Here is a 110,528-nt window from a genome sequence, read left to right as displayed (position 1 = left end):
GGGGGTTCGTTGATGGGGCATAGCGCGTCAAGCAGTGTGGTGGGTTTGGCAGCGCAGGCGCTGTGCTAGTATCAATTGCGAATAATTCCCATTTCTAAATTTCAGAAATGGGTTTTTCTTCGCCCCTATCCCTTCCTATCCGGCCAGCGGCCCCATGCTCAGCAGGGTCCGCCGGCCTGTTTGCCGTTGTTTGTCCATGAGTATCCATGATCGCCATGCCCCCCAAGCGCCCAGCGCCTTTGTCCTACCACCATCGCGTATGCGCGGGCTCGCTGCCAGTGCAGCGCTGGGGCTGACCGTGCTGGGCGGCTGTGCCAGCGCACCCGAGCGCCCAGCGCCTGCGCAGCTGCTGCGCATCGGGCAAACGGTGCAAGGCCAGTTGGCCCCTGGCGCAGAGCAGCGCTGGCAGCTCGACGCCCAGCAGCTGCCCGCCGGCAGCGTGGTGCGCGCGGAGGTGGATGGCAGTGGTGTGCAGCTGGATCTGCAAGATGCAGCAGGCCGGCATTTGCGCCGCTTGCTGCGCAGCGATGGCGTGGGGGAGGGCTTTACCTGGCAGGCCCAGGCGGGCCAGCAGTTGTTGCTGCACTGGAATGCCCAGCCAGCAGTGGCCTATGCCAGCAGCAACGCCGAGGCCGGCCAGCTGCCCGCGCAGGCGACTGCCGGACATTACCGCCTGGAGATCCAACGCGCCTGGGCCCCGCGCGCCGACCAGTCGGTGGCCTTGCCCAACAAGCCGCTGCAAAGCCCGCGCCTGCAGGCCCTGGCGCGCGACCTGGAAGGTGGCGGCAGCAGCGATACATTCTGGCAAGAAATGGCCCAGCGCGGCACGCCCTTGGTGGAGCCCTGGAGTGACAAGGAGCGGCTCGTAAGCTTTCTGTGGCGCGGCGCGCAGCACAGCGTGCGCCTGTTTGGCAGCCCCTCGGGCAACCATGAATCGCTGCAGCGCCTGGGCAACTCGGATGTCTGGTGGAGCAGCTTTGTGATGCCCAGCGATGCGCGCCTGAGCTATGGCATGGCGCCCGATGTGCCCAATATCGAAGGCACGCCGATCGAGCAGCGCCGCAGCATTCTGGCGACCTTGCAGCGCGACCCCTTGAACCCGCGCAGCTGGGCCGCGTCGGACGATGGCGCTGCCGCAGTGGACCCATACCAGGGCCGCTCGGCTCTGCAGCTGCCCGATGCGCCGGCGCAGCCCTGGTCGCAGCCAGCCAGCGGGCCGTTGCCGGGCGATCTGCAGCGCCACTGGCAGCACTCGGCGGCCCTCGGCAATGGCCGCGATGTCTGGATCTACCGCCCTGTGGGTTGGGCGCAGGCCGCCCCGGAGCTGCGCGCCTTGTTGGTGCTGTTCGATGCCCATGCCTATCTGCGCCAGGTGCCCACGCCGCAGATCGTTGAGCGGCTGCAGGCACAGGGCTTGATCCCCGCCACGGCCGTGGTGCTGGTGGCCAATGCCAGCAGCGAGCTGCGCAATACCGAGCTGCCACCCAACCCAGCGTTTGCCGATTTCATGGGCCTGCAGCTGATGCCCTGGCTGGCCACGCAGGGGCTGGATGTGCCCGCTGCGCGCACGGTGATTGCCGGCTCCAGCTATGGCGGCCTGGCATCGAGCTATATGGCGCTGCGCCATCCGGAGCGCTTTGGCAATGTGCTGAGCCTGTCCGGCTCCTACTGGTGGGCACCGGAGGCCGAAGCGCCCAATGCGATGGCGCGCTGGTGGGCGGCCGCCCCCCGCAAGGACGTCCGCTTCTACCTGGATGCGGGCCTCTACGAAAGCGCACGCGGCGGCCAGGCCGGCATTCTGGAAACCAGCCGCGAGCTGGGCGATGTGCTGCGGGCCAAGGGCTACCGCGTGACCCAGCGGGAGCACAGCACGGGCCACGACTATGTGCACTGGCAGGGCTCCATCGCCTGCGGCTTGGTGGCGTTGCTGCAACCAGCCAACGCGGCCAGGGTGCAGGCTGCCTGTGGCGCTGGCAGCGGGCGGTGAAGCAAAGCGCCAGCCCCTCGGCCCACCTAACCAAACGGTAATGCGTCGGTAATGCCAAGCCCCCCGGTGTCTGTCTAGCATGGAGCCCGCGCCACGCGGCGACATGAACACTCAGAACACCAGGGGCAAGGATGCAATCTCTCTTCAACTCCAACACCGGCCGGGCGCTGGTCTGGGCCACCACGGCAGCCAGCCTGGTGCTGGCCTTGTCTGGCTGCAGCGGCAGAAGCGATGCCGCTGCCCCGGAGGCGCAAGCCGACCGTGCCAAGGCCGCTGCGCTGGCACCCGGCCAGGTGCGGCTGCAGCCCGCATCCTTGAAGATGCTGGACATCGTGAGCCTGAGCCAGTCCGGCGCGGCGCAAACCGTGGCCATGCCCGCGCGCGTGGCCTTCCAGGACGACAAGGTGGCGGCTGTTGCCATTCCGGTCGAAGGGCGGGTGGTGTCCGTCAACGTGCAGGTGGGGGACAAGGTGCAGGCTGGTGCCACGCTGGCTACCCTGGTCAGCCCTGAGGCCTTGCGCATCCGCTACGAGGTGGAGGCTGCGCGCACCGCCAAGGAGCTGGCGGCCGTCGAGGAGCAACGCCAGCGCACCATGCTGGCCAAGGGCGTAGGCGTGGAGATGGAGCTGCGCGCGGCGCAGTCCAAGCTGCGTGAAACCGCGCAGGAGCTGGCGCGTGCCCAGGGCGTGGCCGCCTTGCTGGGCAGTGGCAGCGGCGACAAGATCGTGCTGCGCGCGCCGCGTGCCGGCGTGATTGCCGAGCGCAATGCCTTGCCCGGTGCGGCAGCCGAGTCGGGTGCGGCGCTATTTTTGGTGGGTGATCCAGGCGCCATGCGCATCGTGGCCGATGCCTTTGAGGGCGATCTGGCCGGCATCCATCTGGGTGCCGATGCGGTGGTGAAGGTGCAGCAACTGGCCGTGGCCACGCAAGGCACGGTGCGCAACATCGGCGCCGTGCTGGACAAGGAATCGCGTCGCGCCACCGTACTGATCGACCTGAAGATGCAGCCCGCCGGCCTGCGCCCGGGCATGCAGGCCTCGGTGGAGATTCCGCTGGCCGCCACGCAGCAGATGCTGATTCCGGTGACCGCCGTGCTGATCAAGGATGGCGACCGCTCGCTGGTCTTTGTGCAGGCCGAGGATGCCGTCTTTGAGGCGCGTACTGTGGTGCTGGGCCAGCCGCTGCGCGGCATGGTGCCGGTGCAAAGCGGCCTGCAGGCCGGTGACCGCATTGTGGTCCGTGGCGGCTTGCTGCTGGACGGCGCCGCCAGCCAGATGCTCTAAGCAGGACCACCACCGTGCTGCGTTCCCTGATTTCCTTCGTCGTGCACCGCCGCATGCTGGCGCTGTGCGCCACCTTGCTGATTGCCATCTATGGCATCTATTCCTATCTGCACACCGCCATCGAGGCCTATCCGGATGTGACCAATGTCCAGGTGGGGGTGATTGCCCAGGCCCCCGGCCTTGCGCCCGAAGAGGTGGAGCGCCAGATCACCCAGCCGCTGGAGCGCGAGCTCAACGGCACGCCCGGCCTGATGTCGCTGCGCTCGGAGAGCTACTTCGGCCTGTCGATGATCAACCTGGTGTTCGACGACAACGCCGACAGCTTCAAGGCCCGTGCCGAAGTGGCGCAGCGCCTGCCGCAGGCCGATCTGCCGCAGGGCGTGACTCCCCAGATGGCGCCTGACTACACGCCGCTGGGCAAGATCTACTACTACCGCCTGCAGAGCGACCGCCACACCTTGGCCCAGCTGCGCACCGAGCAGGAATGGCATGTCACCCGGGTGCTCAAGCAGATCCAGGGCGTGGCCGATATCGTCAGCATCGGCGGCTTCGTCAAGGAGTTCCATGTCGAGGTGGACCCGCAAAAGCTCTACAGTCTCGACATCTCGCTGGAAGAGGTGGGCGATGCACTGGCCAAGTCCAACCGCAATGTCGGCGGCGGCCTGCTGCGCCGGGGCGAGCAATCGCTGATCGTGCGTGGCATTGGCCTGTTGGGCAAGCCCGAAGACATCCAGCGTGTGGTGGTGGCCATGCGCGGCGAGCAGGCGGTGACGATTGGCGATGTGGCGCGCGTGTTCCAGTCGCACACGCCGCGCCAGGGCTCGGTGGGCATGGACGAGCACGACGATGTGGTCGAAGGCATCGTGCTGCTCAAGCGCGGCGAGAACCCCTCGCTGGTGCTCGACCAGATCCACCTCAAGGTCGACCAGCTCAATGGCGGCGAGCTGCCTGAAGGCATGAAGCTGGTGACCAGCTATGACCGATCCACCCTGGTGGGCCACACCCTGGACACCGTGCAGCACAACCTGCTGTTTGGTGCGGTTCTGATCGTCAGCGTGCTGTGGCTGGTGCTGCGCAGCCTGCGCGGCTCCATTATCGTGGCCACGGTGATTCCGCTGTCACTGCTGGTGGCCTTCATCGGTCTGCACTGGCTGGGCATGCCTGCCAACCTTATCTCAATGGGGGCCATCGACTTCGGCATCATGGTCGATGGCGCGGTGGTGCTGGCCGAGAACATCATCCGCAACGCCCGCCAGCGCAAGCCGCAAACCCAGGCCGACATGCGCCACATCATCATCGACTCGGCCGTGGCGGTGGCCAAGCCCACCTTGTTTGCGATGGCGATCGTGATTGCGGCGCTGATCCCGGTGTTCTCGCTGCAGAGCATCGAAGGCCGCATCTTCCGCCCGCTGGCGATGACCTATACCTTCGCGCTGCTGGGGGCGCTGGTGTTTGCGATGGGCCTCGTGCCCGCGCTCTGCGCCTTGCTGCTCAAGCCCAAGCATGTGATGGTGGAGGAGCCCAAGCTGTTCGAGCAGGCGCAGCATGGCTATGAGCGCTGGGTCGGCCAGGTTCTGCAGTCCACGCGTGCGCGCTGGCTGGTGGCGCTGGTGGCCGTGGTGATCCTGGCCGTGGCCGGTTACTCGGGACGCTGGCTGGGCACGGAGTTTCTGCCGGAGCTGGACGAGGGCGATGCCTATGTGCTGGTGGAAATGCCGGCATCCATATCGCTGGAAAAGGGCCAGGAAGTGCTGCGCGATGTGCGCATGCGCCTGGGCCAGTACCCCGAGGTGGTCTCGGTCATCTCGGAGCAGGGCCGCCCCGAATCGGGCACCGATAACGAAACCCTGAACCTGGCCAAGGTGCTGGTGCGCCTCAAACCCCATGAGCAGTGGACCAAGGGCCTGACCAAGCCGCAGCTGATCGAGCAGATGCGCGAGAGCCTGCGCGAGATACCTGGCGTGGCCTTCAATTTTGCCCAGCCCATCCGCGACAGCGTCGAGGAGTCGAGCTCGGGTGCGCGCGGCCAGGTGGTGCTCAAGGTCTTCGGGCCGGAGATTCCGCAACTGCGCGCGCTGCTGCAAAAGACCTTGGAGGTGGTGCAGCCGATTGCCGGCGTGGTCGACCTGGGCCTGTACCGCGATGCGCCGGCGCCGCAGGTGCATGTCACCTTCAACCGCGATGCACTGGCGCGCCATGGCATCGACATGGATACCGCGCAAAAGACGCTGGAGATGGCCTTGGCCGGCGATATCGTCACCACGCTTTGGGAAGGTCAGTACCCGGTGCCGGTGCGTGTGCGCCTGCCTTATGTCAACCGCATGGACGAGGCCCGTATCCGCGACATCGCCATTCCCACGCCCAAGGGCCAGTCGTTTCCGTTGCATGCGCTGGCCGATGTGCAGGTGGCCATCGGCAACTCCTCCATCTTCCGCGAAGGCAATGCGCGCTACATGGCGCTGAAGTTCAATGTGGAAGGCCGGGACATCGGCTCGGTGGTGAAGGACACGCTGGCAGCGTTCTCGCAGAACGTGAAGATGCCCGAGGGCTACACCGCCGTCTGGGGCGGCGAGTGGGAAAACCAGCAGCGCGCCGCTGCGCGCCTGAAGGTGGTGGTGCCGCTGTCGCTGCTGATCGTGTATGCGCTGCTGTTTGGCGCGCTGGGTCGGGCACGCAGCGCGGGCGTGATCATGCTCTGCGCGCCGTTTGCGATGGTGGGCGGCATCGTGGCCTTGCATGTGACGCATATCGAGCTGTCGATCAGCGCGGCCATCGGCTTTATTGCGCTGCTGGGCCAGGTTGCCTTGGTGGGCCTGCTTGTGCTGTCCAGCGTGGAGGAGCGCCGCCGCGCCGGTGTGGCGCTGCTGCCCGCCCTGGTGGAGGGCGCGGCCGAGCGCATGCGTTCGGTCATTCTGGTGGCCTTGCTGGCGCTCCTGGGCCTACTGCCCATGGCCATGTCTACCGGCGTGGGCAGTGAAACCCAACGCCCTTTTGCGTCGGTGATCGTGGGCGGCATGATGCTGCTGCCGCTGATCGCCCTGGTGCTGCTGCCGGTGCTCTACGCCGTGCTGGGCCCCAAAACCATGATGACCCAGGAAGAAGAAGATGAGCGTTTGGCCCTCTAAACCCTTGCCACAAGCCCTGTGCCTGGCGCTGATGCTGGCGCTGTCCAGCGGTATGGCCTCTGCCCAGCAGTCCACCGCTGCCGATGGACAGCCGATCGCGGTCGGCGCGCAGACGGCGCCCGCCTCGGTCAGCCTGAACGAGTACCTGCAACTGCTGGCGCGCAACAGCGCGCACATCAAGGCCGAGCGCACGCGTATCGCCGCAGCCCGGGCCGATACCACGACGGCGGGCACCTGGCCCAACCCCACCGTGTCCGCCAGCCGGCAGCGGCAGGAAAAGGACCTGGGCATCCAGCAGCCGCTGCCGATCTTTGGCCAGCTGAGCCAGCGGGTCAAGACCGCGCGCCAGGCCGAGGATGTGGCTGCAGCGCAGCTGGACAGCAGCGTGCAGGACGCGCTGGGCGAGGGCGCCAGCGCCTTCAACGAGGTGCTGGTGGCCCAGCGGCGGCTGGCGCTGTGGCAGGCCGCCCGCGACGATCTGACGGGCTCGGCCCGCATCGTCAAGGGCCAGATCGAGGCGGGTGCGCGTAGCCAGTACGACGGCGCCCGCATTGTGCTGCAGGTGGCGCAGATGGATGTGCAGATCCGCAAGGCCGAGGCGGCCCTGAAAGATGCTGCCAGCAAGATGGCGGCGCTGGCCTCGCTGCCACGCTGGGAGCCGGTGGCCATCGGCTCGCTCAAGCCGATGGACCTGGCGGCCTATGCCAGCAGCGAAGCACTGTGGGAACAGGCGCGCGGCCGCCTGCCGGCCTTGAAGGCGGCGGCCGCCGACCTGGAGCAGTCGCGCCAGCAGATTGCGCTGCAGCAGCGCGAAGCCATTCCCACGCCTTCGCTCAGCTACACCCGCGTCAACCACCGGCAGGATGGCCGCTACGGCATCGTTGGCGTGTCGGTGGACATTCCACTGTTTGACCGCAAGCAGGGCGCGATCGACAAGGCCCGTGCGGACGAGATGCAGGCGCAGTACAAGCAGGAAGCCGCCGAGGTCGCAGCCCAGGCAGAACTGTGGCGCAGCCTGCAGAAGCTGCGCATGGCCAACGATGCGCTGGCGGCCTTTGAGTCCGATGCGCTGTCGCAGCTCGACCAGCTGCGGCGCATGGCCCAGGATTCCTACCAGCTGGGCAAGAGCAATGTGCTGGAGCTGATCGACGTGCTGGATACCCTGCGCGAGCGCCGCATGGACCATCTCGACCTGGTCAAGGACATGCTGGAGGCCGAGTGGCGGCTGCGGGTGGCAAGCGGCAATATGCCGCAGGTGCAGCCCTGAGCCCGTTTGTGGCATCGCCGGGGCCTGCTGCCCCGGGTATAGTTTCAGCCATGGGAGTCGCCAACAGCTTGTCCAACCACCGTTATCTGATCATCGAAGATGACCCGCTGAACGCGGGCTTCATGGCGGACGGCCTGCGCCAGCAAGGCGCCCAGGTCAGCGTCTGCCATGACGGCCTGCGCGGCCTGGCGCTGGCCGTTGGGCAGGACTGGGATGCGATCGTGCTGGACCGCATGCTGCCCGACGACTTTGATGGCCTCAAGATCGTGCAGGCCTTGCGCGCCATGGGCAAGCAGACGCCGGTGCTGGTGCTCAGCGCGCTGTCGTCGATCGATGAGCGGGTGCGGGGCCTGAAGGCCGGCGGCGACGACTACCTGTCCAAGCCGTTCGCGTTTTCGGAGCTGGTGGCGCGCATCGAGGCCTTGATGCGCCGCTCGCAAACCGTCGAGAAACCGCGTGAGATGCAGGTCGAGGATTTGCGCATCAACCTGATGACGCGCAATGCCGAGCGCGGCGGCCAGGCCTTGCAGCTGCAGCCGCGCGAGTTTCGGCTGCTGGCCTACCTGATGCAGCATGCCGGCCAGATTGTCACCCGCACCATGCTGCTCGAGTCGGTGTGGGACTTCCATTTTGACCCGCAGACCAATGTGATCGATGTGCACATCAGCCGCCTGCGTGCCAAGGTGGACAAGGGGCATGCGCCCGCGCTGATCCATACCGTGCGCGGCGTGGGCTACTGCCTGACCAGCGACCCGCATGCCCTGCTGGCGCAGGGGCTGTAATGGCACGGGTGCTGCCCTGGCGCTCGCTGGCCTTTCGCCTGGCGCTGAGCTATGGCTGCATGCTGGTGTTCACCGTGGCGGTGGTGCTGGCGGTGTTCTACCTGCAGATCGTGGGCGTGCTGCGCAACCGGCTGGACCAGTACGCCACCACCCAGCTCAAGCGCCTGGAGGACTATGCCGCCGTGCACGGTGTCGCCGCGCTGCATGACCAGATCGACCACCTGATGCGCGATGGCATCAACACCGACACCGAAATCATTCTGCTGCTCACGCCCGATGGCCACACCATCATTGGCAATGCCGACATCGTGCCGGCGCGCCGGTTGACGCAGCTGGGCATGCGCGAACTCACGGTGCAGCGCATGGGGCGCAAGGTGGTGGGGCGCGTGCAAGCGGTGTTGCTGCCCGATGGCAACTACCTGGTGGTGGGCAGCGATATGCGGACCCAGGTCAGCATCGAGGATCTGTTTGCGCGGGCCAGCAGCCTGGTGGTGGTGGTGGCGCTGCTGATGGCGGTGGTCGGGGCGATCAGCTTTCGGCGCCTGGTCGATGCGCGCGCCTTGGGCATCCGCAGCACCATGGCGCGGGTGGCCGCCGGCGACCTGGCGCAGCGCATTCCGGTGCAACACCAGGAAAAGGATGAGTTTGCGCTGCTGAGCCGCGACATCAACAGCATGCTGGAGCGCTTGCAGCAGGTGATGGATGGCGTGCGCCATGTCTCCAACACCATTGCCCACAATCTGCGCACGCCGATGACGCGCATTTTGCTGCGCCTGCGTGCGGCCGAGCAGGCGCCGGCGGCCGACCAGCGCGCCACCCTGCGCCTGGTCGCCGAGGAGGTGGCAGAGCTGGGTGTGGTGTTCGACAAGTTGCTGGCGATTGCCGAAGTGGAAAGCGGCGCGTTGCGCCAGGCATTTGGCGCGGTGGATGTGGCGCTGCTGCTGCTGGAGCTGCATGAGCTGTATGAGCCGGTGGTGCAGGAGCAGGGCGGCAGCATGGAGCTGCAGTTGCCGGGGGATGAGGGCGATGGCCGCTGTCTGGCGCTGGGGGACACCAATCTGTTGGCCAGTGCGCTGGCCAATGTGGTGGAGAACGCCATCAAATACGGCGCGCGTGGCGGGGCGGGCCCCCGCATCGTGCTGCAGGCCCGCTGCCTGCCGGCGGTGGGCGATGCGGCGGCCTGCGTGGAAATCCTGGTGCAGGACGATGGCCTGGGCGTGGCCGATGCCGATCTGGCCCAGCTGTCGCAGCGCTTTTTCCGGGCCCAGCAGCAGCAACCCGGCACAGGGCTGGGCCTGGCATCGGTGCAGGCGGTGGTGCGCCTGCACGGCGGGCAACTGCAGTTTCGCAATACCCAGCCCGGTTTTGCGGTGCAGATGCTGCTGCCCGTCGCCCTCAGCCCATCGCAGAGCGCATTCTGAGGCGCCCGCGCAGCGTGCACAATGCGGGCATGCAACTGACATCTGAAGCGTTCCATAACCACCAGGTGGCTGCCGGTTGGCAAGCCACGGTGGACCAATTCTTTGACAGCCCCAAGGGCCAGCAGCTGTCGCAGTACCTGCAGCAGCGCCTGGACGCCGGCGCGGTGATCTTCCCGCCCGAGCCACTGCGTGCGCTGCGCCTGACCCCACCCGAGAGCGTGCGCGTGGTCATCCTGGGGCAGGACCCCTACCACGGGCGCGGCCAGGCCGAGGGCCTGGCTTTTTCCGTGGCCTCCGGCGTGCGACTGCCGCCATCGCTGCAGAACATCTTCAAGGAAATGCAGCGCGACCTGGGCGTGCCGTTCCCGCCTTTCCCCGATCCGGGCGGCAGCCTGGTCAAATGGGCCACCCATGGCGTGCTGCTGCTCAACACCTGTCTGACGGTGGAAGAGGGCCAGGCCGCCAGCCACAGCGGCAAGGGCTGGGAGCTGCTCACCGATGCGCTGATCCGCCAGGTGGCCGAGGGAGACAAGCCGGTGGTCTTCATGCTTTGGGGCAACCATGCGCAGAGCAAGCGCGCGCTGATCCCGCAGGACCGGGGCCACCTGGTGCTGACCAGCAACCACCCCTCGCCGCTGTCCGCCTTGCGCCCGCCGGTGCCGTTTATCGGCAATGGGCATTTCAGCCAAGCGCAGGCGTTTCGCAAGCAGCTGGGTTTGTAAACAGGCGCTTAGCGCGGGCTCGGCAGCGCCTGCAGCTCTTGCACCAGCAGCCCCAAAAAGGCCTGGGCGGCGGCAGGCAGCTGGCGGCCCGCCAGGGTTTGCACCTCGATATCGCGCAGGTCCAGGCCGGCATCGGTCAAGGGGCGGGCCACCAGGCTGCCCGCTGCCAGCATATGGCGCACCCCCACTTCGCTGGAGACGGTGACACCGCCGCCATGCACCGCAAAATTGAGCAAGGTCTTGGCATGGTTGGTAGTCAGCACCGGGTCCAGCTGCAGGCCCTGGCGGCTGCAGGCCAGATCGATCATCTGGCGGATCGCCGTCTCGGCCGGTGGCAAGGCCAGCGGGTGCCGGGCCAGCTCGGCCAGGGTGAGCGATGCCTGGCTTGCCAGCACATGGCCGGGCGGCAACACGGCCAGCACCGGTGCGCTTTGGCGGTGCACCACGGCAATGTTCTTGAGCGGAGACATGCTGAAACGCAGGCCAATATCGGCCTCGCCGGCCAGCAGCTTGGCGGAGACCTGCAAGGTCGGCACCATGCTCACCTCAAAGCGCAGGCCCGGGTGGCGGCGCTGAAAGGCCACGCAGGCCAGGGGCAGCAGCTCATTGGCAAAGGCATCCGAGGTGGCGATGCGCACCAGACCGGCGCGCAGGCTGTCGAGGGCATGGATGGCATCAATGGCCTGCTCGGCATCCAGGCTGATGCGGCGCGCCAGCTCGGCCAGGATCTGCCCGGCCGCCGTGGGCTGCATGCCCCGCGCATGGCGCTCGAACAGCGCCGTGCCCAGCTGGGCCTCCAGCCCGCTGATCTGGCGGCTGACGGCCGAGCTGGCCACATGCAGGCGCAGGGATGCGGCGCTGACCGAGCCGCACTGCACCACCTCGTGGAAGTAGCGCAGCGCGGTGTCCTGTAGGTGTGTGGGCGGGCGGTGGGGCATGGTGGTATTGCGCAAAAGAATGGTCTAAGCATAAACCCATTGCCGTATCGGCAAACCTACCTTGCCAAATCGGTGGTGGTGTCGCTTGTCACAGGCTTTTAATATGCAAGGCTTCACGCAGGCGCCTTTGCCCTCGCGCGCATGGCACACCCGCCATGGGCGCATAAGAACCGGTTGTTCTGGCCCGCGCCACAAGCGCAGAGTGCTTCGCAGATGTTTTGCAACACGCTTACCACCATGCCAACTACCCATTCTCTTTTCTCTCGCATGCCTGGCCGCCGGCCACTGCTCGCCGGCCTGGTGGCTGGCACGGCGCTGGCTGTGCTGTCCCCGTTTGCCGCTGCACAGGGCGGCCAATGGCCTGAGCGCGCGATCCGCGTCATCGTGCCCTTTCCGCCCAGCGGCGCGACCGATCTGGTGGCCCGCGTGGTGGCGCAAAAGGTGTCGCAGGAGCTGGGCCAGTCGCTGGTGATCGACAACCGCCCAGGCGCGGGCGGCACCATCGGCACGGCCGAGGCCGCCAAGGCCAGCGCTGACGGCTACACCCTGCTGTTCACCACCAGCAGCACCCATGCGATCTCGCCACACCTGATGCCCAAGCTGGCCTACCGCGCAGACAAGGACTTCACCCCGATCGCCCATGTGGCCGATGCCGCCAGCGTGCTGCTGGTGACCAACTCGCTGCCGGTCAAGACCGTGCAGGAGCTGATCAGCTATGCCAAGGCCAACCCCGGCAAGCTGAACTACGCCACCAGCGGCAATGGCACCATCGTGCACCTGAACACCGCTGCCTTTGCGGCCCAGGCGGGCATCACCCTGACCCATGTGCCCTACAAGGGCACGGCCCAGTCGATCAGCGATCTGGCCACCGGCCAGGTGCATATGCTGTTTGACTCCATCCCCACCGGCATGCCCCATGTGGCCAGCGGCCGCCTGCGTGCGCTGGCGGTGACCAGCGCCGAGCGCACCCAGCTCGCGCCCCAGCTGCCCACGGTGGCCGAATCCGGCCTGCCCGGCTACTCCTCGGTGACCTGGTTTGGCGTCTATGCGCCTGCGGGCCTCAAGCCCGAGCTGACCGCCAAGATCAATGCCGCCTTCAACAAGGCCATGCAAAATCCCGATGTGGTGGCCAGCCTGGCCAAGCTGGGCGCCGATGTGGCCAAACCCGGTACGCCTGCGCAGTTTGCGGACCTGGTGAAGGCCGACAGCGCGCGCTGGGCCAAGGTGATCCAGGACAACCACATCACGCTCGAATAAGCCTTGCCACCACCAGACCGGGGCGCTAGTTGCCGCCCCGGCTGCCATCTCGATTGCATTCAGAAAGACAAGACATGACAACCGTGAAAGACTGGGCCCAGCCCTATGCCTCGCAGCGCTCGCCCGTACTGGGCCGCAATGTGGTGAGCACCTCGCAACCGCTGGCAGCGCAAGCGGGCCTGCGCATGCTGCAAGCAGGCGGCAATGCGGTGGATGCGGCGCTGGCCGCAGCGATGACCTTGACGGTGGTGGAGCCCACGGGCTGCGGCATTGGCAGCGATGCCTTCGCGATTGTCTGGGACGGCCAGGAGCTGCATGGCCTGAACGCCTCGGGCCGCGCGCCTGCCGGCTGGACGCCGGAATACTTCGACAAACTCGGCGGCATCCCAGAGAAGGGCTGGAACGCGGTCACCGTACCCGGCGTGGTCTCGGGCTGGGTGGAGCTGTCCAAGCGCTTTGGCAAGCTGCCTTTTGCGCAAGTGGCGCAACCGGCGATCGACTATGCGCGCCACGGCTTTGCGGTATCGCCGACGATTGCCAAGCTCTGGGCACTGGGCCTGGCCAAGCTGGGTGACCAGCCCGGCTTCAAGGAATGCTTTGCCCCCGAAGGCCAGGCTCCGCAGGCGGGCAGCTGGTTCCAAAGCGAGGCGCATGCCCGCACCCTGGAAGAGATTGCCGAGACCCTGGGCGAATCCTTTTACCGGGGCGCGCTGGCGCAAAAGATGGCGGCCCACAGCCAGGCCAACGGCGGCGTGATGACGGTCGAGGACCTGGCCGCCCACCGCTGCGACTGGGTGGGCACGGTGGCCCAGCCCTTTGGCGACTCGGTGGTGCATGAGATTCCGCCCAATGGCCAGGGCATTGCCGCGCTGATCGCGCTGGGCCTGCTCGATGCCATCGGCATCGGCGACCAGCCGCTGGACAGCGCTGAGACCGTGCACCTGCAGATCGAGGCGATGAAGCTGGCGCTGGCCGACCTGGCCGAGTACAACGCCGATATCGACCATATGCGCGTCCACCCGCAGCAAGACCTGCTGAACCCGGCCTACCTGGCCGAGCGCGCCAAGCTGATCGACCGCAACAAGGCCAGCCTGGCCCGCTACGGCGCGCCCAAGCCAGGCGGCACGGTCTACCTGACGGCCTGCGACGAGAGCGGCATGATGGTGTCCTTCATCCAGTCCAACTACATGGGTTTTGGCTCGGGTGTGGTCGTGCCGGGCACCGGCATCAGCCTGCAAAACCGGGGCGCTGGCTTTACCACGGAGGCGGGCCATGCCAACCAGGTGGCGCCGGGCAAGCGTCCTTCGCACACCATCATCCCCGCCTTTGCGATGCATGCCGATGGCAGGCCGCAGATGGCCTTTGGCGTGATGGGCGGCCCCATGCAGAGCCAGGGCCATGTGCAGATGTCCGTGCGCGTGCTGCGCTATGGCCAGAACCCGCAGGCCGCTGCAGACGCACCGCGCTGGCGCGTGACCGGTGGCAACCAGGTCTCCGTCGAGCTGGGCTTTGACCCGCAGGTGATTGAAGCGCTGAGTGCGCTGGGCCATGAAGTGAGCATCGAAGAGGGCCATGGCGTGTTCGCCTTTGGCGGTGCGCAGCTGATTTTGCGTGAAGGCGGCCACTATGTGGCCGGTTCCGATCCGCGCAAGGACGGCCAGGCGGTCGCCTACTGACGCATAGACAGATCCAACACAGCCAGGGCGCCACCGGACTTGTGTCGGTGGCGCTTTTTTTGCGTCTGTCTGCGCCCGCCGGGATCAGCGCGATTCGCGCACCGACAGCCAGGCGCTCAGCGCCCCGCCCAGCGCAATCGCGACCATGCCGAGCACCGCCCAGTGGTCGGGGATATGGCCATACAGCATCCAGCCGGCGAAGACCGCAAAGGGGATCTGGCTGTAGAGGAAGGGCGATATGGTGGCCGGCTTGGCATGCTCATAGGCCTTGAGCAGCATCAGGTGGCCAATGGTGCTGCCCACGCCCATGGCCAGCGCTGCCAGCCACAGGGCCATGGTGCCGGGCAGTTGCCAGAACCAGGGCAGGCTGGCGGAGGTCAGCACCAGGGCCAGCAGGCTGGTGTAGATCTGCGTGGTCACCGGTCGCTCCTTGCCGGCCATCTGGCTGCTGACGATCTGGTAGGCGGTGTTGGCCGCCAGCTGCAGCGCCGGCCAGACCAGCGCGCCGCCGCTGAAATTGGCGCTGCCCGGGCGGATGATGACCACGGTGCCCAGAAAGCCCATGGCCACCAGTACCCAGCGCAGCGGGCTGACGGGCTGCTTGAGCCAGAGGGCCGCCACCAGGGTCATCGCCAGCGGCGTCATCGCGACGACGGCGGTGAACTCTGCCAGCGGCAGGTAGCGCAGGCTCATCATCGCGCAGGCATTGCTGCTGCAAAACAGCGCGGCGCGCGCCACCTGAAAGCGCGGATGCGTGGTGTGAAACGCGGCACTGCCGTATTGGTAGACGCCCCAGCCAACGGTGAACACCGATTGCAGTAGATAGCGCAGCCACAGCGCCATCAACAGCGGCAGCAGCGCCCCCGCGTATTTGGAGCCGGTATCGAGCAGGCAAAAGCAGGCGCAGGCAATGACTGTCAGCACAATGCCGGCGAGGGCTGAGCCCTGGCCAGGGCGGCGGGGTGGGGGTGTGCTGGTGGTCTCGGGCACGCTGGCAGCGCTGTCCGCAGCAAAGGGGGGAGGGGCGCTCAGGCCTCTGGCAGGCAGCGCGGAGGCATGGGAGGGTGCTGTCGGGGAAGTCACGCGGGCAAGGGCACCATGCGGCGGCCGGTCTCCTGCGGAGTCGATGGGCTGGCGGGGTGTGCTTCCATTGTAGAAAGCTGCCCAGCGCTGGGGCGCCTTGCGTGGCGCAGTCGCTGCAGTTCTGGCCCGGCATTGTCCGTTCAGTGACAGTGTGGGGATGCTTTGCGCCTGCTCAGGGTTTGTACCCGCCTCAAACCGAGGGGAACAAAACAGCGTGTTACCATTCAAATGAGAACGATTCGCAAATGTGTCAGCTCTGTAAAGCCTCCGGGCGCTGCAGCCTGGCATCCATCAAGCGAAGTTTCCATTCCATCAACCGCTGGGGCTTCCGCTGCGGGCACAAGAAAAAAGTAGCGATACAGTCTTGGGTCGGGTGCATGCAGGGGGCTGCCAGCTTTCCGACCAAAGGATGTTCCATGTCGCGCTCCGCTCGCTCCACCGTCAACCGCCGCCAGTCGCTGCTGCAATTGGGTGCCTTGGTGACCTTGCCCTGGGCGGCAGGTTCTGCACTGGCGCAGCAGACCCTGACGGTGCAGCAAGCGGGCGGTGCGGTGCAGATCCCCGTCAAGCCCAAGACCATCCTGGTGTTTGACCTGGCCGCGCTCGACTGCCTGCGCGCGCTGGGCGCCGAGGTCAAGGGCGTGCCCGAGGTCGTGAAGTTCCCGCCCGTGCTGGAGCAGTACGCCAGCAAGGACTACACCCGCATTGGCAGCCTCTTCGAGCCCAACTACGAGGTGGTGAAGGGCCTGAAGCCCGATGTGATCGTCGCCGGTGGCCGCTCGGCCGCCAAGGTGGCCGAGTTGGCCAAGATTGCGCCTACCCTGGATCTGACGGTGGACAACACCCAGCCGGTGGCCAGCGCCTTCAAGCATTTGAAGATTCTGGGCGAGATGGTCGGCAACGAAGCCCAGGCCCAAACCCTGATGGCCGCGATGCAGGCCGATATCGACAAGCTCAAGGGCATGACGGCCAACAAGGGCACGGGCCTGATGGTGATGACCAATGGCGGCAAGCTCAGCGCCTATGGCCCGGGCTCGCGCTTTGGCATGCTGCACGATGTCTATGGCATTCCGGCCGCGAACAAGGACATCAAGGTGGCCGGCCACGGCCAGGCGATCTCGTTTGAGTTCATCCTCAAGACCAACCCGGATTGGCTGTTTGTGCTGGACCGCGATGCCGCCATCGGCCGCGAAGGCGCATCGGCCGCCAAGCTGCTGGACAACCCGCTGGTCAACGCCACCAAGGCGGCCAAGAAAAAGCAGATCGTCTACCTGAACTCGGCCAATTGGTACCTGCTGGGCAATGCCAGCCCTGGCTCGCTGCATGACGATGTGACGCAGCTGATCAACGCCTTCTCCAAGGCTTAAGAACGTGCTTACGATCTCCTCGCGCCGCGACAGTGTCTTTGCGGGATGGGATGCGAGGCGCAATACCGCAGCAATAGCCATGCTATTGCGAGGATTTGCAACGACGCAGACCGCCCGCAAAGCCACTGTCCCTACGGGTTGGAGTGAAATCGGGCGATTTCTGCGCGCTGGCCCTTGCTTGCACCCCGGTGCAAGCTGCGGACCAGCCCTTCGAACTCATCCCGATTGCACTTCAACGCGGCTGCGTAGAGATCGTAAACACGTTCTTCTTGCCTTGCTGAGCCAGCGCTTGCGAGCCACAGCATGACAACCACGATTGAGAAAGCGCCACGCGGCGGGCGCGGCCTTGCGCTGCGCCCGCTGGCTTTTGTGCTGCCAGCCATCGCCTTGCTGGCGCTGCTGGCCTTTATCAGCCTGCTGGTGGGCGTCAGCGATGTGTCGGTGACGACCTTGCTGCGCCTGTTCTCCCACAACGACGATGACCTGGCCACCCAGGTGCTGGTGGCCAGCCGCGTGCCGCGCACCCTGGCGCTGCTGCTGGCCGGCAGCGCGATGGCGGTGGCCGGCCTGCTGATGCAGATGCTGGCGCGCAACCACTATGTCGAGCCCACGACCATGGGCACGGCGGAGTCGGCGGGCATGGGCATGCTGATCGGCATCCTGTGGTGGCCCGATATGCCTGTGTTCGGCAAGATGGGCCTGGCGGCGGTGTTTGCACTGGCGGGCACGGCCTTGTTTTTGGCGGTGCTCAGCCGCATACGGCTGCGCTCGGCGCTGATCGTGCCCTTGGTCGGCCTGGTGCTGTCGGGCGTGATCGAATCGGCCACCACCTTTATCGCCTACCGCTTTGACCTGATGCAGGCGGCGCGCTCCTGGATGACGGCCGATTTCTCGGCCATCGTGCAGGGCCGCTATGAAATGCTCTGGCTGTCGCTGGGCATCACGCTGCTGGCGATGATGGCGGCCGACCGCTTCACGGTGGCCGGCATGGGCCAGGAATTTGCCACCAACCTGGGCCTCAACTACAAGCGCCTGGTGGCGCAGGGCGTGCTGGTGGTGGCGGTTGTCACCGCGTCGGTGATTGTCACCGTCGGCATCATTCCCTTCGTCGGCCTGATCGTGCCCAACCTGGTGCGCCTGGTGGTGGGCGACAACGTGCGCAAATCCGTGCTCTGGGTGGCCTGGGCGGGCGCCTTGATGGCGCTGGCCTGCGACCTGATCGGGCGCGTGGTGATCGCACCCTACGAGATACCGATCGGCACCGTGATGGGGGTGCTGGGCAGTGCCATGTTCCTGGCGCTGCTGCTGTCGCGCCGCCAGCGCATGGGAGGCTGAGATGAACACCTCGTCTACTGCGGCTGCCGTGGCGGCACCCGCTCCCGTGTCTTGGCTGGGCACGCCGGCGCGGCGCCTGTGGCTGCTGCTGGCGCTGGCGCTGCTCGCCAGCCTCTACTTCATGACCAGCCAGGTGCAGGCTGAGTGGAGCTTTGTGCTGCCCTTGCGCGGCAAGAAGCTGGCAACGATGTGGACGGTGGCCTTTGCCATCGGCGTCTCCACCGTGCTGTTCCAGACGGTGACCAACAACCGCATCCTGACGCCGGCGGTGATGGGCTTTGACGCGCTGTTCCAACTGATCCAGTCGGTGCTGGCTTTTACGTTGGGCGTGGCGGCCATGCAGATCCCCGAGCTGTCCCGCTTTGGCATGAATGTGGGGCTGATGGTGCTGCTGTCGACCAGTCTGTTTGTCTGGCTGTTCCGGGGCCAGGCCAGCAACCTGCATCTGTTGCTGCTGGTGGGCATTGTCGCGGGCATCTTTTTTCGCAGTCTCAACAACTTTGTCTGGCGCGTGATGGACCCCAATGAGTTCACCGTGCTGCAGGACCGCTTGTTTGCGAACTTCAACACCGTCTCGCTGCCCCTGCTGCTGCTGTCGCTGCCGGCGATTGCGCTGGTGGGTGTCTGGGTCTGGCGCCAGCGCCATCTGCTCGATGTGCTGGCGCTGGGGCGCGAGGTGGCCGTTAACCTGGGCGTGAACTACCAGCGTTCGGTGATGGGCGTCTTGGTGGTGGTGGCCATTCTGGTGTCCATCTCGACCGCGCTGGTCGGGCCGGTGACCTTTTTTGGCCTGCTGGTGAGCAATATGGCCTACCAGCTGATGCACAGCCACCAGCACCGCTACACCTTGGCCGGCTCGGTGCTGCTGGGTGGCTTGCTGCTGGTGGGCGGCCAGATGGTGCTGGAGCGCCTGTTTGGCTTCAACACCTCGCTGTCCATCGTGGTGGAGTTCCTGGGCGGACTGACCTTTATCTATCTCTTAGTGCGCAAGGCCAAGAGCTGAGCGCGGTGACCATCCATGATTGAAACCGATAAGCTGCGCAAGACCCATGGCACCACGACGGTGCTGCATGACGTGAGCCTGCGCATTCCCCAAGGGCAGCTGACCGCCATCATCGGGCCCAATGGCGCGGGCAAATCCACGGCGCTGTCCCTGATCAGCCGGCTGATGCCGATGACCTCCGGCAGCGTGCGCATCGAGGGCCAGGACATCAGCACCACGGCCAGCGATGCACTGGCGCGTGTGATGGCCATCCTGCGCCAGGACAACCAAAGCGCGCTGCGCCTGACGGTACGCGACCTGGTGGCCTTTGGCCGCTTTCCGCATTCCAAGGGCCGGCTGACCGAAGAGGACCGCGTGCATGTGGATGCGGCGCTGAACTACTTGAAGCTGCAGCCGCTCAGCGAGCGCTTTCTGGACGAGCTCTCGGGCGGCCAGCGCCAGCGTGCCTATATCGCCATGGTGCTGTGCCAGAACACGCGCTACATCTTGTTTGACGAGCCGCTCAACAACCTGGACATGGCCCATGCCGTGGGCATGATGAAGCTGCTGCGCCAAGCGGTGCAGGATGCAGGCAAGACCGTGGTGGTGGTGCTGCACGACATCAACTTTGCCGCCAGCTATGCCGACCACATCATCGCGATGAAGGCGGGTGCGCTGTACTGCGAAGGGCCGCCCGAGGTCGTGGTGCGCGACGAGGTGCTCAGCGACCTGTATGAAATCCCTGTGCAGGTGCATGAAGTGGGCGGCCGGCGCTTCTGCGACTATTTCTGATAGGGCTTTTGTTTGGTAGATTGGTGCCGGCGCATGCCACCATGCCACCGCAACCACAGGAAGCACCTGCCATGGCTAAAGATATTCTGGTCAAGGACAAGAAGCGACTGAGCCTGCACACCTGGAAGGTCGAAGAGGGCTTCTCGACCATTGGCCGCGACCCGGGCAGCAGCTTTGTGCTGGACCACCCCAGTGTGAGCCGCAGCCATGGGGCGTTTTTTCTGCGTGAGCGCTCTGGCGTGCTGACCATCGAGGACCATGGCAGCACCAATGGCACCTTGGTGAACGGCGTGCCGGTCAAGCGCAAGATTCTCTACGCCGGCGATGTCGTGCAGATCGGCGACTTTGAGCTGTATGTGCTGCAGGGCTCGGCCGCACAAGGGCGGCCCGGGCCTGAGCTAGGTGCTGGCCGGGCTTGAGCCGGCCTGGTTTTTACGATGCAGCAGGCGGCTGATCGCTGGCCGCATCGGCCGCATCGGCAGACGCTGGCTCTTTCATGCGCTGCAGCAGCATCGAGTCGCCATAGCTGAAGAAGCGGTATTCCTGCGCAATGGCATGCTGGTACAGACCCATGATGTGCTCGTAGCCGGCAAAGGCGCTGACCAGCATCATCAGGCTGCTCTTGGGCAGGTGGAAGTTGGTGACCAGCATGTCCACCACCCGGAAGGGGAAGCCGGGGGTGATGAAGATATTGGTGTCGTCCGAGAGCTGGCCGGTGCGGGCCCAGGATTCCAGCGTGCGCACGGTGGTGGTGCCCACCGCAATGACCCGGCCACCGCGCAGGCGGCAACGCTCCAGCGCCGCCAGGGTGGGCAGGGGAATGTTGTACCACTCGCTGTGCATCTGGTGGTCTTTGAGGTTCTCGGTCTTGACCGGCTGGAAGGTGCCCGCGCCCACATGCAGGGTCACGCTGGCGCGCTCCACGCCCTTGGCTTCCAAGGCAGCCAGCACTTTTTCGTCAAAGTGCAGTGCCGCGGTGGGGGCCGCCACGGCGCCGGGGTTCTTGGCGAACACGGTCTGGTAGCGCTGCTCGTCCTCGGCCTGGTTGGGGTCCTGGCCGGTCTGCTGTTCGCGTTCAATATAGGGGGGCAGGGGGATGTGGCCGTGCTGCTGCATCAGCTCCCAGGGCGATTCGCCCTGTGGGCCCGTCAGGCGCAGGCGGAACAGCGCGCCCATCTCGTTGGGCCAGCGGCCCAGCAGGGTGGCGTCAAAGCCACCGGCCTTCTTGCCGCCCATCATGTGCAGCACGCCGCCCACGGCCGGCTTTTTGCTGACCTTCATATGGGCCACGACTTCGTTGTCCTGCAGCACGCGTTCGATCAGCAGCTCGATCTTGCCGCCGCTGGACTTTTCGCCAAAGACGCGCGCCTTGATCACCTGGGTGTCGTTGAAGACCAGCAGATCACCGGCCTGCAGGAGATCGGGGAGCTCGTGGAAACGGCGGTCCACCAAGGTGGGCTCGCGTGCATCCAGCAGGCGGGAGCCGCTGCGCTCGGCAGCCGGGTGTTGGGCAATCAGTGCTTCGGGCAGCTCGAAATCGAAATCGCTCAGGTGAAATGTGCGGCGGGCACCGGAGAAGGCAGTCATCGTTGGCTCATGCAGGCGGAACACACCTGCAGCTCACAGGGATCAAAACAAGGGGGCGATTGTGCCACTGTGGCAGAGGCGCAGCAGGCTGCGCGGGCTTGGCGCGGTTGGTGGTGGCCTCCTACGTGCCGGGGCGGCGCAGTTGCTATAGTGGCCCGATGCAACGTCTTCGCAGCTGCTTGACCGTATGGCTGGTCTGGGTTCTGGGCATCCTCGCGGCACCTGCTGCCGGGGCCGCGCAGGAGGAAACCCTGCGCGTGGGCTCCAAGCGCTTCACCGAATCCTATGTGCTGGCCGAGATCATGGCCCAGCAGGCGCAGGCCGCTGGTGTCAAGACGCAGGTGCGCCAGGGCCTGGGCAATACCGCCATCGTCTACGAGGCCTTGCGCTCCGGCCAGATCGATGTCTATGCCGAATACAGCGGCACCATTGCGCTGGAGATTGCCAAGCAGGCCAAGGGCAGCGACCTGGCATCGCTGAACGAAGTGCTGGCCCCTATGGGCCTGGCGGTGGGTGTGCCCCTGGGCTTCAACGATGGCTATGCGCTGGCGATGCGCCGCAAGCAGGCCGAGGAACTGGGTATCCGCAGCCTGAGCGACCTGGCGCGCCACAGCGAGCTGCGCTATGGCCTGTCGAACGAATTCATCGGCCGGGGCGATGGCTGGCCGGGTCTGGCCCAGCGCTATAGCTTGCAGGCCAAGCCCCAGGGCCTGGACCATGGCCTGGCCTATGAGGCCATCACCCAGCAGCACATCGATGTGATGGACATCTACACCACCGATGCCAAGATCGACCACCTGGGCCTGTTGGTGCTGGAGGATGACAAGGCCTATTTCCCGCGCTATGACGCGCTGCTGCTCTACCGCCAGGATCTGCCCGAGCAAAAGCCGGTGGCCTGGGCGGCCCTGCAAAAGCTGCGGGGCCGGATCAGCGAAGAGGCGATGATCGGCATGAATGCCCAGGCCGAGCTGAACGGCCAGGGCTTTGCCGAGATTGCCCAGCAGTTTCTGGCGGGTGAGGCGCCCCAAGCCAATGGATCGACGGCAAGCGACCAGAAGGCCGCCGCACAGCCCAGCTTCGCCTCGCGGCTGTGGGCGCGCCTGGTCGCCCCCGATCTGTGGCGGCTGACGGCACAGCATCTGGCGCTGGTGCTGGTGTCCGTCGGTGTGGCGGCGCTGATGGCGGTGCCAGCCGGCATCATGCTGTTTCCGCATGCGCGCTCGCGGGCGTTGGCGCTGGGCGCGGCGGGCGTGTTGCAGACGATTCCATCGCTCGCACTTCTGGCGGTGCTGATTGCCTGGTTCGGCGTGATCGGGCGGCTGCCGGCGCTGGTGGCTCTGACGGCTTACTCCATTTTGCCGATTCTGAGCAATACCTGTGCCGGACTGGCCGAGGTCTCCCCCGGCCTGCGCAGCGCGGGCTCGGCGCTGGGCATGACGCGGCAGCAGCGCATGCGCTGGGTGGAGCTGCCGATTGCGATGCCCACCGTGGTTGCGGGTATCCGCACCGCCTGCGCCATCGGCATTGGCACGGCCACGATTGCGGCCTTTATTGGCGCCGGTGGCTTGGGCGAGCGCATTGTGACCGGCCTGGCGCTGAACGACAGCGCGCTGATGATGGCCGGTGCCTTGCCCGCTGCCGCGCTGGCCTTGCTGTCGGAGCTGGTGTTTGAGCTCTGGGAGCGCTACCTGCGGCGCCGGCGCCTGCGGCGCTGATGGTGACGCTGGGCCGCGCAGGCACTGTCTTTTTAACCAGTCGTGCGGCAAAGCATGCCAGAATGCAGCATTGCTGAAACCGCCTCCATGTCTGCTGCCACGCCTGCCAACTCCGCTGAAGATGCCACGCCCGCCAAGGGGCGCAAGCCTGGCCGGCCGCGCAAGGTAGCTGCAGCAACGCCTGCCGCCAGCGCCGCCAATACCGCCAACAGCCCAGCGAAGACCCCTGCCAAGAACCCGGCCCAGCAGGCCCTGGCCAAGCTGGGGCTGACGCGCGATATCGATCTGGCCCTGCACCTGCCACTGCGCTACGAGGACGAGACCCGCATCATTGCGCTGCGCAATGCCCGCGATGGCGAGGTCGCGCAGATCGAGGCGACGGTGGTGTCGGCCGATGTACAGCTGCGCCCCCGCCGCCAGCTGGTGGTGCGGGTGGAAGATGCCAATGGCGACCCCTGCGAGCTGCGCTTTTTCAGTTTCTACCCCTCGCACCAAAAGACCATGGCCGTGGGCAATACCTTGCGCATCCGGGGCGAGGTCAAGGGCGGCTTCTGGGGCCGGCAGATGCTGCACCCGGCCTTTCGTCTGGCCGGTGGCGAACTGCCCCAGTCGCTGACCCCCGTCTACCCCACCACGGCCGGGCTGCCCCAGCCCTATCTGCGCCGCGCGGTGATCAGCGGTGTGCAGCGCGCCGATCTGAGCGAAACCCTGCCACCCGGTGTAGACCTGCCCTATGCCCGTTACCAGGGCGAGGGCGGCCTGGGCCGCGCCTACACCCTGCGCGAGGCGCTACAGTTTTTGCATCACCCCACACCCGATGTGGCGCTGGCCACCCTGGAAGACCACAGCCATCCGGCCTGGCAGCGCCTGAAGGCCGAGGAGCTGCTGGCCCAGCAGCTGTCGCAGCTGACGGCCAAGCGCGAGCGCGACAGCCTGCGTGCGCCCGCGCTGGCGGCGCAGCGCATGGCCGATGGCAGCCTGAACCTGCATGAGCAATTTCTGGCTGCCTTGCCGTTTGCGCTGACCGGGGCCCAGCGCCGGGTCTGCGAGGAAATCGCCCGCGATCTGGGACGCAACATACCGATGCACCGCTTGCTGCAAGGCGATGTGGGCTCGGGCAAGACCATTGTGGCGGCGCTGTCTGCCGTGATCGCCATCGATGCCGGCTGGCAGTGCGCGCTGATGGCACCTACCGAAATCCTGGCCGAGCAGCATTTTGCCAAGCTGGTGGGCTGGCTGGAGCCGCTGCTGGCGCCGCGTGGCCTCAAGGTCGCCTGGCTGGCTGGCGCGCAAAAGAAGAAGCAGCGCACCGAGATGCTGGCCCTGGTCGAGAGCGGCGAGGCCGCGCTGGTGGTGGGCACGCATGCCGTCATCCAGGACCAGGTGCAGTTCAAGAAGCTGGGGCTGGCCGTCATCGACGAGCAGCACCGCTTTGGCGTGGCCCAGCGCCTGGCACTGCGGCAAAAGCTGCTGTCCACAGGCATGGAGCCGCATATGCTGATGATGAGTGCCACGCCCATCCCGCGCACCTTGGCGATGAGCTATTACGCCGACCTGGATGTCTCGACCATCGACGAGCTGCCGCCGGGCCGCACGCCGGTGGTCACCAAGCTGATCAGCGACAGCCGGCGCGACGAGGTGGTCTCGCGCATCGCCGACCAGATTGCCCAGGGGCGCCAGGTGTACTGGGTCTGCCCGCTCATTGAAGAGAGTGAGGCGCTGGACTTGTCCAATGCCACCGCCACCCATACCGACCTGAGCGAGGCGCTGCCCGGCGTCATGGTCGGTCTGCTGCATTCCCGCATGCCCACGGCCGAGAAAAAGGCGGTGATGGCCTTGTTCAGCGAGGGCCTGATGGGCGTGCTGGTCTCCACCACGGTGATCGAGGTGGGGGTGGATGTGCCTAATGCCAGCCTGATGGTGATTGAGCATGCCGAACGCTTTGGCCTGAGCCAGCTGCACCAGCTGCGCGGCCGCGTGGGCCGGGGCGCTGCTGCATCGGCCTGTGTGCTGCTCTATGCCGTGGGGGACAACGGCAAGCTGGGCGAAACCGCCAAGGAGCGCCTGCGGGCGATGGCAGAAACCTCGGATGGCTTTGAGATTGCCCGGCGCGATCTGGAAATCCGGGGGCCGGGCGAGTTTCTGGGTGCGCGCCAGTCGGGAGCGCCCTTGCTGCGCTTTGCCGATCTGGAGGCCGACAAGCATTTGCTGGAATGGGCACGTGAGCTGGCGCCGCATATGCTCGATCGCTGGCCGGATCTGGCTGCCAGCCATATTTTGCGCTGGCTGGGCGGCAAGGCGGAGTACCTCAAAGCTTGAAAATTAGTACATAGCTACTAGTGACGTTGCATGGCAGCATTGCAAACAAGATTTAAAAGTTGCAAAAAGACGACGAAATTTAGGTAAATTTTGATTGATTCGTGCTATGGCTGCTGCACAAAATGATGATGGTGTTGCTTAAATAGAGGATGGTGAACGCATCCTGTAACTGGATTTATGACTTATTGCGGTATCGGTTATCGCAAATATGTCTTATGAAACAGGGAGGTAGCAAAGCAATAAGGTGCATGACTATGTAGCATTGTGTAAATGCCAGCATCCATATTTACCTACGTGTCCCGTGAGCAAGCGCTTGCATTTGACGCATAATAGATTAATCCTATTTTTCTTGTTGCGCATTGGCACCCATGGTGCTCTGGAATAGAGTACAACTCATAGCTTGCGGTTCTGATGAAACACAGTGTGGCACTTTGTCCCCTTGGTGGTATAGCCAGGCGGTGCGCAGGCCATGCACAATACGCGATTCGCACTAAAAACTGACATGACACTTACAGAGCTCAAATATATTGTTGCTGTCGCCCGTGAAAGGCATTTCGGCCGCGCCGCTGATGCCTGCTACGTGTCGCAACCTACCTTGTCTGTCGCCATCAAGAAGCTGGAGGAAGAACTCGAGGTCAAGCTGTTTGAACGCAGTGCCTCGGAAGTGTCGGTCACCAGTCTCGGTGACCAGATCGTGCGCCAGGCGCAAATCGTGCTGGACCAGGCCGCAGCCATCAAGGAAATTGCCAAGCGCGGCAAGGACCCGCTGGCCGGTGTGCTGACCCTGGGCGTGATCTATACCATCGGCCCTTATCTGCTGCCTGAGCTGGTGCGCCAGTCGATCGAGCGCACGCCGCAGATGCCGTTGATGATCAACGAAAACATGACCGCCAAGCTGCTGGAAATGCTGCGTACCGGTGAGATCGACTGCGCCATCGTGGCCGAGCCCTTCCCCGATACCGGCCTGGCCATGGCCCCGCTGTATGACGAGCCCTTCTTTGCCGCCGTGCCCAGCGTGCACCCGCTCGCGACCCGCGACAGCATCTCGGCCAGCGAGCTGAAGAACGAAACCATGCTGCTGTTGGGCGCTGGCCACTGCTTCCGTGACCATGTGCTCGAAGTCTGCCCCGAGTTCGCCCGCTACTCCAGCAACACCGAAGGCATTCGCCGCACCTTTGAAGGCTCGTCGCTCGAGACCATCAAGCACATGGTGGCTGCCGGCATGGGCGTCACCCTGGTGCCCCGCCTGTCGGTGCCCAAGGATGCGCTGGAAAAGGGTGTGCGCCGCCGCAAGTCGGACGAGACCCATATCCGCTACATTCCGCTGACCGACGAGATCAACGACGAAGCACCCAAGCGCCGCGTGGTGCTGGTGTGGCGCCGCAGCTTCACCCGCTACGAAGCCATCGCCGCTCTGCGCAATGCTATCTTCGCCTGCAACCTGCCAGGCGTGACCATGCTGCAAGCCTAAAGCGCGCTGCACGGTTTCTTTGGGACCCCATGCACGGCATGCCTGCATGGGGTTTTGTATTTTCTGGGGTGTTGTGAACGTGTTGTCTGTGTTGTTGCCGCTGCGGCGGCTGTCGTCGTTGGCCGCAGGCCGAGGCCTGTGTCGCCAGGGTCTGTGCTTGGCTGCGCTGATGCTTTTCGGTGCAGGGCAAGCGATGGCTCAGAGCAGCCACCTGCCTGGGGGATCGAGCTTCGTCTTTCAGGTCTTGGCCATGCTGGATGCCTGGATGCCGGCGCTGCTGGTTGCCTGGTTGCTGGCGGGGGCGCTGGTTTGGCGCTGGCTGCCGCGCAGGCAGACGGCCCTGCTGTATGCCGCCAAGCGGCCGGTGGCGATGCCGCTGAGCGTGGCGGCTGGCTGCCTGCTGGTGTTTGCGATGCTGGCCTGGGTGGTGGTCTACCCCGAGCATGGCGGCCATGCCCGCTTGATAGCCGCAGATGCAGCGGCCCAGCAATGGGCGCAAGACCATGTCTCGGCGCCGTTGCGCGAGGTATTGCATGTGCTGACCGCTGCTGGCGATGTGCGCTGGCTGGTGGTCCTGGTGCTGCTGGTGGCGGGCTGGTTGGCACTGGGTGCGCAGTGGCAGGCCTTGTGGGCCTGGGTGTTCTTTATCGGCCTCAACGGCCTGGCCGTGCGCTTGCTGAAAAACCTGCTGGACCGCGCCCGCCCCGAGGTGCTGCATGAGATGCTGACATCGGGTGCCAGCTTCCCCAGTGGCCACACCTCCGGTGCCGTGGTGGTCTATGGCCTGCTGTGGCTGGTGCTGCGCGGCCGGCTCTCGCCCGGCGCAAGCCGCATGCTGGCCTGGATCTGTGGTGTGCTGGTGGCCACCATTGCGCTCAGCCGCATCCTGCTGCAGGCGCACTTTGCCAGCGATGTGCTGGCGGGCGCCTTGCTGGGCCTGGCCTGGTGCGCGCTGGCGGCCCTGGTGCTGGAGCGGGGCGGGCGCCAAAATTGACAAAGAGAGGGCACAGGGTAGGGCTCTGACGCTATGCTTGCCCCCTATGTCTGCTGCTGCCCATCCCTCCATCTCGCTGTCTGAGCGCTTTGCGCTGTACCTGGATCTGATCCGCTTCAACCGGCCTGCGGGCTGGCTGGTGCTGGTCTGGCCCACTCTGGTGGCGCTCTGGGCGGCGTCGGGGGGCTTTCCAGGCTGGCACCTGGTGCTGGTGTTTGTGGCGGGCACTTTTCTGATGCGCAGCGCCGGCTGCTGCATCAATGACATTGCCGACCGCAAGTTCGACCGCCATGTCAAACGCACGGCCCAGCGCCCCATCACCACGGGCAAGATTTCGGTGTTCGAGGCGGCGATGGTCGGCGTTGTTCTGACCTTGCTGTCGCTGGCGCTGGTGCTGACCACGCGCTGGGAAGCGGTGGCCTGGTCGGTGCCTGCGGTGCTGTTCACCATCCTCTACCCGTTCACCAAGCGCTTTTTCGCGATGCCCCAGGCGTTCTTGGGCATTGCCTTCAACTTTGGGGTGCTGATTGCGTTTGCCGCCGTGCAGGGACAGGTGCCGCTGATGGCCTGGCTGCTGTGGCTGGCCAATATGTGCATGGTGCTGGCCTATGACACCGAGTACGCGATGGTGGACCGCGATGACGATCTGAAGATCGGCATGAAGACCTCGGCCATCACCTTGGGGCGCTTTGATGTGGCGGCCATCATGGCCTTTTTCGTGGTCTGCCTGGGCCTGACGGTGCTGGCACTGGCACCCCTGCAGCTGGCCTGGCCCTGGTGGCTGGGCGTGGCCGTGGCTGCTGCGCAGATGCTGTGGCACTACAGCCTGATCCGCCAGCGCACGCGCGAAGGCTGCTTTACCGCCTTCAGCAAAAGCCATTGGATTGGCGTGAGCCTGTTTGCCGGTGTGGCGCTTGCGTTTGCGCTCTAAGCACCTGTTCTAAGCACCCTCTGAAGGACTTGCCCGCAAGTCCTTTTTTCATGCCCATCTGGCGGTGCTGCGCGCGTGACAAATGCATGAAACGCAGACAAAAAAGCGGCCATCGCTAGATGGCCGCTAACACTGGAGTCGCAGGAAAAAAACGTTAATTTCTTCGAAGAATTGCGTGGATACTTCGAAAAAATGTCTCAAATCATGGTGTTGTGTAAGCCAGAGTTTAATCCAAAGTGTCAAACACTGCATCATCCGGGCCTACAAAAGCCGGAGAACGCCAGGTGACATCTCGCAAATTACGGGCAATCTGGTTCTCAACGCCCATCAAAACCGCAAACAAAGCCATGCGCACAGGGATGCCATTGTCGGTCTGGCGGAAGATGGCCAGGCGCGGGTCCAGGTTCAGGTCGGTGGACAGGTCATTGGCGCCGGCGCGGGCATCGCGCGGCAGCGGGTGCATGATGATGGTGTCCGGTTTGCAGACGGCATCGACCAGCGATTTCTGCACCTGGAACTCGGGGGTGTAGCCCTCGATGTTCTCACCGGCAAAGCGCTCTTTCTGGATACGCGTGGCATAGACCACATCGGCGCCCTTGAGGTCCTGCAGCGAGGTGGAGACCTCCACCACATGGCCATTGGTCGAGGCCAGCTCGATCAGGTAGGCGGGCATCTCCAGCGAGCTGGGCGAAATCAGGGTGAACTTCATGCCCTTGTAGAGCGACAGCAGGCGGATCAGCGAGTGCACCGTGCGGCCGTACTTCAAGTCGCCCACCATGGCGATGTGCGCGCCATCCATCAGCTTGCCCAGGCGCGAGAACTCGCGCTGGATCGTGTACATGTCCAGGATCGCCTGGCTGGGGTGCTCGCCCGGGCCGTCGCCCGCGTTGATAACGGGGATGTTGGTGGCGCGTGCAAACTCGGCCACCGAGCCTTGCTCGGGGTGGCGGATGACCAGCGCATCGACATAGCCCGCCATCACGCGGCTGGTGTCATAGATCGATTCGCCCTTGGCCATCGACGAGAAGGTGAAGCCGGTGGTGTCGCAGACCGAGCCGCCCAGGCGGCTGAAGGCGGCGCCAAAGCTCACGCGGGTGCGGGTGCTGGCCTCAAAGAACAGGCTGCCCATGACGGCGCCTTCGAGCACACGACAAACCTTGTGGCGGCGCGCAATGGGCTGCATCACATCGGCAATGCGGAACAGCTCCTCGAGGCTTTCGCGCTCCAGCTGGGCCACCGACAGCAGCTGCGGGCGGCCATCGGCCGACATGCGCTCGGCCAGCGGGCGATGGTGCTTCTGGGCATCGTGACCGGCGGCTTCGCGGTACAGGATTTCGGAGACAAACTTCTGCGCCATATCGGGCATGGCGCGGGCTTCGCCCGAGGCCTCCGGCAGCAGCCAGGTGTCCAGGGTGCGGCGGCGCACGCCCAGGCGCTCGGCAAAGGCGTCGCGCGTCAAGTTCAAACGGCGCATTGCGTCGCGAAGAAAATCCTGTTGGCTGTCCATGGGCCGTGCTCCGATTGCAGAGGAATAAATGCGGCTGAATTATACGCTTTGCGTTTGACTTTTGTGTGAAATATACGCAATGCGTTGCTGCATTTGTGCAAAGTTGCTGGCGCAGGTGGGGCGCACCTGTATTTGGCTGGAGACTGGCGCTGCAGGAGTTTGAGAATCTGTTCTCCTCGGACCGCGACAGTGTCTTTGCGGGATGGGATGCTAGGGGGGCGCCCAGCCGCGCAGTGCGCAGCCAATAGCCAGCTATTGGCAAGCGCTGCAACGCCGCAGACCGCCCCTGCCCGGGCGGCCGCAAAGGCGCTGGCTCTTAGCCGCCGAACTCGTCGCCAAGCGCCTTGGCGCGGCGCTCGGCCGCATGCATTGCGCCGATGAAGTGGGCGGCGATATCGGCGCCCCGCATGTGCTCCAGCGCGGCAAAGGTGGTGCCACCCTTGCTGGTGACGCGCTCACGCAGCACGGCAGGCGCCTCGCCCGATTGCGCAGCCAAGGCCGATGCACCGCTGAAGGTGCCAATGGCCAGCTGCAGTGCTTGCTCGGCGGGCAGGCCCATCTCGACACCGGCTTGCTGCATGGCTTCGAGGAAGTAGAAGACATAGGCAGGGCCCGAGCCCGACAGCGCGGTGACCGCATCGAGCTGCGACTCTTGCTGCACCCAGACCAACTGGCCGGTGGTGCTGATGATCTGCTCGGCCAGCTGCTGCTGGGCGGCGCTGACTTGGGGGCGGGCAAACAAGCCCGTCATGCCCTGGCCCACCAGGGCCGGGGTGTTGGGCATGGCGCGCACGATCTGGTCGTTGCCCAGCCAATGGGCAATGCTGTCGCTGCGGATGCCGGCGGCCACGCTCAGGTGCAGCGCATGGCGGCTGTGGTCGGCAACGGCGGCAGCGGCCTGGGCAAAGGTTTGTGGCTTGACGGCCCAGACAACGACCTGGGCCTGCGCCAGGCTGCTGTCTGCGGCGGGCAGCGCATGGATGCCAAACTGCTGCTGCAGGGTTTGGCGCTGGGGTTCGTAGGGCTCGACGACCTGGATACGGTCTTTGGGCAGGCCCTGGCGGATCAGGCCGCCGATGATGGCGCTGGCCATGTTGCCGCCGCCGATGAAGGCGATGGCGGGGAATTGGGACAGATCGGTAGTGGACATGGCGGCAGGTGCAAACAATGAGAAAAGAGGGCAAAACCAGCGCGTGCTGCTGTGGCTGCCACTATAGCGGCGGCCTGCGCAAAGCTCAAACCTCCCATGCGGCAAGCCATGCGGGACGCACAGGTTTTGCTATCAATTTCAATTGCGATGCGATTGACCTGCGCTGCTGGGTGCAGTGGCGCAGGCCGGCGTTTCCACCAGCGCCAGAAACTGCGTGACCTGGGCCGGGTTGAAGTTGTTGTCGCTCACCAGCAGCAGCACGCGCTCGCCGCTGGCCAGGCGCGGGCCCCAGGTCATGCCTTCCAGGTTGTCCACGGTGCGCAGGCCCAACTGCGCAAAATCCAGCAACAGCTCTTTGTGGGCCGGCGTGTATGCGGCGTCCTGCAAAGTATCGATCGCCAAGGTGTCGCTGGCTTGCTGGGTGTTGATGCGGTAAAGGCGCGCAGAAAAACCGGCGCCCAGCACATAGGCGCGCTCCAGCACCAGCAGGTGGTCGGGGCCATCGGCCAGGATCTCGCTGACGCCATTGATGGCGATCAGGGGCAGCAGCAGGTTGTCCTTGGGCAGCGCGTCGGGGATGTAGGCGATCTGCCGCAGCGGCTGCTGGCTGGCCAGGTCGTACTGGGTGATGCGCAGCGGCCCGCCGATCTGGCCTCGGCGCGGCAGCGGGCCGTCCTGGCGCAGGGCGCCTTCCATCGATAGCCACAGGCTGCGCTGGTCCTCGCTGATTGCGATGCCTTCCAGGGTCATGTTGTTGCGCGGGCCCCGGCCGGTTTCGGGCTGCAGCGGGCCTTGCAGCAGCGCGGGCAGAGGCCAGGTTTTTTGCCAGCTGCCATCCAGCGCGGCCTGCTGCAAAGAGGGGCCAAAGCCGCGTGCAAAGTCGCCTTCGCTGCTCCAGACCACACTGTGCCCGCCGGGCAGCAGCCGCAGGGCTTCGGGGTCTGGGACCGCTGTATCGGCTGTGGCCGTGCGGCTGCTGGGGTAGGGTGTGCCGGCCGGTGTCTGCAGGTAGTGCTGGCCTGTGATGCTGACCTGCTGCAGGCCGCTGGCGTCATAGCGGATGCGGGCCTGGTACCAGCGGGCGCTGTCCTTGGCCGAGCGGTCGTCGCTCACCAGGTAGTAGCTGTCATCGGCGGGGTTGTAGTCGATGGACGAGAGCCCGCCGATGGGGACGCCGGCCCATTCGGTATCCAGCGGCCAGCGTTGCTCGCCCAGCAGTTGCAAGGCGGGGCTGCCGGGGGCATGGCAGGCGACGGCAACGGCGCTGTGGGTGGAGGTGGAAGCGGGGCGGTGTGCAGGTTCCGGCGAGGTCTTGCAGCCGGCCAGGAGCAGGACCAAAGCGGAGAGCGAGAGCGCGTTCAACAGACCCAACGAATAATGTATTTGGATATTGATTTTCATAGCATTTTTCGCAAGTGTAGCGCCTTGTTGCACCGGCAATTGTTGACATTTTCAAACCGGAATCGCTACTTATCATCTCGCCTGCCGAGGCCTGTCTGTGTGTGCGCTGCATGCCACAGCTTCGGGCGATGAAGGGGGAAGAGCAATGACATCCAACATACAAAAATGGTCGGCGGAATGCCTGGGAACGTTCTGGCTGACGTTTGGCGGTTGCGGCAGCGCGGTGCTGGCCGCCGCTTTCCCTGAGCTGGGTATTGGCCTTTTGGGCGTATCGCTGGCTTTTGGCCTGACGGTGCTGACCGGTGCCTATGCCTTTGGCCCGATCTCGGGCGGCCATTTCAACCCGGCCGTGTCCGTGGGTTTGACGGTGGCCGGGCGCTTCAAGGCGTCCGAGCTGCCGGGCTACATCGTTGCCCAGGTGCTGGGTGCCATCGTGGCCGCCGGTCTGCTTTACCTGATTGCCAGCGGCAAGGCTGGCGCCCAGGTTACGGACCTGGCCACCAATGGCTTTGGCGAGCACTCGCCCGGCAAGTTCTCGATGCTGGCTGCACTGCTGACCGAAGTGGTGCTGACGGCTGTGTTCCTGCTGGTGATTCTGGGCTCGACCACTAAGAAGGCGGCCGTGGGCTTTGCCGGTATGAGCATTGGCCTGTGCCTGACCTTGATCCACCTGATCTCGATCCCCGTGACCAATACCTCGGTCAACCCGGCACGCAGCACCGGCCCGGCGCTTTTTGGCCCCTCGATTGCGCTGGAGCAGCTGTGGCTGTTCTGGTTGGCGCCGATCGTGGGCGCCGTGATCGGTGCGCTGATCCACCGCGCCTTGCTGGGTGGCGACGAGGAATAAGCGGATCCCATTGAAGGCATAAAAAAACAGGGGCTGCGGCCCCTGTTGTCGTTGTGCAGCGCTGGCTTTATCGCGCCGTGGTCTGGCGCACCGCCTGTTCCCAACGCGCCATCAGCGCATCGGCGCGCGCCTTGTCCTGCGTGGGCATAAAGCGGCGCTCGGCCTTCCACAGCGCCGACAGCTCTTCGCTGTTTTGGTAGATGCCGGTGGTCAGGCCCGCCAGGTAGGCGGCGCCCAGGGCCGTGGTCTCCACGCAGGCAGGACGCACCACCGGAATGCCCAGCAAATCCGCCTGGAACTGCATCAGCAGGTTGTTGACGCTGGCGCCGCCATCGACCCGCAGCTCGCTCACCGGCTGGCCGCCGTTGGCGACGGCATCCAGGCTCATGGCTTGCAGCAGTGCCGCGCTTTGGTAGGCAATGGATTCCAGCGCCGCGCGGGCAATATGGGCCACCGTGGTGCCCCGGGTCAGGCCGGTGATGGTGCCCCGGGCATCGGCATCCCAGTAGGGTGCGCCCAGGCCGGTAAAGGCGGGCACCATCATCACGCCGCCGCTGTCGGGCACGCTCTCGGCCAGCTGCTGCACCTGGCCGCTGTGCTCAATGGCGCGCAGGCCATCGCGCAGCCATTGCACGACGGCGCCGCCGACGAAGACGCTACCTTCGAGCGCAAACTGGGCTTGGCTGTCGGTCTGCGCGGCGCTGGTGGTCAGCAGGCCATTGCGTGAGGGGTGGAACTGCGTGCCGGTGTGCATCAGCATGAAGCAGCCGGTGCCATAGGTGTTCTTGGCCATGCCCGGTGCAAAGCAGGCTTGGCCAAACAGCGCGCTTTGCTGGTCGCCAGCCATGCCGCCGATGTGGATGGCGGCGCCCAGCACCTGGGCGGCGGTATCGCCAAAATGGCTGGCGGAAGGCTGCACCTCGGGCATCAGCGAGCGCGGAATGTTCAGCAGGTCCAGCAGCTCCTGGTCCCAGGTATTGCTGTGCACGTTGAACAGCATGGTGCGGCTGGCATTGCTCACATCGGTGACATGGCGCTGGCCCTGGGTCAGCTGCCAGACCAGCCAGGTATCGACCGTGCCAAAGGCCAGCTCGCCGCGCTCGGCAGCGGCGCGGGCGCCCGGCACATGGTCCAGCAGCCACTGCAGCTTGGTGCCCGAGAAATAGGCGTCGACCAGCAGGCCGGTCTTTTGCTGGATGCGTTCGGCATGGCCATCGGCACGCAGCTGGGCGCAGACAGGCTCGGCACGGCGGTCCTGCCAGACCAGGGCGTTGTGGATGGGCTGGCCGGTCTTGCGGTTCCAGACGATGGTGGTCTCGCGCTGGTTGGTGATGCCCAGGCTGGTGACCTGGCTGGCGCTGATGCCGGCGGCCTTCAGCGCTTCTTGCGCGGTGGCCAGCTGCGTGCCCCAGATCTGCATCGGGTCGTGCTCCACATGGCCGGGGCGGGGGTAGATTTGCGGCAGCTCGCGCTGCGCCTGGGCCACGATGGCGCCCTGGCGGTCAAACACAATGGTGCGGGAGCTGGAGGTGCCCTGGTCCAGAGCGAGCAGATAGGTCATGTCTCAAGGCCGGTCTGAGCCGGTAGTTCAGTCAAGTCAACAAAGGGGCAGGGGGGGGGGGCTGGCCGTCAGGCGACGGTGCAGCGCACATGGGCTTCCTGCAGCAGCCGGGGGAAAGGCTCGGGCGGCGGGGCATCGGTAAACAGCCGGTCGATGCGCGACAGCGGGCCCACTTCCACCATCGCCGGGCGGCCAAACTTGCTGTGGTCGGCCGCCATCCAGACCTCGCGCGCCTGGTCCATGATGGTCTGGGCCACTTTCACCTCGCGGAAGTCGTAGTCGCGCAGGCTGCCATCCGATTCGATGCCGGAGATGCCGATCAGCGCGATGTCCACGCGGAACTGGCGGATGAAGTCCACCGCAGCCTCGCCGATGATGCCCCGGTCCCGGCCGCGCACCACGCCGCCGGCAACGATCACCTCGCAGTCGGCATTGCTGCTCAAGGTGGCTGCGACATTGAGGTTGTTGGTGATGATGCGCAGCCCCCGGTGCTGCATCAGCGCACGGGCAATCGCCTCGGTGGTGGTGCCGATGTTCAGGATCAGCGAGCAGTTGTGCGGCACCTGGGCGGCCACGGCCTGGGCGATGCGGGTCTTGCCGTCGGCATTGAGGGCTTCGCGCTGCTGGTGGGCCAGGTTCTCGGTGGTGGAGTTGGGCACGCGCACGCCGCCGTGAAAGCGGGTGAGCACGCCCGCTTCGGACAGCCGCTGCACATCGCGGCGTACGGTTTGTAGGGTCACGCCCAGGAAAGCGGCCAGTTCCTCGACGGTGGCCGAGCTGCGGCGCTGCACCTCTTGCAAGAGCAGCAGTTGGCGTGGATTGCTGTTGTAGAGCTCCGTCATGGCGTGGGTCTGAAACGAATAAAAACGAAAACTCCCGCCAATATAGTGCAAAACGCAACAGTTCGGCCAGCCGCTGCGGGTGCGCGCTGAGGCGCTTTTGCAGCAGCAGCCATGGCTGGCGGGTGGTTTTGTCATCAGATTGGCATGCCAGGCTGGCATGCTGGGCTGCGGAGATCTTGGGGTTTGCAGACGGCAAATTTTGCAATAACGAACACAAAAGATCAAAAACGAATAAAATTTAGAGACAAAAGCGCAAAAGCGAATCTCCGCTTCCAGGCTTTGGCTATTTGCCGCGCTGCTGCCCTGTTTGCCGGCGCCGCAACCCTCAGACCTTCATATCTATTTCGCATGTCCACTGCTGCTGCACCGCTGTCTGTTCACCGTACTGATCTGCTGGCCCGCCTGGGCGCCACGCCGGTGTTTGATCTGGTGGTGGTCGGGGGCGGTGCCACCGGCCTGGGCGTGGCGCTGGATGCGGCGGCACGCGGCTTCAAGGTCGCGCTGCTCGAGGCCATGGACTTTGCCAAGGGCACCTCGTCGCGCGCCACCAAGCTGGTGCATGGCGGCGTGCGTTACCTGGCGCAGGGCAATATCTCGCTGGTGCGCGAGGCCTTGCACGAGCGCACCACCTTGCTGAACAACGCGCCGCACATCGCCCAGCCGCTGGCCTTTGTGATGCCTTCCTACAAGATGCTGGACACGCCGTTCTACGGCATCGGCCTCAAGATGTATGACGCGCTGGCGGGCAAGGCGGGTCTGGGTTCCACGCAGTTTCTGTCGGCCGGCGCCACGCGCCGCCTGCTGCCCACGGTGCAGGACAAGGGCCTGAAGGGCGGCGTCAAATACTGGGACGGCCAGTTCGACGATGCCCGCCTGGCCATTGCGCTGGCCCGTACCGCCGCAGCCAAGGGCGCCTTGCTGGTCAACTACTGCCCGGTGATGGAGCTGGTGCAGGAAGAGGGCCGGGTGGCTGGCGTGGTCTGCCGGGATGCGGAATCCGGCCAGCGCTACACGGTGCGTGCGCGCTGCGTGGTGAACGCCACCGGCCCCTGGGTGGACCACCTGCGCCAGCAGGATGCCGAGCTGATGGGCAAGCCCGTCAAGCCCATGGTGGCGCCCAGCCAGGGCGTGCACCTGGTGGTGGACCGGGATTTCCTGCCCTCCGACCATGCCTTGCTGGTGCCCAAGACGGCCGATGGCCGGGTGCTGTTTGCGGTGCCTTGGCTGGGCAAGGTGATTCTGGGCACGACCGACACCCCGCGCCATGACCTGGCGCGCGAACCCCGTCCGTTTGAGGAAGAGCTGAACTTCATCCTGAGCGAAGCGGGTAAGTACCTCAGCCGCGCGCCGACGATGGCCGATGTGCGCAGCATGTGGGCTGGCCTGCGTCCGCTGGTCAAGCCGCAGGACGATGATGGCGAAAACACCAAGGGCATCAGCCGCGAGCACACGGTGCTGACCAGCAAGTCCGGCATGGTGACGGTGACCGGCGGCAAGTGGACCACCTACCGCGCAATGGCCGAGGACGTGCTCAATGCCTGCTTCGATGCCCAGCGCCTGCCGCGCAAGCCCGGTGGCGTGACCGTGAAGCTGCCGCTGGTGGGTACACCAACATCGGGCCGCGCCCAGCACAGCATGCACATGGCCCAGGGCATGCACTCCTATGGCAGCGAGGCCAATTTTGTGGCCACCCTGCCGGGTGCGGACATCTGGCTGGCCAATGGCCTGAGCGAGGCCATGGTGCGCTTTGCCGCGCGCTTTGAATATGCGCGCACCGTGGAAGACGTGCTCGCCCGCCGCAGCCGCCTGCTGTTCCTGGATGCGCGCCTGGCCGCCAAGCTGGCCCCGCGCGTATCGGCCATCCTGCAGGAAGAATTGGGGTCAGACACCGCGCTGACCGCCTTCCTGGTGCTGGCGCAGCAGTACGCCGGCGAAAAAGTGGCGTAAAAATACAAATTTACCGCTGGTTTGGGTACGCACTCTTGACGGAGTGTGCTAGCTCTGACAGAATGGAGGGCTTCGCGTTTAATGCGCGAGGTTTCTGCCCAGGAGAAGCATCGTAAATGGTTGCGGTGTGGACGACGGGCCCAAGACTGACTGGCTGCTTGGCTGTCCATGAGGATTAATTCTTATTGGGCTGTCTGGTCTGCTGGTGCAAGTTGGGAATATTTAAATGATCCAGACAGAATCTCGACTCGAGGTTGCCGACAATACCGGCGCGAAGTCTGTCCAGTGCATCAAAGTGCTGGGTGGTTCGCACCGTCGCTATGCGAGCGTTGGTGACATTATCAAGGTGAGCGTGAAAGAAGCTGCTCCACGTGGCCGCGTCAAAAAAGGCGAGGTTTACAGTGCTGTGGTGGTGCGTACCGCAAAGGGTATTCGCCGTGCTGACGGTTCGCTCGTCAAATTCGATGGCAACGCTGCTGTGTTGCTCAACGCCAAGCTGGAGCCTATCGGCACCCGCATCTTTGGCCCCGTGACCCGTGAACTGCGTACCGAAAAGTTCATGAAGATCGTGTCGCTGGCCCCTGAAGTTCTCTAAAGGAATAGCACTATGAACAAGATTCGCAAGGGCGACGAAGTTATCGTGCTGACCGGCCGTGACAAGGGCAAGCGTGGCGTTGTGACGCTGCGTGCGGACGACTCTCACCTGGTGATCGAAGGCATCAACATGGTGAAGAAGCACGTCAAGCCAAACCCCATGAAGGGCACCAACGGCGGTATCGTGGAAAAGGCCATGCCTATCCACCAATCCAACGTGGCTATCTTCAATGCGGCAACCGGCAAGGCTGATCGCGTGGGCATCAAGGTGAACGCCGACGGCGCACGTGTTCGCGTGTTCAAGTCCAATGGCGCTGATATCGCAGCCTAAGGAGTAAGACATGGCAAACGTTGCACGACTGCAAAAACAATACCGTGAGCAAATTGCTCCGGAACTGATGAAGAAGTTCGGCTACACCTCCTCCATGGAAGTGCCTCGCCTGACCAAGATCACCCTGAACATGGGTGTGAGCGAAGCCGTCTCCGACAAGAAGGTGATGGACAACGCCGTGGCTGACCTGACCAAGATTGCTGGTCAAAAGCCTGTGGTGACCAAGGCCAAGAAGGCTATCGCTGGTTTCAAGATCCGCGAAGGCCAAGCTATCGGCTGCATGGTGACCCTGCGTGGCGTTCAGATGTATGAATTCCTGGACCGTTTCGTGACCGTGGCTCTGCCCCGCGTGCGTGACTTCCGTGGTATTTCTGGTCGCGCCTTTGATGGCCGTGGCAACTACAACATCGGCGTCAAAGAACAAATCATCTTCCCTGAAATTGAGTACGACAAAGTCGACGCACTGCGTGGTCTCAACATCAGCATTACGACGACTGCGAAGAATGACGACGAGTGCAAGGCACTGTTGCAGGCTTTCCGCTTCCCGTTCAAGAACTGAGGTGATGCATGGCTAAACAAGCACTGATCCAACGCGAACTGAAGCGTGAAAAGCTGGCTGCCAAGTACGCAGCCAAGTATGCAGAACTGAAGGCCATCGCCGGCGACGCTAAGCGTTCCGACGAAGAGCGCGATGCAGCCCGTCAAGGCCTGCAAAAGCTGCCTCGCAATGCAAACCCCACTCGTCAACGTGCACGTTGCGAAATCACGGGTCGTCCCCGTGGCACTTTCCGTCAATTCGGTCTGGGCCGCGCCAAGATTCGTGAACTGGCATTCGTCGGCGCCATCCCTGGCGTGACCAAGGCCAGCTGGTAAGCAGTCAGGAGATTAAACATGAGCATGAGTGATCCAATCGCTGACTTGCTGACCCGTATCCGTAACGCACAAATGGTGTCCAAAGCCACCGTGCTGGTTCCTTCCTCCAAAGTGAAGGTTGCCATTGCACAGGTTTTGAAGGACGAGGGTTACATCGATGGCTTCGAAGTGAAGACCGAAGATGGCAAGTCTGAACTCGCAATTACCTTGAAGTACTACGCCGGTCGCCCAGTGATCGAGCGTATCGAGCGCGTGAGCCGTCCTGGCCTGCGTGTGTACAAGGGCTGCACTGCAATTCCCCAAGTCCAAAACGGCCTGGGTGTTGCAATCGTGACCACGCCTAAGGGTGTGATGACCGATCGTAAAGCGCGCGCTGCCGGTGTCGGCGGTGAAGTGCTTTGCTATGTGGCTTAACGCGGCATTGAAGGAGAAATACTGACATGTCCCGTGTAGCAAAAATGCCTGTGAGCATCCCCCAAGGTGTGGATGTCTCCATCAAGGAAGACCAAATCAGCGTCAAGGGCGCAGGCGGCACGCTGCTGCTGACCCCCAACGCCCTGGTCAAGGTTTCCAACAACGACGGTAAGCTGGCTTTCGAGCCGGTGAATGACTCCCGTGAAGCCAATGCCATGAGCGGCACCATGCGTCAGCTGGTGAACAACATGGTGGTTGGTGTGAGCAAGGGCTTCGAAAAGAAGCTGTCTCTCGTCGGCGTGGGTTACAAGGCCGCTGCTTCTGGCAGCAAGCTGAACCTGAGCGTTGGTTATTCCCACCCAGTCAACTTTGAAATGCCTGCTGGCATCACCGTGGCCACCCCTACCCCTACGGAAGTGGTGATCAAGGGTGCTGACCGCCAACGCGTTGGTCAGCTGGCAGCTGAGATTCGTGCCGTTCGTCCTCCCGAGCCTTACAAGGGCAAGGGCATCCGTTATTCGGATGAGAAGGTCACGATCAAAGAGACTAAGAAGAAATAAGGAGCTGCATCATGTTGAACAAGAAACAGCAGCGTCTTCGTCGTTCCCTGCAAACCCGTATCCGCATTGCCAACCAAGGCGTTGCGCGTTTGACGGTGAACCGTACGAACCTCCACATCTATGCCACGATCATCTCTGGCGACGGCACCAAGGTCATTGCTACCGCATCTACGGCAGAAGCCGAAGTGCGCGGCAACCTGGGCGCTGCCGGCAAGGGTGGCAACACCGCCGCAGCTACTCTCATCGGCAAGCGCATCGCTGAAAAGGCGAAGGCAGCTGGCGTTGAGAAGGTTGCATTCGACCGTGCAGGTTTCGCCTACCACGGCCGCGTCAAGGCTCTGGCTGATGCAGCCCGCGAAGCCGGCCTGCAGTTCTAAGCGGAGTGGATAGAAATGGCTAAATTTTCCCCCAAAGTGCAAGACGAAGGTCGTGACGACGGTTTGCGCGAAAAAATGATCGCGGTCAACCGCGTCACCAAGGTTGTGAAGGGTGGTCGTATTCTCGGCTTCGCTGCACTGACCGTGGTTGGCGATGGTGACGGCCGCGTTGGCATGGGCAAGGGCAAGTCCAAGGAAGTGCCTGCTGCCGTGCAGAAGGCTATGGAAGAAGCCCGTCGCAACATGATCAAGGTGTCGCTGAAGAACGGCACCCTGCATCACAAAGTGATGGGTCACCATGGCGCTGCCAACGTGATGTTGGCTCCTGCTCCCAAGGGTACCGGTATCATCGCCGGCGGCCCAATGCGCGCCGTCTTCGAAGTTCTGGGTATCACCGATATCGTGGCCAAGAGCCATGGCTCGTCGAATCCCTACAACATGGTCCGCGCCACTTTCGACGCTTTGAACAACTCCACGACCCCTGCGGAAGTGGCTGCAAAGCGTGGCAAGTCGGTTGAAGACCTGTTCGTCTGATCGGAGTCACTATGACAACGCAACAAACTGTGAAGGTCCAACTGGTGCGTAGCCCGATTGGTACCAAGGAAGACCACCGCGCCACCGTGCGTGGTCTGGGTCTGCGCAAGCTGAACAGCATCAGCGAACTGAAGGACACCCCTGAAGTGCGCGGTATGATTAACAAGATCGCCTACCTGGTGAAGGTTCTCTGAAAGGATTGATGATGGAACTCAATAGCATCAAGCCTGCAGCAGGTGCCAAGCACGCCAAGCGTCGCGTCGGTCGCGGTATCGGTTCGGGTCTGGGTAAGACCGCCGGCCGTGGTCACAAGGGTCAAAAGTCGCGTTCGGGTGGCTACCACAAGGTAGGCTTCGAAGGCGGTCAAATGCCTTTGCAGCGTCGCCTGCCCAAGCGCGGTTTCAAGTCCACCACGTTGAAGTTCAACGCCGAAGTCTCCCTGGCTGCTCTCGAGCTGCTGGGTGCTGCGGAAGTGGATCTGGCAGTGCTCAAGCAAGCTGGTCTGGTTGGCCAACGCGCCAAGGTCGTCAAGGTGATCAACACCGGTGCTCTGTCCAAGGCTGTCAAGCTGAACGGCATTGGCGCCACCGCTGGTGCCAAGGCTGCGATCGAAGCCGCTGGCGGCAGCATCGCCTAACCCTTTCTGAAAGATTCATCAGTGGCTACGAACACCGCAACTATTGCAAAGACCGGTAAATACGGCGATCTGCGTCGTCGTTTGGTTTTTCTGTTGCTGGCGCTGATCGTCTACCGCATCGGAGCTCATATTCCGGTGCCTGGTATCGATCCCAACCAGTTGCAGCAGCTGTTCAATAGCCAACAGGGTGGCATCCTCAACCTGTTCAACATGTTCTCGGGCGGAGCGCTCTCGCGCTTCACCGTGTTTGCACTGGGGATCATGCCGTACATCTCGGCATCGATCATCATGCAATTGATGACCTACGTCGTCCCGACATTCGAACAGATGAAGAAAGAGGGCGAAGCCGGCCGTCGCAAGATTACCCAGTACACCCGTTACGGTGCCCTGGCGCTTGCGCTGTTCCAGTCGCTCGGCATTGCCGTGGCGCTGGAAGGCACAGCCGGTTTGGTCCTCAGCCCTGGTTTCGGGTTCCGTCTTACCGCCGTGGTCAGCTTGACCGCCGGTACGATGTTCCTGATGTGGCTGGGTGAACAGATCACCGAGCGTGGTTTGGGCAACGGGATCTCGATCCTGATCTTCGCCGGTATCGCTGCGGGTCTCCCCAGCTCCATCGGTGGATTGCTCGAATTGGTGCGTACTGGTGCGATGAGCATCATTGCCGCGATCTTCATTGTTCTCGTAGTGGCAGCCGTGACGTACTTCGTCGTGTTTGTCGAGCGTGGACAGCGCAAGATCCTGGTGAACTATGCGCGCCGTCAGGTTGGAAACAAGGTGTATGGTGGTCAGTCTTCGCACTTGCCACTGAAGCTGAACATGGCAGGTGTGATTCCTCCCATCTTCGCTTCGTCGATCATCTTGCTGCCTGCCACTGTTGTGAACTGGTTCAGCGCTGGCGAATCGATGCGTTGGCTCAGGGACATCTCTAGCATGCTGACTCCTGGTCAGCCCATCTATGTGATGTTCTATGCCGCAGCGATCATCTTTTTCTGCTTCTTCTATACGGCCTTGGTTTTCAACAGCCGCGAAACGGCCGATAACCTGAAGAAGAGTGGTGCCTTTATTCCCGGGATTCGCCCAGGGGATCAGACAGCACGTTATATTGATAAGATTTTGGTGCGTTTGACGCTTGCGGGTGCTGTTTACATCACCTTCGTGTGTCTGCTGCCAGAGTTCTTGATCCTGAAGTACAACGTTCCGTTCTATTTCGGTGGCACTTCCTTGTTGATCATCGTGGTGGTGACCATGGACTTCATGTCCCAGGTCCAGAACTACATGATGTCTCAGCAGTATGAGTCGCTTCTGAAGAAGGCGAACTTCAAGGCCTCAGCCAAAAACTGAGATCGACAGGAAAGTGTGCCCTCCAGTCTGTTCGGGCTAAATATTTGAAATGCCGTCACAGACTGGAGCGGATGGAAGTTTTAGGAGAATGAAATGAGAGTTTCAGCTTCGGTAAAGAAGATTTGCCGTAACTGCAAGATCATCCGTCGCAAGGGTGTCGTACGCGTGATCTGCACCGACCAGCGCCATAAGCAGCGCCAAGGTTAATCTAAAGTATTAGAGGACACAAATGGCACGTATTGCTGGTATTAACATCCCTCCGCACAAGCATGCGGAGATCGGCCTGACCGCTATCTATGGCATCGGTCGCACCACCGCTCGCAAGATCTGCGAAGCCGCTGGTATCGACTACGCCAAGAAAGTCAAGGACTTCACGGACGCTGATCTGGAAAAGATCCGCGACGCAATCGCTCACCTGACCCTGGAAGGTGACCTGCGCCGTGAAACCACGATGAACATCAAGCGTTTGATGGACATCGGCTGCTACCGCGGTTTCCGTCATCGTCGTGGTCTGCCCATGCGTGGTCAGCGTACCCGCACCAATGCCCGTACCCGTAAGGGTCCGCGCAAAGGCGCAGCGGCTTTGAAGAAATAAAGAGATTGAAGGTACACAATGGCTAAGTCTCAGAACAACGCAGCTGCACGTGTACGTAAGAAAGTTCGCAAGAACATTTCTGACGGCATTGCACACGTTCACGCTTCGTTCAACAACACCATCATCACGATCACCGACCGCCAAGGCAATTCCCTGTCTTGGGCTTCGTCGGGTGGCCAGGGTTTCAAGGGCTCGCGTAAGTCGACGCCTTTCGCAGCCCAGGTTGCTTCCGAAGTGGCCGGCCGTGCTGCCATGGAACAGGGCATCAAGAACCTGGACGTCGAGATCAAGGGCCCAGGCCCAGGTCGCGAGTCTTCGGTGCGTGCTCTGGGTGCACTGGGCATCCGCATCACGTCGATCTCCGACGTGACGCCAGTCCCGCACAACGGCTGCCGCCCTCAAAAGCGTCGTCGTATCTAACTCACCATAAGCCCACCGCCGCCAGTGCATGGTGCTCTGGCGGCTCCCGCATTTTTGCGGCAGCTGAAAAAAGGATATTCAAGTGGCACGTTTTATTGGCCCTAAGGGCAAACTTTCCCGCCGCGAAGGCGTAGACCTGTTCCTGAAGAGCGCACGTCGCTCGATCGCGGACAAGGTCAAGCTGGACACCAAGCCAGGTCAACACGGCCGTACCTCCGGCACGCGTACCTCGGACTACGGTCTGCAACTGCGTGAAAAGCAAAAGGTCAAGCGCACCTACGGTGTGCTCGAAAAGCAATTCCGCCGTTACTTCGCTGAAGCTGATCGTCGCCGTGGCAACACCGGCGCGAACCTGCTGAGCCTGCTGGAAAGCCGTCTGGACAACGTGGTGTACCGCATGGGCTTTGGCTCGACCCGCTCCGAAGCGCGTCAGCTGGTGTCCCACAAGGCCATCACCGTGAACGGTCAATCGGTCAATATTCCTTCCTACTCCGTGAAGGAAGGCGACGTGGTTGCTGTACGCGAAAAGTCGAAGAAGCAAGCCCGTATCATCGAGTCGCTGCAACTGGCTGGTCAAGTGGGCTTCCCCGCTTGGGTGGACGTGTCGGCTGACAAGGCTGAAGGCGTCTTCAAGAAGTCTCCAGACCGCGATGAATTCGGTGCTGACATCAACGAATCGCTGATCGTCGAATTGTATTCTCGTTAATTTCACAGTCGTTCTCGACTGCGAAAGTGTATCCGTCCCAGAACCGCGAGGCATCGCGGTTCTGGTGCTTCACCAGCCTTACCGGTGTAACGAGCCGGGGGTATTGAGAGGAAGTTTGCATGCAGACCAATTTGCTGAAACCCAAGACAATTAACGTAGAACAGCTGGGCCACAATCGCGCCAAGGTAGAGCTGGAGCCGTTTGAACGCGGCTACGGGCACACGCTGGGCAATGCGCTGCGTCGTGTTCTGCTGTCCTCGATGGTGGGTTATGCAGCGACGGAAGTGACCATTGCAGGTGTGCTGCACGAGTACTCGTCTATCGACGGCGTCCAGGAAGATGTCGTTAACATCTTGCTGAACCTCAAGGGCGTGGTGTTCAAGCTCCACAACCGTGACGAAGTGACGCTGAGCCTGCGCAAGGATGGCGAAGGCGTGGTGACGGCTGCTGACATTCAGACGCCTCACGATGTAGAAATCATCAACCCTGATCATGTCATCGCCAACCTGTCGCAAGGCGGCAAGCTGGACATGCAGATCAAGGTGGAAAAAGGCCGTGGCTATGTGCCCGGTAACGTGCGCCGCTACGGTGACGAGTCGACCAAGTCGATCGGCCGCATTGTGCTGGACGCATCGTTCTCGCCGATCAAGCGCGTCAGCTACACGGTCGAATCCGCCCGCGTGGAGCAGCGTACCGATCTGGACAAGCTGGTTCTCGAGATCGAAACCAACGGCGCCATCGCTGCAGAAGATGCAGTGCGCTCGTCGGCCAAGATCCTGGTGGAGCAGCTTGCCGTGTTTGCGCAGCTCGAAGGCGGCGCATTGGATGTGTTCGACCAGCCAGGTGGCCAGGCGCGCAACAACGCCACGTTCGACCCGATCCTGCTGCGTCCTGTGGACGAGCTGGAGTTGACCGTGCGTTCCGCCAACTGCCTGAAGGCCGAAAACATCTACTACATCGGTGACCTGATCCAGCGCACCGAAAATGAGTTGCTCAAGACCCCGAATCTGGGTCGTAAGTCGCTCAACGAGATCAAGGAAGTTCTGGCTTCCCGTGGTCTGACCCTGGGTATGAAGCTTGAAAACTGGCCACCAGCCGGTTTGGAAAAGCGTTAAGTTATAATGGAGAGCTCTCCCAATGGTGGGGGAGCTCAATCGTAGTGCGTCGAACAGTACCTGATACGGCTGTTTGATTGAATCAATCTAAAAGGAAAAGCACCATGCGTCACGGACACGGCCTCCGCAAACTGAACCGCACCTCGTCTCACCGTAAGGCGATGCTGCAAAACATGATGAATTCGCTCATCGAGCACGAAGCCATCAAGACCACCGTTCCTAAAGCCAAGGAACTGCGCAAGGTGATCGAGCCCATGATCACGCTGGCAAAGGTGGACACCGTTGCTAACCGCCGTCTGGCATTCGACCGTCTGCGCAGCCGCGACAGCGTGACCAAGCTGTTCAACGTGCTGGGTCCTCGCTCGGCAAACCGTCCAGGCGGCTACACCCGCATCCTGAAGATGGGTTTCCGCGTGGGCGACAACGCGCCTATGGCCTATGTTGAACTGGTGGACCGCGCTGAAGAAGCCGGTGATGCCGCAGCTGAATAAGCCCTCTGCAGGTTCACACTGAGAAAGCCCACTTCGGTGGGCTTTTTCTATGGTGGCGAGGCCTTTGCGGCCCTTGCCAGGCGCATCCCCAGGCTCAGATTGCACAAATAGTTTTCCAAATGATGACAAAGCGCTTCATATTAAGGAAAACCCGCGCTATAATGCTAGTGCGCGATGGAGCAGTCTGGTAGCTCGTTGGGCTCATAACCCAAAGGTCGGAGGTTCAAATCCTTCTCGCGCAACCAGAACACCAAAAGCCAGCTTTCGAGCTGGCTTTTTTGTTGCCGGGTACCGGGCAGGGCCATCTCCGACCCCCTGGGCAGGCTGAATGCAGGCCGGGATCGGTGCAACTTCGACGGGCCCAAGATTGCTATAAAAGTCGAAGCGCGAAAAATATGCGCTAAAAGCGCCTTCCGGCAAAATGCAGCAGCAAAGTCGCGCTATAATTGCGGTGCGCGATGGAGCAGTCTGGTAGCTCGTTGGGCTCATAACCCAAAGGTCGGAGGTTCAAATCCTCCTCGCGCAACCAGAACACCATAAGCCAGCTTTCGAGCTGGCTTTTTTGTGCCCGCTTCCCAAGCATCAGCAGGCACTAGGTCTGATCGCTGCGCTAGCCGCCACAGGCAGGGCGGCACCAACGCTTACCCCGCCTCCGACGGCCTTTGGCGGGACCGCAGCGCAGCATCAATGCGCGTACAACTGCTCCAACGAGCGAAAGCCTTTGACCTCGATGGGGTTGCCGCTCGGGTCATAGAAGAACATCGTCCACTGCTCGCCGGGCTCGCCTTCAAAGCGCACCTGGGGCTCCAGCACAAAGCGGGTGTTGGCGGCACGCAGGCGCTCGGCCAACTGCTTCCAGTTTTCCAGTTTCAACACCAGGCCAAAGTGCGGCATGGGCACCTTGTGGTTGCCCACCAGGCCGGTATTGCTGGTCTCAAAAGGCTTGCCCAGGTGGCAGGAAATCTGGTGGCCAAAGAAATCAAAATCCACCCAGCTGTCGGTGCTGCGGCCCTCGGCGCAGCCGAGCGTGTCGCGGTAGAAGTGGCGTGCAGCATCCAGGTCGTGCACATGGAAGGCGAGATGGAAAAGGCTCTGCATGGTGGCGGGCTCAAAAGGCGGGTTGCAAGATGGGTTGTACACCGCTGCATGCGACTTATCACATAGGCAGGGGCTGCACAATCCGCTAAGCTGTGCAGCATACACCTTGGCATTGCACACGCGGCCAACGGCCCCAACCACTGGAGACAACACCATGCAGGACTCCGCCCAGCCCTTCAACCCCTTTGCCCCTGGTTTTGATTTTCTGCAAAAGCTCGCAGCAGGCAGCACCTCCAAGCCCTCTGCAGCCTTTGCGCAGTGGCAGGAATGGGTGGCTCCGACGATGAATGTGCCGGATCTGGAAAAGCGGATTCAGGAGCTGAAAACCGTGCTGTTCTGGTTGGAGCAGAACCAGCGCGCGCTGGCCGCCACCATCCAGGCGATGGAGGTGCAGAAGATGACCCTGTCCGCGCTGCAGACCATGAATGTGCCGGTAGAGAACTGGGCCAGCACCATGGTGCAAAGCTGGCAGCAGTTTGCGCAGAGTACGGCAGCGCAGGCGCAAGAGGCTGCCGCAGCGGCTGCGCCGCAGGCACCAGCGCAAGCCGCACCCAGCCCTGCGCCTGCAGCCACTCCGGCACCCGCACCGGCCGCTGCCGCTGCAGAACCCCCTGAAAAAGCCGACCAGGCCAGCAGTGCCGCAGCAGCCTCGGTGACCGATCCCATGCAATGGTGGGGTGCCCTGACCCAGCAGTTCCAGCACATTGCCCAGCAGGCCGTGCAGGATGTCACCGAACAGGCGATGGCCCATGCCGCCAACACCCAGCAGGCGGCAGCATCGGCCGCGCAGGCGGTGCGCAGCACGGCTTCGTCAGGCAGCAATCACGCTGCCAAGCCGTCTACCCAGAAGCCCAAGAGCGGGCCGCAGCCCAGCGCCGCACGCAGCGCCAGCAAGCAGGCGGCCCCCCGCAAGGCAACGCCCACCAACGGCACTACACAGTCCGCTCCCCGCAAGGCCGCCCCGCGCAAGCCTTCCCCCGGCCAGCGTTGAGTCAGAAAAGTAGATTGAGCGTTGGTGATTTTTTAGCGCGGGACTGGCCTGGCCGCCGCGCAGCAGCAGGTTTTTGACAATGGCAGGCACAAAGCTTTTTCCCTATGGCCATGTGACCCACCCCGATTGGCGGATGGCCGTGGCGCTGGTGGTGGCGCAACTGCGCGGGCGCATGGCCCAGGCGGGCTACGCCAGCGCACCCAGCCTGGGGCTGGTGTATTTCACGGATGCCTATGCGCGCCATGCGCCGCAGCTGCTGGAGGCCTTGCAGGATGAGTTTCCGCAGATCGGCGACTGGAGCGGCTCGGTCGGCGTTGGCGTGATGGCCTCGCATGCCGAGTACCTGAACGAGCCAGCGCTGTCGGTCATGCTGCTGGAGCTGCCTGCCCATTCCTACCGCTTGTTCTCCGGTATCGCACCGCTGCCGGTGGCGCCTTCATCGCCCTGGGAGCGTGCGCTGGTGCATGCCGATGCGGGGTTGCCGGACTTTGCAGAGCTGCTTGAAGAGCTGGCCGCACGCACCCGCGCCGGCAGCGTGCTTGGCGGCCTCAGCTCCGAGGCGGTGGCGCCGCTGCAGCTGGCCTGGAGCAAGGCGCTGGGCCCCAGCCACAGCGGCGTGCTGCGCGGCGGGCTCTCGGGTATGGCTTTTTCTGCCGAGGCTGGCGTGGTGCAGGAGCTGACCCAGGGCTGCCAGGTCATGGGCGCGCGCATGCGCATCACCGCCATGCAAGGCCATGTGGTGCTGGCCCTGGATGGCCGGCCCGCGCTCGATGTGCTGGAAGAACTGATGCCCGTGCGCCTGGATGCCGACCCCGAGCGGGCCACCCGCACAATGCGCCATATCCATGCGGCGCTGGAGCCGCATGCGCCCGAATCGGCCATGCATGCCGGCCAGCTGGGCCCTGAGGCGCGGGTGGTGCCACTGGTGGGTGTGGACATGGCCAGCCGGGGCATTGTGCTGCCCGAGCTGGCCCAGCCCCAGCAGTACCTCTGCTTTTGCCAGCGCAACCTGTCGGCCGCGCGTGCCGATTTGCTGCGCATGTGTGCCGAGCTGCGCGAGTCGCTGGCACCCGCCGAGGCGCAGACCGATCTGCCTTTGGGCGATAGCGCCCTGGGTGATGCTGCGGCTGGCCGCAGCATTGCCGGTGCCGTCTACATCAGCTGCGCGGAGCGGGCCAGCCCCTATTTCGGCGCGCCTGGTGCCGAGCTGGAGCTGATCCACCATGTGCTGGGCGATATCCCGCTGGTGGGCTTTTATAGCCAGGGCGAGATTGCCGGCCAGCAGCTGCACCGCTATGCCGGTGCGCTGATGCTGTTTACCCAGGTTGCTTAACGGTTGCCACCCGGCTGCAGGCGCCGCATCTCGGTGAACACCGACAGCTCCCAGCTGCGCATCGCCAGCAGCAGGGTATAGCCCTCGCGCTCCTTCTCGGGCAGGCGCTGGTCGGTCAGGTGCTGCTGGGCAAAGTCCTGCGCCACGCGCTGCAGGCGCTCCAAAAAGGCCGGCGCCAGGGTGCGGCTGATGGCGCCATGCACGAGCATCAAGCCCTCGCCCGATTTGTCGAAGGTGCCCGAGAAATAGTCGTGCACCGCGTTCTCGCGGAAGTACTCCATCACCGGGCCATGTGGGCGCCAGCGGAAGGTTTTGGCCAGCTTGAGCCGGTAGCGGTTCATCGGGCGTAGCTCGATGATGCCGATGCGGTCGAGCTGTGCCAGGTACTTGATGCCCTCGGCCTCGGTCAATCGGTAGGTGGTCAGCACCTGCTCCAAGGTCCACTGGCTGAGCACGCAGATGGCCATCAGCAGCAGCTTCTTGTCCGCGACCACGGCCTGCTCTTGCTGCTGCGTCAGCTCCTTGATCAGCGGCTGGTTGTCGGCCACGCGGCGCGCCAGGTCGGCAAAGTCCAGGCGCAGCACATGGCAGATGGCATCGATGCGCGACAGCGGCATGTCGCCCTTGGCCAGCATGCGCTTGACGCTGGACTCCGCCATGCCCAGGGCCTCGGCCAGGTCGGCATAGGTCATCTGTGCGGCTTTCAGCTCTTTCTTCAGTGCCAGTACCAGATCGGCGGTGGTGCTCATGGGTATCGTCCTGTCATACTTTGGGTGCCATCATAGGGGATCACGGCAGGATTTCAGGACGCTCTGCTGCCCCAGCGGCACAGTGCAGGCCATGACTGATACCTCCCAACCCCCAAGCCCCCGCAGCCCGGCTGCGGAATACGCGCTGTATGCCTTCTATGCCGCCATGCTGGCCCTCGCCTGTCTGGGGCCCCATGTGCCGCAGGCGGCCCATTACCACGACTTTGCCGACCAGCGCCCGCTGCTGGGCCTGGTCAATGCGGCCGATGTGCTGAGCAATCTGCCATTTTTGCTGCTCGGTGTCTGGGGCTTGCTGGCCACTTTCAAAACGCCCGCAGAGACGCTGCGCTCCCAAGGGGCGACACCCTGGTTGCTGCTGGTCTTTGGTGGCCTGGTGCTGACAGCCCTGGGCTCGTCCTACTACCACCTGCTGCCCGGCGATGTGCGCGTCTTCTGGGACCGCATGGGCATGGTGCCGGTGTTTGCCGGTGTGCTGGGCCTGGCGCTGCAGTCGCTGCTCAACACTCGCGCGGCCTGGCAGACGGCGCTCTGCGTGCTGCTGGGCGGGCCGCTGGCGCTGTGGATCTGGTTGCAGACCGGGCAGCTGCTGCCCTGGGCCGTGTTGCAGGGCGCGGGCATGGTGCTGCTCGTGGTGCTGGCCGTGTGGCAGCAGCGCAGCCCCCCGGCCGCGCAGCTCATCCGCTGGCCCCTGGCTGCCATCGTAGCCTGGTATGCGCTGGCCAAGCTGTTTGAGCTGGGCGATGCCGCCGTCTGGGCCGGCAGTGGCCATCTGGTGGCCGGCCATGCGCTCAAGCACCTGGCCGCAGCGCTGGCGGTGCTGCCTTTGTTGCGCAGCTTGCAGCAACTGCGCCACCGGGCGCACGCAAACGGCGCGTCCGCAGGCACAATCGGGGGCGGCGCGCTGGGGGCAGGGCATTTGCGCTGAATGCCCGGTACCGACCACCCCCACCGCCCTTGATCCGCCAGGAGATGCTTGTTCCATGAACCGTCCACATGCCCCGTCTGTGCCCGCCTCCGAGGCGCCAGACCACCCCAACCAGTTTGCCTTGCTGGGCCAGCGCCGCTTTGCCCCTTTCTTCTGGACCCAGTTCGCCGGGGCCGCCAACGACAACCTGTTCAAGTTCGCCTTCACCGTCATGGTGACCTACCAGCTGCAGGTGGCCTGGATGCCGCCGGCGATGGCCGGCCTGGTGATTGGTGCCTTGTTCATCCTGCCGTTTCTGCTGTTCTCGGCCACTTCGGGGCAACTGACCGACAAGTACGAAAAGCACCGCATGATCCGCTTCGTCAAGGACCTGGAGATTGGCGTGATGCTGATCGCCGGCCTGGGCTTCTGGATCGAAAGCCCGGCGTTGCTGCTGGGCTGCGTGTTCTTGATGGGCCTGCATTCCACCTTGTTCGGGCCCGTCAAGTTTGCCTACCTGCCCCAGGTGCTGCGCGACGATGAGCTGACAGGCGGCAATGGCATGGTCGAGATGGGCACCTTTGTCGCCATCTTGCTGGGCAATGTGGTGGGGGGCCTGCTGGTGGCCTTGCCGGAGATTGGCCATGCCTCGGTCGCGGTAGCCTGCTTTAGCCTGGCCGTGGTCGGGCGTTTGACGGCGCAGGGCGTGCCCGTGGTACCTGCCACCGATCCCGGCCTGCACATCAACTGGAACCCGGTGAGCGAGACCTGGCGCAATCTGAAGCTGGCCCATGGCAATGTGGTGGTGTTCCGCTCACTGCTGGGCATCAGCTGGATGTGGTTCTTCGGCGCGGTGTTTCTGAGCCAGTTCCCCAGCTTTGCCAAGGAGGTGCTGCATGGCAACGAGCATGTGGCCTCGCTGCTGCTGGTGGTGTTTTCCATCGGCATCGGCCTGGGCTCGCTGCTGTGCGAGGTGCTCTCGCGCCGCCAGGTGGAGATTGGCCTGGTGCCCATTGGCACCATCGGCATGAGCGTGTTTGCGATTGACCTGTACTTTGCATCGCGTGGCCTGGCGCAGCCCGCCCAGGCCTGGACGGCGCTGGCCTTTATCAGCCAGCCGGCGCACTGGCGTGTGATGGCCGATCTGGCCCTGCTGTCGCTGTTTGCGGGCCTCTACAGCGTGCCCATGTATGCGCTGATCCAGCTGCGCAGCCAGCCCACGCACCGCGCCCGCATCATTGCGGCCAACAATATCCTCAATGCGCTGTTCATGATCGCCAGCTCGGTCATCGCCGGCGCCTTGCTGGGGGCAGGATTTACCGTGCCGCAGATCTTCCTGTTCACCGGCATTGCCAATGCCATCGTCGCCACCTACATCTTCTTGCTGGTGCCCGAATACCTGCTGCGCTGCATTGCCTGGCTGATTACGAACGTCGTCTACCGCTTTCGGGTGCAGGGCGCACACCACATTCCTACCAGCGGGCCGGCGCTGCTGACCTGCAACCATGTCAGCTTTGTCGACCCCATCCTGATGATGGCCGCCAGCCCACGCCCGATCTACTTTGTGATGGACTACCGCATCTTCCGCACGCCCTTGCTGGGCTGGTTGTTCCGCCTCTGCAAGGCGATTCCGGTGGCGCCCCGCAGCGAAGACCCTGCCATCTATGAGGCCGCTTTTGCCAGGGCCGCGCAGGTGCTGCGCGAGGGCGATCTGCTGGCCATCTTCCCCGAAGGCGGCATCACCCGCGATGGCGAGTTGCAGGCGTTCAAGGGCGGTGTGATGAAGATCCTGGAGCAGGCGCAGGCCGATGGGCTGGATGTGCCCGTGGTGCCGATGGCTTTGTCCAACCTCTGGGGCTCGTTCTTCAGCCGCATCGAGCCCAAGGGCGCGATGACCCGGCCGTTCCGCCGAGGCTTCTTCAACCGCGTGAGCTTGCGCATCGGTGCCGCCAGCCCGGCCGCCGAATGCTCGGCCGAGCAGCTGCGCCAGCGTGTGGGCGAACTGCTGGACCAGGAGGGCGGCCATGGCAGCGGTTCGCCCGCTTTGGGATAATGCAGGCTGGACAACGAATGGCTTTGTGATGACCTCTCTAACGATTCTGTACAAAAGCGTGGCAGCCCTGGTGGCCATGTCCGCCCTGGCGGCCTGCACCAGTACTTCGGGCCTGAAGCCGCTGCATGACCCTGAAGAGAAGGAGGCTTTCACACGCGCCACCGTCTATGACGGTCCGCGCAGCCCCGCATCGGCCTACTGCGTGCAGATGGGCGGCGCCATCCTCAACACGCCCAAGGGCAAGAACACCTTGTGCCGCTTCCCCGACGGCAAGGAAATGGACCCCTGGGACCTGTTCTGGCGCGACAACCCCTCGAACTAAATCCCACGACTGGCTGCGGTACAACGCAAAAAAACCCTGCCAGCACATACCGCGCTGGCAGGGGTTTCGTCTTACTGAGCTGCTGATCCGGCTTTAGATCACGCCATGCGTCTTGAACCAGTCCTGCATGCGCTTCCAGCCGTCCTCGGCCGCATCCTTGCGGTAGCTGGGGCGGTAGTCGGCATGGAAGGCATGGCCCGCTTCCGGGTAGACATGGAAGCTGGAGGCCGCAGCAGCGGCATTGCCAGCAGCGCCCGCCTTTTGCAGGCTTTGCTTCATCGCTTCGACCGATTCCAGCGGAATGCCCTGGTCCTTGCCACCGTAGAGGCCGAGCACAGGGGCCTTGAGCGCGCTGCTCAGGTCGATGGGGTGCTTGGGCTGCAGCTCGTTGGCGGCGCCTTGCAGGCGGCCATACCATGCGACACCGGCCTTGACCTTGCCGGTAGCGGCATACAGCCAGGTGATGCGGCCACCCCAGCAGAAACCGGTGATGCCGGCGCGGCTGGTGTCGCCGCCATTGTCTTTGGCCCAGGCCAGTGCGGCGTCCAGGTCCTTGATGACCTGGGCATCGGGCACTTTGCTGACCAGTTCGCTTTGCAGCTGGCTGATCTCGGTGTACTTGCGTGGGTCGCCCTGGCGCGCGAACAGTTCGGGCGCAATCGCCAGGTAGCCGAGCTGGGCCAGGCGGCGGCAGGTATCAGCGATGTAGTCGTGCACGCCAAAGATTTCCTGGATCACCAGGACCACCGGCAGGTTGGTCTTGCCAGCAGGCGCTGCGCGGTAGGCGCTGACCTGGAAGCCATCGACCGTGTACTGGATGGTGCCGGCCGTCAGCCCGGCATCGGGGGTCTTGATGGCCGTCTGCGCCATCACCGGCACGGCCGCTGCGGCGTAGCCCACGCCCAACGCCATTTGCAGGGCGCTGCGGCGGGTGCTGCCGGCCATGGTGGCGCGGCCCGGGAGAAGAGAGTCGAAATCGGCATTGGGAGTCTGGGACATAGGATTTCCTTTTCTACGGATGGCAGGCCCATTATGGAGGACGATAAAAAACAGCCTGTGACAAGGCTTGTAGCGCCTTGGGGCCGCCGTGTCCATGCAAGAAAAATGCCTGGCATCGCCAGGCATCGTGGTGGGGGCTGGGCTCAGATCACTTCCACAGCGCGCACTTGGTTTCTTCCTTGGTCGTGAAGACCTCGTCACCTGGCAGCTTCTTGACGATCTTGTAGTAGTCCCAGGTGCCCTTGGATTCCTGCGGCGTCTTGACCTGGACCAGGTACATGTCATGGATGTAGCTGCCATCGGCGCGCAAGGTGCCCGAGCCAAAGAAGTCGTCCATCTTCATGCCGCGCCAGGTTTCCATCACCTTGTCGGCATCGGTGGTGCCGGCGGCCTGCACGGCCTTGAGGTAGTTCATCGTGGCCGAGTAGTCGGCGGCCTGGATCTCGGTGGGGCGGCGCTGGGTCTTCTTCATGTAGGCATCGGCAAATTTGCGCGAGGCGTCATTCATGTCCCAGTACCAGCTGGTGACGAACTGCATGCCGGCGGTGTTCTTCAGGCCCAGGCTGTGGATGTCGCTGTAGAAGACCAGCAGCGGCGCGATCTTCATCGTCTTGTCGATGCCGAATTCCTTGGCGGCCTTGATGGCGTTGATGGTGTCGCCACCGGCATTGGCCAGGGCCAGCACCTGGGCCTTGGAGCTTTGCGCCTGCAGCAGGAAGGACGAGAAGTCGGAGGCATTGAGCGGGTGGCGCACGGCAGCAGCCACGGAACCGCCCTTGGCCTTGATGACCTTGGTGGCATCGGCTTCCATCGCATGGCCAAAAGCGTAGTCGGCCGTCAGAAAGAACCAGTTCTTGCCACCGCCCTCGACGATGGCGCCTGCCGCACCCTTGGACAGCGCCACGGTGTCATAAGCGTAGTGGATGGTGTAAGGCGTGCAGGCCTCATTGGTCAGCGCTGAGGTGCCCGCACCGTTGTTGATCATCACGCGCTTTTTCTCATCGGCCACCTTGGCCAGCGCCAGTGCGGTGCCCGAGTTGGTGCCGCTGAAGATCATCGTCAGGTTCTGGGTATCGATCCATTCGCGGGCCTTGCTGGCAGCGATGTCGGCCTTGTTCTGGTGGTCAACGCTCAGCAGCTCGATCGGCTTGCCCAGCACCTTGCCGCCAAAATCGTCAATGGCCATCTGGATGGCGGTGGCGCCGCCCTTGCCTTCGACGTCGGCGTAGAGGCTGGACATGTCGGAGATGTAGCCGATCTTGACCTTGTCCTGTGCATGGGCGGTACCCATGGCGGCGGTCAAGCCGAGCAGACCCAAGGTGGCCAAGGCCTGCGCCAGGCGAGTGCGTTGCATAGTTGCTCCTGATGTTTATGGTGTTATCTCAATGCGGCAGCCGCATGGCACAGATACTGGCATGCACAGCGCCGGGCGGTATTGGGGCAACCACGCGCTGGCCGCCCGCTGTGTACCCGCTGCCATGCAACCGACTTGGCATAAAAATAGCTGCCCGTGCTTTGCTTCAAAGCACGGGCAGCTATCAAATCAGGAGTTTTGCACCGACCTGGGCGCTTGTGCACACTGGCTTGGCTTTTTTGCGCACCCCCTTGGGCAAAAGGCTCAGGCGGGCTGGCTGCGCAGATAGGTCTGCACGATGGCTGCCGCATCGACCGCAAAATGCTGGCGCAGTGCGGCGCGCGAATCGCTGCGGCCAAAGCCGTCCGTGCCCAAGGTGTAGTAATGCTGGCGCGGCAGACCACGCTCGTCGGTGGGCAGGTGGGCGCGTACCAGCTCGGGCAGCGCACGCACATAGTCGCTGGCGGCAATGATCGGGCCTTGCGAGGCTTCGAGCTGCTGCGCAAACCAGCTGGGCGCACTCGCGTCACCGGCGCGCCAGCGCTCCAACTGGGCCTCGCCATCCCGGGCCAGCTCGGCATAGCTGGTGACACTCCAGACATCGGCCGCCACGCCATGCTCGCGCTCCAAAATGGCCGCTGCCTTGAGCACCTCGCCCATGATCGCGCCGCTGCCCAGCAGTTGCACCCGGCGCGCGCTGTGCGCAGGGCCGCTCTGCAGCCGGTACATGCCGCGGATGACCCCTTCATGGGCCTCCGGCGGCAGGCTGGGGTTGGCCACGTTTTCGTTGGTGACGGTGATGTAGAAGAACTCGTCCCGCTGCTCCTGCAGCATGCGCTGCATGCCATGGTCGATGATGACCGCCAGCTCGCCGGCAAAGGCCGGGTCATAGCTCTTGCAGTTGGGCACCGTGGAGGCGCTCAGCAGGCTGCTGCCATCCTGGTGCTGCAGGCCTTCGCCGCCCAGGGTGGTGCGGCCGGAGGTGGCACCAATCAGGAAGCCGCGTGCGCGCTGGTCGGCGGCGGCCCAGATCAAATCGCCCACGCGCTGGAAGCCGAACATGCTGTAGAAGATGAAGAAGGGCAGCATGGCCGTGCCATGGGTGCTGTAGCTGGTGGCGGCCGCCGTCCAGGACGACAGCGCGCCCGCCTCGCTGATGCCTTCTTCCAGAATCTGGCCGCTGCTGTCTTCGCGGTAGAGCAGCATCGAGGCATTGTCCTCGGGCTGGTAGAGCTGGCCAAACGGCGCATAGATGCCCACCTGGCGGAACAGCCCGGCCATGCCGAAGGTGCGCGCCTCATCGGCCACGATGGGCACGATGCGCGGGCCCAGGGTTGCGTCCTTGAGCAGGTTGCCCAGCTGTCGCACAAAGGCCATCGTGGTGCTCATCGCCTTGCCCTCGGCCTGCAGCGCAAAGCCGGCCGTCGCCTGCAGATCGGGCACGGCCACCGGTGTGGCCTGGCCTTTGCGCGCCGGCAAAAAACCGCCCAGCGCCTGGCGGCGCGCCAGCAGGTAGCGCATCTCGGCGCTGCCATCGGCCGGCTTGAGGAAGGCGGCCGAGGTGGCCTGGGCATCGCTCAGCGGCAGGTTGAAGCGGTCGCGGAAGGCCAGCAGGTCCTCGGCGCCCAGCTTCTTTTGCTGGTGCGATGTCATGCGGCCCTGGCCAATGCTGCCCATGCCATAGCCTTTCATGGTCTTGGCCAGCACCACGGTGGGTTGGCCGCTGTGCGCAGCGGCGCTGGCAAAGGCGGCATGGATCTTGACCGGGTCATGGCCGCCCCGGCGCAGGCGGTCGATATCGCTGTCGGACAGGTGGGCCACCAGCGCGGCCAGCTCGGGGCTCTGGTTGAAGAAATGCTCGCGGTTGAAAGCGCCATCGTTGGCGGACAGGGTCTGGAACTCGCCATCGACGGTGCGCGCAAAGGTGCGGGCCAGCACATGGCTGTGGTCGCGCGCCAGCAGCGCATCCCACTCCGATCCCCAGAGGCACTTGACCACGTTCCAGCCCGCGCCGCTGAACAGCGCCTCCAGCTCATCGATGATGCGGCCATTGCCGCGCACCGGGCCGTCGAGCCGCTGCAGGTTGCAGTTGATGACGAAGATGCAGTTGTCCAGCCCCTCGCGTGCGGCCAGCGTGAGGGCGGCGATGGACTCGGGCTCGTCCATCTCGCCATCGCCAAAAAAGCCCCAGACCTTGCGGCCGGCGGTGTCGTTCAGGCCCCGGTCGGCCAGGTAGCGCATGAAGCGCGCCTGGTAGATGGCATTGATCGGGCCGATGCCCATCGAGCCGGTGGGGAACTGCCAGAACTCGGGCATCAGATAGGGATGCGGGTAGGAGCACAGGCCCTGGATGCCCTGGCTGGCGGCCACCAGCTCCTGCCGGTAGTGCGCCAGGTTCTCTTCGCCCAGGCGCCCTTCGAGAAAGGCGCGGGCATAGACGCCGGGAGAGGAGTGCGGCTGGAAGTACACCAGGTCGGCGGCCTGGTGGCCATCATCGGCGCGGAAGAAATGGTTGAAGCCGGTCTCGAACAGATCGGCCGCCGAGGCATAGCTGGCTATGTGGCCGCCCAGCTCGCCATGCGCGGCATTGGCACGCACCACCATGGCCAGCGCGTTCCAGCGCAGGATGGCCGAGAGCTTTTTCTCCAGCTCCACATCGCCAGGGTAGGGCGGCTGTTCATCCACCGTGACGGTGTTGACATAGGGCGTGTTGCCCGAGGGCTTCCAGGCCACATGGCGCTTGCGGGCGTGGGCCAGCAGCGCATCGAGCAGCGCGGCGGCCTGCTCCTTGCCCTGCGCCGAGCCATAGGCCGCCAGCAGTCCATCGAAGGCATCGCACCACTCGGCCAGTTCGGCCGGGTCAGCATGCGGGGTGGCGGGCAAATGGTGGGGCGGCTGGCGCACGGTGGTCTCCTGTCTAGGTCTTGGATTGGATGCTGGGAATCATGCCACGGAAGCGTCGCCCAGGCGCAAGGCCAGGCGACACAGGCTGTGCGCAAAAGTATTGCTGTGCGATACCTGTTTCGTTGAAAACTGCTACCGGCATTAAACAGGGATGCTGGCGCTGCCGCCTGACCGCATGATGGCGCCGTGTTCAACCAAAGCGGGGCCTTGTTGCTCCGACCCACCATGTCTCAGTCCTTCAACCCTGTTCAGCGTGACACCCGTGCATGGCAATACCAGGTGTGGATCTCGTTCGGTATAGCGATCTCGATGTGCGCGATCGGCCTGGCCTGGCTGCCAGGGCAACACCTGGAGCAGGCGTTCATGGTCATGGGCTATATGTTCTGCCTCTCGGCCGCCTTTGTGCTGGCCAAGTTCGTGCGGGACAAGCAAGCGGACAGCAGCCAGGCGGCAGGCGACACGCCCATGTGGCGCTTTGTGGTCTGGGGTGGTTTTGCGATTGCGATGGGCCTGACCGGCTGGGGCCTGCTGGGCATGAACATCAACCCCACCTACAAGGCCTTTCTGGGCGTGAGCTGGATGTACATGATCACCACCGCCTTCACCCTGGCCAAGATGCTGCGTGACAAGCATGAATCGGACCTGGCCAGCGCCATCCACCATGCTCGCAGCATGCGCAGCGCCCCCCGCGACCAGGACGTGGGCAACCCCCAGGAGCGCCTGTGAGCGCCCATCGGATGATGCAGCCAACCCGGGAGCAGCACATGTTCAGTCTTACTTTCCGCAAATGGCAGCTCCGCGCTGCTGCCACCCTGGCCAGCACCGCCCTGGTGCTGGGTTTGGCCACCGCCCCGGCCGCCCGGGCGCAAAGCGATGCCTCGCTGATGCTCTCGGCGCTGCCGATTGCATCGGTGGTTGTCGGCACGGCGGCCTCGGTGGGTGCATCGACCAGCGTGGTCGCCCTTCCGGTCGCACTGTCGGTCGATGGGGCCCAGCTCATCGTCAAGGGCGTGCAGGCATCGGCCAAGGGAACGGTATGGCTGCTGGAGAGCGCATCGGACGGGGCAGCGGCCAGCATTGAGCTGTCGGCTGGCGCATTGGGCGCCAGCGCTGCCGGTGTGGGCACGGCCATCCTCGTCAGCGTGGTGGGGGCCGGCGTGCTGCTGTCAGCCACTGGCGAGGTGATTGCCTTTATCCCCAATGCGGTGGGTAAGGCGCTGCTCTACAACGAGCGCTTGTGAACAGGGGAGACCTGCCATGTTGACCTCTTTACGCTTCAGCCTGGTGGCCGCTGCACTGCTGGCCGCCACGGCCGCCCAGGCAGGCCGCAGCTGCGAGCCGCAAAAGCCCACGCTCGACAGCGTGCGCCAGAGCCTGAACCTGGCGCAAAACGTGGCGCAGACGCTGGATGCCAGCGGCGCGCAGGTGGTGTTGCTGGGCCGCCAGGGCCAGGATCTGCGCAAGTACCAGCTGCAGTTTTCGCACATGGGCTGGGCCTACAAATCGGCCACCGGCGCCTGGCGTGTGGTGCACAAGCTCAATGACTGCGGCACCGCCGCTTCCCATGTCTACCGCCAGGGCCTGGGTGAGTTCTTTCTGGACGATATGTGGCGCTACCAGGCGGTGATGGTGCTGCCGACCAAGGAGGTGCAGCAAAAGCTGCTGCTGGCGCTGTCGGCCAACGCACAGCCCTTGCAGCTGCATGAGCCGCGCTACAGCATGCTGGCCTATCCCTGGAGCCAGCGTTACCAGCAAAGCAACCAGTGGGCGCTGGAGACATTGGCCCAGGCGATGGCGCCGCAAACCGTGCACGACCGGGGCCAGGCGCAGGCCTGGTTGCAGCTGCAGGGCTACCAGCCCAGCGATTTACGCATTGGTGCGATGACTCGGCTGGGCGGGCGCATGACGCGCGCCAACATCGCCTTTGACGACCACCCGCCGGAAAAGCGCTTTGCCGGCCATATCGAAACGGCAACGGTGGATTCCGCCTTGCTGTTCATGCAGCGCAGCGGCCTGGCGTCTGCGCCGGTGTTGCTGCGTTAAACGGCTTAGAGCGGCGCCGTCCACACCGCGCAATCGCGGCCATGGGACTTGGCCTGGTACAGGGCCAGGTCCGCTTCGCGCAGCAGGTCTTCCAGGCTGTCGCCGGGTCGCAGCGTCTGTTTGTAGGCCAGGCCGATGCTGAGCGTGGCCCGCAATGGCTCGTTGTGCGCGGTCTGGAAGCGGCCACTGCGCACGGTTTGGCAGAGGCGATCGGCGATGGCAGCGGCATCCTCAAAGCTGATGTGGGGCAACACCACGGCGAACTCTTCACCGCCTATGCGGCCCAGCACATCCTGGGGCCGCAGCGATTCGGTCAGCAGTTGGCTGACATCGCGCAGCAGGCGGTCGCCGCTGGCATGGCCGTGGTTGTCGTTGACGCGCTTGAAATGGTCCAGGTCCAGCATCAGCACTGCGGCCGAGCTGCCCTCATGCGTCAGGCGCTTGAGCAGCGCATGGCTGGCCTGCACAAAGCCGTTGCGGCTCAGCACATCGGTGAGGCTGTCGTGGTGGGCCTGGTAGCGCATGCGGTGCAGCAGCTCGGCACGCGCCGCATGCGAGCCCGCCACCGACAGCGGACCCAGGATCAGCATCGTGATACCCAGGCGCAGGCTGGCCACATCCAGCACATTGGCGGGGATAAAGCCCACGATGTTGGAGATCACGATCACCTTGGTCACAAACACCAGCATGGTGATGATGGCCGTCGTCAAGATGCGGTAGGACAGCGCACACCACAGCAGCGCAGGCAGCGAGAACACCAAGGAGCCCACCTTGTTGCCCACCATATAGCTGGTCGTCTCCAAAGTGATCACCGCCAGGGCGGGCAGGAGCTTCAAGGCCCAGGACTGGCGATCTTGCATCGCAGTGGGCTTGCTGGCCGACGGCAGGGCCAGCAGGAACGGCAGCAGCATCATGGCGTTCATCCATTCGCCGGTCCACCACATCAGCAGCCCATGGCTCATCGACATCTCAAAGGCCCAGGCGCTGATGGGCCCGCCAATGGCCGCCGATGCTGCCGATGCCATGCCGCTGGCAAAGAAGACCATCAGCGCGGATGACTGGCCTTCCATCTGCAGATCGCGCTTGGACTGCCGGCGCAAGAACAACCAGCCGCAGGCGGCGCCGCACAGATTGGCGGTCGTAAAGCCCAAGGACAGCCACAAGGAGGTGCCGGTGATCAGATCGGCCAGCACAAAGCTGGCAAAAAGGGCTGCCAGGCCAACAGGCCGCATCAGGCGCGGGTAGCGCAGCAGCAGCACCAGCACGATCTGGTTGGCGGGCCAGAACACCGACAGATAGCCCAGCGGGCGCAGCAAGATGCCCACCATGGCCGCAGCAAATACGGCCAAGCTGGCGCAGAGCAGCAAGCGACCGCTACGGGGTTGCTCCAAGGGGTGGACGGACGACGCGGTCGGCATGGGTGTGAGGGAGGATGGGCGAAATATACCCGCTCCCCTGCACAGACATGGGCCCGACCCCGTGGGTCAGTCACACATTGGCGGACGGGCGGAACGCCCCGGTTGCGCAGGTTCTGGCTGAGGTTTTGCTCAGTAGATAACCTCAGTCAATCGCTATTGCTTCCAAAATGGGAGCTAAAGAATCATGCCGGCTGGCGCATCAATCTGAAAAATTCGGCTGAAAGTTCGCGCCTTGGCTGCTGAGGGCAAGCGCATCGACCAGGGCGCCAAGCCCGAGATGGCGCTGTCTCGTACTTTACGCAAGCGCTGTCAAGCGCCGTGCTGCGCTGTCTCGTGGCCCCCACGCTTTGTAGCGCACGAGGCCTTGGCGGTGCATGCGGCTTAGATGCCGCGTGCCCGGTCCGACTTGAACTGCGCGCGGAACTGGGCAAAGTTGCCGGCATCGAGCGACTGGCGCACTTCCTGCATCAGGTTCAGGTAGTAGTGCAGGTTGTGGATGGTGGTCAGCATGGGGCCCAGCATCTCGCCGCAGCGGTCCAGGTGGTGCAGGTAGGCGCGGCTGAAGCCGTCGCGGCCGCCGTTGTCCCAACTCACGCCGCTCTTGCCGGCACAGGCGTGGCAGGTGCAGGAGGTGTCGATGGGCTGGTGGTCGGTCTTGTGGCGGGCGTTGCGGATCTTCAAATCACCATAGCGGGTGAAGATGGTGCCGTTGCGCGCATTGCGCGTGGGCATCACGCAGTCGAACATGTCCACGCCATCGGCCACGCCTTGCACCAGGTCCTCGGGCGTGCCCACGCCCATCAGGTAGCGCGGCTTGTTGGCCGGCAGCAGATGGGGCGTGTGCTGCATGATGTCCAGCATCTCGTCCTTGGGCTCACCCACCGAGACGCCGCCCACGGCGTAGCCGGGGAAGTCGATCTCCAGCAGGCCCTGCAGCGATTCCTCGCGCAGGTGCTTGAACATGCCGCCCTGCACGATGCCGAACAGGGCATTGGGGTTGCCCAGGCGCTCGAACTCTTCCTTGGAGCGCTTGGCCCAGCGGCGGCTCATCTCCATCGACTTGCGCGCTTCGGCCTCGGTGGTCTTCTTGCCATTGGTCTCGTACGGCGTGCACTCGTCGAGCTGCATGACGATGTCCGAGTTCAGAATCGTCTGGATCTGCATGCTGACCTCGGGCGACATGAACAGCTTGTCGCCATTGACGGGGCTCTGGAAATGCACGCCTTCTTCGGTGATCTTGCGCATCGCGCCCAGCGACCAGACCTGGAAACCGCCCGAGTCGGTCAGGATGGGCTTGTCCCATTTCTCGAAACCGTGCAGGCCACCAAAGCTCTTCATCACATCCAGGCCCGGGCGCATCCACAGGTGGAAGGTATTGCCCAGAATGATCTGGGCGCCCATTTCCTCCAGGCTGCGCGGCATCACGCCCTTGACGGTGCCATAGGTGCCCACGGGCATGAAGATGGGGGTCTGCACCACGCCATGGTTGAGCGTGAGCGTGCCACGGCGTGCGTGGCTGGTGGGATCGGTTTTGAGAAGGTCGAACTGCAGCATAACCGGGCATTTTCGCAGATGTGCGGTAGTTGACGGCGCGGCGGGTTTCGCAGGCTCGTCTCCGACACAGGGTGCGCTGGCAGATCGCTACACTGGTCTTATCTTTCACTGCCAAGGAGAAGCCCATGCTCAACATCATGATCGCCGTCGACGGTTCGCCCAACTCGCTGCAGGCGGTACAGCACGGCGTACAACTGGTGCAGCAGGGCTTGCGTGCCCATGTGGTGGTCGCCCATGTGCAAAAAGAGGCCAGCTTTCTGGAGCTGGCCACGCAGGATTCGGAGCTGATCGCCAATGCCAGCCTGGAAGCGGGCATGGACCTGGTTGCCCCCGCGCTGGACATGCTGCGCCTGGCCGGTGTGTCGTATGAGGTGGAGATCCGCCTGGGCGATATCTATGTGAGCCTGCTCGACATTGCCGAAGAAAAGGGCTGCGGCCTGATCGTGCTGGGTGCCACGGGGGAGACCATGCTGGGCAGCATTCTGATTGGCTCGGTCTCGCGCGAGGTGGCCCGCCACAGCAAGGTGCCGACCACCATCGTCAAGATGCCCGAAGTGCTGGAGGCCGATGAGGTCGATGGCGACCTCAGCCAGGCCGATACCGCGATGTAATTTCCGCGGAGGGCCAGAGAAGCCTGAGAGCCTGCCGGACCAGGGCGGTCCGCAGGCTCTTTGTCATTTTGGGGTCGGCTATTTAGCCCGCAGCTGGCTCCACCCGCTGGCCCACAATCTGCCGCAGCAGGCCCAGCTGGTCATACAGCTCACGTGCGGCATCCGCGCCCAGGGGCGCGAGCAACTGCTCCAGCCATTGTTCATGCGCCTTGGCCATGGCGCTGAACTGCTTTTTTCCGCTGCGCGTCAGGCGCACCGTCATCGATCGGCGGTCCTCGTCATCGGCCACCCGCTCCACCCAGCCTTCTGCCACCAACTGGTCGGTCAGGCCAGTGATATTACCGCCGGTCACCATCAGGTACTCGGAGAGCGTCTTCATGCGCAGACCCTTGGGGAAGCGGCTGAGCTGCGCCAGGTAGTCAAAGCGCGGCAAGGTGGTGGCGAACTGGGTGCGCAGCTTGCTGCGAATCACCTGTTCGATCTGGGTGCTGCAGGTCATCAGCCGCAGCCACAGGCGCACGGCCTGGTGTTCGTCATGCGAGAGGCCGGCCTCGCGGCCCGCCATGCCGCCGCCGGTGTCGGAGGGGGAGTTGCAGAGGGTTTGCATGTCAGCCATGGCGCCCATGGTGCAGTACCGCAGGCCCATCCAGTGATAGGGTAAGTTCGTATTTTAGTGAATTATTTATGCATCAATAATTTAGTTATAAAGTATTTTTCGGGACGATTCTGGCCATGAAAATTGTCTGCATAGGCGGTGGCCCCGCCGGCCTGTATTTCGCGCTGCTGATGAAGCAGATGGACCCCGTGCATGACGTCACCGTGGTGGAGCGCAACAAGCCCTATGACACCTTTGGCTGGGGCGTGGTGTTCTCTGATGCCACGATGGACAACATGCGTGAGTGGGACCCGGCGACGGCCCTGCAGATCGAGCAGGCCTTCAACCACTGGGACGATATCGAGCTGCTCTTCAAAGGCCGCAAGATCCGCTCGGGTGGCCATGGCTTTGTCGGCATTGGCCGCAAGCACCTGCTCAACATCCTGCAGGCGCGCTGCGAGCAGCTCGGCGTCCAGCTCGTGTTCGAGACCGATGTGCAGTCCGACGAGGACTATGCCGATGCCGACCTCATCATCGCCAGCGATGGCGTGAACTCGCGCATCCGCACTAAATACGCCGAGGTGTTCAAGCCCGGTATCGTCACCCGCCCCAACCGCTTTATCTGGCTGGGCGCCAACAAGGTCTACGAGGCATTCACCTTTGACTTTGTGCGCACCGAGCATGGCTGGTTCCAGGCCCATATCTACCAGTTCGACGACAAGACCTCGACCTTCATCGTCGAGACCACCGAGGAGACCTGGAAGGCCTGCGGCCTGGACACGGCCGACCAGGAGCAGTCGATTGCCTTCTGCGAAAAGCTGTTTGCCGATAACCTGCAGGGCGCGCACCTGATGACCAATGCCCGCCATCTGCGCGGCTCGGCCTGGATCAATTTTCAGCGCGTGGTCTGCGACCAGTGGTGGCTGCAGAACGCCAAGGGCAGCCATGTGGTGCTGATGGGCGATGCCGTGCACACGGCGCATTTCGCGATTGGCTCGGGCACCAAGCTGGCGATCGAGGATGCGATCGAGCTGGCGCGGCAGTTCCAGCAGCTGGGCGATGGCAAGGCGCAGATCCCTGCGGTGCTGGAGGCCTACCAGGCGCTGCGCCGGGTGGAGACCTTGCGCATCCAGAATGCCGCCTGGAACGCGATGGAGTGGTTCGAGGTCTGCGGCAAGCGCTACTGCGACCAGCTGGAGCCCGAGCAGTTCATGTACTCGATGCTGACGCGCAGCCAGCGCATCAGCCACGAGAACCTGCGCCTGCGCGATGCCGCCTGGCTGGGCGGCTATGAGGCCTGGCTGGCTACGCAAAACGGGGTGCAGGTGCAGGTGCAGGGCAAGGCGCCGCCGCCGATGTTTCTGCCCTATACCTTGCGCGGCCTGACCTTGAAGAACCGCATCGTCGTCTCGCCGATGGCGCAGTACTCGGCCGTCGATGGCGTGCCGGGCGATTACCACCTGGTGCACCTGGGCGCGCGCGCCATGGGCGGCGCCGGTCTGGTGTTTGCCGAGATGGCCTGCGTCAGCCCCGAAGGCCGTATCACCCCCGGCTGCCCGGGCACCTACAGCGAGGCCCAAAAGCAGGCCTGGCGGCGCATCAGCGACTGGATCCACACCCATACCGATGCCAAGTTTGCGATGCAGATCGGCCATGCCGGCGCCAAGGCCTCGACCCGCCTGGCCTGGGAGGGCACGGACCTGCCGCTGACCGAGGGCAACTGGCCCATCATCTCGGCCTCGCCCCAGCAGTACCTGGAGGGCGTCAGCCAGATCTCGCAGGCGATGAGCCTGGCCCAGATGGACGAGGTCAAGCAGCAGTTTGTGCACGCTGCCCAGATGGCTGCCGAGGTGGGCGCCGATTGGCTGGAGCTGCACTGCGCCCATGGCTATCTGCTGTCCAGCTTTATCTCGCCCTTGACCAACCAGCGCGACGACGCCTATGGCGGCAGCCTGGAAAACCGCCTGCGCTACCCGCTGGAGGTGTTTCGGGCCGTGCGCGCCGTCTGGCCGCAGGAGCGGCCCATGTCGGTGCGCATCTCCGCCCATGACTGGGTGCCCGGCGGCATCACCCCCGATGACGCGGTGGAGATTGCCAAGGCCTTCAAGGCCGCTGGCGCGGATCTGATCGACTGCTCATCCGGCCAGGTCAGCAAGCAGGAAAAGCCGGTCTATGGCCGTATGTTCCAGACCCCGTTTGCCGACCGCATCCGCCAGGAGGCGGGCATTGCGACGATGGCCGTCGGCGCGATCAGCGAGGCCGACCATGCCAACTCCATCATCGCGGCTGGCCGTGCCGACCTTTGTGCCGTGGCACGCCCGCACCTGGCCAACCCGGCCTGGACCTTGACCGAGGCGGCCAAGATTGGCTACACCGCCATCGCCTGGCCCCAGCCCTACTTTGCCGGCAAGCGCCAGATGGAGAGCCTGTTCGAGCGCGAAAAGGCCCAGCAAGCGGCCGCCGGCCATTGAGGAGCAGCACAGATGGCGACCAAGAGCTTGCAAGGACAACATGCGCTGGTGACCGGCGCCGGCCAGGGCATTGGCGAGGCGATTGCGCGCCAGCTGCTGGCGCAGGGCGCGCGGGTGACGGTGCTGGGCCGCCGGCCCGAGCCGCTGCAAAAACTGGTGGATGCCTTCCCGGGCCAGTGCCAGTTGGTGCTGGCCGATGTGGCACAGGGGCCAGAGGTGGTGGCGGCCTTTGCGCAGGCCGTGGCCGCCTTTGGCGATATCCAGATCCTGGTGAACAACGCCGGCCAGGCGCAGAGCGCACCCTTCATGAAGACCGATGCCCAGCTCTGGTCGCAGATGCTGGCGGTGAACCTGACCGGCACCATGCTCTGCATGCAGCAGGTGCTGCCGGCGATGCAGGCGGCGGGCTATGGCCGCATCGTCAACGTGGCCAGCACCGCAGGCTTGATCGGCTACGCCTATGTGTCGGCCTATGTGGCAGCCAAGCATGGCGTGGTGGGCTTGACCCGGGCGCTGGCGCTGGAGGTGGCGAGCCGGGGCATCACGGTCAATGCCGTGTGCCCGGGCTATACCGAAACCGACCTGGTCAAGACCAGCATCGACCGGGTGGTGGCCAAGACCGGCCGCAGCCCCGAGCAGGCCATGGCCGAATTTGTGCGCGACAACCCCCAGGGCCGTCTGGTGCAGCCGCAAGAGGTGGCCGATGCCGTCGTCTGGCTCTGCGGCAAGGGGGCTGGCGCGATGACCGGCCAGTCCATTGCGGTGGCTGGCGGCGAAGTGATGTGAACCCCGAATCTCTGGAGACAGGCATGAGTGAATACCGAATCGACCCCGCCCTGGTGGCGGGCAACCACCAGCAACTGGCCGGCTACCAGGCCCGGCATTTTCTGTGGCAGGTCCATGCCGGGGTGGCAACGATCACCCTCAACCGGCCCGAGCGCAAGAACCCGCTGACCTTCGAGTCCTATGCCGAGCTGCGCGACCTGTTCCACCAGCTGAAGTGGGCACAGGATGTGAAGGCCGTGGTGCTGGTGGGCGCGGGCGGCAACTTCTGCTCGGGCGGCGATGTGCATGAAATCATCGGCCCGCTGGTGGCCCTGAAGGCGCCCGAGCTGCTGATGTTCACCCGCATGACGGGCGAGCTGATCAAGGCCATGCGCGCCTGTCCGCAGCCCATCATTGCGGCGGTCGATGGCATCTGTGCCGGTGCGGGCGCCATCATGGCGATGGCCTCGGACATGCGCCTGGGCACGGCGCGCAGCAAGACGGCGTTCCTGTTCAACCGCGTCGGCCTTGCGGGTTGCGACATGGGTGCCTGCGCCTTTCTGCCGCGCATCATCGGCCAGGGCCGCGCCAGCGAGCTGCTCTACACCGGCCGCAGCCTGGGCGGCGAAGAGGGCGAGCGCTGGGGCTTTTTCAACCGTTTGGCCGAGCCCGAAGCGCTGCTGGAGCAGGCGCAGAAGATGGCCGCCGACCTGGTCGCAGGCCCCAGCTTTGCCAATGGCATCACCAAGACCATGCTGCACCAGGAATGGGCGATGACCATTGACCAGGCGATCGAGGCCGAGGCGCAGGCGCAGGCCATCTGCATGCTGACCGAAGACTTTAAGCGCGCCTACGAGGCCTTTGTGGCCAAGCAAAAGCCGCAATTCCAGGGGAACTGACATGGCCGACACCCGTTACCTGCAGTGGCCGTTTTTTGAGCCGCACCATGCGGACCTGGCGCAGACGCTGGATGCCTGGGCCGCCCAGCATGTGGCCCATGTGCACAGCGGCGATACCGATGGCGATTGCCGCAGCCTGGTGCAGGCGCTGGGCCAGGCGGGCTGGCTGCGCCATGCGGTGGCGGGCGAGGCGCATGGCGGCGCAGCCGCGCAAATCGACACCCGCGCCATCTGCCTGATCCGCGAGACCCTGGCGCGCCACAACGGCCTGGCCGACTTTGCGTTTGCAATGCAGGGGCTGGGCTCCGGCGCGATCAGCCTGGCGGGCACGGAGGCGCAGAAGGCGCGCTACCTGGGCCGGGTTGCACGGGGCGAGGCGATTGCGGCCTTTGCGCTGTCCGAGCCCGATGCCGGGTCGGACGTGGCCGCCATGGCCTGCGCCGCCCGTTTGGACGGCGACCACTATGTCATCGACGGCGAAAAAACCTGGATCTCCAACGGCGGCATTGCCGACTTCTATGTGGTGTTTGTGCGCACCGGCGAGGCACCGGGCGCGCGCGGTATCTCGGCGCTGATCGTGGATGCCGACACGCCCGGCCTGGAGATTGCCGAGCGCATCGATGTAATTGCGCCGCACCCGCTGGCGCGGCTGCGCTTCAGCGGCTGCCGCGTGCCGGTCAGCCAGCGCATTGGCGCGGCGGCCGAGGGCTTCAAGCTGGCGATGCGCACCCTGGATGTGTTTCGCACCTCGGTGGCGGCCGCCGCGCTGGGCTTTGCCCGCCGTGCGCTGGACGAGGCCTTGCAGCGCGCCACCAGCCGCCGCATGTTCCAGGGCGTGCTGGCCGATTTTCAGCTGACCCAGGCCAAGCTCGCGCAAATGGCGACGCAGATCGACAGCGCCGCGCTGCTGACCTACCGCGCCGCCTGGCAGCGCGACCAGGGCCAGAGCGTGACCAGCGAGGCGGCAATGGCCAAGATGACCGCCACCGAGAACGCGCAGCAGGTGATTGATGCGGCGCTGCAGATGTGGGGCGGTCTGGGTGTCGTCAGCGATCAGCCGGTCGAGCGCCTGTACCGCGAGATCCGCGCGCTGCGCATCTACGAAGGGGCGACCGAGGTGCAGCAACTCATCATCGCCCGCGAGCTGCTCAAACAAGTGGCGCCCACCGCGCCTTGACCACTGCCGAGTACCTGGACGCCGGTCCCGGTTTCCGCCTTCAGCCTGGAGTTTGCGAGATGTCTGCCACGCCCTATACCGCGCATATCGACCGCTTTGCCGCCACGCATCTGCCGCCGCCCGAGCTGCAGCCGGAGTACCACTTTGACCTGCCCGAGCTGCAGTTCCCCGAACGGCTCAACTGCGCCGCCGAGCTGCTGGACCGCCATGTGGCCGAAGGCCGGGGCGAGCGCCTCTGCCTGCAGGCCCCCGGTGTGCGCTGGACCTATGCCGAGCTGCAGGCCCAGGCCAACCGCATTGCCAATTTGCTGACCACGCAGATGGGCCTGGTGCCCGGCAACCGCGTGCTGCTGTGTGCCCCCAACAACCCGATGATGGTGGCGAGCTGGTTTGCCGTCGTCAAGGCCGGCGGCATTGCGGTGGCCGCCATGCCGCTGCTGCGCGCCAAGGAGCTGGGCACCATCATCGAGATTGCCCAGATCAGCCATGCGCTCTGCGATGCGGCCTTGCTGGCCGAGGTGCAGGCAGCGCAGGCGGCCAACCCGCGCTTGCAGGCGGTGCGCTACTTCAATGGCAGCGGCCTGCCGGCAGAGCAGGCGCTGGAGCCGCTGATGGCCCAGGCCTCGCCGCATTTCGACACGCTGCAGACGGCGGCAACCGACACCTGCCTGCTGGGCTTTACCTCGGGCACCACGGGCGTGCCCAAGGCGACGATGCATTTCCACCGTGATGTGATGGCGGTTTGCGCCTGCTGGCCCCGCCATGTGCTGCAGGCCGAGCCCGATGATGTCTTCATTGGCAGCCCGCCGCTGGCCTTTACCTTTGGCCTGGGTGGCCAGGTGCTGTTTCCGATGGCGATTGGTGCCTCGATGGCGCTGTTGGAGAAGGCCGGACCGCTGCAGCTGGTCGATGGCATCGAGCAGTTTGGCGCCACCGTGGTGTTCACCGCGCCGACCTCGTACCGCGTGATGGCCCAACAGGGCGAACGGCTGCGCCAGACCCGGTTGCGCAAATGCGTGTCGGCCGGCGAGGCCTTGAATGCCTCGACCCGCGCGCTGTGGAAAGCCGCCACCGGCATCGAGATCATCGACGGCATCGGTTCGACCGAGATGCTGCACATCTTTATCTCGCACCGCGAGGACGAGGCCCGGCCCGGCGCCACTGGCCGCGCCGTGCCCGGCTACCGCGCCAAGGTGGTCGACGAGCAGGGCCGGGAAGTGCCGGCCGGTACGGTGGGCAAGCTGGCGGTGCAAGGCCCCACCGGCTGCCGCTACCTGAACGACAGCCGCCAGACCCAGTATGTGCATGCGGGCTGGAACCTGACCGGTGACGCCTATGTGATGGATGCGGACGGCTACTTCGTCTACCAGGCACGCACCGATGACATGATCATCTCCTCGGGCTACAACATTGCCGCGCCCGAGGTCGAAGACGCCTTGCTGGCCCATGCAGCGGTGGCCGAATGCGCGGTGATTGGCCTGCCCGACAGCGAGCGCGGCCAGATCGTCAAGGCCTTTGTGGTGCTGCGCCCGGGCTTTGCAGCGGACGCGGACATGGTCAAGACCTTGCAGGATTTCGTCAAAAGCACGGTCGCGCCCTACAAATACCCACGGGCCGTGGATTTTGTCGCGCAGCTGCCGCGCACGGCTACGGGAAAACTACAACGGTTTCGGCTGCACAGCCCGGCATAGTAGCGGCTCGTTAAATTTTTTTGGCACACCAACCAGGGAACCAGCATGAAGCGTCATCTTTTGCATCGCAGTCTTGTGAGTCTGTCCATCGCGCTGCTCTGCGCCAGCAGTGCCAGTGCGGCCGACCAGGTCAAGGTGGGCTTGCTCAGCACCTTGTCGGGCCCCGGCGCCGGTCTGGGCACCGACATCCGCGACGGCTTCCAGCTGGCCGTCAAGCACATGAACGGCAAGATCGGCAACCTGCCTGCCGAGGTGGTGGTGGTCGATGACCAGCAAAACCCCGAGGTGGCCAAGCAGACGGCCGAGCGCCTGCTCAAGCGCGACAAGGTGGATTTCATGACGGGCACCGTGTTCTCCAACGTGATGCTGGCCGTGGGCCCGGCGGCGTTCCAGAACAAGACCTTCTTCATCAGCCCCAATGCCGGCCCCTCGCAGTACGCCGGCGCGCAGTGCAACCCGTATTTCTTCAATGTCTCGCAGCAAAACGATGCGCTGCATGAGGCCGCCGGCCAGACCATGCAGGACAAGGGCTTCAAGCGCGTGGCGCTGATCGCGCCCAACTACCCCGCAGGCAAGGATTCGATCGCCGGCTTCAAGCGCTTCTACAAGGGCGAGATCGGCATGGAGACCTATACCTCGCTGAGCCAGCTGGACTATGGCGCCGAGATCTCCAAGATGCGTGCAGCCCAGGTCGATGGCGTCTATATCTTTCTGCCCGGTGGCCTGGGCGTGAACTTCATCAAGCAGTTTGTCGGCGCCGGCCTGTCCAAGGACATCACCTTGTACGCCCCGGGCTTCTCCGCCGATGAGGATGTGATCCGTGCGGTGGGTGACTCGATGCTGGGCACCTTCAACACCTCGCAATGGGCGCATGACCGGGACAATGCCGCGAACAAGAAGTTCGTCACCGACTTCCAGAAGGAATTTGGCCGTATGCCATCGCTGTATGCATCGCATGGCTATGACGCTGCGCGCCTGATGGATGCGGCGGTGCGCGATGTCAAGGGCAAGCTCGATGACAAGGCGGCCTTGCGCAAGGCCATCGAGGCGGCCAAGTTCGAGTCGGTGCGGGGCAGCTTCAAGTTCAACAGCAACCATTTCCCGGTGCAGGACTACTACCTGCGCGTGGTCAGCAAGGACAGCCAGGGCAAGCTGACCAACCGCACGGTGGGCACGGTGTTCAAGAACCACCAGGATGCCTACGTCAAAGACTGCAAGATGCCGTCCTGATCGATGAACACCATCCTGATTCTTGAGCAGACGCTCAATGGCCTGCAGTTCGGCTTGATGCTGTTTCTGCTGGCCGCCGGCCTGACCCTCGTGTTCGGCATCATGGACATGATCAACCTGGCCCATGGTTCGCTCTACATGATCGGCGCCTACCTGGTGGCCAGCTTCAGCCAGGCGAGCGGCTCGTTCTGGCTGGGCCTGGGCCTGGGGGTGCTGGCCACGGTGCTGGTGGGCGTGCTGCTGGAGTACACGGTGCTGCGCCGTCTCTACCACCGCGACCACCTGTCGCAGGTGATGGGCACCTTTGCCATCTTGCTGATGAGCAATGAGATCGTGCGCATCATCTGGGGCGCCCAGCCGCTGATGCTGAACCCGCCGGCCGCGCTGGCCGGGCCGGTGCGCTTGATGGATGGTTTCTCCTACCCGGCCTACCGGCTGCTGATCATCGGCGTGGGCCTGGCCGTGGCCTTGCTGCTGTGGCTGCTGGTGACCCGCACGCGCTTTGGCATGCAGGTGCGCGCTGGTGCGGCCAACCGCGAGATGGCGACGGCCATGGGCGCCAATGTGCGCCGCCTCTTCACCCTGGTGTTTGCGCTGGGCGCTGCGCTGTGTGCAGTGGCGGGCGGCATGCTGGGGCCGCTGCTGGCGGTGCAGGTGGGCATGGGCGAGAGCATTCTGATCCTCGCCTTTGTGGTGATCGTGATTGGCGGCATTGGCTCGATCCGGGGCGCGCTGCTGGGCGCCATGCTGGTGGGCCTGGTCGATACCGCCGGCCGCACCCTGGTGCCCTTGTTGTTTGACAAGGCCATGGGCCCCGAGGTGGCGGCCAACGCCGGCCCGGCCGTGGCCTCGATCCTGATCTATGTGCTGATGGCTGCCGTGCTGTTCACCAAACCCCAAGGTCTTTTCCCTGCCAATGACTGACACCACCGCCCCACAGACCGCTGCGGCCCAGGCCACGCCAGCGGCGCAGCCCAGCGTCTTCGACCACCGGCTGCAGCCCCGGCTGGTGCTGCCTTTGCTGGCACTGCTGATCGCCTTTCCGCTGATCGCCCAGGCAACGGGTGAGGACTTCTACATCGGCGTGGCCAGCCGCGTGCTGGTGTTTGGCCTGGCCGCTGCCAGCCTCAACTTCATCCTCGGCTTTGGCGGCATGGTGAGCTTTGGCCATGCGGCCTTTGTGGGCCTGGGTGCCTACACCGTGGGCCTGCTGATGCAGCAGGGGGTGAGCTCCGCCTGGCTGGCATGGCCCCTGGCCATGCTGATGGGCGCGGCCTTTTCGCTGCTGGTCGGCGCCATCAGCCTGCGCACCCAGGGCGTGTACTTCATCATGATCACCCTGGCCTTTGCGCAGATGCTGTACTACCTGATCATGTCGTTCAAATCGCTGGGCGGTGATGATGGCCTGTCGCTGCCCGGCCGCTCGGACATCGGCCTGGGCCTGGATCTGGCGCAGGATGCCACGTTCTACTACGTGGTGCTGGCGCTGGTCAGCATCAGCCTGCTGCTGATGGCGCGGGTGCTCAATGCCCGTTTTGGCCATGTGCTGCAGGCCATCAAGGAGAACGAGACCCGCATGCAGGCCATCGGTTTTCCGGTCTACCGCTACAAGCTGGTGGCCTTCAGCCTGGCCGGCGCCTTTGCCGGGCTGGCGGGCGCGATGCTGGCCAACCAGGGCAGCTTTGTCGGCCCCGGCATGCTGCAGTGGACCCAGTCCGGCATCCTGCTGATCATGGTCATCCTGGGCGGTGTCGGCCATCTGTATGGCGGCCTGGTGGGTGCAGCGGTGTTCCTGCTGCTGGAAGAAGTGCTGGCCGCCTACACAGTGCACTGGCAACTGGGCCTGGGCGCCGTGCTGCTGATCGTGGTGCTGGTGGCCCCCAATGGTTTGCTGAGCCTGCGGCGCGGCATGTGGAGCAAGCGATGAGCACGGCCAAGATGCCAACCCCTTTGTTGCAGGTGCAGAACCTGGTCAAACGCTTTGGTGGCCTGACTGCCACCGACCATGCCAGCTTTGCGGTGCAGAGCGGCCATATCCATGCCTTGATCGGGCCCAACGGCGCCGGCAAGACGACCCTGATCCACCAGCTGTCGGGCGCGCTGGTGCCCGATGCCGGCCAGATCCTGTTTGCCGGCGAGGCGATGGAGCGCAAGCCCATGCCTGCGCGGGTGCAGGCGGGCCTGGTGCGTTCCTACCAGATCACCAGCATCTTCAAGCGCCTGACGGTGCTGGAGAACATTGCGCTGGGCGTGCAGGCGCGCGATGGATCAAGCTGGCGCTTCTGGCGCCCGGCGCGCACTGAGAGCGCACGCTATGCGCAGGCCGCCGAGGTGGCCGAGCGCGTGGGCCTGGCTGCCCAGCTGCAGCAGACCGCAGGCTTGCTGGCGCATGGCGAGCAGCGCCAGCTGGAGGTGGCGCTGGCACTGGCCACGCGGCCGCGCATGCTGCTGCTCGATGAGCCGATGGCAGGCATGGGGCCGGACGAATCCGAGCGCATGGTGCAGCTGCTGCTGCAGCTGCGCCAGGACACGACCATCCTGCTGGTGGAGCACGACATGGACGCGGTCTTCCGCCTGGCGGACCGCATCTCGACCCTGGTGTTTGGCAAGGTGATTGCCACCGGCACGCCGGATGAGATACGGCGCGACCCCGATGTGCGCCGCGCCTACCTGGGCGACGAAGCTGCAGAGGAGGCCGCCTGATGAGCGCATTGCTGGAAGTGGAAGCCCTGGAAACCTGCTACGGCAGCAGCCAGGTGCTGTTTGGCATCCATCTGCGCATGGCTGCGGGCGAGGTCGCGACCTTGCTGGGCCGCAATGGCATGGGCAAGACCACCACCGTGCGCAGCCTGCTGGGCATGACACCGGCATCGGCCGGCAGCGTGCGGTTTCGCGGCGAGCGCATCGAGCACCTGCCTGCGGACCGCATTGCGCGCATGGGCATGGCCGTGGTGCCCGAGGGCCGTCAGATCTTTGCCAATCTGACGGTGCAGGAAAACCTGCAGGCCTTTGCGGCCAACCGCAATGCCTCGGAGAACCCCTGGTCGCTTGAGCGCGTCTACCAGCTGTTTCCGCGCCTGGCCGAGCGCGCCAGCAACCCCGGCAACCGGCTCTCGGGCGGTGAGCAGCAGATGCTGGCCATTGGCCGGGCGCTGATGACCAATCCGCATCTGCTGATCCTGGACGAGGCCACTGAGGGCCTGGCGCCGCTGATCCGCGAGGAGATCTGGCAGTGCCTGGCGGCCTTGCGCGCGCAGGGCCAGGCGATCTTGGTGATCGACAAATACGTCAAGCGGCTGATGGCGCTGGCCGACCAGCACACCTTGATCGAGCGCGGCCAGGTGGTGTGGCAGGGCAGCTCGGCCCAGCTGGAGGCGCAGCCTGAGCTATGGCAGCGCTATATCGGGGTCTGACATGGCAGCCTTGACCTGGCCCGAGAACGGCGCCGTGTTCCGCGTGGCCACCGGCATCCGCTTTGCGCAGTGTGATCCGGCGGGCATTGTGTTTTATCCGCAGTACCTGCTGCTGTTCCAGTCCCTGGTGGAGGACTGGTTCAACCAGGGGCTGCACTACCGCTATGCCCAGATGCTGGGGCCTGAGCGCACGGGCCTGCCCATCGTGCACCTGGCCTGTGATTTTCGGGCCATTGCCCGCATGGGCGATGCGGTGCAGCTGGAGCTGGCCGTGCTGCGGCTGGGCAGCCGCTCGCTGCAGCTGGCGCTGCGCTGTGTCGGCGATGATGGCGCGGTGCGGGCGCTAGCCCACCAGGTGCTGGTGTTCACCAGCCTGGACAGCCATGAAGCGATAAGCATTCCCCCGGCCATCCAGGCCCGCATCGCGCAGTGGATGGCGGCGGAATGCACCGTCTGAGATTTGTTTGCTAAAGGAGGCGCAATGCAAGTACTACTTCCCCCAGGTTGGCCCCGGCCCAAGGGCTATGCCAATGGCGTGATGGTCAGCGGCCGGCAGATTTTTGTTGCCGGCATGATTGGCTGGGATGCACAAGGCGTGTTCCACACCGATGACCTGGCCGGCCAGGTGCGCCAGGCGCTGCAGAACATTGTGGAGGTGCTGGCCGAAGGCGGTGCCAAGCCCGAGCACATCGTGCGCATGACCTGGTACATCACCGACAAGCAGGCCTATATGGCCCAGCAGGCGGAGATCGGCAAGGCCTACCGCGAGCTGATTGGCAGCTTCAACGCCGCGATGACGGCGGTGCAGGTGGTCGCCTTGATCGAGGACCGGGCCAAGGTGGAGATCGAGGTTACCGCCGTGGTGCCCGATGCCGGCTGAACCAAGCATGGCTGCCAGCACGCCACCCCGGCTGTACCGCGATTTTGAATCGCAGGCGCAGATCGATGCGCAGTACGACACCGCGCGGCCGGTGGCCGACCCGGCTGCCGCCCGCCAGCATCTTGCCGAGCGCAGTGCCCAGGCCCGCATGGGCCTGCGCTGCGCCTTGGATGTGCCCTTTGGCCCGACACTGGCCGAAACCCTGGACATCTTCCCCGCCGCAGCGGGCGCGCCCGCGCCGGTGTTCGTGTTTCTGCATGGCGGCTACTGGCGCGCCAATACCTCCAAGGAGTTCAGCTGCGTGGCCCTGGGGCCGCAGGCGCTGGGCTTTTGCACGGTGGTGGTGAACTATGCGCTGTGCCCCCAGGTCAGCATTGATGAGATCGTGCGCCAGTGCCGAGCCAGCCTGGCTTGGGTGCTGCGCCATATCGAGGCCTATGGTGGCGACCCGACGCGGATCGTGGTGGGTGGGCATTCCGCCGGAGGCCAGTTGGGCGCGATGTGCCTGCAAACGCCCTGGGCGCGCGACTATGGCCTGCCCGATGACCCGCTGCGCGGCGCGCTGCTGCTCAGTGGCCTCTATGACCTGGCACCGCTGCGCTACAGTTATCTGCAGCCGATGATCCAGCTCGATGATGGTGTGATTGCCCGCAACTCGCCCGCGTTTTCGGCCAGGCGCTGCACCACCCCCATGCACCTGGTCTGGGGTGGGCGCGAACAACCGGAGTTTGAGCGACAGTCGCTGCTGATGCACAGCGCCTGGCAGGCAGCGGGCAATGTGGCCGAGCAGGCCGCGCTGCCCGGCTGCGACCATTTCTCGGTGCTGCATGGGCTGGAAGATCCGCAGTCGGATCTGTGCCAACGCTTGCTGCGGCTGTCTACCTAGACGCTATGTAAAAAACGTCTGCCTGGCAGACGTTTTTTGCTTTCAGCAGGTTCTTAGAAGTCCAGCAAGCTGAAGCCCAGCGAGAACACCGTCCGCTTGTAGTTGTAGTCGATCAGGCTGTCGCCATAGCCGTGGAAGAGCTGGGCGTGCAGGCGCAGGTTGCTCTTGCCGCCCATCCAGCCTTCGCCCAGGGTGTGCATCCATTCGACACGGCCAGAGCCCTTGCCATGGCCGTTGAGCGAGCCACGCGCGGTCACGCCCATCCAGTTGCGCTGGTTGACGTTCCAGCCCAGCTTCAGCTCGCTGCGGCCGATGTAGTTCTGGATATTGGGGTTGTTGTCGTCCTCGGCGCTTTCCTTGATGCGGTGCCAGATCTTGGCCTGCAGCTGCCAGCGGTTGTCCAGCTCGAAACCGGTCATCAGGTAGGTTCGGTTCCAGCTGCGCGACAGCGGATCGCTTTGGCCGTTGGACTGGTGCTCCAGGCCAATGCCGCTGTAGCGCCAGCGCCAGCCAAAGGGCAACTGGGCGGTGGTCGGGTAGATGTAGAAGATCTCGGGCTGGTGGTCGGTCGTGCGGAAGGGGCGCGACAGGTCCGAGTTGAACACCTGCCAGTAGGACAGGCCGGTGTAGCCGATCCATAGCGAATCGCGCAGCTTGCCATTCGGATCCGTCAACAGGTTTTGCGCCAGCTTGGTACGCACCGACAGCTGGATGCGCATTTCCTGCTTCTGGTAGTCGGTCTCGGTCGTGGCCGAGTTGACGGGGTTGAGCGAGCTGGGCTGGCGGTTGACCTTATCGCCCACGGCAAACGACACCGACAGCGGCCGGTAGCCACGGAAGCTGAAGGTACCGCAATCGGTGCCGGCTTCCAGTTCCCAGAAACGGGACATCTCGGTGTAGCCATCATCGCGGCAGCCACCAATGGGGGCAGGCAGGTCGGCTGTGGCCAGTGCGCTGGCAGGTGGGGTCAGGCCTTGTATGGCATTGGCCGATGCCGGCGGGGTCGTGGCGGCGGGCTGTGCCTGTTGGCTGACCAGCGGCTGCTGCGATTGCTGCTGCGCCCATTGGTCAAAACAGGCCAGGCGGGCGGCGCCGTCGCTGAGCGCCGTGCACTGCTGCCAGACCGTGGATGGGGCGGCCGAGCCGCTGGCAGCGGCAGGCGTTTGCGCAAAGCTGCCCAGCGGCAGACCGGCCATCAGCAGGCTCGCCGCCAGCGGGGCTGGCGAGCGCAGAAATTTCGTTGTTGTCATGGTCGAGGAGGGAGAGAGGGCGCGTGGCTGGAATGGCAGCGCGGATACACATTATTGCGTTTATCGCGGCGTTTTCGGTGGCTTGCGCATGACGAAGGCGTGGCTGTTGTCGTTTGCATCCAACCATTCGCCCCGGATCTCGCGGCCACAGCTGCCGTCGACCACCTCGCCCAGCCAGGTGCCCGAGACCTTTTTGCCATCGGCCGACTCTTCCATCGTCAGCTTGCCCTTGTCCACATCACCGACCACGATGGCCGTGCTGCCGGGCCGCTGGATCTGGCCTTTGACGGTGTCGTTCCATTCGGGGTGGGGCGCCAGCTGCAAAGTCACGGGGCCGGGCAGGCCGGGCAGTTCGGCCTGCCAGTGGCCCAGCAGCTCGGGCTGCTCCATCTGCATCGCAGTGGGGCAGGCGGGGCGGGGGGCTGGGGTGGTCGTACAGGCGCTCGTCAGTGCAGCGCAGAAAGCGGTCAGGATCAGGGTCTTGGTCATGGATACTCAGTTCGAATCGGGGCTGGCGGCGGCGCTGTTCTGGGCCTTGCGCGCGAATTCTTCGCGCAGCTTGCGCAGTTTTTCGCGCGGGTCTTCGCGGGCGGTGCTGCTGTCCAGACCCATCTCGGCAATAAAGCGGCTGGGCAGGGCGGAGACCAGCTCGCGACCCTTTTTGCGCCGCTTGGTCCAGCTCACGGCCAGCGAGCGCTGGGCCCGGGTGATGCCCACATACATCAGGCGGCGCTCTTCCTGCAGGCGCTGCGCGGTGTCCTCGCTGACCTTTTGCTGGCGGCCATCATCGTCGTCGAGCTTGAAGGGCAGCAGCCCTTCGTTGACGCCGATCAGCATCACATGCGGCCATTCCAGGCCTTTGCTGGCGTGCAGGGTGGACAGTATCACCATGTCCTGCTCTTTTTCGCGCTCACTGATGGTCGAGAGCAGCGCAATGGTCTGCGAGACTTCAAGCAGGCTCTTGGACTCGCTCACGGTCGTGGTGTCGGCCGCCGTCGTGGTCTGGCCACCGGCACGCTGGGCCATCCAGTCGCAGAACTCCAGCACATTGGTCCAGCGCGCGGCAGCGACTTTCTCGCTGTCTTCCGCGTCGTAGAGGTGCTGCTCATAGCCGATCTCCTTGAGCCAGTCGAGCAGAAAGGCCAGCGATTCCTCGGCACCGCGTGTCTGGCGGGCGCGGTATTCGAGGTCATTGATGTAGCGGCCAAACTCCAGCAGGCTCTCGCGGCCCTTGGCGGGCATGGCGTCTTCCAGCATGGTGTTGAACAGCGCGCCAAACATGCTGCAGTGGTGGGCCTTGGAGAATTCGCCCAGGCGCCCCAAGGTGGTGTGGCCGATGCCGCGCTTGGGGTTGGTGATGGCGCGCAGAAACGCCGGGTCGTCGTCGTTGTTGATCCACAGCCGGAACCAGGCACAGAGGTCGCGGATTTCGGCGCGGTCAAAAAAGCTGGTGCCGCCCGACACCTTGTAGGGCACATTGGCCTTGCGCAAGGCCTTCTCAAAGGGCTTGGCCTGGTGGTTGGCGCGGTAGAGGATGGCGAAATTCTTCCAGTCCGGTGGCGGGTTGGCGGCGGCGCGCAGGCTGAGGATGCGGGCAACGGCGCGCTCGGCCTCGTGCTCTTCCGAGTCGCAATCGACAATGCGCACCGGCTCACCCTCGCCCAGCTCGGAAAACAAGGTCTTGGGAAACAGCTTGGGATTGGGCTGGATCACATTGTTGGCCGCGCGCAGGATGGAACTGGTCGAGCGGTAGTTCTGCTCAAGCTTGATGACCTTGAGCTGGGGGTAGTCCACCGGCAGCTTCTTGAGGTTGTCCAGGGTCGCACCGCGCCAGCCGTAGATGCTCTGGTCGTCATCGCCCACGGCGGTGAGGTGGCCGCGCTCGCCCACCAGCAGCTTGAGCAGCTCGTACTGGGTGGCATTGGTGTCCTGGTATTCGTCGACCAGCACATGGCCCAGGTTGGTCTGCCATTTGGCGCGGACCTCGGGGTGGTCGCGCAGCAGCCGCAGCGGCATGCCGATCAGGTCGTCAAAGTCCACGCTCTGGTAGGCGGTCAGCCGCTCGTCGTAGCGCTGCATCAGCACGGCAATGGCGCGCTCGTTGTCATCGGCGGCCTGGGCCAGCGCCTCCTTGTAGTCGAGGCCCATGTTCTTCCATTTGCTGATGGTCCACTGCCACTGGCGCGCGGTGGCCACATCGGCGGTACCGCCGGCCGCATCCTTGAGGATGCCGACCACATCGTCGCTGTCCAGGATGCTGAACTGCGGCTTGAGCCCCAGCACATGGCCGTCCTCGCGCACCATCTTCACGCCCAGCGCGTGGAAGGTGCAGACCAGCACATCCTTGGCCTGGCGGCCGATGAGGCTCTTGGCGCGCTCGCGCATTTCAGACGCCGCCTTGTTGGTGAAGGTGATGGCGGCAATCTTGCGCGGCGCCATGCCGGTCTCGATCAGGCGGGCAATCTTGTGGGTGATGACCCGGGTCTTGCCCGATCCGGCACCGGCCAGCACCAGGCAAGGCCCCTGGGTGTAGTGCACTGCTTGTAATTGGGCGAGATTGAGACCATGGGCCATGGGGGCGAAAGAACCTTTGCAGATCAAGGAGGAAAGCGCAGAAGAATAGCCGCAAACCGGCTTTCGGTTGCAGATGCAGGACATTGGTTTTTACATGTTTGCTTACACAAAAAACCACAGAATTCCTGGAATTGTCAATGAATGTAGAGCAGTTGGTAAAACCTGCGGGGAAAAGCTTGCGTCTGGCGAACAAGCTTCTAGAATGCCGATAGCATTGCTTCTATCAAGTGGCAAACGCTATTAATTAAGCCAATAAAAGTCTGAGATAAGCGCCATGCAGACCGCCGGTATTTCCGCTGAATTGCTGACCCCGAGCAGCCGCAACCGCTTTGCGCCGCTGTATGGTGTGGCATCGCGTAAATCGGTGCTTCCCTGGAAGGAAGTGCCGCGTGACCGTGCCCAGCTGATTGTGCTGGACCAGGGCATGGCGGACGCTATCTCCTCGCTGGGCAAGGCGCCCTGCGTGGTCTGCATCGGCCAGGTGCGCACGGCCATGCTCGATGGCGCAAGCTGGGTGGGCCGTCTGGAGGTGGACTACACCCTGAGCGATCTGATCGACATGTTTGACCGCGCCGCCGTCTTTCTGCTCGACTGGGATGCGCGCAACAAGGTCATCCGCCAGGAATCGGAGCAGGCCGCTGCACAACCGGCTCCGACGACGCGCCAGGAGTTCCGCTACCAGCTCAAGTCCTGGGTGTCGGTGGGTGCGCCTTTCAATACCGGCGCCTGCATCCGCGCGCTGGCCCTGCTGTCGCGCGAGCCGGTCTCGATTGCCCAGCTCTGCCTGCACAGCGGCCTGGACAACACCATGGCCCGCGGCCTTTTGGTCGAACTGGGCCGCCGTGGCGTGCTGCGCGGCGTGGCCATGCCGGTAATTACGCCTGCTTCTTCCCCCTCCCACCATCGCGAGCCGCTACACTCCAAAGGTTTGCTCAGCCGTTTGGGCCGATGGATACGAGGGGGAGGTAAGCCGGGATGAACCAAGAAGCAGGCGGATCAGGGCCGCAGAAGATGCCGCGCATTGCGCTGTGTGGCCCCATGGGTATTGGCAAGACGACCGCCGTGCGTTCGCTCTGTGGCGCGCTGATGTCCAGCTCCGATGTCCGCAACCTGGACCTGGCGGCCCACAGCAAGGAACTGACCACGGTCGGCACCGAGTTTGGCGAGATCGATCTGGGCGGTGGCGAGGTGGTGCAGATCTGCGGCTGCCCTGGCCAGGAGCGTTTCAGCTTTGTGCGCCAGTGGGTGCTGTCGGTGTCGATGGGCGTGTTCATCATGACCGATGTGAACAGCCCCACGAGCCTGGCGGAGACCAACCACATCCTCGATGAAATCCGGCAACTGCCCCAGCCACCTGTCACGCTGGTGCTGAGCGCGCGCCCGGCAGCAACACAACAAATTGAAACATTCGCCCAAGGCGTGTATTCTGCTGGTCATGGGGTGATTCCCGTTCTGGAAGCGGACCCACGCGACCGTGGGCAGCTGCTGGATGCGATGAGCGTACTAGTTTCCATGCTGTCTCTGCAAAGCGAGAATTCATGACTGCATCACAACCTCTGATCCCTGCCCAGGTCGTCAAGGCAGGCCAGCAGGCGCTTGATAAGCTTATTGGTCCTGTTGATGGCGTGCGTGTTGCACTGCTGAGCACGCCCGATGGATTTGAAATTGCGTCCCTGCGTACGAACAGCGAACTGCAGCTGAACCGCCTGTCGGCGATGGCCGGCTCCCTGATGGCCATGGCGCGCGCCGTGGGGCGCGAGATCAACCACACCGGTTGCAAGCGCCTGACCTTCGAGACCGAGAGCGGCGTGGTGGTGTTCCAGTCGGTCACCTCCGAGTTCCCCTGCATTCTGTGCATGGTGCTTGATACCAATGCAATCCTCGGCCGCGTGCTGTGGGCGGCGGCCGAAGTGGGCGCCGAGATGAACAAAGTCTGATGGCCTGGCTGGCGGCAAGCCAGCACCTGGCCATGGGAGAGCTGTGCATGCGCCGCACTGGCCGCAGGCTGCAGTCACGATAAACCGCCAGTGTGTGAAGGGGGAGTGTGATGGCATCGGTTCAAGAAGCGTTGACGCAACTTTTGACGGTGGAAGGCGCCATGTGCGCCGCCTTGGTGGACAGTGGCAGCGGCATGCTGCTGGGCAGTGCCGGATCGGGCCTGGACCTGGAGCTGGCAGCGGCCGGCAACACCGAGGTGGTACGTGCCAAGCTCAAGACGATGAAGTCGCTGGGTCTGCAGGATTCCATCGACGACATTCTGATCACCCTGGGCTCGCAGTACCACATCATCCGCCCAGTGGCGCTGAAGGAAGGCCTGTTCCTGTACCTGGTGCTGGACAAGCAGCGCAGCAACCTGGCACTGGCCCGCCGCAAAAGCGCTGAAGTTGAAAAATTGGTGACGATCTAAGATTTTTAGACTGTTTTAGGCGCTGATCTGGCTTTCTGCTGCATCTGGGCCTTGCAAGACTGGCCATGCGCATGGCTGGTCTTTTCTTTTATGGGCCGGGTGCATCGCTGCCGGTCCCTCGCGCTACATCTGCGCTGGCGCAATCTGGGCACAATCGAGCCGTGCTGTCCGTCTTTTTAGTCACCTTTCCGTTTTTTGCGCTGGTTCTGTGCGGCTTTGTGGCCACGCGGCGCGGCATTTTCCCGCTGCAGGCGATTGCCGGCGTGAATGCCTTTGTGCTGTATTTCGCGCTGCCTTGCATGCTGTACAAGGCCGGCTCTTCGCTGCCCTTTGCGCAGCTGATGAACCTGCCGATCCTGCTGCTCTATGTGCTGTGCCAGTTCCTGCTGGTGGCGGGCTGCGTGGCGGCCTCGCGCCTGCGGGGCATGGACTGGAACAACAGCGCCTTTGGCGCGCTGGTGACGGCCTTTCCCAATACCGGCTTTATGGGCCTACCGCTCTTGGTGGCGCTGCTCGGCGATGCGGCGGCCGGCCCGGCCATTGTGACCATGCTGGTGGACATGGTGTTCACCACCTCGCTGTGCCTGGCGCTGTCGCGCATGGATGGGGCGGCGGGCAATGCGCGTGCGGCGCTGCTCAAGGCGCTCAAAGGCGTGCTCACCAACCCCATGCCCTGGGCCATCCTGCTGGGCGCGCTGGCCTCGTTCATGGAGTGGAAGCTGCCCCAGGCGCTGGACCAGACCGCAGGCCTGCTGGGCAGTGCCGCCACCCCCGTGGCGCTGTTTGCCGTCGGCGCCGTGCTGGCCCGCTCCAAGATGGTGGAAGAGGAATACGCGGCCCCCGCCAGCTATGTGCCGCTGGCGCTGGTCAAGCTCTTTGTGCACCCGCTGCTGGTGCTGGGCCTGGGCCATGCTGCGATAGCGGTGGGTCTGCCCATCAACCCTTTTGCTCTGCTGGTGGTCGCCCTGGTGGCTGCGTTGCCGAGCGCCAGCAATGTCACCTTGCTGGCGGGCCGCTATGGCGCCCACAACGGCCGCATTGCGCACATCATCCTGGTCAGCACGGCGCTGGCCTTTGTCAGCTTTTCGGCGGCGGTGACCTGGTTGGTTTAGGTCGTTAGATCGCCTGCGGGTCCACATCGACCAGCCAGCGCACCAGGCCCTTGTGCTCCGGATGGGCGCGCAGCCAGTGCAGGCAGGGCTGCCAGGCGCGCAGGAACTGCTGCAAGGCCTTGCGTGAAGGGCTTTCGATCAGCATCTGGGCACGCTCCACATTGGCGACGCGCTGCATGGACAGTGGAATGGGCGGGTAGACGAAGACCTCGCTGCCTTCCAGCAGCTGCTGGCTATGGGCCAGCTCGGACGCGGCGCGCAAAAAGGCCTGGGCCTCCTGCTGCGAGCGGGCATCGGCGCGGATGATGGCCTGGTGGGCAAAGGGCGGCATGGCGGCATCGCGCCGCTCCTGGAGCTGCTGGGCGGCAAAGCCGCTGTAGTCCCACTGGCGTAGCGCCTGGTAGACGGCATGCTCGGGCTGCTGGGTCTGCAGCCACATCTCGACCGCGCTGCCCTGGGCGGCCACATAGGCGGCATCGCGCCCGGCGCGGCCGGCGGCCTGCAGCAGCAGCGAGAACAGCCGCTCCGGCGCGCGGAAGTCGCTGGACATCAGCGCATCATCGGGCTGCACGGCGGCGACCAGGGTCACACGCCGAAAATCATGGCCCTTGGCAACCATTTGCGTGCCGACCAGCACATCGACATCGCCGGCATGCACATCGGCCATCTTCTCTTCCAGCGCGCCCTTGGCCTTGGTGGTGTCGGCATCGATGCGGGCGATGCGGGCCGGCTGGCCGTCGGGGCGTTGCACATTGCGCAGCAGGCGCTCCAGCGCTTCTTCCAGCTGCTCGGTGCCCTTGCCCAGTGGCAGAATGTCCGGGTTGCCGCAGCTGGGGCAGGCCTGCGGCACGCGCTGGCTGTAGCCGCAGTGGTGGCAGCGCAGCGTGCGGTCGATCTTGTGGAAGACCTGGTGCGCGCTGCAGTGCGGGCAATCGCTTTTCCAGCCGCAGTCGCCGCAGAACAGCACCGGCGCAAAGCCGCGCCGGTTGAGCAGCACCAGCGCCTGCTCGCCCCTCTCCACCCGCTGCGTAATCGCTTGCAGCAGCGCGGGCGAAAACAGGGTTTGGCGCGGCTGCTGGCGCATATCGACCAGGCGCAGCCGGGGCATCTGGCCGGCACCGATGCGGCTGGGCATGGCCAGCCGCAGGTAGCGGCCGCCTGCATCCTGACCCGTGGCCGGGCGGCTGGCCCACCAGCTCTCCAGCGAGGGGGTGGCCGAGCCCAGAATCACCTGGGCCTGCAGATCATGGCCGCGCCAGATGGCCAGGTCGCGCGCCGAGTAGCGGGCCCCCTCCTGCTGCTTGTAGCTCGCGTCATGCTCTTCATCGACGATCAATAGGCGCAACTGCGGCATGGACGCAAACACCGACATGCGCGTGCCCAGCACAATGCGGGCCTGGCCGGTATGGGCTGCCAGCCAGCTCTTGAGGCGCTGGGGCGCCGTCATGCCGCTGTGCATGCTGACGACCGCGCCTTCGCCCAAGCGGGCCGAAAAGCGCGCCTGGAAGCGGGCCTCCAGCTGGGGGGTGAGGTTAATCTCCGGCACCATCACCAGCACCTGGGCCTCAGGATCGCGCTGGAACAAGGCCTCGGCCTGGTGCAGGTAGACCTCGGTCTTGCCACTGCCGGTGCTGCCAAAAAGCAGAAAGGGGCCGGCATGTTGGTCTATCTGCGCGCAAACCTCCATCTGTTCCTGACTCAGCGCTAGCGCCTGGTCGGCGGCGATATCGCTGTCGCTCGCTGTCTTCTTGCGCTTCAAACGCCGGGCCAGCTGCTCCACCGTCAGGTCGCGCAAGGCCGGTGGCAGTGCGGTAATTGCCATCTCGCCCAGGCTGCGCTGGTAGTAACGGGCTGCAAAATGAACCAAACGCAGCCAACTTTCAGGCATGGGTGCAATCGCCTCCAGTACGGCGGTAATGGGTTTGATCTTGGCGGGGTCGCCATTGAATGCCGTATCTGGTCCCCAAACGACGCCCAGCACCTCCCGTTTGCCCAGGGGCACGCGCACCAGACTGCCGGGTGGCAGTGCATGGGGGGCTAGGTAGGTGAGCAGTTCACTGGCTGCGCTGATGGCGCTGTAGGCAGGGGTGTGAACGGCGATGGACAGGAAAATCAAGGGGAGGGCGGACTGAAACGCGGGAGCTCCGAGTGTAGCGACTGCTGTGCAGACACATGGCGGATGGCCCGTCGCGGTGCCCTGGCGGCGCAGTATGGTGTTTATCCTGATTGCGAGACGGTCTGCGGCAATCTTGTGACAAACCAAAGAACTTATACACAAGGCAAATCCCAAGAGAAATCAATACGGGACTTACATTTCTGTGGATAACTTTGTTGAAATATCGGCGCTCTGACCTGGATCAGAATTACCACACATTGTCAGTTGGCTTGGAGGATTGGCTGACAAAATTTTTTTATTTATATCTTTCATCAAGTTATGTTTTCTGGGATAGCAATCTTTCCGATAGCTACTGCATATTGTGCTATGGGGTCTGCTTTCCACATTGTGTGCATAAGTGCTTGCTCCGGTTGCACGCATGCGCGCAAGCCGGGTCCAGACCCATGATCGTTTATCCACAATTTCTCGTTAAAAAGCTGAGTTATCCACCGCAATTCTTTGATGCTATTGAAAAATTATCGATTTTGAAGTTGCTTGTTCTGCTGCTCTTTGCATCTTCCTGCGCGCGCTGCGGACGAGGGCCTTGGCTTCCGATATGATTTAGAGCCAAGCACACCTGTGCCGCGCCGTGTTACGTTGTGCAGGTCGACATTTTTGCAGCCGCCCCTGGGCGCAAGCGCGATGCAGCGCTGCCCCGGTTCGCGGCTTTCAGCTTGGCCCCCTGGCCCCTGCCAGCAAGGGGCCAGGCTTTTGCGTCTCCCTGATTTTTCTACCTGATCCATGTCCCTGCTCCGATCGATTCTGCATACGCTCTTCATGGGCCTGACGGTCATTCCTTACACGCTGACCATCTTGTTGTTGCGGGTCTGTGGTGCCAGCAGCCGCGCCCGGTATGTGGTGGCGCGCCGCTGGCTCAAGCTGTCGGCAGACAGTGCGGGCTGGTTCTGCGGCATCAAAGTACGCACCCAGGGCATGGAGAATCTGCCCGTCGCCGGCCAGCCCGGCAGTGACAAGGGCGTGGTGCTGCTGTGCAAGCACCAGTCGACTTTTGAGACCTTTCTGATGCCGGCCATCATGCCGACGCCGCTGGCCTATGTGTTCAAGAAGGAACTGCTGAAGATTCCTTTCTTTGGCTGGTCCATTGGCAGCCTGGACATGATCCATATCGACCGCAAGGATGGCAGCCGCGCCTTTCACAAGGTGGTCGAGCAGGGCAAGCGCCTGCTGGGCCAGGGCATCTGGGTGATCATGTTCCCCGAAGGCACGCGCATTCCACGTGGCGAAAGCGGCGACTACAAGACCGGCGCGACGCGTCTGGCGATCATGACGGGCGCCCAGGTAGTGCCGATTGCAGTCACCTCGGCCAAATGCTGGCCGCGCAAGGCCTTTGTGAAGACGCCCGGCACTGTCGATGTCTCCGTCGGCAAGCCCATCGACAGCAAGGGCCGCAAACATGATGAACTGATGGCCGAGGTGGAGTACTGGATCGAGTCCGAGATGCGCCGCCTGGACCCCGAGGCCTATGTGGGCAAGCCTGCGCTGCAGGCACCTGCAACGGCGGTGGCTGCAGGCGCTGCAGCAGTAGAACCGGGTGCCGCTGCCCATTAAAGGAAAAAGACTGCTGTGTTCGCCGCTGAGCGTGCCTTGCTGATGTGCTGTCGCAGAACGGGGTGCGGCCATGGTTGATGTGCGCCGCCTGGTGCAAATGGCACTTGACCTGTGGGAGCGCAGCGAGCCGGCGGCTGCTGCACAACCTTCTGCGCCCGTGGTGAAGGAGGTGGTGGATGCCAAGCCTCTGGCGCCACAGGCTCCCGCAGCGCCAGCCCCCCCACTGCGCCGGCCGGTGACGCCGGTAGTGCCCGTCACCAAGCCGGCAGCCCCTGCAGCGCCTGCCTCCTTGCAGGCACACCCTGCCGCCAACCGCAGCATCCTGTTGCAAGGCCAGCGTGTCGCCTACTTGCTGCAGCGTGCCAAGCGGCGCAGTATTGGCTTTGTGGTCAGTGAAGATGGCTTGGTGGTGCGCGCGCCGCGCTGGGTGACGCAGCCGGGCATTGACGAAGCGCTGCAGGAGAAAGCCGGCTGGATTGTGCGCAAGATCGCCGAGATGCAGCAGCGCCGCGCCCGCAGCATGAGCGCTAGCATCCGCTGGGAAGATGGTGCCAGCCTGCCTTTTCTGGGCCAGCCGCTGCAGTTGGTGGTGGACAGTGAGCAGCGCGTGGCGCGCTCCGGGGCGGTCTGGCGGGTCGAGGAAGAGGCGCCAGGTTCGCCTTCGCGCCTCTACCTCGCTTTGCCGCCCAGTGCTGGGCGTACGCAGATCCGTGATCTGGTGCAGGCCTGGTTTGTCCAGAGCGCGCGCCAGCATTTTTTGGCGCGGCTGGCGCATTTTGCGCCGCTGCTGGGCGTGCACTACACCAGCCTGCGCCTGTCGAGTGCCGAAACGCGCTGGGGCAGTGCCAAATCGGATGGCTCTATCCGGCTGAACTGGCGGCTGATGCACTATGCGCCGGCCGTGATCGACTATGTGGTGGCCCATGAGCTGGCCCATTTGCGGGTGATGGACCACAGCCCCCGCTTTTGGGACACCGTGGCCGAGGTGGTGCCGGACCACCGGGCACTGCGCCAGCAATTGAAGGACATGCCGGCCCCGCCCTGGGACCGGGCAGCGTAGCGGGGCTGGGTCTACCCGCGCATTGGAAGAGGTATCTATGAGCTTGACCGCAGAACAGCAGACCATTGCGCCTGCCAACGGCTATGCCGGTGATATTGGTGCCCGGCTGGCCTGGCACTGGGTGCAGAACCAGCAGGCGGTGCTGGTCGATGTGCGCACCGATGCCGAGCGCGCCTGGGTCGGCCAGGTGCCTGGCGCCGTGGCCATTGCCTGGAAGCAGTGGCCGGGCATGGCCATGAACCCGGACTTTGATGCCCAGCTGCTGGCGCTGGCCCAGCGGGCGCCCGGCGCCAAGATCGTGCTGCTGTGCCGCAGCGGCGTGCGCTCGGTGGCGGCGGCGCAGCGGGCCAGCCAGCTGGGGCTGGAGGCCTACAACATCCTGCAGGGCTTTGAGGGTGATGCCAACGCCCAGGGGCAGCGCGGCCAGCTCGGCGGCTGGCGTTACCAGGGTTTGCCCTGGTCTCAGTGACATTTGTAATCGTCGCTGCTTGTAACCAGCCGCCTGGGAGGCAGTCGGGATAGCGCCGACCCTGTAAACTTGGCCGCCTCATGATGGATGGAGTGTCATATTGACTGTCGGTGTAGGCAGCGCAGCCTCTGCGCGCGCGTTGGTCGCTAGCATGCGTGCGCACTGGCCGCTGGTGGTCAAGATGACACGGCGGGAAGTGAGTGAACGCTTCAAGGGATCGCTCGGCGGATGGCTGTGGGCGGTGCTGATACCGCTGTGCATGCTGGTGATTTACACCTTTGTGTTCTCGGTCGTCTTCAAGGCGCGCTGGGGTGAGGGCCCCGAGTCCAAGACGCAGTTTGCGATGGTGCTGTTTGCCGGCCTGATCGTCTATGGCCTGTTCTCCGATGTGCTGAACCGTGCACCCCATCTGGTGCTTGCCAATGTGAACTACGTCAAGCGCGTGGTGTTCCCGCTGGAGATCCTGGTCGTGGTGGCCGTGTGCTCGGCGCTGTTCCAGGCGCTGGCCAGTTTGGTGGTGCTGCTGGTGGCGCTGTTGGTGCTCAATGGCAAGATCCCGCTGACCGCCCTGCTGCTGCCGCTGGTCTGGGCGCCACTGGTCTTGCTCAGTGTGGGCGTGGGCTGGTTTTTTGCGTCGCTGGGCGTGTTTGCACGCGATCTCAAGCAGATCACCGGCGTGATGACGACCATGCTGATGTTTATCTCGCCGATTTTCTTCCCCGTGCATGCGCTGCCTGCCAGCTTTCAGACTGCGATGTGGCTCAATCCACTGACTTTTTTCATTGAACAGACGCGTGCCGTGCTGATCTGGGGCCGCATGCCGGACTGGAGCGGCTGGGCGATCAGCATGCTGGCCTGCAGCCTGGTGGCCTGGCTGGGCTTTGCCTGGTTCCAGAAGACGCGCAAGGGATTTGCCGATGTCCTCTGAATCTCTGGCACTGGAAGTGCAGGGCCTGGGCAAGTGCTTCCATATCTACGATGCGCCCGGCGACCGTTTGCGGCAGTTTGTGATGCCTCGCCTCTCGCGCCTGCTGGGGCGCGAGCCCAAGCCCTACCACCGCGAGTTCTGGGCGTTGCGCGGGCTGGACCTGCAGGTGGCCAGGGGTGAGACCATTGGCATCATCGGCCGCAATGGCTCGGGCAAGTCCACCTTCCTGCAGATGGTCTGCGGCACCCTGGCACCCAGCTGCGGCGCAGTGACCACGCATGGCCGCATCGCGGCGCTGCTGGAGCTGGGCGCAGGTTTCAACCCCGAGTTTTCTGGCCGCGACAATGTGGCGATGAATGCGGCGCTGCTCGGGCTGAGCGATGCGCAGATCGCCGAGCGCTTTGACTCGATTGCCGCCTTTGCCGATATTGGCGAGTTCATCGACCAGCCGGTGAAGACCTATTCCAGCGGCATGTATGTGCGGCTGGCCTTTGCGGTGATCGCCCATGTGGACGCCGATATCCTGGTGGTGGACGAAGCACTGGCTGTGGGCGATGCGGTGTTCACCCAGAAGTGCATGCGCTTTTTGCGCAGCTTCATGGAGCGCGGCACCTTGCTCTTTGTCAGCCACGACACCGCCGCCATCAAGAGCCTTTGCGACCGCGTGGTCTGGATCGACAAGGGCCAGGTCATGCAGATCGGACCGACCAAGGAGGTCTGTGACCGCTATATGCAGGCCTGCTATGAAGCCGAGCAGGGCAGTGGCCCAGTGGCTGAAACGGCCCCGCCGGCGCCAGTGTTCGATGCCAGCCTGCCCTGGCATGACCAGCGGCGCGATTTTTTCCGTGCTGAACCGCTGCGCAACGATATCGAGGTGTTTCGCTTCAACCCGGATGCGCCTTCGTTTGGCCTGGGCGGCGCACGCATTACCGGCGCCTGGCTGATGGACACACAGCAGCGCCCCTTGCACTGGGTGGTGGGCGGCGAGCCGGTGGTCTTGCGCATCCAGGCGCAGTGCCACCAGTCGCTGCAGTCGCCCATCGTCGGTTTTGTGGTCAAGGACCGCACTGGCCAGGCCGTGTTTGGTGACAACAGCTATTTGAGCTACCTGGGCCAGCCGGTGGTCTGTGCCAGCGGCCAGGTTCTGCAGGCCGAGTTCAGTTTTGACATGCCCCGCATGCCGGTGGGCAATTACGCGATCGACGTCGCACTGGCCGATGGCTCGCAGCACGACCATGTGCAGCAGCACTGGATCCAGGATGCGCTGCACTTCAAGTCCGAGTCCACCAACATGGCCACCGGACTGCTTGGCATCCCCATGCGGTCCATCGTGCTGCAGGCCGGCCAGGCGCAACAGGAAACCTCCTCCCCATGAACCGTATGACAGACCTCCCAGGGCAGGCGCGGGCCGACTATGACTGGCTGCACCCCGCCGCCTTGATGGAGCCCTACCATCTGACCCATCCCGCGCCCTGGGCGGGGCATATTCCGTTTGCCGCCTGGCTGATGGCGGTGGCACAACCGCGCAGCCTGGTGGAGCTGGGCGCTTATTCGGGCATCTCCTACCTCGCTTTTTGCCAGGCGATTGTCCAGCAAGGCTTGTTGACGCGCACCTATGCGATCGACACCTGGGAGGGCGATGCCCATGCTGGCGCCTACGGCGAGGGCATTCTGGCCAGCCTGCGCCAGGCCCATGATCCGCACTACACCCAGTTCTCGACCCTGCTGCGCATGCGCTTTGACGAGGCCTTGCCCAGTTTTGCCGATGGCAGCATCGATGTGCTGCACATCGATGGCCTGCACACCTATGAGGCGGTGCGCCATGATTTCGAGACCTGGCTGCCCAAGCTGAGCGAGCGCGCTGTGGTGCTGTTCCATGACAGCAATGTGTACCGCGATGACTTTGGCGTGCACCAGCTCTGGGCGGAGCTGGAAGGGCGTTATCCGAGCCTGCACTTCCCGCACAGCAATGGTCTGGGCGTGCTGCTGGTGGGCGCGCAGCAGCCTGCGTTGCTGCGCCGCCTGTGTGACCGCGGTGATGCCGCCTTCCAGCGCGACGTCTGCCGGGTGTTTGCTATTTTGGGCGCGCGCCTGGAGGCCAAGGCCGAGATGATGGCGCTGCAGCATGCGCTGGGTGACCAGCAGCAGACCATCCAGTCGTTGGAAGCGGCTGGCCAGCAGCGCCACAGCTGGATCGAAAAGCTCGATGGCGATATCCGCAACCTGGAGCTGGAGCGCCAGCAACTGCGAGGCCATCTGGAGGGCGCCCAGACCCAGGCCCAGCACAACCAGAATGCGCTGGACCAGGCCCATGCCCAGAGCCAATGGCTGACTGCCCAGTGGGAGAGTCGCCAACAGCAGCAGCAACAGCACATCGCGCAGCAGGACATCAAGCTGGCGGCCCTGCAACAGGAGGCCGCGCAAAAGCAGTGGCAGATCGAGCAGCAGGCCCAGCAGATGCAGGCGCTGGCACGCCAGTTGTCGCCGCTGTGGCGCATCACTGATTTGCTGCGCAAAGGCAAGAGCGCGGTTTTCCGCATCAAACAAAAGCTGGCGCCCTATGAGCCTGCCGGTGTCCGCCGGGTGCGCCATGCGCTGCGCCGCAAGATGCGCCAGGCCCGGGGTACGCCAATGCCGGCGGTGGCCCTGCTGCCTGGCAGCAACCGCCACTACGGCATTTTGGCGACGGCGCATACGCAGTTTGTCGCGCATGCGCTGGCCCAGGTGCTGCGCAAGGCTGGTTTTGAAGTGAGCCTGTTCCAGGATGTGCCTGCCGAAGGCTTTGGGCTCGACATGTACATCGTGGTCTGCCCACAGATGTTCAAGCAGCTGCCGCCGGGCGAAAAGCGCATCGTGTTCCAGATGGAGCAAAGCGTCAGCCCGCGCTGGTTCACCGACGAGTACTTGGCGATTCTGGAAAATTCGCTGTCTGCCTGGGACTATGCGCCAACCAACCTGGCCTTTTTGGAGACCAAGGGCATCCGCTACCCGCACACCTTCCTGGTGCCGATTGGCGGGGTGGCCGGTTACTCGCAGCTGCTGCAGGATTGCGGCGAGCCGGCATTGCCGGCGCTGGAGCCCAGCTGTGATGTGCTGTTCTACGGCGATGTGAATGCGCCGCGCCGCCAGGAGATGCTGCAGGCGCTGCAGCGCCAGTTCTCCGTGCGCATCGAGGGCAATCTGTTTGGCGATGCTTTGCGCCAGGCCGTGCGCCAGGCGCGGGTGGTCGTCAATATCCACTACTACGAAGGCGCCTTGCTGGAAACCACCCGGGTGTACGAATGCCTGAGCCTGGGCGCACCGGTGGTGACCGAGAGCAGTGCCGATATCCACCAGCACAGCGCGTTGCTGGACAACCCTGCGCTGCGGGTGACGCCAGTGGGCGATGCCCAGGCCATGGTGCAGGCGGTGCAAGAGATGCTGCAGCAGCAAGCGCAAAAGCCTGCGCAGGTGCAACAAGGGCTGGCAGACGAGATCGCCCGCAGTGGCCAGCAGTTTGAGTTCATGGTGCTGCGTGCGCTGTATGCGCTGGGCCGCATCGATTCGGCACAGTGGGAGGCACTGACCGTGTCGCAACCGCTGCCAGGAAACTGCATGGTGCTGAGCATGCCCGAGACGGTGCGCCGCCGGGCGCATTTCGTTGAGCAGACCTTGCCGGGCCTGCAAACGGATGTGAGCGTGTTTGATGGCGTGCGCTACAGCCCGGGCTGGCTGGGCTGCGCAATGAGCTACCAGTACCTCGCGCGCAAGGCCTTGCAGACCGGTGCGACGCAGCTGGAGATCATGGAAGACGATGTCGAGATGCCGCCCGACTATGCCCAGCGCCGCGCTCGTGTAGACAATTGGCTGGCCGCACATGCGGGCGAGTGGGACATCTTTGCCGGCCTGATCGCCAAGATCCACCCGGGCACCCAGGTGCTGGAGGTGCGGGAGCAGGACGGTGAAACCTTTGTGGTGCTGGACCGCATGACCAGCATGGTGCACAACATCTATGCCCAGCCCGCGCTGGAGGCACTGTCGCAGTGGGATTCCTCCATCCGCGACCCGCACACCAACACCATCGACAGCTACCTGCAGGGTCGGGCCCAGATGCGGGTCGTCACCACCTTGCCCTTCCTGGTGGCCCACACCACCGATATGGATTCCTCGCTCTGGGGCATCAACAACCACGAGTACCTGGCCGTCATCTACAAGGCGGAGCAGGATTTGCGGCAGTTGGTGGATCGCTTCAAGCAGGCGCAGGGCCACTGAGCCGCCAGCCTGGATGCAAAAAATCCCGCACCGGCCAAGCCGTGTGCGGGATTTTTTATGACAGGTTGGCTTGATTACAGCGCAGGAATGCGCAGCTTCTGGCCGGGGTAGATCTTGTTGGGGTCGCTCAGCATGGGCTTGTTGGCTTCGAAGATGGTCATGTACTTGTTGGCATCGCCATACATCTTCTTGGAGATGGCCGACAGCGTGTCGCCCGAGACCACGTCGTAGTACTTGGCTTCTGGCTCGGGGTTGGTGACGGTCATGTTGTTGGTCACATCGCTGACGCTGGAGACATTGCCGCAGCACAGCGTGACTTTCTCCTTCGCCGCCTGGGTGGGGGCCACACCGGTCACCGTCACTTTGCCAGCATCAAAGGCCACTTTCACATCGGACACGCCCAGGTTCTGGGTGCTGATGTACTTCTCGATGGCTGCGCCAGCTGCAGCGTTCAGGTCTTGCGGTGCCGTGGCGGCAGCAGCGTCCTTGCCGCCAAACAATTTTTCGCCGGCTTCCTTGATAAAGCTGAACAGTCCCATGGTGACTCCTAGAGGGTTGGTTACAGGAAGGGATCAATATAAAGGGGTTTGGATGCGCCATGAAGTCAGACGGCGCCGCTTGAAAATAATTCACAGTGGCGCCGGGATGACTCTGGCGCCCCAGGTTGTTGCACCTGCAACAAGGCGGGCGGGTAAAAAGGCCGATAATGCCGCCCATGCATTTTCTGGCCATCGACATAGGGAACACGCGCCTCAAGTGGGCGATGTATGACGCAGCTCAACCTGGCGCCGCTGTGCTGGCCCATGGCGTGGAGTTTTTGGACAACATCGAGCGCCTGGCGGAAGGCAGCTGGGCCGAGCTGCCCGAGCCCCGGCACATGCTGGGCTGCGTGGTGGCTGGCGATGTGGTGCGCCGCCGGGTACAGACGCAGATGGATATCTGGGATCTGGCGCCCAACTGGGTGGTGTCCTCCAACGCCGAGGCGGGCCTGACCAATGGCTATGACCACCCCAGCCGCCTGGGCACGGACCGCTGGGTGGCCATGGTGGGCGCCTGGCACCATGTGCTGGCCCAGGGGCGCCAGCGCCCGGTGGTGGTGGTCATGGTGGGCACGGCGGTCACGGTGGAAGCCATCGATGCCGATGGCAAGTTTCTGGGCGGACTGATCCTGCCGGGCCACGGCATCATGCTCAAGGCGCTGGAGTCGGGCACTGCCGGCCTGCATGTACCGACCGGCGAGGTGCGGCCTTTCCCCACCAACACCAGCGATGCGCTGACCAGCGGCGGCACCTATGCGATTGCCGGCGCGGTCGAGCGCATGGTGCAGCATGTGATGGCCCACTGTGGCCAGGAGCCAGCCTGTGTGATGACCGGTGGTGCCGGCTGGAAGATGATGCCCAGCATGACACGGCCCTTCGAGCTGGTGGAGAACCTGATTTTTGACGGCCTGCTGCATATCGCCCACAGCCGTTTTGGTTCGAAGGCCTGACACTTATCCACATGCCGTTACAGCGATAGCCCCCGGATTGGCCAAGGCCCGGCGGTGCGACGGAAGGGCAATGCGATAATGGACGGTTATTTGTTGAACTACCTGTACTGACCATGATTCTCGTCACCGGAGGCGCCGGCTTTATCGGCTCGAATTTTGTGTTGGACTGGCTGGCGGATTCGGATGAGCCGGTGGTCAATCTCGACAAGCTGACCTACGCAGGCAATCTGCATAACTTGGCAAGCCTGCAGGGCGACAGCCGCCACCATTTTGTCCACGGCGATATTGGTGACCGTGCGCTGCTCGACCGCCTGCTGGCCGAGCACCAGCCGCGCGCCATCGTGCACTTTGCGGCTGAAAGCCATGTGGACCGTTCGATCCATGGCCCCGAGGATTTCATCCAGACCAATGTGGTCGGTACCCTGCGCCTGCTGGAGGCTACCCGCGCCTACTGGAGCGGCCTGGAGGGCGAGCGCAAGACCGGTTTCCGATTTCTGCATGTATCGACCGACGAGGTCTACGGCAGCCTGGAGAAGGATGACCCGGCCTTCAGCGAAACCCATAACTTCGAGCCCAACAGCCCCTACAGCGCCAGCAAGGCGGCCAGCGACCACCTGGTGCGTGCCTGGTTCCACACCTATGGCCTGCCGGTGCTGACCACCAACTGCTCGAACAACTACGGCCCCTACCACTTCCCCGAGAAGCTGATCCCGCTGATGATCGTCAACGCGCTGGCGGGCAAGAACCTGCCGGTGTATGGCGACGGCATGCAGATCCGTGACTGGCTCTATGTCAAGGACCACTGCAGCGCCATCCGCCGTGTGCTGGAAGCGGGCCGCCTGGGCGAGACCTACAACGTGGGCGGCTGGAACGAGATGCCCAATATCGAGATCGTCAAGCATGTCTGCAGCCTGCTCGATGCACAGCGCCCACGCGCCGATGGCCAGTCCTATGCCGAGCAGATCAGCTATGTGAAGGACCGCCCCGGCCATGACCGCCGCTATGCGATAGATGCGCGCAAGCTGGAGAAGGAGCTGGGCTGGAAGCCGGCAGAAACCTTTGACAGCGGCATCCGCAAGACCGTGCAGTGGTACCTGGACCACCAGGACTGGGTGGCCCAGGTGCAGTCGGGTGACTACAAGGACTGGGTCAGCAAGCAGTACGCCTGAGGGCGCTAGCGAGGCGGGCCTGGTATCTGCATGCCGGGGCTGCCTGACAGGACGATGCGATGAAAATACTGTTGTTGGGCAAGAACGGCCAGGTCGGTTGGGAGCTGCAACGCAGCCTGCTGCCGCTGGGCGAGGTGATGGCGCTGGACCGCGCCAGCGACCCGCTCTGCGGTGACCTGCTGCGCCCCGAGGCGCTGGCCGAAACCGTGCGTACGCTGGCGCCCGATGTGATCGTCAACGCGGCGGCCTATACCGCTGTGGACAAGGCCGAGAGCGAGCCCGAGGCCGCCCGTACCATCAATGCCGAGGCGGTGGGCGTGCTGGCGCGCGAGGCCCAGGCGCTGGGCGCCTGGCTGGTGCACTACAGCACTGACTATGTCTTTGATGGCGGTGGCGACCAGCCCTGGCAAGAGGAGCAGGCCACCGGCCCGCTGTCCGTCTATGGCCAGACCAAGCTCGAAGGCGAGCAGCAGATCGCCGCCAGCGGCGTGAAGCACCTTGTTTTTCGCACCAGCTGGGTCTATGCCGCGCGCGGTGGCAACTTTGCCAAGACCATGCTGCGCCTGGCGCAGGAGCGCGACAAGCTGGCCGTCATCGACGACCAGTGGGGCGCGCCCACCGGTGCCGACCTGATTGCCGATGTGACCGCGCATGCGCTGCGTACGGCCATGGCATCGGGTGACGACCTGAGCGGCATCTACCACCTGGTGGCGGGTGGCGAAACCACATGGAACCGCTATGCCCGCTTTGTGCTGGAGACGGCGCGCAAGATCAACCCTGCGCTGAATTTCACCGCGCAGGAAGTGCAGGCGGTCGACACCTCGGCTTTCCCGACACCGGCGCGCCGCCCTCACAATTCCCGTTTGAACACCCACAAATTGCAGCAGCGCTTTGCACTGGATTTGCCCGATTGGCAGACCGGCGTGCAACGCATGCTGCAGGAGATTCTCTGAACATGACAGTGCAAGCACGCAAAGGCATCATTTTGGCGGGCGGCTCCGGCACCCGCCTGCACCCGGCAACCCTGGCGGTCAGCAAGCAACTGCTGCCGGTGTACGACAAGCCGATGATTTACTACCCGCTGACCACCTTGATGCTGGCGGGGATCAAAGAAATCCTGATCATCAGCACGCCGCAGGACACGCCGCGCTTCGAGCAGCTGCTGGGCGATGGCAGCCAGTGGGGCATCCACCTGGAATACGCAGTGCAGCCCAGCCCGGATGGACTGGCGCAGGCCTTTTTGATTGGCGAAGACTTCCTGGCCGGTGCACCGAGTGCGCTGGTGCTGGGCGACAACATCTTCTACGGCCATGATTTCCACAAGCTGCTGGCCAGCGCAATGCAGCGCGATACGGGCTCCAGCGTCTTTGCCTACCATGTGACCGATCCTGAGCGCTATGGCGTGGCCGACTTTGACAAGCAGGGCAAGGTGCTGTCGCTGGAAGAGAAGCCAGCCAAGCCTAAGAGCAACTATGCAGTGACCGGCCTGTATTTCTATGACAGCCAGGTGGTGGAGCTGGCCAAGAGCCTCAAGCCCTCGCCACGCGGCGAGCTGGAGATCACCGATCTGAACCGCTTGTACCTGGAAAAAGGCCAGTTGAGTGTGGAGATCATGGGCCGGGGCTATGCCTGGCTCGATACCGGCACGCATGACAGCCTGCTGGATGCCGGCCAGTTCATCGCCACCCTGGAAAGCCGCCAGGGCTTGAAGATCGCCTGCCCGGAAGAGATTGCCTGGCGCAGCGGCTACATCGACGATGCGCAGCTGGCTGCACTGGCCAAGCCCTTGGCCAAGAACGGCTACGGCCAGTACCTGCAGCGCCTGCTGCAGGAACCCAAGGAGTAAGGCCATGCAAGTCATCGATACGGCCCTGCCCGAGGTCAAGATCATCGAGCCTAAGGTGTTTGGCGACGCGCGCGGCTTTTTCTACGAGAGCTTCAACCAGCAGGCCTTTGATGCGGCGGTGGGCCGGCACTATGACTTTGTGCAGGACAACCACAGCAAGAGCAGCCGCGGTGTGCTGCGCGGCCTGCACTACCAGGTGGAGCAGGCACAGGGCAAGCTGGTGCGCGTGGCGCAGGGCCGGGTGCTGGATGTGGCCGTGGATATCCGCAAAAGCTCGGCCCGCTTTGGCCAATGGGTAGCGGTGGAGTTGAGCGAAGACAACCAACGCCAGCTGTGGGTGCCGCCAGGCTTTGCCCATGGCTTTGTGGTCTTCAGCGAAACGGCTGAGTTTCTATACAAAACAACAGATTACTACGCGCCGGCCCACGAGCGCTGCATTATCTGGAATGATGCACAGTTGTCGATTGACTGGCAGTTGAACGGTCTGGAGCCACAGCTGTCGGCCAAGGACCAGCAGGGCAAGGCCTTTGCCGAGGCCGATTTTTTTGCCTGAGTTTGCCTTTCCTCCCATTTGTCTCCCATACCTGGCACCTACACTGGGTGCCCTATAGGCTAAGGGGATGAACACTACGCCTGTCATAGGCCTTTGAGACCATAGACGCATGAGCAGCAGCACTATTGACGATTTCAGCGATGCAGCCCTGGCCACCGAGCCCGGGCGCCGCCCCTTGCTGGGCGAGATGCTGGTGCAGGCGGGCAAGCTGTCGCCACGCGATCTGGAGCGTGCGCTGCAGGCGCAGCAGGAGATGGGCAGCCTCATCGGCCAGGTGCTGGTGCAGCTGGGCCTGGTCTCCGAGCCAGACCTGATGCAGGCCCTGGCGACCCAGCTGCGGATACCCTATACCTTGGGCACGGATTTCCCTGCGGAAGCGGTCAGCGTGCCGGGCCTGATGCCCGAGTTCCAGCATTCGCAGCATGTCTTTCCCTTGCAGTTGCAAGACGGCGTGCTGGATGTGGCCATGGCCTCGCCCCAGGATCCCTTTGTCATCAAGGCGCTGCAAATGTCGACCGGGCTGCAGATTCGCCCGCACCTGGCACTGCAGGCTGATATTGAAAAAGCCCTGCAGGAACCTGAGCCCGAAGCCGAGGAAGATGACGGCGACGACATGTTTGGCGATGGCTCCGATGTGGGCGATTTTGTCGAGCATCTGAAGGACCTGGCCAGCGAGGCGCCGGTGATTCGCCTCGTCAACAGCATCATTGGCAAGGTGACCGACCTGCGCGCCTCCGATATCCACCTCGAGCCTTTTGACGATGGTCTGCATGTGCGCTACCGGGTCGACGGCGTGATCCACCCCGGTGAGCTGGTGCCGCCTCGCCTGTCTGCGGCCGTGGGCTCGCGCGTCAAGCTGATGGCGCATCTGGACATTGCCGAGCGCCGCCTGCCGCAGGACGGCCGTATCAAGACCCGCGTCAAGGGCCGCGAGCTCGACCTGCGTGTCTCCACCGTGCCCACCGTGCATGGCGAGAGCATCGTGATGCGGGTGCTCGACCGCGCCAGTGTGCGGCTGCAGCTCGAAACCATGGGCTTTGCCAAGGACACGCTGTCCAAGTTCAACGACCTGCTGGCCCGCCCGCATGGCATTTTGCTGGTGACCGGCCCAACGGGTTCGGGCAAGACCACGACCCTGTATGCAGCGCTGTCCAAGATCGACGCGCTCGAGAACAAGATCATCACCGTCGAAGACCCGGTCGAGTACCAGCTCGAAGGCATCAACCAGATCCAGGTGCATGCCCAGATCAACCTGACCTTTGCCAATGCGCTGCGCTCCATCCTGCGCCAGGACCCGGACATCATCATGATCGGTGAAATGCGTGATGGCGAAACCGCACAGATCGCAGTGCAGTCTGCGCTGACGGGCCACTTGGTGCTGTCGACCTTGCACACCAACACCGCCGCTGGCGCTATCACCCGTATGCAGGACATGGGGGTGGAAAGCTACCTGATCACCTCCTCGGTGAACGGGGTGCTGGCCCAGCGCCTGGTGCGTACCTTGTGCAGCAATTGCAAAGAGGCCTACGAGCCCGGCGAGGAGGTGCGCAAGCGCTCCGGCCTGGCGCGCTTCAGCGAAGTGGGCCAAACCATTTACCGCGCCGTGGGCTGCAATGCCTGCCGCCAGACCGGCTACAAGGGCCGTACCGGCATCCATGAGCTCTTCGTGCTCGACGAGCCGATGCGCAATGCCATCAATGCGGGCAAGGATGCGAACGAGCTGTTCAACCTGGCGGCCAAGGCCGGCATGCTGAGCCTGCACGAGGACGGTCTGCGCAAGGTGGCCGCCGGCATGACCACCTTGGACGAAGTCGCCCGCGTCACCCAGGACCAGATCGATGGCTGATTTTGCCTGGCACGCGATCAATGCTGCGGGCGAGCAGGTTCGCGGCACTTTCCAAGCGCCCAATGCGGCGGCCGTGCAAAAGCACCTGCGCGCGCAAAAGCTCACGCCGGTGCGCATTGTGGATGCGGCTGATGCTGCCGCGCTGATGCCGGCCAATGCCAAGGCAGCAGGGGCCAAGCCGGCTGCTGTCAGCGCCATTGGCAAGGCCAAGGCACCCAAGTCGCAAAAGGGCCCGGCCAAGGCGGCCGATGTGCTGGCGATGACCTCGGAGCTGTCGATTATGCTCAAGGCCGGCTTGGCCCTGGACAACGCGCTGCGCGTGCTGATCGACATGGCCTTCAAGGACAGCATGCGCGAGCTGCTGACCGGCGTGCTGGAAGCCGTCAAGGGCGGCGTGCCGCTGTCCAAGGCGCTGATGGTGCACCAGGAGCTGTTTGGCGATTTCTACATCAACATGGTGCGCTCGGGCGAGGCCAGCGGCCAGATGTCGGCCGTGCTGCAGCGCCTGGTGGAACACCTGGAGCGCCAGCGCGCGCTCAAGGAAAGCGTGGTCTCGGCCACCATCTACCCGATGATCCTGGTGGCAGTGGCGATCCTGTCGCTGATTGCGATGCTGGGCTTTGTGGTGCCGCAGTTCGAGAAACTGTTCACCGATATGGGCGATGCACTGCCCACGCCCACCAAGATCGTGATGACCATTGGCCAGGCCTTCCGCAAGAACGGCTGGGTCATCTTGCTCGGCGGCGCCGCCGTGGTCTACCTGATGCGCAGCTGGCTGCGCTCACCCAAGGGCCGGCTGTGGTGGCAGGGCGTGTTGCTGCGCATGCCGATTCTGGGTCGCCTGGCGCTCAAGTACCAGCTGACCTTGTATTCGCGCTCGCTCGGCACCCTGCTGGGCAATGGCGTGCCTTTGCTCACGGCGCTGCATATCGCGACCGATACGGTCAGCAACCGCCTGATCCAGGCCGAGCTGGCCAAGATTCCACCCATCGTCAAAGAGGGCGGCAAGATGGTGCAGGCGATGAACACCACGACGGTGTTCGAGCCCTTGGCGGTGAACCTGGTGCGCGTCGGTGAAGAGACCGGGCGCCTGGGCTCGATGATGCTGGAGCTGTCGAATATTTTGAACCGCGAGGTGGAAACCGGCATCAAACGCGCCCTGACCATGATCGAGCCAGTGCTGATTCTGGTACTGGGCATCATGATTGCCTCCATCATTGTTTCTATCTTGATGGGCATTCTGTCCGTCAACGATCTGGCTGCTTAATTTTTAATACTGCAAGGAGAGCCCGCCATGAAGGCCTTATTCACCCAAAAGTCGCCACGCAAGAGCCGTGGTTTTACCTTGATCGAACTGCTGGTGGTGCTGGCCATCCTGACCCTGCTGGCCGGTTTGGTCGGCCCCAAGGTGCTGAGCCAATTGGGCGGCGCCAAGTCCAAGACGGCAGGCGTGCAGATTGCTGACTTGCAAAAGGCGCTGGATATCTTCAAGCTCGACACCGGCCGCTACCCGACCACCGAAGAAGGTCTGGACGCGCTGGCCAAGCAGCCGGGCAATGTGCGCGGTTGGAACGGCCCCTACCTGTCGGGTGGCGTGCCCAATGACCCTTGGAACAACCCCTACCGTTACAGCTACAACGGCGGCCGGGTGGAGATTCTGTCCCTGGGCTCCGATGGCCAGCCAGGCGGCGAAGGCGAAGCCGCCGACGTGCGCAACGCACAGTAATTCGGCGCCTGCCACTTTTTTGGTCTGACCAGGAACCCCCGTGCCGACTGCCTTGCCATGGCTGAGCCGACACCTACGCGCCGCAAAGCGCCCAGCAGCCCATCAAGGCTTTACCTTGATCGAGCTGATGGTGGTGTTCGCCATCATGGCCTTGGTGGTGGCGATGGCGCCGGTCGCCTATGACCGGCTCAAGGACGGGGTGCAGTACCGCGACACCGTGCGCACGATGATCAGCCAGCTGCGCTCGGCCCGCTACATCGCCGTCTCGCAAGGCGAGCCGGTGCGCTTTACCGTGGACCTGCAGACCCGGCACTATGGCTATACGGGTTCGGTCAAGGACATTCCAGAGACCGTGGATCTGCGCGCCACGGTGGCGGACCGGGAGTTTGTGCCCAACAGCTCGGCCTCGATCGTGTTCCTGGCCTCGGGTGGCTCCACCGGCGGCAGTGTGGAAATCTTGCGCAAGAACGGCGCCGGCACACGGTTGCGGGTGGACTGGCTTTCGGGCCGGGTCAGCCAGGAGCCCTTGTTCCAATGAGGGCGCTGTCGTCTCTTTATCAGCGGCCCCGTCGCCAGCACGGCATGACCTTGCTGGAGATTCTGGTGGCGCTGTCCATCATGGCGATCTCGCTGGGCATGATCTACCGTGCCACCGGCAGCAATGCGCGCAGCGTGGGCGATCTGGACCGCTACCAATATGCGGTGCAGCTGGCGCAGTCCATCATGGATTCGCGCGATTCCGTCTATGAAAGCGGCTGGAACGAATCCGGCCAGAGCAATGGCTACCAGTGGAGTGTGCAAAGCGCGCCCTTCAAGACTGGCGTGGACGAGGGCTCGAACATCCCCGTCTTGCATGAGGTGCATATCAGCGTGAGCTGGGCCGAGGGCGACCGCCCCCGTGTGTTCGAGCTCAGCACCTTGCGTGCACAGCGCCGGCCTGCCGACCCGGTAGAGAATGTGGTGCCTGCAGGATGATGGGCCGCCGCATTTGCCCCAGCCTGCGCAGTGCCCATGGCCTGCGCGCGTCTGCGTCCGGCTTCACCTTGGTGGAGATGCTGGTGGCTATGTCCTTGCTGTCGCTGATCGTCCTGGGTCTGGCCGGTGCCATGGGCACCATGGGCCGGACGGAGACCAGCATCGACAACCGGCTCGAACGCATGGATGAGTCGCGCTCCAGCACCGATTTCTTGCGTTCCGTGCTGGGCCGTATCTCCGCCAAACGGGTGCAGGGCCTGCAGCAGCAAGGCATGCTCAGTGCAGCACCCTCGGCCTTTTTCTTTGAAGGTGCGGGCCAATCGATGACCTGGGTGGGCGTGATGCCTGCCCGTTATGGGGTCGGCGGCCGCTACCATTTCCGGCTGAGCATGGGCAGCTACGATGGCGCGCCTGCGGTGATCTTGAGCTACCTGCCTTGGATCGATGCGCAGACCTTGCCCGATTGGGGCGCGGCGCAAACCTACCCGCTGCTGACGCATGCGACTGGCTTGTCCTTCCAGTACCTCAACGGTGCTATCGATCCACCGCAATGGGGCAGCGACTGGGGCGCGGTGGACCAATTGCCGCAGGCGGTGCAGGTGCTGATGTCGACCGAGACGGCGGTGCTGGCCCCTGTGGTGGTGCAGCTGCGGGTGATGCCAGCCGGCGATCCCCGTGGCAGCGGTGGCGGTGCAACGCTGGGAGGATCGGTCGAATGATGCACCCAGCGACACAACGGCGGGCCATGTTGCTGCCTGCGCAACAAGGCATGGCGCTGATTGCGGTGCTGTGGCTGGTGGCTGCACTCAGCTTGATGGTGACCGGCGTCAGCGGCGTCGTGCGCCAGGAAGCCAAGATGATTGGCGTGGCCAAGGACAAGGTCACCGCGCAGGCGGTGGGTGACGCCGCCGTTGTCATGGTGCTGCAGCAGCTGTCGGCCGACCGCACGATCTTGCAGGAGATCACCGAGACCTCGGTCAATTACCAAGGTACAGAGGTGGCAGTCAGCGTGATGCCGCTCAACGGCCTGATCAATATCAATGGCGCATCGCTGCCGCTGCTGACGGCGCTGATGAGCGTCGGTGGTGGGCTGCCGGAAGGTGCAGCCCAGGAACTCGCCGTGGCGGTCCTTGATCGCCGTGAAAGTTCGTCGCTGGATGGCCGCCGACCCGAGCGTTTTGAGGCGATCGAAGACCTGATGCAGGTGCCAGGGATCGATTACGACCTCTATGCTAGACTCGCGCCCTTGATCACGGCGGCGACCACGGGCTCGGGAGGGACCACGGTCAATCCGCTGGCGGCACCACCGGAGGTGCTGCGGGTGCTGGCCAATGGCGACGAGGGCATCGCCGCCCGTATTGCCGCATCGCGTGGCCAGCCCGGGCTGGATACCACCGGCCTGGATGCCAACCTGGCCCGCCCTGGCGGTGCCCAACGCCGTTACCGGATAACGGCCCAGGTCCCGATGGCGGACGGACGTATTTTTCTCGTAGATCGCAGTGTGTACTTTGGGGCCAGAACGCGCGACGGCCTGCCCTGGTACACGTTTGAAGCGCGCCAGATGCTGCAGCCAGCATCCTGATCGAAGCAAAGAACCCTTATGGCAATTTCAACTGAATCGCGCTTTTTCGGGCTGGATCTGAACCAGCTCAAGGCCGATATCCTCAAAACCTGGCGCAGGGCGCCGCAGTGGCCGCCGCTGTCCTGGCTGCGGCCCGAGCAGACGCTGCGCCTGGTGCCCGCCGAAGGCGTGCCGACGGTGGTGTGGGAGAGCGGCGAGGCGGTGGCCAAGCCCGGCAAGGAGCCTGCCTTTTGGGCGGTGGAATTGCCCGAGCACATGGTCTTGCGCAAGACCGTGGCGCTACCTCCGCTGGATCCGCAGGACTGCGCCAGCGCTGCCGAGCTGGAAGTGCAGGCGATCAGCCCTTTTGCAGCGGATGACCTGCTCTGGGGCTACACCGAACTGAGTCGCAGTAGCAAGGCGGTCAAGTTGTTGGTCGTGCTTGCCTCCAAGGCGCAGACCGAGCCATTCCTGCAGGCCCGGGTGGCTGAGCAGCTGCAGACAGCGACACGCCAGGGCAATGGCAAGGCCGATGTGCTGGCCCAGCCCGAAGTCTGGGTTTTTGCACCTGAGCGCAGGCCGGTGGTGTTCCAAGGGTTTGGTGAGCAAGCACGCTATGCCTGGGGCCGCAAACGTCTGTGGTGGAACATGGGCGGCGTGGTGCTGGCCGTGCTGCTGGCGGGTGCCATTGCGGCCACCCCCACGGCGCAGCTGCGCCTGCGCGCCATTGAGGCGGTGCATGCCTATGAGGGCATGGCTGCCAAGACCAAGGATGTGGTGGCCAAGCGCGAGACCTTGATGCAGAGCGCCGACAAGGTCAGCGGCCTGGCGGAACTGCTGGCCGAGCGCATTGATGGAGTCCAGGTGCTCAGCATGCTCACCAGCGTGCTGCCCGATGACTCGGCCTTGCAATTGGCCCGTATACAGGGCAGCAAGGTAACGATTTCCGGTTTGACCGAGAACGCCTCGGCCTTGATGCAGAAGCTGAGCAACCAGGATGGCGTCAAGGACGTGCGTGCGCCCAGCGCCGCCACCCGTATGGGCGGCAGCAGCAAAGAGAATTTCACCATCGAGTTGGGGTTGGATGCCAAGGTATTTGGCCCCAAGACGCTGGCGGAGGCGGAAGCTGCAGCCAAGCCACAGCTTGCAGAGCCAACCGCCGCTGCACCCGCTGGTGCGGAGGCAGCACCGGCCTCGGCAGGTGCTGCGCCCTCCGCGCCAACTGCTGCTGTAGCCGCGGGCGCCGCTGCTGACGCAGCCCCACGCCCTGCCTCCAGAGCCACATTGGGTGGCGGTGCCCAGCCCAGAGCCAGCCTGGGTGGCTCAGTAACCTCTCCCTCTGACGCTGGAGGGAAAAAACCATGATAGTGACCCGTCCCAACCGCAAGGAATTGCTGATCCTGGTTGCCACCGCTTTGCTGGTGCTGCTCCCATTGATCGGTCTTGGCAGTTATGTCGCCAGCAAGCACATGTGGGCGCAGGCGCGTCTGTCGGAGTTGGAGCCCCGTTTTGCGCGACTGCGCGGCCTTGATCTGCAGCGCGAGGAGATCGACGAGTCGCTGGAACGTGCCTTGCAGATCCGCGCTGAGTATGTTTACCCCGCCAGCCAGGATGTGGCGCAGACGGGCAACGCGGTGCAGCAAAAAGTGCGCAGCCTGCTGACCACCGCAGGTTTGACGGTGGTCAGCAGCCAGGTGCTGCCAGCCAAAGAGGAAAAAGGTTTTGACCGCATTCCGCTGTCGGTGCGCGCAGAAGGTGATTTGCTGGCTGTGGACAGCGCACTGGCCGTGCTGAACGAGCAACTGCCGGTGATGCTGCTGACCGATGTCGAAGTCAGAAACCAGGGAAGCTTGCAGGTAATGAATGAGAAGGTGGCGCCGCGCTTGAGCCTCCAGATGACCTTGAGCGTGTTGAGGGAGCGTCCATGAAGCGCTATACAAGTGTCATTTT

The 110,528-nt window shown here is 64.0% G+C and carries 108 protein-coding genes and 2 tRNA genes (2 of these 110 cut by a window edge); 88 read left to right on the top strand and 22 right to left on the bottom strand.

Annotated features, from left to right (window positions below):
• Nucleotides 1-21, bottom strand: partial view of a DUF5329 domain-containing protein gene (locus tag EDF71_RS06995; protein ID WP_166656477.1) — the start only. The gene continues 372 nt to the left of window position 1, outside the view; only the first 21 of its 393 coding nucleotides appear in the window; its start codon is at nucleotides 19-21; its stop codon lies beyond the left edge, outside the window.
• 175 nt (nucleotides 22-196) lie between these two features.
• On the opposite strand from EDF71_RS06995, the gene EDF71_RS06990 reads away from it, so the two are divergent.
• The 7 genes from EDF71_RS06990 to EDF71_RS06960 all read left to right on the top strand — a co-directional run bounded on the left by EDF71_RS06990 (nucleotide 197) and on the right by EDF71_RS06960 (nucleotide 10,587).
• On the top strand, nucleotides 197-1,987 hold the full coding sequence (locus EDF71_RS06990; RefSeq protein WP_133855866.1) for an enterochelin esterase domain-containing protein: 1,791 nt from the start codon (nucleotides 197-199) through the stop codon (nucleotides 1,985-1,987).
• Nucleotides 1,988-2,118: 131 nt separating this feature from the next.
• Nucleotides 2,119-3,270 carry an efflux RND transporter periplasmic adaptor subunit gene (locus EDF71_RS06985; protein ID WP_133855865.1) on the top strand — a complete coding sequence of 384 codons (1,152 nt, stop codon included), beginning with the start codon at nucleotides 2,119-2,121 and terminating at the stop codon, nucleotides 3,268-3,270.
• Between the two features lie 14 nt (nucleotides 3,271-3,284).
• The gene (locus EDF71_RS06980) at nucleotides 3,285-6,395 is read left to right on the top strand and encodes a CusA/CzcA family heavy metal efflux RND transporter (RefSeq protein WP_133855864.1); all 3,111 of its coding nucleotides are present in this window, start codon (nucleotides 3,285-3,287) and stop codon (nucleotides 6,393-6,395) included.
• The gene (locus EDF71_RS06975) at nucleotides 6,376-7,662 is read left to right on the top strand and encodes a TolC family protein (protein WP_133855863.1); all 1,287 of its coding nucleotides are present in this window, start codon (nucleotides 6,376-6,378) and stop codon (nucleotides 7,660-7,662) included. The genes EDF71_RS06980 and EDF71_RS06975 overlap by 20 nt, the downstream gene beginning before the upstream one ends.
• Nucleotides 7,663-7,712: 50 nt before the next feature.
• Complete coding sequence (locus EDF71_RS06970) at nucleotides 7,713-8,444, top strand: response regulator transcription factor (RefSeq protein ID WP_133855862.1); 732 nt, start codon at nucleotides 7,713-7,715, stop codon at nucleotides 8,442-8,444.
• The gene (locus EDF71_RS06965; RefSeq protein WP_133855861.1) at nucleotides 8,444-9,865 is read left to right on the top strand and encodes a HAMP domain-containing sensor histidine kinase; all 1,422 of its coding nucleotides are present in this window, start codon (nucleotides 8,444-8,446) and stop codon (nucleotides 9,863-9,865) included. The genes EDF71_RS06970 and EDF71_RS06965 overlap by 1 nt, the downstream gene beginning before the upstream one ends.
• A 29-nt stretch (nucleotides 9,866-9,894) precedes the next feature.
• On the top strand, nucleotides 9,895-10,587 hold the full coding sequence (locus EDF71_RS06960; RefSeq protein ID WP_133855860.1) for a uracil-DNA glycosylase: 693 nt from the start codon (nucleotides 9,895-9,897) through the stop codon (nucleotides 10,585-10,587).
• An 8-nt stretch (nucleotides 10,588-10,595) separates the two neighbouring features.
• Here the strand turns inward: EDF71_RS06960 and EDF71_RS06955 are convergent, their stop codons facing one another.
• Nucleotides 10,596-11,525 carry a LysR family transcriptional regulator gene (locus EDF71_RS06955; protein ID WP_133855859.1) on the bottom strand — a complete coding sequence of 310 codons (930 nt, stop codon included), beginning with the start codon at nucleotides 11,523-11,525 and terminating at the stop codon, nucleotides 10,596-10,598.
• A 267-nt stretch (nucleotides 11,526-11,792) separates the two neighbouring features.
• On the opposite strand from EDF71_RS06955, the gene EDF71_RS06950 reads away from it, so the two are divergent.
• Nucleotides 11,793-12,782: a tripartite tricarboxylate transporter substrate binding protein gene (locus EDF71_RS06950; RefSeq protein ID WP_133855961.1), complete on the top strand. Its 990-nt coding sequence runs from the start codon at nucleotides 11,793-11,795 to the stop codon at nucleotides 12,780-12,782.
• Nucleotides 12,783-12,856: 74 nt separating this feature from the next.
• Complete coding sequence (locus EDF71_RS06945; RefSeq protein ID WP_133855858.1) at nucleotides 12,857-14,458, top strand: gamma-glutamyltransferase family protein; 1,602 nt, start codon at nucleotides 12,857-12,859, stop codon at nucleotides 14,456-14,458.
• Between the two features lie 84 nt (nucleotides 14,459-14,542).
• On the opposite strand, the gene EDF71_RS06940 is transcribed toward EDF71_RS06945, so the two are convergent.
• Nucleotides 14,543-15,448 carry a DMT family transporter gene (locus EDF71_RS06940; RefSeq protein ID WP_243854212.1) on the bottom strand — a complete coding sequence of 302 codons (906 nt, stop codon included), beginning with the start codon at nucleotides 15,446-15,448 and terminating at the stop codon, nucleotides 14,543-14,545.
• Between the two features lie 509 nt (nucleotides 15,449-15,957).
• On the opposite strand from EDF71_RS06940, the gene EDF71_RS06935 reads away from it, so the two are divergent.
• The 5 genes from EDF71_RS06935 (at nucleotide 15,958) to EDF71_RS06915 (ending at nucleotide 20,436) form a co-directional block, all read left to right on the top strand.
• A complete protein-coding gene (locus tag EDF71_RS06935) occupies nucleotides 15,958-16,908 on the top strand; it encodes a siderophore ABC transporter substrate-binding protein (RefSeq protein ID WP_133855856.1) in 951 nt (316 codons plus the stop codon).
• Between the two features lie 303 nt (nucleotides 16,909-17,211).
• On the top strand, nucleotides 17,212-18,243 hold the full coding sequence (locus tag EDF71_RS06930) for an iron chelate uptake ABC transporter family permease subunit (protein WP_133855855.1): 1,032 nt from the start codon (nucleotides 17,212-17,214) through the stop codon (nucleotides 18,241-18,243).
• Nucleotide 18,244: 1 nt separating this feature from the next.
• Nucleotides 18,245-19,246 (top strand): iron chelate uptake ABC transporter family permease subunit, encoded by a 1,002-nt coding sequence (locus EDF71_RS06925; RefSeq protein ID WP_133855854.1) that lies wholly within the window; start codon nucleotides 18,245-18,247, stop codon nucleotides 19,244-19,246.
• Nucleotides 19,247-19,261: 15 nt separating this feature from the next.
• Nucleotides 19,262-20,017, top strand: a complete 756-nt coding sequence (locus EDF71_RS06920) for an ATP-binding cassette domain-containing protein (protein ID WP_133855853.1) — start codon at nucleotides 19,262-19,264, stop codon at nucleotides 20,015-20,017.
• 71 nt (nucleotides 20,018-20,088) lie between these two features.
• Nucleotides 20,089-20,436, top strand: a complete 348-nt coding sequence (locus tag EDF71_RS06915) for an FHA domain-containing protein (protein ID WP_166656476.1) — start codon at nucleotides 20,089-20,091, stop codon at nucleotides 20,434-20,436.
• Nucleotides 20,437-20,449: 13 nt separating this feature from the next.
• On the opposite strand, the gene queA is transcribed toward EDF71_RS06915, so the two are convergent.
• Entirely contained in the window at nucleotides 20,450-21,604 is a 1,155-nt protein-coding gene (gene queA, locus EDF71_RS06910) for a tRNA preQ1(34) S-adenosylmethionine ribosyltransferase-isomerase QueA (RefSeq protein WP_133855851.1), read from the bottom strand.
• 158 nt (nucleotides 21,605-21,762) lie between these two features.
• On the opposite strand from queA, the gene EDF71_RS06905 reads away from it, so the two are divergent.
• From EDF71_RS06905 to ubiA, 5 genes are all read left to right on the top strand, one after another.
• Nucleotides 21,763-23,319 (top strand): glycine betaine ABC transporter substrate-binding protein, encoded by a 1,557-nt coding sequence (locus EDF71_RS06905; RefSeq protein WP_133855850.1) that lies wholly within the window; start codon nucleotides 21,763-21,765, stop codon nucleotides 23,317-23,319.
• A gap of 87 nt (nucleotides 23,320-23,406) precedes the next feature.
• Entirely contained in the window at nucleotides 23,407-25,638 is a 2,232-nt protein-coding gene (gene recG, locus EDF71_RS06900; protein WP_133855849.1) for an ATP-dependent DNA helicase RecG, read from the top strand.
• A 502-nt stretch (nucleotides 25,639-26,140) separates the two neighbouring features.
• The gene (locus tag EDF71_RS06895) at nucleotides 26,141-27,109 is read left to right on the top strand and encodes a LysR substrate-binding domain-containing protein (protein ID WP_021028298.1); all 969 of its coding nucleotides are present in this window, start codon (nucleotides 26,141-26,143) and stop codon (nucleotides 27,107-27,109) included.
• 193 nt (nucleotides 27,110-27,302) lie between these two features.
• Nucleotides 27,303-28,103 (top strand): phosphatase PAP2 family protein, encoded by an 801-nt coding sequence (locus EDF71_RS06890; protein ID WP_166656475.1) that lies wholly within the window; start codon nucleotides 27,303-27,305, stop codon nucleotides 28,101-28,103.
• A 46-nt stretch (nucleotides 28,104-28,149) separates the two neighbouring features.
• Nucleotides 28,150-29,034 carry a 4-hydroxybenzoate octaprenyltransferase gene (ubiA, locus tag EDF71_RS06885; protein WP_133855847.1) on the top strand — a complete coding sequence of 295 codons (885 nt, stop codon included), beginning with the start codon at nucleotides 28,150-28,152 and terminating at the stop codon, nucleotides 29,032-29,034.
• 226 nt (nucleotides 29,035-29,260) lie between these two features.
• Here the strand turns inward: ubiA and EDF71_RS06880 are convergent, their stop codons facing one another.
• The 3 genes from EDF71_RS06880 to EDF71_RS06870 all read right to left on the bottom strand — a co-directional run bounded on the left by EDF71_RS06880 (nucleotide 29,261) and on the right by EDF71_RS06870 (nucleotide 33,053).
• Nucleotides 29,261-30,541: an aspartate carbamoyltransferase gene (locus EDF71_RS06880; protein WP_133855846.1), complete on the bottom strand. Its 1,281-nt coding sequence runs from the start codon at nucleotides 30,539-30,541 to the stop codon at nucleotides 29,261-29,263.
• A gap of 316 nt (nucleotides 30,542-30,857) precedes the next feature.
• On the bottom strand, nucleotides 30,858-31,691 hold the full coding sequence (gene proC, locus EDF71_RS06875) for a pyrroline-5-carboxylate reductase (protein WP_133855845.1): 834 nt from the start codon (nucleotides 31,689-31,691) through the stop codon (nucleotides 30,858-30,860).
• Nucleotides 31,692-31,829: 138 nt separating this feature from the next.
• Complete coding sequence (locus EDF71_RS06870) at nucleotides 31,830-33,053, bottom strand: esterase-like activity of phytase family protein (RefSeq protein WP_243854203.1); 1,224 nt, start codon at nucleotides 33,051-33,053, stop codon at nucleotides 31,830-31,832.
• A gap of 184 nt (nucleotides 33,054-33,237) precedes the next feature.
• On the opposite strand from EDF71_RS06870, the gene aqpZ reads away from it, so the two are divergent.
• Complete coding sequence (gene aqpZ / locus EDF71_RS06865) at nucleotides 33,238-33,939, top strand: aquaporin Z (RefSeq protein WP_133855843.1); 702 nt, start codon at nucleotides 33,238-33,240, stop codon at nucleotides 33,937-33,939.
• A 67-nt stretch (nucleotides 33,940-34,006) separates the two neighbouring features.
• On the opposite strand, the gene glpK is transcribed toward aqpZ, so the two are convergent.
• On the bottom strand, nucleotides 34,007-35,500 hold the full coding sequence (gene glpK / locus EDF71_RS06860) for a glycerol kinase GlpK (protein WP_133855842.1): 1,494 nt from the start codon (nucleotides 35,498-35,500) through the stop codon (nucleotides 34,007-34,009).
• Nucleotides 35,501-35,568: 68 nt separating this feature from the next.
• Nucleotides 35,569-36,342, bottom strand: coding sequence for a DeoR/GlpR family DNA-binding transcription regulator (locus EDF71_RS06855; RefSeq protein WP_133855841.1), 774 nt, complete (start codon nucleotides 36,340-36,342; stop codon nucleotides 35,569-35,571).
• Nucleotides 36,343-36,690: 348 nt separating this feature from the next.
• Here EDF71_RS06855 and EDF71_RS06850 point away from each other — a divergent pair, with 348 nt between their 5' ends.
• The 20 genes from EDF71_RS06850 to EDF71_RS06755 all read left to right on the top strand — a co-directional run bounded on the left by EDF71_RS06850 (nucleotide 36,691) and on the right by EDF71_RS06755 (nucleotide 47,806).
• Entirely contained in the window at nucleotides 36,691-38,289 is a 1,599-nt protein-coding gene (locus EDF71_RS06850; RefSeq protein WP_133855840.1) for a glycerol-3-phosphate dehydrogenase/oxidase, read from the top strand.
• A 226-nt stretch (nucleotides 38,290-38,515) separates the two neighbouring features.
• Nucleotides 38,516-38,884 (top strand): 50S ribosomal protein L14, encoded by a 369-nt coding sequence (gene rplN, locus EDF71_RS06845; RefSeq protein WP_027016133.1) that lies wholly within the window; start codon nucleotides 38,516-38,518, stop codon nucleotides 38,882-38,884.
• A gap of 12 nt (nucleotides 38,885-38,896) precedes the next feature.
• Nucleotides 38,897-39,214 carry a 50S ribosomal protein L24 gene (gene rplX, locus EDF71_RS06840; RefSeq protein ID WP_133855839.1) on the top strand — a complete coding sequence of 106 codons (318 nt, stop codon included), beginning with the start codon at nucleotides 38,897-38,899 and terminating at the stop codon, nucleotides 39,212-39,214.
• A gap of 10 nt (nucleotides 39,215-39,224) precedes the next feature.
• Entirely contained in the window at nucleotides 39,225-39,773 is a 549-nt protein-coding gene (gene rplE / locus EDF71_RS06835; RefSeq protein ID WP_133855838.1) for a 50S ribosomal protein L5, read from the top strand.
• A gap of 8 nt (nucleotides 39,774-39,781) precedes the next feature.
• Entirely contained in the window at nucleotides 39,782-40,087 is a 306-nt protein-coding gene (gene rpsN, locus EDF71_RS06830; RefSeq protein WP_133855837.1) for a 30S ribosomal protein S14, read from the top strand.
• A gap of 18 nt (nucleotides 40,088-40,105) precedes the next feature.
• On the top strand, nucleotides 40,106-40,501 hold the full coding sequence (rpsH, locus tag EDF71_RS06825; protein ID WP_021028310.1) for a 30S ribosomal protein S8: 396 nt from the start codon (nucleotides 40,106-40,108) through the stop codon (nucleotides 40,499-40,501).
• Between the two features lie 26 nt (nucleotides 40,502-40,527).
• A complete protein-coding gene (gene rplF, locus EDF71_RS06820; RefSeq protein ID WP_133855836.1) occupies nucleotides 40,528-41,061 on the top strand; it encodes a 50S ribosomal protein L6 in 534 nt (177 codons plus the stop codon).
• An 11-nt stretch (nucleotides 41,062-41,072) separates the two neighbouring features.
• Complete coding sequence (rplR, locus tag EDF71_RS06815) at nucleotides 41,073-41,438, top strand: 50S ribosomal protein L18 (protein WP_133855835.1); 366 nt, start codon at nucleotides 41,073-41,075, stop codon at nucleotides 41,436-41,438.
• Between the two features lie 15 nt (nucleotides 41,439-41,453).
• Nucleotides 41,454-41,972: a 30S ribosomal protein S5 gene (gene rpsE / locus EDF71_RS06810; RefSeq protein ID WP_133855834.1), complete on the top strand. Its 519-nt coding sequence runs from the start codon at nucleotides 41,454-41,456 to the stop codon at nucleotides 41,970-41,972.
• A gap of 11 nt (nucleotides 41,973-41,983) precedes the next feature.
• A complete protein-coding gene (gene rpmD, locus EDF71_RS06805) occupies nucleotides 41,984-42,166 on the top strand; it encodes a 50S ribosomal protein L30 (protein ID WP_021028314.1) in 183 nt (60 codons plus the stop codon).
• A gap of 11 nt (nucleotides 42,167-42,177) precedes the next feature.
• Entirely contained in the window at nucleotides 42,178-42,609 is a 432-nt protein-coding gene (gene rplO, locus EDF71_RS06800; protein WP_133855833.1) for a 50S ribosomal protein L15, read from the top strand.
• Nucleotides 42,610-42,630: 21 nt separating this feature from the next.
• Entirely contained in the window at nucleotides 42,631-43,950 is a 1,320-nt protein-coding gene (gene secY, locus EDF71_RS06795) for a preprotein translocase subunit SecY (protein WP_133855832.1), read from the top strand.
• A gap of 93 nt (nucleotides 43,951-44,043) precedes the next feature.
• Nucleotides 44,044-44,157 (top strand): 50S ribosomal protein L36, encoded by a 114-nt coding sequence (gene rpmJ / locus EDF71_RS06790; protein ID WP_003050535.1) that lies wholly within the window; start codon nucleotides 44,044-44,046, stop codon nucleotides 44,155-44,157.
• Nucleotides 44,158-44,179: 22 nt separating this feature from the next.
• Nucleotides 44,180-44,545: a 30S ribosomal protein S13 gene (gene rpsM / locus EDF71_RS06785; RefSeq protein ID WP_021028317.1), complete on the top strand. Its 366-nt coding sequence runs from the start codon at nucleotides 44,180-44,182 to the stop codon at nucleotides 44,543-44,545.
• 18 nt (nucleotides 44,546-44,563) lie between these two features.
• The gene (rpsK, locus tag EDF71_RS06780) at nucleotides 44,564-44,965 is read left to right on the top strand and encodes a 30S ribosomal protein S11 (protein WP_021028318.1); all 402 of its coding nucleotides are present in this window, start codon (nucleotides 44,564-44,566) and stop codon (nucleotides 44,963-44,965) included.
• 82 nt (nucleotides 44,966-45,047) lie between these two features.
• The gene (rpsD, locus tag EDF71_RS06775) at nucleotides 45,048-45,671 is read left to right on the top strand and encodes a 30S ribosomal protein S4 (protein WP_133855831.1); all 624 of its coding nucleotides are present in this window, start codon (nucleotides 45,048-45,050) and stop codon (nucleotides 45,669-45,671) included.
• A 119-nt stretch (nucleotides 45,672-45,790) separates the two neighbouring features.
• On the top strand, nucleotides 45,791-46,786 hold the full coding sequence (gene rpoA / locus EDF71_RS06770) for a DNA-directed RNA polymerase subunit alpha (protein ID WP_021028320.1): 996 nt from the start codon (nucleotides 45,791-45,793) through the stop codon (nucleotides 46,784-46,786).
• A 104-nt stretch (nucleotides 46,787-46,890) separates the two neighbouring features.
• Nucleotides 46,891-47,277, top strand: a complete 387-nt coding sequence (rplQ, locus tag EDF71_RS06765; protein ID WP_021028321.1) for a 50S ribosomal protein L17 — start codon at nucleotides 46,891-46,893, stop codon at nucleotides 47,275-47,277.
• A 168-nt stretch (nucleotides 47,278-47,445) separates the two neighbouring features.
• Nucleotides 47,446-47,522: transfer RNA gene (locus EDF71_RS06760), tRNA-Met, on the top strand.
• 207 nt (nucleotides 47,523-47,729) lie between these two features.
• A tRNA-Met gene (locus EDF71_RS06755) sits at nucleotides 47,730-47,806 on the top strand.
• A 155-nt stretch (nucleotides 47,807-47,961) separates the two neighbouring features.
• On the opposite strand, the gene EDF71_RS06750 is transcribed toward EDF71_RS06755, so the two are convergent.
• Nucleotides 47,962-48,375: a VOC family protein gene (locus tag EDF71_RS06750; protein WP_133855830.1), complete on the bottom strand. Its 414-nt coding sequence runs from the start codon at nucleotides 48,373-48,375 to the stop codon at nucleotides 47,962-47,964.
• Nucleotides 48,376-48,529: 154 nt separating this feature from the next.
• Here EDF71_RS06750 and EDF71_RS06745 point away from each other — a divergent pair, with 154 nt between their 5' ends.
• Together EDF71_RS06745 and EDF71_RS06740 are read left to right on the top strand one after the other, a co-directional pair.
• Nucleotides 48,530-49,366 carry a PhaM family polyhydroxyalkanoate granule multifunctional regulatory protein gene (locus tag EDF71_RS06745; RefSeq protein ID WP_208301005.1) on the top strand — a complete coding sequence of 279 codons (837 nt, stop codon included), beginning with the start codon at nucleotides 48,530-48,532 and terminating at the stop codon, nucleotides 49,364-49,366.
• A gap of 79 nt (nucleotides 49,367-49,445) precedes the next feature.
• A complete protein-coding gene (locus EDF71_RS06740; protein ID WP_133855829.1) occupies nucleotides 49,446-50,699 on the top strand; it encodes an FIST N-terminal domain-containing protein in 1,254 nt (417 codons plus the stop codon).
• Here EDF71_RS06740 and EDF71_RS06735 read toward each other — a convergent pair.
• On the bottom strand, nucleotides 50,696-51,448 hold the full coding sequence (locus EDF71_RS06735) for a helix-turn-helix transcriptional regulator (protein WP_133855828.1): 753 nt from the start codon (nucleotides 51,446-51,448) through the stop codon (nucleotides 50,696-50,698). The two genes, EDF71_RS06740 and EDF71_RS06735, sit on opposite strands and share 4 nt — an antisense overlap.
• Nucleotides 51,449-51,539: 91 nt before the next feature.
• On the opposite strand from EDF71_RS06735, the gene EDF71_RS06730 reads away from it, so the two are divergent.
• The 3 genes from EDF71_RS06730 to EDF71_RS06720 are packed head-to-tail and all read left to right on the top strand — an operon-like array spanning nucleotide 51,540 to nucleotide 54,748.
• On the top strand, nucleotides 51,540-52,394 hold the full coding sequence (locus EDF71_RS06730; protein WP_133855827.1) for a hypothetical protein: 855 nt from the start codon (nucleotides 51,540-51,542) through the stop codon (nucleotides 52,392-52,394).
• A gap of 55 nt (nucleotides 52,395-52,449) precedes the next feature.
• Nucleotides 52,450-54,426 carry an MFS transporter gene (locus EDF71_RS06725; RefSeq protein WP_133855826.1) on the top strand — a complete coding sequence of 659 codons (1,977 nt, stop codon included), beginning with the start codon at nucleotides 52,450-52,452 and terminating at the stop codon, nucleotides 54,424-54,426.
• A 28-nt stretch (nucleotides 54,427-54,454) separates the two neighbouring features.
• Nucleotides 54,455-54,748: a DUF333 domain-containing protein gene (locus tag EDF71_RS06720; RefSeq protein ID WP_166656474.1), complete on the top strand. Its 294-nt coding sequence runs from the start codon at nucleotides 54,455-54,457 to the stop codon at nucleotides 54,746-54,748.
• Nucleotides 54,749-54,841: 93 nt separating this feature from the next.
• Here EDF71_RS06720 and EDF71_RS06715 read toward each other — a convergent pair whose 3' ends face one another.
• The 3 genes from EDF71_RS06715 to mdeB form a co-directional block, all read right to left on the bottom strand.
• Complete coding sequence (locus EDF71_RS06715; RefSeq protein WP_133855824.1) at nucleotides 54,842-55,747, bottom strand: dienelactone hydrolase family protein; 906 nt, start codon at nucleotides 55,745-55,747, stop codon at nucleotides 54,842-54,844.
• Between the two features lie 148 nt (nucleotides 55,748-55,895).
• Complete coding sequence (locus EDF71_RS06710) at nucleotides 55,896-57,038, bottom strand: ABC transporter substrate-binding protein (RefSeq protein ID WP_243854211.1); 1,143 nt, start codon at nucleotides 57,036-57,038, stop codon at nucleotides 55,896-55,898.
• Nucleotides 57,039-57,365: 327 nt separating this feature from the next.
• Nucleotides 57,366-60,005 (bottom strand): alpha-ketoglutarate dehydrogenase, encoded by a 2,640-nt coding sequence (gene mdeB / locus EDF71_RS06705; RefSeq protein WP_133855822.1) that lies wholly within the window; start codon nucleotides 60,003-60,005, stop codon nucleotides 57,366-57,368.
• A 225-nt stretch (nucleotides 60,006-60,230) separates the two neighbouring features.
• Between mdeB and EDF71_RS06700 the strand changes: the two genes are divergently transcribed.
• Genes EDF71_RS06700 through EDF71_RS06690 form a run of 3 tightly spaced genes read left to right on the top strand, consistent with a single transcriptional unit; the run spans nucleotide 60,231 to nucleotide 62,048 of the window.
• A complete protein-coding gene (locus EDF71_RS06700; protein WP_133855821.1) occupies nucleotides 60,231-60,731 on the top strand; it encodes a YiaA/YiaB family inner membrane protein in 501 nt (166 codons plus the stop codon).
• A gap of 38 nt (nucleotides 60,732-60,769) precedes the next feature.
• Nucleotides 60,770-61,246: a hypothetical protein gene (locus tag EDF71_RS06695; RefSeq protein WP_133855820.1), complete on the top strand. Its 477-nt coding sequence runs from the start codon at nucleotides 60,770-60,772 to the stop codon at nucleotides 61,244-61,246.
• Between the two features lie 16 nt (nucleotides 61,247-61,262).
• Complete coding sequence (locus EDF71_RS06690) at nucleotides 61,263-62,048, top strand: DUF2145 domain-containing protein (RefSeq protein WP_133855819.1); 786 nt, start codon at nucleotides 61,263-61,265, stop codon at nucleotides 62,046-62,048.
• A 5-nt stretch (nucleotides 62,049-62,053) separates the two neighbouring features.
• Here the strand turns inward: EDF71_RS06690 and EDF71_RS06685 are convergent, their stop codons facing one another.
• Both EDF71_RS06685 and tgt read right to left on the bottom strand, forming a co-directional pair.
• Nucleotides 62,054-63,466, bottom strand: coding sequence for a sensor domain-containing diguanylate cyclase (locus EDF71_RS06685; protein ID WP_133855818.1), 1,413 nt, complete (start codon nucleotides 63,464-63,466; stop codon nucleotides 62,054-62,056).
• Between the two features lie 381 nt (nucleotides 63,467-63,847).
• Nucleotides 63,848-65,020 carry a tRNA guanosine(34) transglycosylase Tgt gene (gene tgt / locus EDF71_RS06680; RefSeq protein ID WP_133855817.1) on the bottom strand — a complete coding sequence of 391 codons (1,173 nt, stop codon included), beginning with the start codon at nucleotides 65,018-65,020 and terminating at the stop codon, nucleotides 63,848-63,850.
• A 125-nt stretch (nucleotides 65,021-65,145) separates the two neighbouring features.
• Between tgt and EDF71_RS06675 the strand changes: the two genes are divergently transcribed.
• Nucleotides 65,146-65,631, top strand: a complete 486-nt coding sequence (locus tag EDF71_RS06675) for a universal stress protein (RefSeq protein ID WP_133855816.1) — start codon at nucleotides 65,146-65,148, stop codon at nucleotides 65,629-65,631.
• An 82-nt stretch (nucleotides 65,632-65,713) separates the two neighbouring features.
• On the opposite strand, the gene EDF71_RS06670 is transcribed toward EDF71_RS06675, so the two are convergent.
• Nucleotides 65,714-66,247: a MarR family transcriptional regulator gene (locus EDF71_RS06670; RefSeq protein ID WP_243854202.1), complete on the bottom strand. Its 534-nt coding sequence runs from the start codon at nucleotides 66,245-66,247 to the stop codon at nucleotides 65,714-65,716.
• 116 nt (nucleotides 66,248-66,363) lie between these two features.
• On the opposite strand from EDF71_RS06670, the gene EDF71_RS06665 reads away from it, so the two are divergent.
• The 13 genes from EDF71_RS06665 to EDF71_RS06605 are packed head-to-tail and all read left to right on the top strand — an operon-like array spanning nucleotide 66,364 to nucleotide 79,638.
• Entirely contained in the window at nucleotides 66,364-68,697 is a 2,334-nt protein-coding gene (locus EDF71_RS06665; protein ID WP_133855814.1) for a bifunctional salicylyl-CoA 5-hydroxylase/oxidoreductase, read from the top strand.
• Between the two features lie 12 nt (nucleotides 68,698-68,709).
• Complete coding sequence (locus EDF71_RS06660; protein ID WP_133855813.1) at nucleotides 68,710-69,483, top strand: SDR family NAD(P)-dependent oxidoreductase; 774 nt, start codon at nucleotides 68,710-68,712, stop codon at nucleotides 69,481-69,483.
• 23 nt (nucleotides 69,484-69,506) lie between these two features.
• The gene (locus EDF71_RS06655; protein WP_133855812.1) at nucleotides 69,507-70,361 is read left to right on the top strand and encodes an enoyl-CoA hydratase family protein; all 855 of its coding nucleotides are present in this window, start codon (nucleotides 69,507-69,509) and stop codon (nucleotides 70,359-70,361) included.
• Nucleotide 70,362: 1 nt separating this feature from the next.
• Nucleotides 70,363-71,538, top strand: coding sequence for an acyl-CoA dehydrogenase family protein (locus tag EDF71_RS06650; protein ID WP_133855811.1), 1,176 nt, complete (start codon nucleotides 70,363-70,365; stop codon nucleotides 71,536-71,538).
• 59 nt (nucleotides 71,539-71,597) lie between these two features.
• Nucleotides 71,598-73,229, top strand: coding sequence for a benzoate-CoA ligase family protein (locus EDF71_RS06645; protein ID WP_133855810.1), 1,632 nt, complete (start codon nucleotides 71,598-71,600; stop codon nucleotides 73,227-73,229).
• Between the two features lie 45 nt (nucleotides 73,230-73,274).
• Complete coding sequence (locus EDF71_RS06640; RefSeq protein WP_133855809.1) at nucleotides 73,275-74,459, top strand: ABC transporter substrate-binding protein; 1,185 nt, start codon at nucleotides 73,275-73,277, stop codon at nucleotides 74,457-74,459.
• Between the two features lie 3 nt (nucleotides 74,460-74,462).
• Nucleotides 74,463-75,383, top strand: a complete 921-nt coding sequence (locus tag EDF71_RS06635) for a branched-chain amino acid ABC transporter permease (RefSeq protein WP_133855808.1) — start codon at nucleotides 74,463-74,465, stop codon at nucleotides 75,381-75,383.
• Nucleotides 75,376-76,386: a branched-chain amino acid ABC transporter permease gene (locus EDF71_RS06630; RefSeq protein ID WP_133855807.1), complete on the top strand. Its 1,011-nt coding sequence runs from the start codon at nucleotides 75,376-75,378 to the stop codon at nucleotides 76,384-76,386. The genes EDF71_RS06635 and EDF71_RS06630 overlap by 8 nt, the downstream gene beginning before the upstream one ends.
• 11 nt (nucleotides 76,387-76,397) lie before the next feature.
• On the top strand, nucleotides 76,398-77,162 hold the full coding sequence (locus EDF71_RS06625; protein WP_133855806.1) for an ABC transporter ATP-binding protein: 765 nt from the start codon (nucleotides 76,398-76,400) through the stop codon (nucleotides 77,160-77,162).
• Complete coding sequence (locus tag EDF71_RS06620) at nucleotides 77,162-77,872, top strand: ABC transporter ATP-binding protein (protein WP_133855805.1); 711 nt, start codon at nucleotides 77,162-77,164, stop codon at nucleotides 77,870-77,872. Before EDF71_RS06625 ends, EDF71_RS06620 begins: the two co-directional genes overlap by 1 nt.
• A gap of 1 nt (nucleotide 77,873) precedes the next feature.
• A complete protein-coding gene (locus EDF71_RS06615; RefSeq protein WP_133855804.1) occupies nucleotides 77,874-78,329 on the top strand; it encodes a thioesterase family protein in 456 nt (151 codons plus the stop codon).
• A 24-nt stretch (nucleotides 78,330-78,353) separates the two neighbouring features.
• Nucleotides 78,354-78,752, top strand: coding sequence for a RidA family protein (locus EDF71_RS06610; RefSeq protein WP_133855803.1), 399 nt, complete (start codon nucleotides 78,354-78,356; stop codon nucleotides 78,750-78,752).
• The gene (locus tag EDF71_RS06605; protein WP_243854201.1) at nucleotides 78,742-79,638 is read left to right on the top strand and encodes an alpha/beta hydrolase; all 897 of its coding nucleotides are present in this window, start codon (nucleotides 78,742-78,744) and stop codon (nucleotides 79,636-79,638) included. Before EDF71_RS06610 ends, EDF71_RS06605 begins: the two co-directional genes overlap by 11 nt.
• A gap of 53 nt (nucleotides 79,639-79,691) precedes the next feature.
• Here the strand turns inward: EDF71_RS06605 and EDF71_RS06600 are convergent, their stop codons facing one another.
• Genes EDF71_RS06600 through EDF71_RS06590 form a run of 3 tightly spaced genes read right to left on the bottom strand, consistent with a single transcriptional unit; the run spans nucleotide 79,692 to nucleotide 83,462 of the window.
• Nucleotides 79,692-80,888, bottom strand: a complete 1,197-nt coding sequence (locus EDF71_RS06600; protein WP_133855802.1) for a phospholipase A — start codon at nucleotides 80,886-80,888, stop codon at nucleotides 79,692-79,694.
• A 60-nt stretch (nucleotides 80,889-80,948) separates the two neighbouring features.
• Nucleotides 80,949-81,377, bottom strand: coding sequence for a hypothetical protein (locus EDF71_RS06595; RefSeq protein ID WP_133855801.1), 429 nt, complete (start codon nucleotides 81,375-81,377; stop codon nucleotides 80,949-80,951).
• A gap of 6 nt (nucleotides 81,378-81,383) precedes the next feature.
• The gene (locus tag EDF71_RS06590; RefSeq protein ID WP_133855800.1) at nucleotides 81,384-83,462 is read right to left on the bottom strand and encodes a UvrD-helicase domain-containing protein; all 2,079 of its coding nucleotides are present in this window, start codon (nucleotides 83,460-83,462) and stop codon (nucleotides 81,384-81,386) included.
• A 274-nt stretch (nucleotides 83,463-83,736) separates the two neighbouring features.
• Here EDF71_RS06590 and EDF71_RS06585 point away from each other — a divergent pair, with 274 nt between their 5' ends.
• The 5 genes from EDF71_RS06585 to EDF71_RS06565 all read left to right on the top strand — a co-directional run bounded on the left by EDF71_RS06585 (nucleotide 83,737) and on the right by EDF71_RS06565 (nucleotide 86,981).
• Nucleotides 83,737-84,441 (top strand): hypothetical protein, encoded by a 705-nt coding sequence (locus EDF71_RS06585; RefSeq protein WP_133855799.1) that lies wholly within the window; start codon nucleotides 83,737-83,739, stop codon nucleotides 84,439-84,441.
• Nucleotides 84,438-85,004: a GTPase gene (locus tag EDF71_RS06580; protein WP_133855798.1), complete on the top strand. Its 567-nt coding sequence runs from the start codon at nucleotides 84,438-84,440 to the stop codon at nucleotides 85,002-85,004. The genes EDF71_RS06585 and EDF71_RS06580 overlap by 4 nt, the downstream gene beginning before the upstream one ends.
• Nucleotides 85,001-85,399 (top strand): roadblock/LC7 domain-containing protein, encoded by a 399-nt coding sequence (locus EDF71_RS06575; RefSeq protein ID WP_021028992.1) that lies wholly within the window; start codon nucleotides 85,001-85,003, stop codon nucleotides 85,397-85,399. The genes EDF71_RS06580 and EDF71_RS06575 overlap by 4 nt, the downstream gene beginning before the upstream one ends.
• A gap of 110 nt (nucleotides 85,400-85,509) precedes the next feature.
• Entirely contained in the window at nucleotides 85,510-85,869 is a 360-nt protein-coding gene (locus tag EDF71_RS06570; protein WP_133855797.1) for a hypothetical protein, read from the top strand.
• Nucleotides 85,870-86,030: 161 nt separating this feature from the next.
• Nucleotides 86,031-86,981: an AEC family transporter gene (locus EDF71_RS06565; RefSeq protein ID WP_133855796.1), complete on the top strand. Its 951-nt coding sequence runs from the start codon at nucleotides 86,031-86,033 to the stop codon at nucleotides 86,979-86,981.
• 4 nt (nucleotides 86,982-86,985) lie between these two features.
• Here the strand turns inward: EDF71_RS06565 and priA are convergent, their stop codons facing one another.
• On the bottom strand, nucleotides 86,986-89,094 hold the full coding sequence (gene priA, locus EDF71_RS06560) for a primosomal protein N' (protein WP_133855959.1): 2,109 nt from the start codon (nucleotides 89,092-89,094) through the stop codon (nucleotides 86,986-86,988).
• 783 nt (nucleotides 89,095-89,877) lie between these two features.
• On the opposite strand from priA, the gene EDF71_RS06555 reads away from it, so the two are divergent.
• The 6 genes from EDF71_RS06555 (at nucleotide 89,878) to EDF71_RS06530 (ending at nucleotide 97,413) form a co-directional block, all read left to right on the top strand.
• The gene (locus EDF71_RS06555) at nucleotides 89,878-90,705 is read left to right on the top strand and encodes a lysophospholipid acyltransferase family protein (RefSeq protein ID WP_133855795.1); all 828 of its coding nucleotides are present in this window, start codon (nucleotides 89,878-89,880) and stop codon (nucleotides 90,703-90,705) included.
• A 79-nt stretch (nucleotides 90,706-90,784) separates the two neighbouring features.
• Complete coding sequence (locus tag EDF71_RS06550) at nucleotides 90,785-91,765, top strand: SprT family zinc-dependent metalloprotease (protein ID WP_243854210.1); 981 nt, start codon at nucleotides 90,785-90,787, stop codon at nucleotides 91,763-91,765.
• A gap of 37 nt (nucleotides 91,766-91,802) precedes the next feature.
• Nucleotides 91,803-92,234 (top strand): rhodanese-like domain-containing protein, encoded by a 432-nt coding sequence (locus EDF71_RS06545; protein WP_021028985.1) that lies wholly within the window; start codon nucleotides 91,803-91,805, stop codon nucleotides 92,232-92,234.
• A gap of 151 nt (nucleotides 92,235-92,385) precedes the next feature.
• A complete protein-coding gene (locus EDF71_RS06540; protein WP_133855794.1) occupies nucleotides 92,386-93,162 on the top strand; it encodes an ABC transporter permease in 777 nt (258 codons plus the stop codon).
• Entirely contained in the window at nucleotides 93,152-94,537 is a 1,386-nt protein-coding gene (locus EDF71_RS06535; RefSeq protein WP_133855793.1) for an ABC transporter ATP-binding protein, read from the top strand. The genes EDF71_RS06540 and EDF71_RS06535 overlap by 11 nt, the downstream gene beginning before the upstream one ends.
• Entirely contained in the window at nucleotides 94,534-97,413 is a 2,880-nt protein-coding gene (locus EDF71_RS06530; protein WP_133855792.1) for a class I SAM-dependent methyltransferase, read from the top strand. The genes EDF71_RS06535 and EDF71_RS06530 overlap by 4 nt, the downstream gene beginning before the upstream one ends.
• Nucleotides 97,414-97,487: 74 nt before the next feature.
• Here EDF71_RS06530 and lysM read toward each other — a convergent pair whose 3' ends face one another.
• Entirely contained in the window at nucleotides 97,488-97,952 is a 465-nt protein-coding gene (gene lysM, locus EDF71_RS06525) for a peptidoglycan-binding protein LysM (protein ID WP_133855791.1), read from the bottom strand.
• 176 nt (nucleotides 97,953-98,128) lie between these two features.
• Here lysM and EDF71_RS06520 point away from each other — a divergent pair, with 176 nt between their 5' ends.
• The 15 genes from EDF71_RS06520 to EDF71_RS06450 all read left to right on the top strand — a co-directional run.
• Nucleotides 98,129-98,902 (top strand): type III pantothenate kinase, encoded by a 774-nt coding sequence (locus tag EDF71_RS06520; protein WP_133855790.1) that lies wholly within the window; start codon nucleotides 98,129-98,131, stop codon nucleotides 98,900-98,902.
• Nucleotides 98,903-99,015: 113 nt separating this feature from the next.
• Nucleotides 99,016-100,071, top strand: a complete 1,056-nt coding sequence (rfbB, locus tag EDF71_RS06515; protein ID WP_133855789.1) for a dTDP-glucose 4,6-dehydratase — start codon at nucleotides 99,016-99,018, stop codon at nucleotides 100,069-100,071.
• 59 nt (nucleotides 100,072-100,130) lie between these two features.
• The gene (gene rfbD / locus EDF71_RS06510; protein WP_133855788.1) at nucleotides 100,131-101,024 is read left to right on the top strand and encodes a dTDP-4-dehydrorhamnose reductase; all 894 of its coding nucleotides are present in this window, start codon (nucleotides 100,131-100,133) and stop codon (nucleotides 101,022-101,024) included.
• A 2-nt stretch (nucleotides 101,025-101,026) separates the two neighbouring features.
• Nucleotides 101,027-101,917 (top strand): glucose-1-phosphate thymidylyltransferase RfbA, encoded by an 891-nt coding sequence (gene rfbA / locus EDF71_RS06505; protein ID WP_133855787.1) that lies wholly within the window; start codon nucleotides 101,027-101,029, stop codon nucleotides 101,915-101,917.
• A gap of 4 nt (nucleotides 101,918-101,921) precedes the next feature.
• Nucleotides 101,922-102,470, top strand: a complete 549-nt coding sequence (gene rfbC / locus EDF71_RS06500) for a dTDP-4-dehydrorhamnose 3,5-epimerase (RefSeq protein ID WP_133855786.1) — start codon at nucleotides 101,922-101,924, stop codon at nucleotides 102,468-102,470.
• 109 nt (nucleotides 102,471-102,579) lie between these two features.
• On the top strand, nucleotides 102,580-104,316 hold the full coding sequence (gspE, locus tag EDF71_RS06495) for a type II secretion system ATPase GspE (RefSeq protein WP_133855785.1): 1,737 nt from the start codon (nucleotides 102,580-102,582) through the stop codon (nucleotides 104,314-104,316).
• Entirely contained in the window at nucleotides 104,309-105,583 is a 1,275-nt protein-coding gene (locus EDF71_RS06490; protein ID WP_133855784.1) for a type II secretion system F family protein, read from the top strand. Before gspE ends, EDF71_RS06490 begins: the two co-directional genes overlap by 8 nt.
• Before the next feature lie 27 nt (nucleotides 105,584-105,610).
• Nucleotides 105,611-106,042 (top strand): type II secretion system major pseudopilin GspG, encoded by a 432-nt coding sequence (gene gspG, locus EDF71_RS06485; protein WP_133855783.1) that lies wholly within the window; start codon nucleotides 105,611-105,613, stop codon nucleotides 106,040-106,042.
• Between the two features lie 40 nt (nucleotides 106,043-106,082).
• Nucleotides 106,083-106,580, top strand: a complete 498-nt coding sequence (locus tag EDF71_RS06480; RefSeq protein ID WP_279586280.1) for a GspH/FimT family pseudopilin — start codon at nucleotides 106,083-106,085, stop codon at nucleotides 106,578-106,580.
• Complete coding sequence (locus EDF71_RS06475; protein WP_279586279.1) at nucleotides 106,577-107,017, top strand: prepilin-type N-terminal cleavage/methylation domain-containing protein; 441 nt, start codon at nucleotides 106,577-106,579, stop codon at nucleotides 107,015-107,017. Before EDF71_RS06480 ends, EDF71_RS06475 begins: the two co-directional genes overlap by 4 nt.
• On the top strand, nucleotides 107,017-107,736 hold the full coding sequence (locus EDF71_RS06470; protein WP_166656473.1) for a prepilin-type N-terminal cleavage/methylation domain-containing protein: 720 nt from the start codon (nucleotides 107,017-107,019) through the stop codon (nucleotides 107,734-107,736). Before EDF71_RS06475 ends, EDF71_RS06470 begins: the two co-directional genes overlap by 1 nt.
• A 26-nt stretch (nucleotides 107,737-107,762) precedes the next feature.
• Complete coding sequence (locus EDF71_RS06465; protein ID WP_243854199.1) at nucleotides 107,763-108,599, top strand: type II secretion system protein GspK; 837 nt, start codon at nucleotides 107,763-107,765, stop codon at nucleotides 108,597-108,599.
• A gap of 18 nt (nucleotides 108,600-108,617) precedes the next feature.
• Nucleotides 108,618-109,943, top strand: a complete 1,326-nt coding sequence (locus EDF71_RS06460; protein WP_133855781.1) for a PilN domain-containing protein — start codon at nucleotides 108,618-108,620, stop codon at nucleotides 109,941-109,943.
• A complete protein-coding gene (gene gspM, locus EDF71_RS06455; protein WP_133855780.1) occupies nucleotides 109,940-110,506 on the top strand; it encodes a type II secretion system protein GspM in 567 nt (188 codons plus the stop codon). Before EDF71_RS06460 ends, gspM begins: the two co-directional genes overlap by 4 nt.
• On the top strand, nucleotides 110,503-110,528 hold the beginning of the coding sequence (locus EDF71_RS06450) for a hypothetical protein (RefSeq protein ID WP_133855779.1). 622 nt of this gene lie beyond the right edge of the window; the window shows 26 of its 648 coding nt (coding positions 1-26); it begins with the start codon at nucleotides 110,503-110,505; the stop codon falls past the right edge of the window. Before gspM ends, EDF71_RS06450 begins: the two co-directional genes overlap by 4 nt.

The organism is Comamonas sp. JUb58 (assembly GCF_004364775.1).
In the GTDB taxonomy this organism is placed as follows: Bacteria; Pseudomonadota; Gammaproteobacteria; order Burkholderiales; family Burkholderiaceae_C; genus Comamonas.
Note: the sequence above shows the minus strand (reverse complement) of the source record. Positions and strands in the feature narration are given on the sequence as shown.

Bases quoted from the DNA above. Each gene is read 5' to 3' on its own strand.
- EDF71_RS06985 (WP_133855865.1), top strand. From the start codon at position 2,119: ATGCAATCTCTCTTCAACTCCAACACCGGCCGGGCGCTGGTCTGGGCC.
- EDF71_RS06665 (WP_133855814.1), top strand. From the start codon at position 66,364: ATGAAAATTGTCTGCATAGGCGGTGGCCCCGCCGGCCTGTATTTCGCG.
- rplN (WP_027016133.1), top strand. From the start codon at position 38,516: ATGATCCAGACAGAATCTCGACTCGAGGTTGCCGACAATACCGGCGCG.
- EDF71_RS06965 (WP_133855861.1), top strand. From the start codon at position 8,444: ATGGCACGGGTGCTGCCCTGGCGCTCGCTGGCCTTTCGCCTGGCGCTG.
- EDF71_RS06605 (WP_243854201.1), top strand. From the start codon at position 78,742: ATGCCGGCTGAACCAAGCATGGCTGCCAGCACGCCACCCCGGCTGTAC.
- EDF71_RS06635 (WP_133855808.1), top strand. From the start codon at position 74,463: ATGAACACCATCCTGATTCTTGAGCAGACGCTCAATGGCCTGCAGTTC.
- EDF71_RS06660 (WP_133855813.1), top strand. From the start codon at position 68,710: ATGGCGACCAAGAGCTTGCAAGGACAACATGCGCTGGTGACCGGCGCC.
- rplR (WP_133855835.1), top strand. From the start codon at position 41,073: ATGTTGAACAAGAAACAGCAGCGTCTTCGTCGTTCCCTGCAAACCCGT.
- EDF71_RS06540 (WP_133855794.1), top strand. From the start codon at position 92,386: ATGCGTGCGCACTGGCCGCTGGTGGTCAAGATGACACGGCGGGAAGTG.
- EDF71_RS06580 (WP_133855798.1), top strand. From the start codon at position 84,438: ATGAACCAAGAAGCAGGCGGATCAGGGCCGCAGAAGATGCCGCGCATT.
- glpK (WP_133855842.1), bottom strand. From the start codon at position 35,500: ATGACCTATCTGCTCGCTCTGGACCAGGGCACCTCCAGCTCCCGCACC.
- EDF71_RS06475 (WP_279586279.1), top strand. From the start codon at position 106,577: ATGAGGGCGCTGTCGTCTCTTTATCAGCGGCCCCGTCGCCAGCACGGC.
- rpsM (WP_021028317.1), top strand. From the start codon at position 44,180: ATGGCACGTATTGCTGGTATTAACATCCCTCCGCACAAGCATGCGGAG.
- EDF71_RS06520 (WP_133855790.1), top strand. From the start codon at position 98,129: ATGCATTTTCTGGCCATCGACATAGGGAACACGCGCCTCAAGTGGGCG.
- EDF71_RS06645 (WP_133855810.1), top strand. From the start codon at position 71,598: ATGTCTGCCACGCCCTATACCGCGCATATCGACCGCTTTGCCGCCACG.
- EDF71_RS06850 (WP_133855840.1), top strand. From the start codon at position 36,691: ATGTCCACTGCTGCTGCACCGCTGTCTGTTCACCGTACTGATCTGCTG.
- EDF71_RS06890 (WP_166656475.1), top strand. From the start codon at position 27,303: ATGGCTCAGAGCAGCCACCTGCCTGGGGGATCGAGCTTCGTCTTTCAG.
- EDF71_RS06905 (WP_133855850.1), top strand. From the start codon at position 21,763: ATGCAACGTCTTCGCAGCTGCTTGACCGTATGGCTGGTCTGGGTTCTG.
- EDF71_RS06920 (WP_133855853.1), top strand. From the start codon at position 19,262: ATGATTGAAACCGATAAGCTGCGCAAGACCCATGGCACCACGACGGTG.
- lysM (WP_133855791.1), bottom strand. From the start codon at position 97,952: ATGGGACTGTTCAGCTTTATCAAGGAAGCCGGCGAAAAATTGTTTGGC.
- EDF71_RS06740 (WP_133855829.1), top strand. From the start codon at position 49,446: ATGGCAGGCACAAAGCTTTTTCCCTATGGCCATGTGACCCACCCCGAT.
- EDF71_RS06690 (WP_133855819.1), top strand. From the start codon at position 61,263: ATGTTGACCTCTTTACGCTTCAGCCTGGTGGCCGCTGCACTGCTGGCC.
- EDF71_RS06610 (WP_133855803.1), top strand. From the start codon at position 78,354: ATGCAAGTACTACTTCCCCCAGGTTGGCCCCGGCCCAAGGGCTATGCC.
- EDF71_RS06750 (WP_133855830.1), bottom strand. From the start codon at position 48,375: ATGCAGAGCCTTTTCCATCTCGCCTTCCATGTGCACGACCTGGATGCT.
- rplF (WP_133855836.1), top strand. From the start codon at position 40,528: ATGTCCCGTGTAGCAAAAATGCCTGTGAGCATCCCCCAAGGTGTGGAT.
- rplQ (WP_021028321.1), top strand. From the start codon at position 46,891: ATGCGTCACGGACACGGCCTCCGCAAACTGAACCGCACCTCGTCTCAC.
- EDF71_RS06470 (WP_166656473.1), top strand. From the start codon at position 107,017: ATGGGCCGCCGCATTTGCCCCAGCCTGCGCAGTGCCCATGGCCTGCGC.
- rpoA (WP_021028320.1), top strand. From the start codon at position 45,791: ATGCAGACCAATTTGCTGAAACCCAAGACAATTAACGTAGAACAGCTG.
- EDF71_RS06935 (WP_133855856.1), top strand. From the start codon at position 15,958: ATGTCGCGCTCCGCTCGCTCCACCGTCAACCGCCGCCAGTCGCTGCTG.
- queA (WP_133855851.1), bottom strand. From the start codon at position 21,604: ATGACTGCCTTCTCCGGTGCCCGCCGCACATTTCACCTGAGCGATTTC.
- rpmD (WP_021028314.1), top strand. From the start codon at position 41,984: ATGACAACGCAACAAACTGTGAAGGTCCAACTGGTGCGTAGCCCGATT.
- EDF71_RS06895 (WP_021028298.1), top strand. From the start codon at position 26,141: ATGACACTTACAGAGCTCAAATATATTGTTGCTGTCGCCCGTGAAAGG.
- EDF71_RS06930 (WP_133855855.1), top strand. From the start codon at position 17,212: ATGACAACCACGATTGAGAAAGCGCCACGCGGCGGGCGCGGCCTTGCG.
- EDF71_RS06950 (WP_133855961.1), top strand. From the start codon at position 11,793: ATGCCTGGCCGCCGGCCACTGCTCGCCGGCCTGGTGGCTGGCACGGCG.
- EDF71_RS06715 (WP_133855824.1), bottom strand. From the start codon at position 55,747: ATGTCCCAGACTCCCAATGCCGATTTCGACTCTCTTCTCCCGGGCCGC.
- aqpZ (WP_133855843.1), top strand. From the start codon at position 33,238: ATGACATCCAACATACAAAAATGGTCGGCGGAATGCCTGGGAACGTTC.
- rfbA (WP_133855787.1), top strand. From the start codon at position 101,027: ATGACAGTGCAAGCACGCAAAGGCATCATTTTGGCGGGCGGCTCCGGC.
- EDF71_RS06720 (WP_166656474.1), top strand. From the start codon at position 54,455: ATGACCTCTCTAACGATTCTGTACAAAAGCGTGGCAGCCCTGGTGGCC.
- EDF71_RS06730 (WP_133855827.1), top strand. From the start codon at position 51,540: ATGACTGATACCTCCCAACCCCCAAGCCCCCGCAGCCCGGCTGCGGAA.
- ubiA (WP_133855847.1), top strand. From the start codon at position 28,150: ATGTCTGCTGCTGCCCATCCCTCCATCTCGCTGTCTGAGCGCTTTGCG.
- rplO (WP_133855833.1), top strand. From the start codon at position 42,178: ATGGAACTCAATAGCATCAAGCCTGCAGCAGGTGCCAAGCACGCCAAG.
- rpsN (WP_133855837.1), top strand. From the start codon at position 39,782: ATGGCTAAACAAGCACTGATCCAACGCGAACTGAAGCGTGAAAAGCTG.
- gspM (WP_133855780.1), top strand. From the start codon at position 109,940: ATGATAGTGACCCGTCCCAACCGCAAGGAATTGCTGATCCTGGTTGCC.
- rfbD (WP_133855788.1), top strand. From the start codon at position 100,131: ATGAAAATACTGTTGTTGGGCAAGAACGGCCAGGTCGGTTGGGAGCTG.
- EDF71_RS06545 (WP_021028985.1), top strand. From the start codon at position 91,803: ATGAGCTTGACCGCAGAACAGCAGACCATTGCGCCTGCCAACGGCTAT.
- EDF71_RS06600 (WP_133855802.1), bottom strand. From the start codon at position 80,888: ATGACAACAACGAAATTTCTGCGCTCGCCAGCCCCGCTGGCGGCGAGC.
- rpsK (WP_021028318.1), top strand. From the start codon at position 44,564: ATGGCTAAGTCTCAGAACAACGCAGCTGCACGTGTACGTAAGAAAGTT.
- EDF71_RS06700 (WP_133855821.1), top strand. From the start codon at position 60,231: ATGTCTCAGTCCTTCAACCCTGTTCAGCGTGACACCCGTGCATGGCAA.
- EDF71_RS06675 (WP_133855816.1), top strand. From the start codon at position 65,146: ATGCTCAACATCATGATCGCCGTCGACGGTTCGCCCAACTCGCTGCAG.
- EDF71_RS06615 (WP_133855804.1), top strand. From the start codon at position 77,874: ATGGCAGCCTTGACCTGGCCCGAGAACGGCGCCGTGTTCCGCGTGGCC.
- EDF71_RS06460 (WP_133855781.1), top strand. From the start codon at position 108,618: ATGGCAATTTCAACTGAATCGCGCTTTTTCGGGCTGGATCTGAACCAG.
- gspE (WP_133855785.1), top strand. From the start codon at position 102,580: ATGAGCAGCAGCACTATTGACGATTTCAGCGATGCAGCCCTGGCCACC.
- EDF71_RS06620 (WP_133855805.1), top strand. From the start codon at position 77,162: ATGAGCGCATTGCTGGAAGTGGAAGCCCTGGAAACCTGCTACGGCAGC.
- rpmJ (WP_003050535.1), top strand. From the start codon at position 44,044: ATGAGAGTTTCAGCTTCGGTAAAGAAGATTTGCCGTAACTGCAAGATC.
- EDF71_RS06710 (WP_243854211.1), bottom strand. From the start codon at position 57,038: ATGGGTACCGCCCATGCACAGGACAAGGTCAAGATCGGCTACATCTCC.
- gspG (WP_133855783.1), top strand. From the start codon at position 105,611: ATGAAGGCCTTATTCACCCAAAAGTCGCCACGCAAGAGCCGTGGTTTT.
- EDF71_RS06630 (WP_133855807.1), top strand. From the start codon at position 75,376: ATGACTGACACCACCGCCCCACAGACCGCTGCGGCCCAGGCCACGCCA.
- EDF71_RS06990 (WP_133855866.1), top strand. From the start codon at position 197: ATGAGTATCCATGATCGCCATGCCCCCCAAGCGCCCAGCGCCTTTGTC.
- EDF71_RS06855 (WP_133855841.1), bottom strand. From the start codon at position 36,342: ATGACGGAGCTCTACAACAGCAATCCACGCCAACTGCTGCTCTTGCAA.
- EDF71_RS06955 (WP_133855859.1), bottom strand. From the start codon at position 11,525: ATGCCCCACCGCCCGCCCACACACCTACAGGACACCGCGCTGCGCTAC.
- EDF71_RS06685 (WP_133855818.1), bottom strand. From the start codon at position 63,466: ATGCCGACCGCGTCGTCCGTCCACCCCTTGGAGCAACCCCGTAGCGGT.
- rplX (WP_133855839.1), top strand. From the start codon at position 38,897: ATGAACAAGATTCGCAAGGGCGACGAAGTTATCGTGCTGACCGGCCGT.
- EDF71_RS06465 (WP_243854199.1), top strand. From the start codon at position 107,763: ATGTTGCTGCCTGCGCAACAAGGCATGGCGCTGATTGCGGTGCTGTGG.
- EDF71_RS06970 (WP_133855862.1), top strand. From the start codon at position 7,713: ATGGGAGTCGCCAACAGCTTGTCCAACCACCGTTATCTGATCATCGAA.
- EDF71_RS06575 (WP_021028992.1), top strand. From the start codon at position 85,001: ATGACTGCATCACAACCTCTGATCCCTGCCCAGGTCGTCAAGGCAGGC.
- EDF71_RS06585 (WP_133855799.1), top strand. From the start codon at position 83,737: ATGCAGACCGCCGGTATTTCCGCTGAATTGCTGACCCCGAGCAGCCGC.
- rpsH (WP_021028310.1), top strand. From the start codon at position 40,106: ATGAGCATGAGTGATCCAATCGCTGACTTGCTGACCCGTATCCGTAAC.
- tgt (WP_133855817.1), bottom strand. From the start codon at position 65,020: ATGCTGCAGTTCGACCTTCTCAAAACCGATCCCACCAGCCACGCACGC.
- EDF71_RS06725 (WP_133855826.1), top strand. From the start codon at position 52,450: ATGAACCGTCCACATGCCCCGTCTGTGCCCGCCTCCGAGGCGCCAGAC.
- EDF71_RS06625 (WP_133855806.1), top strand. From the start codon at position 76,398: ATGCCAACCCCTTTGTTGCAGGTGCAGAACCTGGTCAAACGCTTTGGT.
- EDF71_RS06735 (WP_133855828.1), bottom strand. From the start codon at position 51,448: ATGAGCACCACCGCCGATCTGGTACTGGCACTGAAGAAAGAGCTGAAA.
- EDF71_RS06490 (WP_133855784.1), top strand. From the start codon at position 104,309: ATGGCTGATTTTGCCTGGCACGCGATCAATGCTGCGGGCGAGCAGGTT.
- EDF71_RS06640 (WP_133855809.1), top strand. From the start codon at position 73,275: ATGAAGCGTCATCTTTTGCATCGCAGTCTTGTGAGTCTGTCCATCGCG.
- rpsE (WP_133855834.1), top strand. From the start codon at position 41,454: ATGGCTAAATTTTCCCCCAAAGTGCAAGACGAAGGTCGTGACGACGGT.
- EDF71_RS06880 (WP_133855846.1), bottom strand. From the start codon at position 30,541: ATGGACAGCCAACAGGATTTTCTTCGCGACGCAATGCGCCGTTTGAAC.
- EDF71_RS06960 (WP_133855860.1), top strand. From the start codon at position 9,895: ATGCAACTGACATCTGAAGCGTTCCATAACCACCAGGTGGCTGCCGGT.
- EDF71_RS06975 (WP_133855863.1), top strand. From the start codon at position 6,376: ATGAGCGTTTGGCCCTCTAAACCCTTGCCACAAGCCCTGTGCCTGGCG.
- EDF71_RS06945 (WP_133855858.1), top strand. From the start codon at position 12,857: ATGACAACCGTGAAAGACTGGGCCCAGCCCTATGCCTCGCAGCGCTCG.
- EDF71_RS06670 (WP_243854202.1), bottom strand. From the start codon at position 66,247: ATGGCTGACATGCAAACCCTCTGCAACTCCCCCTCCGACACCGGCGGC.
- EDF71_RS06530 (WP_133855792.1), top strand. From the start codon at position 94,534: ATGAACCGTATGACAGACCTCCCAGGGCAGGCGCGGGCCGACTATGAC.
- EDF71_RS06590 (WP_133855800.1), bottom strand. From the start codon at position 83,462: ATGGCCCATGGTCTCAATCTCGCCCAATTACAAGCAGTGCACTACACC.
- rplE (WP_133855838.1), top strand. From the start codon at position 39,225: ATGGCAAACGTTGCACGACTGCAAAAACAATACCGTGAGCAAATTGCT.
- EDF71_RS06650 (WP_133855811.1), top strand. From the start codon at position 70,363: ATGGCCGACACCCGTTACCTGCAGTGGCCGTTTTTTGAGCCGCACCAT.
- EDF71_RS06555 (WP_133855795.1), top strand. From the start codon at position 89,878: ATGTCCCTGCTCCGATCGATTCTGCATACGCTCTTCATGGGCCTGACG.
- rfbC (WP_133855786.1), top strand. From the start codon at position 101,922: ATGCAAGTCATCGATACGGCCCTGCCCGAGGTCAAGATCATCGAGCCT.
- rfbB (WP_133855789.1), top strand. From the start codon at position 99,016: ATGATTCTCGTCACCGGAGGCGCCGGCTTTATCGGCTCGAATTTTGTG.
- recG (WP_133855849.1), top strand. From the start codon at position 23,407: ATGTCTGCTGCCACGCCTGCCAACTCCGCTGAAGATGCCACGCCCGCC.
- EDF71_RS06655 (WP_133855812.1), top strand. From the start codon at position 69,507: ATGAGTGAATACCGAATCGACCCCGCCCTGGTGGCGGGCAACCACCAG.
- EDF71_RS06915 (WP_166656476.1), top strand. From the start codon at position 20,089: ATGGCTAAAGATATTCTGGTCAAGGACAAGAAGCGACTGAGCCTGCAC.
- EDF71_RS06535 (WP_133855793.1), top strand. From the start codon at position 93,152: ATGTCCTCTGAATCTCTGGCACTGGAAGTGCAGGGCCTGGGCAAGTGC.
- EDF71_RS06925 (WP_133855854.1), top strand. From the start codon at position 18,245: ATGAACACCTCGTCTACTGCGGCTGCCGTGGCGGCACCCGCTCCCGTG.
- EDF71_RS06570 (WP_133855797.1), top strand. From the start codon at position 85,510: ATGGCATCGGTTCAAGAAGCGTTGACGCAACTTTTGACGGTGGAAGGC.
- proC (WP_133855845.1), bottom strand. From the start codon at position 31,691: ATGTCCACTACCGATCTGTCCCAATTCCCCGCCATCGCCTTCATCGGC.
- EDF71_RS06745 (WP_208301005.1), top strand. From the start codon at position 48,530: ATGCAGGACTCCGCCCAGCCCTTCAACCCCTTTGCCCCTGGTTTTGAT.
- EDF71_RS06595 (WP_133855801.1), bottom strand. From the start codon at position 81,377: ATGACCAAGACCCTGATCCTGACCGCTTTCTGCGCTGCACTGACGAGC.
- EDF71_RS06695 (WP_133855820.1), top strand. From the start codon at position 60,770: ATGTTCAGTCTTACTTTCCGCAAATGGCAGCTCCGCGCTGCTGCCACC.